This window comes from Brucella rhizosphaerae (assembly GCF_002252475.1).
Taxonomy (GTDB): domain Bacteria; phylum Pseudomonadota; class Alphaproteobacteria; order Rhizobiales; family Rhizobiaceae; genus Brucella; species Brucella rhizosphaerae.
Window position 1 is genome coordinate 519,043 of record NZ_NNRK01000034.1, and the last position, 115,343, is coordinate 634,385.

Consider the following 115,343-nt stretch of genomic DNA (forward strand, 5'->3'; position numbering starts at 1 on the left):
TTATTGTGAATAACGAATATTATGCGGAAGTGAACACTTCGATCAAAGGCGAGGAAAAGACGTTTTTGTCTGATTGCATGCAATCGGCCAATTGGCTGGTGCGTAGCCTGGATCAGCGGGCACGTACAATCCTGAAAGTGACACAGGAAATCGTGCGTCAGCAGGATGGATTTCTGCGTTACGGCGTAACGCATCTCAAGCCATTGAACCTGCGCACAGTTGCCGACGCTGTCGGTATGCATGAATCAACCATCAGTCGCGTGACAGCCAACAAGTTTATGGCAACGCCGCGTGGCGTATTTGAATTGCGCTATTTCTTCAACGCATCCATTGCCTCTTCCGAGGGTGGCGACGCCCATTCATCTGAAAGTGTACGCCATCGTATCCGTCAGATGATTGATGCGGAAAAGCCGGACGATGTCTTGTCCGATGATGCAATCGTGGATGCTCTGAAGAAGGACGGTGTGGATATCGCGCGCAGAACAGTCGCAAAATATCGGGAATCGATGAATATTGCTTCTTCAGTCCAGCGCAGACGCGAGAAAAAAGCCAGATTATCGGCAGGCTGAACGCGTATTTCTGCAACATGAAGTTGCGCGTTTGCTTATATATGCATGCGAAAACGACCGGATCGATACCGGTTTTTGAAACACTATTACGCTATATCCACGAAATTCGATCTTATAGAGGGAATTGGCTGCACTGCATTGTCTGTTGCTGGAAGAAGGTGCAATTGACAATTGACGTTTCAGTCAATAGAAGCCCCGCTCGCATCACGGTCTGCACCCGTAAAGACCGGAATTACGGTGTCTGAAGATTTATAGCATCCCGAAAAGTATGAAATGGCTTTCATACAAGAGATGCGGAGAAACGAACAATTGGAGCGCTGACTGGATTCAATCGGATCGAAAGCGCTTCAGAGCATTCCCAGCAAAAGTGCCAAGCGGTTTTGTGCGGGGTAATGCGCGAGAACAAACAGATAGCGCGGTTTCAGCGATTCAGTATCAACGGAAACCGCTCTGAACGAAAGGCAAGGTAATATTTCGGGAAACGCTTCTGCGTCTCCGGCGTTACATAAAAGAACGAAGTGCAGCGATCATCTCAGGCATGTGTCTTAAAGGCATGTGAAGGGGAAATTACTCGAATAGTCGCGATAAAGAGCGCATTCTGGACAGTGTTTAGTCATCTGATCTGAACGCGGGAAGCGGGGCTGGAAATTAGCACAGGACGAAAAGCAGAATTGATGCTGGTTCGCTTTGCGCTTCGCTCACCTTGTGATTAGACTACGTCCTGTTGTGTAACGCAAATGAGGTGTACCAAATGACTCTGCGTGTATCTGGAAAGCATATGGACGTCGGCGAAGCTTTCACGGCCCGGATTATTGATCGGGTTAATGAAGCGGTCGGCAAATATTTTGATCATGGCTTTTCCGGGCAGGTAACGGTCACCAAGTCCGGATCGCGATTTAGCGCGGATTGTACCTTACATCTTGATAGCGGTGCTACCTTGCAGAGCACCGGAGATGCACAGGACCCGCAACTGGCGTTCGATGCGGCTGCGGACAAGATTGAAACACGGCTGCGTCGTTACAAGCGCCGTCTGAAATCACGTCCAGCGACTGCACCAAATGCGATCTATGATGATGTGGCATATCGTGTTATGGCACCGCTGCCGGAAGAAGAGGAGGACCTTCCGGTTGATTACGCACCGACTATCGTTGCGGAATCGTCTGTCGCCCTTCGCACTCTTTCGGTCGCGTCGGCGGTTGTGGAACTTGACCTGATCGAAAATCCGGTTCTGGTCTTCCGCAATGCGGGCAATGATGAAGTAAATATCGTCTACCGTCGTGCGGACGGCAATATTGGCTGGGTGGACCCATCGACGGTTACCCGCCAGGCCACTCCCCGCGCTTGACGGCAAACCTGAAGCGCACGCAGTTTTCGCTGTCGTGCGCTTCCCTAAACCGGGCCTTCGATGGCCTGATTGAAGAAGGAACGGAGAGAATGGATCTTAGTGATCTGATTCAGCCAGGGGCGATTATCCCTGCGCTGAAAGCCAGCTCCAAAAAGCAGCTTTTGCAGATATTGTCTGAGAAGGCTGCGGAACTGACCGGTCTCCCTGAGCGTGAAGTTTTCGAAACAATTCTCCAGCGTGAACGCCTCGGTTCCACCGGGGTTGGCAATGGCGTAGCCATTCCGCACGGCAAGCTGGCAAGCATTGATAAGATTGCAGGAATTTTTGCGCGCCTTGAAACTCCAGTGGATTTTGAAGCACTGGACGATCAGCCCGTCGATCTCGTCTTCCTGCTTCTGGCGCCGGAAAATGCTGGCGCAGATCACTTGAAAGCCCTGTCACGCATCGCCCGCATGCTGCGCGATGCCGATACAGTAGCAAAGCTGCGCGGAACGCATGACGCGCAGGCACTTTATTCATTCCTGACATCACAGCCAGCGTCCAACGCTGCCTGAGTTCAAATGGTGTCTCGTAAACAAACCGCCGTTCTTCCTGAACGGCGGTTTTTGTTTGTCGTGATATCGTTGCGGGTCAGGATTTTGTCCCTCATTCTGTCGATTTCCAAGAAGATACGATGGCGATAAGCCTCTGACATTCAAGGTCGTGAATTCGATGAGAGGTATTTTGTGATTTTTCCCAGAACAATAGCAGTTGCAGCAATTTCACTGTTCCTGATTTCCGGTTCAGCCTTTGCTGGAGCGGCGCCAACAAATATGTCGCGCATAGTAAAGTCAGCGACTTCTGATCAGTGCAGACAAGTAGCCGAGATCCTTTGCCGGAATTACAAGAAAAAGAGCGAAAAATGGTATCAATGGTGCCTGCGCGAACAATACGGCAATTGCATGCACCAGAACCCGCCAAGATGATCGTTTGAAGCAGGATCGCAATACCGGCCCACATTGTGTTGTGGGCCGGTATCGTCTGAACGACTTAGTGCAGCATGACAGTGCGCAGTTCGTGTTCATGTGCGCCCTGCAATGCAGTGGCGCGGACGTCTGAAAGCACAATCGGCTCGCCGCTTGCGCCAAACAGCGCCCAGAGATCAAGGCCTGGCGCAATTGGGGGGAGGGCAGGGAAGGTGCGGGTAAGATCATCAGAACGAATCTTGCGCACGTAAGCCACTTCACCTTCACCCAGATGAGCGAATTCATGTTCGGTGAGAATGTGTCTGTTCATCATCGTAGCCTCCATTCTAGCGGCATATCATTTGCGATCATGGCGCTTAAGAGCTTAATAATTCACTATAGCGGCTTTAGCCTGAACCCAGCCTGAACCGGTTTCATTCTTTCACTGCTATATTTATACGTTTGATTAGGCGTTCTGGTTCAGGTCGATCGAGATCAATAGCAAGCAAGCCATTTTTCAGTTCGCAACCCACCACCCGCATGCCATCGGCCAGAACGAAGACGCGTTGAAACTGACGGGCCGCGATGCCACGGTGCAGAAACTCGCGTTCGGTATCGTCTGTCTGGCGTCCTCGGATGACAAGCTGATTGTCTTCCGTCATGACTTCAAGATCGTCGCTGGCAAATCCTGCAACAGCCAGCGTAATACGCAGGCGTTCAGAACCGGTCTCGCCGCGCAGACGCTCGATATTATAAGGCGGGTATCCATCGCCGGATTTGGCAATCCGTTCCAGCGTCTTTTCCATTGTATCGAATCCGAGCAATAGCGGGCTCGAAAACGGTGTCATTCTTGTCATTGCATCAGTCCTTATCGAAGCGACCGTCATGGAAAGCACCCTTTCGGCGTGTCTTTCACTTAACTGATATGGCTTGTGAAAAGCGCGACTTCAAGGGCCGAAATCGGATTCATGTCGTTGCATGCTAAAACTGATGTCCCGTGGACAAAAGCCGTAAACATATGTGGAAAATTTGGCGTGTCGTGAGCGTTGAAACGAAATGCGGTCACTCGTTTCATAAACTTGCCAGTGGTCCTTTTAATTCCGACATTTGTCCAACGCCTGTGGCCGAGGGATGCAAATATCGGAATCAAACCACTAGCGACGCGCTTCGCTCAGCGCATTGCCAAAGGCTGCAGCAAAATTTTCGCGATCATCGGGATTGAGAAAGCCACCAACCAGAACGCTGTTTTCACGGCTTTCCACGCGCATCGTTGTGATGCCGATATCCGGCTTTCTGGCAACATTGAACCTGGTCCAGAAAGGGTTGAACAGATGGGTTGTGATTTTACCGGAGGCTTCATATTTGCGAATTTGTAGTGCCGAGCGGGAAACGGATATCTCTTCGCGCGCCCGCGCCGCCCGGTAATTCCATCGGAAAGCCAGGTAGACAAGCAGCACATCGAGGCCAAAAAAGCCAAAAATGGGCCATGCGCCGATCGACAGGAACAGGATGCCGACAAAAAGCCAGCAGCTGATCAAGGCGCCCATGAGAATGTAAAAGCCGTTCCGTCCGAGCGAACGATAAGGCGTTAGCAAGGCTTCAAATATCGGGGTATCAAACCGGTCTGGGGTGGCGCCATCCGGATGGTGCATGCAAAATTCCCTCCGGGCTGCGTCAAGCTGTGAACTGTTTTCCGAAGATGAGGGCAATTATAGAGAGAAAATGGAAAACGACAAAATCAAATCGCCCGTGAACGTTCCTGTTGCGACACCTGCCCGTCGTCCGCGCCGGGTGCCTGGCACACTTTATACGGCTGATGAGATCCACGAGATTTTTCGCCGTTTTTCCGTTTTGCGCCCGGAGCCCAAAGGCGAGCTTGAGCATGTGAACGCATTTACACTGCTGGTGGCTGTCGTTTTGTCAGCACAGGCAACAGATGCGGGTGTGAACAAGGCAACGCGCGGGCTGTTTGCGATTGCCGATACGCCGCAAAAGATGCTGACACTGGGTGAGGAAACTGTCGGCAATTATATCCGCACCATTGGTCTTTGGCGCAATAAAGCCAAGAACGTCATTCTTCTGTCGGAAGCGCTTATTCGTGATCATAACGGCGAAGTTCCGAATGATCGCAACGAGCTGATAAAATTGCCGGGCGTCGGGCGCAAGACTGCCAATGTGGTGCTTAGCATGGCTTTCGGTCATTCGACGATGGCAGTGGATACCCACGTGCTGCGCATTGGCAATCGCATTGGTCTGGCGCAAGGCAAGACACCTGATGCGGTGGAAGATATTCTCATGCGGGTTATTCCGACTGAATATTTGTTCCATGCACATCACTGGCTGATCCTTCACGGGCGCTATACCTGCAAGGCCCGCAAGCCGGAATGCGAGAAATGCGTGATTGCGGATATCTGCAAATTCCCCGGCAAGACTTGCGATGTGCCTGCGGCGCTCATTCCGTTACCGCCGCAGTTTTAAGATCTCTCGCTGAGATATGGCCTTATGCAGATGGATCATCATTGCGGCCGCAAAGAGCGGTGTCAGCAGATTGACAATCGGAATTGCCATGAAGCCGGCAATCGGCAGTCCAGCAAGAAATACCGTCACACCATATTGCGAGCGAAGTGCCTTGGCCTCACGCTCTGATCTGTGGCGCATGGCGGCAAATTCAAAGAATTCCCGACCAAGCAGATAGGCGTTGATCACGAAAAAGGCGATCAGGTTGATGCCCGGAATGAACAGCAGAACCAGTGCCACGATATTGCCGAGAATGACCACGCTGAGGAACTTGAGCGAAACAATCACAGAGCGTCCAAGCGGCAGGGGGGTGCCAGCAGGCTCTCCCGGATAGTCTTCGCGTTCGACAACATCGGCGACGTCATCAAGGAAAATACCGGCGACGAGCGCTGTTACTGGTGCAATCATCAATGCGAGAACAAGTGCAAGCCCAAGGCCCGCCACAATGGCTGCAGCGATACCGAGCCAACCTGCCCATTCAGGCATTCCGGGCAGCAATTGTTCCATCCAGGGCCAGGCGAACATAAAAAATATTTGCCGTATCGCAGCCCACAGCCCGACGAGAAGCAAAAGCGTCAAGCCCAGCGTTTTCCATAAAACAGAACGAAATTCTGGCGTTGGAAGGCGCCTAAGTGCCTTTAACGCAGCATCAATGATCATTTTGGGTCCATTCTCCGCACTTTCATGCGATCAAAATAGGAAGGCGCCTGAACATGCACAAGACACTTAGCCCACAAGTGGCAGTACTGTCGGACTAGCCAAAAACTTTTCAAACGGCTAAACCGACCCCACATAAATGCCACTGGTGGACTGAAGTTGACATTTGAAACGCAACAGCATGAACGCTGTCTCAAACGTCAAATTGAAAAATCCGCCAGATCGATAAATTTATTGGTGGTCTGCTTCCGACATGTGCTCGGCTCCCGCATCTGAGGGATGCAAATGTCAAAAGCTGACCACCAGCTCGTTGCCACAATGCTTCACTCGAAGATGGGCAGCAGATAAAAAGGGGAGCTCCAGACCAGCTCATGGCTACATTCGACGTTCTTTGCATTGGCAACGCCATTGTCGATATTATCTCGCGCACTGAAGATGCATTTCTCGAAGCCAATGGCATCATAAAAGGTGCTATGAACCTGATCGATGGTGACCGGGCAGAACTGCTCTATAGCCGCATCAAGGGACAGGTCACCGAAATGTCCGGTGGCAGCGCAGGCAATACGGCTGCAGGCGTCGCAAGCCTCGGTGGGCGTTCCGCTTATTTCGGCAAGGTCGCAACCGACCATCTCGGCCGGGTATTTGCCCATGACATTCGTGCCCAGGGCGTGGCCTTTGATACACGTGCTTTGGAAAAAGGTTCGCCAACTGCGCGTTCGATGATTTTCGTCACAGCGGACGGCGAACGTTCGATGAACACCTATCTTGGTGCCTGTATTGAGCTCGGGCCGGAAGACGTTGAGACCTCCAAGGTTGCTGATGCCCGCGTCATCTATTTTGAAGGCTATCTGTGGGATCCGCCACGCGCCAAGGAAGCCATCGTTCTGGCTTCCAAAATTGCGCATGATCATGGCCGCCAGGTGGCTATGACCTTGTCCGACCCGTTCTGCGTAGATCGTTATCGCGACGAGTTTCTGGATCTGATGCGCAAGCGAACCGTCGATATCGTCTTTGCTAACGAAGACGAGGCAAAGTCGCTTTACCAGACCAAATCGCTTGATGAAGCCGTGGAAGCCATCCGCAAGGATTGCCCTCTCGCAATCATCACGCGTTCGGAAAAAGGCGCAATCGTTATCACAGCCGATCAGACGCTGCATGTACCAGCGATTGAGATTGAAGAACTGGTCGACACCACCGGGGCTGGCGATCTTTATGCTGCCGGTTTCCTCTATGGCTACACCAAAGATCGTTCGCTCGAGGATTGCGCACGTCTGGGATCGCTTGCCGCAGGCATGATTATCCAGCAGATGGGTCCGCGTCCGCTTGTTGATCTTCAGGCTGTCGCTAGCCAGGCCAAACTCATCTAGAGCGTTTCTGGATTAAGTTGAATCATTGGAAATGTTCCGAGGAAATGTTCTGACTATTTGTCTTCTCTGACAATCCGGTCGCGCTTGAGTTCTTCTTCTGTGCGGCCGGGACGGCTTTTATAAACCGGCAGATTCCAGCCAAAGTGGAGCGCACCGCCGCGCACGATGAATGCGGTCAGCGCCGCCGCAATGGCTGCGAATATCGGATCAAGGCCAAAGCGTTCCAGCACCACATAAAGACATGCGCCCGCGAGTGCTGCCGAAACATAGATTTCCCGGCGCATCAGAACGGATGGTTCTCCCGCCACCATATCGCGCAAAATGCCGCCAAGCGTGGCGGTGAAAATCCCGGTCACAATTGCAACTGAAGGCCCGAAGCCAAGCGCTAGCCCCTTGGCAGCGCCCACGACCGTATAGGCCGACATACCAATCGCATCACACCACAGCAAAAGCCGATAGCGCGATTCCACCAGATGGGCAGTGAAATAGACGATGACAGCGGCTGATGTGCCTGCCAGCAGGTAAAAAGGCTGAATGACCCAGAAGACGGGCGCGCCCAACACCAGGTCGCGCATCGTGCCGCCACCAATGCCTGTAATATTGGCGAGGAAAATGAAGCCGATAATGTCAAGCTGGCGACGTGATGCGGCAAGAGCACCGGTGGCAGCGAAGACGAAAACACCTGCAAAATTTGCAAAATCAAAGATCGTCACGCGCAGGCCTCCCAACTGATATTTTGTCGATATTCCAACGGATAAGGACAAAAAGAAAGAGCGGCGAGATATCTCGCCGCTCTTTGTTGAATACGTCCGCGATTATTGAGTGCGCGAATTAAGCATCACCCTCAGGTGCAGTTTCAGCAGCAACCTTCGGGCCGCCCTTGGAAACGCCAACCATGGCTGGACGCAATACGCGGTCACCGATGGCAAATCCTGCCTGCATAACCTGTACAACCGTATTGGCCGGTAGTTCTGGGTTTGGCACTTCAAAAATAGCCTGATGGAAGTTCGGATCGAATCTTTCACCTTCAGGATTAAGCTTGGTTACGCCATGACGTTCCAAAGCCTGCAGCATGGCACGTTCGGTCATTTCCACGCCCTCAGCCAGTGACTTGAGGTTGGCATCGGTTTCCAGCGCATCGGCAGGAATAGCGTCGTGCGCACGGCTCAGATTGTCGGAGACCGACAGCATATCGCGAGCGAAATTGGTCACAGCATAGGTGCGTGCGTCCTGTACATCGCGCTGGGTACGCTTACGCAGGTTTTCCATCTCGGCAACGAGACGCAGCATCTGGTCCTTGAGTTCAGCATTGTCGGCTTCAAGCGCTGCAATCGTATTTGCAGCCAAACTATCGGCATCAACGGCTTCCTCTTCGGCTTCAGCGCGTGCCTCAGCCTTGCGGCTTTTCAGAAAATCATCGGCAGCACGCTTCAGCGCATCACGATCACGAGGATTGTTGATATCGCGCTGCTCAAGATCGGGATTCTGGGTTGGGTTTTTTTCATCAGCCATAATGCTTCTTCCGTCTTGAATAGTGTTTGGGCCGGATATCGAGTTTCGCGGCATTAAAATCAAGGTCTAATTTCTTAGCCTTGGCAAGTCTGGCACTGCATATCAGCATTTCCAGCAAAAGTGCGAAGCGGTTTTGCGTTGGATAGTACGCTAAAACAAATAGATAAAGCGGCTCCAACGATTCAGTCTTAACAGGAACCGCTCTGGTGAATTGAATTTAACGTTTGAATCCCGACTGACATACATGCTGTTTCAAACATCAAACTCGAAAAAATCCGCTAGCGCAGCAATCGGGATACGATCTGAGCCGTGTAATCGACCATCGGTACGATGCGTGCATAATTGAGCCGCGTCGGGCCGATCACACCAAGAGCACCAATAACCCGCTGCTCGCTGTCACGATAGGGCGCTACAACAAGTGAAGATCCTGAGAGGGAGAACAGCTTGTTTTCGGAGCCAATGAAAATTCGCACCCCAGAGCCCGATTCAGCAAGATCCAGCAGCTGGATCATACCGTCCTTGGTTTCAAGATCATCGAAGAGATGACGCAGGCGTTCAATATCTTCCTGTGCATGAATATTTTCAAGCAGATTGGCGCGTCCGCGTACGATAAGCCGCGCTGGCTGGTCGGCCCCTGCGCCACTCCATACGGCAAGCCCCTGTGCCACCAGTTCCTGTGAGAGCTGATCAAGCTCTTGCCTGGTTTCTTCAGACAGCTTTTCGAGTTCCGATTTTGCTTCCGACAGCGTATGCCCATGGATATGGGCATTGAGAAAGTTCGATGTCTCCACGAGCTGCGAGGCGGAAATGCCGGCAGGCAGATTGATGACGCGGTTTTCAACATCGCCATTCTGCATCACAAGGACAGCAAGCGCTCGTGTCGGTTCAAGGCGCACAAATTCGATGTGTTTAAGCGCACCTTCCGCTTTGGTGGCGAGCACAAGACCTGCGCCGCGCGAAAGCCCCGACAAAACCTGACTGGCTTCGGTCAGAACGCTTTCGACAGAATTGCTGGTGCCTGCGGAGCGCACTTGCGCTTCAATGGATGAGCGTTCATCGGGTGGCAGGTCGCCCACTTCCATGAAAGCATCTACAAAAAAACGCAGACCAATCTGCGTTGGTAACCGCCCGGCAGAGATGTGTGGTGCATAGATGAGGCCCAACTGTTCCAGATCGCTCATCACATTGCGAATGGTGGCCGGAGAAAGACTGTGCGGCAGCAGACGCGACAGATTGCGTGAGCCGACCGGGTCGCCATCATTGAGGTAGCTATCGACGATCAGCCGAAAAATATCACGCGACCGCTGGTCGAGCGCACTAAGCAGCTGATGTTCCGGTGATTTGATCATTGTCTCAATGCGCGCCTGTTGAATTGCATGTGTTAGATATAAGACTGCTACCGAAGGCGTCAAAGGCTTTGCGCCTATAATGACAGGTGTCTTAACACCTCTCTTGGGTGATCTTGCGAAATTCCTTTCCATTCTTGTGCGACAGGCCTAAAAAGCCGCAACGAAAAACGAATTGAGGAATTACCATGCGTCCATCCAAGCGCGCCGTCGATGAAATGCGCGCCGTGTCTTTTGAGCGCGGCGTTTCCAAACATGCTGAGGGCTCTTGCCTCGTGAAGTTTGGCGACACCCATGTTCTGTGTACGGCAAGTCTTGAGGAAAAGGTCCCGGGCTGGATGCGTAACAGCGGCAAGGGCTGGGTTACGGCCGAATACGGTATGCTTCCACGCTCGACGGGCGACCGTATGCGCCGTGAAGCCGCGAGCGGCAAGCAGGGCGGTCGCACGCAGGAAATCCAGCGTCTGATCGGGCGTTCGTTGCGTGCTGTTGTTGATCTGCAGGCGCTTGGCGAATTCCAGATCACGGTTGACTGCGACGTCATTCAGGCCGATGGCGGCACGCGCACTGCAGCCATCACAGGTGGCTGGGTTGCACTGCATGATTGCCTTCGCTGGATGGAAGCGCGTCAGATGATCCGCATCGAGAAGGTTCTCAAAGATCATATTGCAGCTATTTCCTGCGGCATTTATGAAGGTGAGCCTGTGCTCGATCTCGATTATGCAGAGGATTCGGCGGCTCAAACCGACAGCAATTTCGTCATGACCGGACAGGGCGGCATCGTCGAAATTCAGGGCACGGCTGAAGGCGCACCGTTCTCGGAAGAAGAGTTCGCATCGCTTATGAAGCTTGCACGTGGTGGTGTTAACCAGCTCGTCGAGTTGCAGAAGGCAGCCATTGCTTAATTAAAGCATGGATTTCCGGGGGCTTCAGCGCGCCGTCGGAAATTCATCAGTTGAGACCGCAAAATGATCATGAAGCTGTTATAGGCCCATGATCATTTATCTCTGTTGAAGCGAAGGGCTATAAACATGCAGCCGAGACAGATACTTGAAACGGCGCTTTATGTGAGGGACGTTGAGGAGGCGGTACGGTTTTACCGCGATACTCTCGGAATGAAACTTGTTCATCCCAACAGCTCGCGCAGTGCGTTTTTTCATTGCGGCAACGGTGTTTTGATTTTGTTTAATGCGGAACTCACCCGGCTTTCCCACGAGGGTGATCCATTGCCCGTTCCGACCCATGGTGCAAGCGGTGAAGGTCACACGTGTTTCACAGCCACACACGACGAAATGGATGACTGGCGCAAGCATCTTGAAAAGCGTGGTGTTGCCATCGAGGCTGATTTCGAATGGCCAAACGGCGCACGTTCGATCTATTTTCGCGATCCTTCAGGGAATTCGCTGGAGTTTGCCGAACCGAAACTTTGGGGTAAAGCATAATCCCGAAAAGTGGGGACTGGTTCTTGGACTGGACCATTTGTTAGCAAAGTAGGACTGAAATGAGAGCACTCGAAAAAGGCAAACTGATCGTCGCATCGCACAATGCGGGCAAGCTCAGAGAATTTGATGGGCTGATCGCCCCGTTTGGCTTTGAGATCAGTTCTGTTGCAGCTCTCGGTCTGCCTGAGCCGGAAGAAACGGGCACGACTTTCGAGGAAAACGCTTACATCAAGGCGTTGGCTGCGGCAAAGGCCACCGGCCTGCCATCGCTTTCCGACGACTCTGGCATGGCTGTGGACGCGCTTGATGGCGCGCCCGGCGTTTACACGGCCGATTGGGCCGAGACAGAAGACGGTACCCGCGATTTTGATATGGCGATGCAAAAGGTCGAAGATCTTTTGCAGGAAAAGGGTGCAACCACACCCGATAAGCGCAAAGCACGCTTCGTATCTGTCATCTGCCTTGCATGGCCGGATGGTGAAGCACAATATTATCGTGGTGAAGTGGAAGGCACGCTGATCTGGCCGCCGCGCGGCAATATCGGCTTCGGTTATGATCCGGTTTTCAAGCCAGACGGCTATGAGAAAACCTTTGGTGAAATGACTGCCGATGAAAAACACGGCTGGAAGCCTGGTGATGCATCGGCGCTTTCGCACCGTGCGCGCGCTTTCAAGCTTTTCGCTGAAAAGGCACTCGATGTTGTTTCGGACCCTGCTGAATGAACCATCATTTTTCACCATCTGATGCTCAAGCGAATATTCTGCCGATTGCACGCGCGGATGGGGAAACTGCGTTTGGTGTTTATGTGCATTGGCCGTTTTGTCTGGCCAAATGCCCCTATTGCGACTTCAACAGTCATGTGCGCCATCAGCCGGTTGATCAGCTGCGCTTTGCGCAAGCCTTTAACCGTGAGATGGACACGTTGCGTGAGAGAACCGGTCCACGCACCATCACCAGTATCTTTTTGGGCGGAGGCACGCCGTCGCTGATGCAGCCTTCGACGGTCGGCAGTCTGCTCGACGGCATTGCATCGCGCTGGTCGGTCGCACCTGATATCGAAGTGACACTTGAAGCCAATCCGACAAGCGTGGAAGCAGAGCGTTTTCGCGGATATCGTGCAGCCGGCGTCAATCGCGTGTCGCTCGGTATTCAGGCCTTGAACGATCCCGATCTGCGCCGTCTTGGCCGCATGCATTCGGTTGAGGAGGCGAAGGCCGCAATCCGACTGGCTCGCGAGATTTTCCCGCGTCTCTCCTTCGATCTCATTTATGCGCGCCCAAACCAGACGATTGAAGCATGGCGTGAAGAACTGAAAGAAGCCATTGATCTGGCGGCCGATCATCTGTCGCTCTACCAGCTGACGATTGAGGAAGGAACGCAGTTCTATAATCTGTGGAAGGCCGGCAAACTGACCACTCCTGACCCGGATCACGCTGCGGCTCTCTATGAGGAAACGCAGAAGATCACGGCTGAGTGCGGTCTTCCGGCTTACGAAATTTCGAACCATGCCGTGCCCGGACGTGAATCGCAGCATAATCTGGTTTACTGGCGCTATGGGCAATATGTCGGGATTGGGCCCGGCGCGCATGGCCGTTTCGTGGAGAATGGCGCTCGCACTGTAACGATTACGGAAAAGCATCCGGAAACATGGCTCGAAAAGGTCGAGCAGCGTGGCCATGGCATCAATGAAGAAGAATATCTCAAAGGTGATCAGGAAGGCGATGAATTCCTGATGATGGGCCTGAGACTGCGTGAAGGCATTGATCTTGATCGCTATCGCCGTCTGACGGGACACGATATCGACAGACAGCGGCTTGCGAGACTGGTTGCATCCGGCATGATCGAGCCCCTGGGTGGCAATTTCATCCGCGCGACCCCAGATGGTGCTTTGGTGCTTGATGCGCTGTTGGCTGATCTTGCGGCGTAAATACAGGCCTGCATAAGGATACGGAATGACCGAATTATATGACGATGTGAAGCGCGAATTTGTTGTGGGGGGCACCGCTCAGCGTGCCCGACCGATTGAATCTGCGCTCTATATCGTCTCGACCCCCATCGGCAATCTTGGCGACATGACCTTGCGCGGACTGGAAACGCTTGCGAGCGCTGACATTGTGGCCTGTGAAGACACCCGCGTTACCCGTGTGTTGCTGGATCGCTATGGTATTGTGCGTCGTCCGATCAGCTATCATGAGCATAATGCCAATGAAGCGGGTCCGAAGCTGATTGCGGCCTTGCAGGCTGGCAAGAGTGTTGCGCTTGTATCAGATGCCGGAACGCCACTCGTCTCCGATCCGGGTTTTCGGCTGGTTGGTGAAGCGCGTGATGCGGGTATCCGGGTTGTGCCAATTCCTGGTGCATCGGCGCTTCTTGCTGCACTTGCGGCTTCAGGGCTACCAACCGATGCTTTCATGTTTTGCGGATTTCTACCGGTCAAGCATGGCCAGAAAACATCAAAGCTTGAGAGCCTGAAGAACATAGATGCAACGCTTGTATTCTATGAATCGCCCAATCGTGCGGCAGCAACGCTTGCCGATATGGCAGACGTTTTTGGCGATGCGCGTGAGGCTGCTCTCTGCCGCGAGTTGACCAAGGCTTATGAAACCATTGTCACTTCCACTCTGGGTGAGCTGAAACAGCAATTCGATGGCGAAGATCGCATTCGCGGCGAGGTCGTGCTGCTGGTTGGTCCGCCTTCAGGTGAAGGTGTGCCGCAAAGCGAAGAAGACATTGATAAGCTGCTTCTGTCACTTTCACAGGAACTGCCACCGTCCAAAGCCGCAGGCGAAGCAGCCCGCATGACCGGTGGTCAGAAGTCGGTGCTTTATCAGCGTTTGATGCAGTTGAAGGCACAAGGCTGATGAGTGAATTCCGCGAGAAAAAGCGCGTTGCTTTCTTTCGCGGACACAGCGCCGAGCGTCTGGCCGCTTTCGCGCTTATGCTTAAAGGCTTTCGCATCGTTGCGCGCCGGTATCGCACGCGGCTTGGCGAAATCGATCTTATTGCCCGACGCGGACATCTCGTTCTTATTGTTGAAGTCAAAGCGCGTATCAGCGTTGAAGCGGCGCAACTGGCTGTCACGCCGCAGGCCATGCGCCGCATCGAGGACGCCGCAGATATGTGGCTGCAACGCCAGCCGGATTACGCAAAACTGTCGCTGCGGTTTGACCTTGTGGCTGTCCTGCCACGTCGCTGGCCTAAACATGTACCCGCCTTTTTCACATCGGGCAATTATAGCTAGCTGATTGATAATCCTACAAAAATTATGGGATATAATTTGAGGCAAACAGGAATTAAAATCCTCAAAATGCCTTTCTTGAGAAAAAGTGATGCTCCGCGTGATTTGCCCGCGCAAGCCCGTTTCTTATAAAATTTCACCAGTCCGGGAATAATAGCGGCTATCTGAAAAAGGATGGTCTCGTGTCCCAATCGCAAACGCGTCTTCTTGCTGATTTTCCTGTCTTCTTCCGTGTTTCGGAAGAGGTGGTCGTGATTGTTGGCGGTGGCGAGGAAGCGCTCAACAAAGCGCGTCTCGTGGCGCAGACCTCTGCTCGCTTGCGCATTATTGCGGAGGATGCAGAAGCGGCTCTTGTTGCTTTCATTGAAAACCATGGTGCGGAGCACGTAGAAGAAGCTTTTGAGCCTCGGCATCTTGTGGGTGCAAAGCTGGTTTTTGTCGCAACCGGCAATGAGGAACAGGATCGCGCGATTGCAGCATCCGTCAAAACGCAGAGAATCCCGGTCAATGTCGTGGATCGTCCCGCACTTTGTGATTTCCTGACGCCAGCCATTGTTAATCGCGCACCGATTGCAATCGCAATTGGCACCGAAGGCTCGGCTCCTGTTCTGGCGCAGATGGTGCGTGCACGTATCGATGCTGCCTTCTCGCCCCGTCTTGGTGAATTGGCGCACTATGCCGAGAGCTGGCGCCCACTGGTCGAAAAGCTTTTGCCAAAGGGTCTGGCACGTCGCAGCTTCTGGCGTGGTTTCTTTTCCGGCTCTGTTGCTCGCGCTGTTGAAAATGGCGACCGCGAGGAGGCGTACAAAGCTGCAAATGAATTAATTGGACAAAGAGAACATGGCGCCGGTTATGTCTGGTTGGTTGGCGCTGGACCGGGTGCGGAAGACTTGCTGACATTGCGCGCGCATCGCGTTTTAATGGAAGCCGATGTCATTGTGCATGATGCATTGGTTCCGGAAGGCGTAATCGCCATGGGGCGTCGCGATGCTGAACGCCTTGCCGTGGGTAAACGCAAGGGTTGTCATTCCAAGAGCCAGAACGAGATCAATGATCTGCTCGTGAGCCTCGGACGTGAGGGCAAGCGTGTGGTGCGTCTTAAGGCTGGCGATCCACTGGTCTTTGGTCGTGCAGGTGAGGAAATGGCTGCATTGCGTGCCGCTGGTATCGGTTTTGAAATTGTGCCGGGCATTACGTCGGCTTTTGCTGCTGCAGCCGATATGGAGTTGCCGCTGACATTGCGCGGTGTCGCTTCCTCGCTGGTGTTCACCACCGGTCACGACATGGCTGGAGATGTGCTTCCCGGCTGGGCCAGGCTTGCAGTTTCCGGTGCAACAATCGCCGTCTACATGGGATCAAGCGTTGCAGCATCGGTCGCAAGCCGTCTCATCTCTGCGGGTCTGCATGAAGATACTGCGGTAGCTGTGATTGAGAATGCCAGCCGCAAAGATAAGCGGCTGTTCCATGGAACATTGAAAGACCTGCCTGTTCTTGAAGACAGAAAAGAGTTGTCCGGTCCGGTCATGGTTATCATCGGCGACGCCGTTGCAGGTGCCGCTATCGACAAGGCGCAAGCATTGGCGCGCAAGCCAATCCCCGTAGCCGCTTAAGTTCAAGGAGTTTGGAAATGGTTGTAAAAGTTCTCACCGCAAACCGGCTCATCGATGGACAGGCTGTGTGGCTCGGCGCAGACGGATCGTGGCAGGAAACCATTGATGGTGCGCTCGTTGCCCGTCATGCTGAGGCGGTCAGCGCTCTTGAAGAGGCGGGTAAGATCGCAGCCAAAGCCAATCTGGTTGTCGATGTGAATGTCATCGATGTCGAAGAGCGTGACGAAGGGCTTTATCCCATTCGCCTGCGCGAGCGCATTAGGCTTTCTGGCCCCACCATCATTACGCTTGGTCAACCAACGTTGAAGCAGGCCTCCTGATCTGAATATCGGAAGTAGATATGTATCGTTATGATGAATTTGACCGCGACTTCGTTGCGGCCCGTGTTGCACAGTTCAAGGATCAGGTTGAGCGTCGCCTTTCTGGCGAGTTGACGGAAGATCAGTTCAAGCCGTTGCGTCTGATGAACGGTCTTTATCTGCAATTACACGCCTATATGCTGCGTGTCGCGATCCCCTATGGCACGTTATCGAGCCGACAGCTGCGCAGGCTTGGGTCGATCGCGCGCGATTATGATCGTGGCTTCGCGCATTTTACCACGCGTCAGAATATCCAGTATAACTGGCCGGCATTGAAGGATGTGCCACAAATTCTGGAAGAGCTCGCGAGAGTCGAAATGCATGCGATCCAGACGTCTGGCAATTGCATTCGCAATGTGACGGCCGATCATTTTGCAGGGGCTGCGCACGACGAAGTGGCAGACCCGCGTCCCCTGGCGGAAATTCTGCGCCAGTGGTCGTCCCTGCATCCGGAGTTTTCATACCTGCCGCGTAAGTTCAAAATCGCGATTGTTGGTTCCGAGCATGATCGCGCGGCCATTCAGGTTCACGACATTGGCTTGCAGCTCAAAAAGAATGAAGCAGGTGAACTGGGTCTTGCCGTCTATATCGGTGGTGGACAGGGGCGCACGCCGATGGTTGCCAAGAAAATCCGCGACTTCCTGCCGCTTGAGGACATGCTGACCTATGTTACGGCAATTGTCCGCGTTTATAACCTCTACGGGCGCCGCGATAACAAATATAAGGCACGCATCAAAATCCTCGTGCATGAAACGGGCGTTGAACCGCTTGTGGAGGAAATCGACGCCGAGTGGGAACAGATCCGTTACGGCGATCTGAAGCTACCGCAGCGCGATATCGACGCGATTGAAAGCTATTTCCGGATGCCGGACCTGCCGCAGCGTCCCGAGGGTTGGGAAGTTCTTGCTGTCACGCAGAAATCCGATGCGGATTTTGCGGCCTGGACCAAGCGCAATGTCACACCGCACAAGAACCCTGATTATGCTGTCGTTACGATTTCCTTGAAGCCGATTGGCGGCATTCCGGGTGACGCGAGCGCTGAACAGATGGAACTGGTGGCGGATATCGCCGAAACCTATTCGTTCGATGAAATCCGCGTCAGTCACGAGCAGAACCTGGTTCTGCCACATGTGGCCAAGGCCGATCTCCCAGCAGTCTATGATCTGCTGCAATCAGACGGTCTGGTTACGGCGAATGCCGGTCTGATCACCGATATTATCGCATGCCCCGGCCTTGATTATTGTGCGCTTGCCAATGCACGCTCAATCCCTGTCGCGCAACGTATTTCAGAGCGCTTTGGCGATCAGCAGCGCCAGCTTGAAATCGGCGATCTTAAGATCAAGATTTCCGGCTGCATCAATGCCTGCGGTCATCACCATGTCGGCCATATTGGCATTCTCGGCGTCGAAAAGAAGGGCGAAGAACTCTACCAGATCACGCTTGGCGGTTCGGCTGACGAACACACTGCCATCGGTGACATTACGGGGCGTGGCTTTTCTTCGGAAGAAGTCGTCGATGCCATTGAAACTGTGGTCGATACTTATCTCGGTTTGCGGGAGAGCGGTGAGGAGACATTTCTCAATGCTTATCGTCGGGTGGGCATGGAGCCATTCAAACGCGCGCTTTATGGCGAGGTGAGCCGTGCTGCCTGACACTGAATCCGATTTGGATCCCAATTCAGATCCGGTTGCAGAACAGCGCGCGGCTGCCGAAGCTCGTCTTCTTGAAGGAAGTCATGGAGCTTCATCTCCGCAGGAGGTAATTGCGCTGAGCACGCGCGAACTCTTTGAAGGACGCATCGCGGTCGTTTCATCCTTCGGAGCGGAGTCTGCCATTCTGTTGCACATGATCGCGCAAATCGATCCGGCGATGCCTGTTCTGTTTCTTGATACCGGCAAGCACTTTCGCGCAACACTCGACTATCGGCATGATCTCGCCGACCGGCTCGGCCTGACCGATGTGCAGGATATTTTGCCGATCGAGGAAAGTGTGAAGGCTGATGATCCGTTTGGCGCTTTGTCGATGACCGACAAGGATCGCTGCTGTTTTATTCGCAAGGTGGAGCCGATGGCACGGGCCGTGGCTCCGTATCGCGCATGGATGACAGGCCGCAAGCAATTTCAGGCCTCGACCCGCAATGCTTTGCCGATATTTGAATCAGTTGGTCCGCGTATCCGCATCAATCCTCTAGCGCGTATGCGGTCGGAAGACTTGCTTGCCTACGCGCAAAAGCACGACCTGCCCGTCCACCCCCTGACGACACAGGGTTACCGGTCTATCGGCTGCATGCCTTGCACGCGGCCGGTGAGCGATGACGAAGATCAGCGCGCAGGACGCTGGGCAGGATCGGAAAAGACCGAATGCGGTATCCATCTGACTGGCCTTGCCGATAGCCTGAAGCGCATCCCGAAAAGTGTGTAGCGGTTTTCGGTTAAGATGTGCGTGAAAAAATAACCTTGGAGCTTTGGACCAGAAATGAGTGAAACAACAGCTGAAACAAAACTCTGGTCCGAGCAAGGCTTTCGCGAAGACGACTATATTTTTGCCGATGATCTGGAAGCGGCAGGCGATGCACCTGCGATCATCATTCCATTGGCGGTCTGGCTGGGGCTTGATGAAGAGCTGCGCCGTTCTTCCAACCGTCGTATCGGCGTATCGGTAACGCCCGGTGAAAAAATCGAACCTTTGCTGGATCATCTTGAAAGCCTGCCAGTCATTGCATTGCAGTTTCCGGCCTTCAATGATGGTCGCTCCTATTCAAAAGCCGAAGTTTTGCGCCGTGCAGGATTTGAAGGCGAATTGCGTGCGACAGGCGATGTGCTGATCGATCAGGCAGCCCTTATGCTGAGAACTGGATTTGACAGCCTGCTGGTGACCAACAAGGTCGCGCAAAGCCGTCTTGGCGAGCAGCGTCTGGTCGATACGCCCGGTTATTATCAGCCCGGACGCGGGTCGGTGCAGCAGGAGGGCGGGTTCGCCTGGCGGCGGGTAAAGGCATAATCCGGCCTGAACGCAGCGAGGTCACTAAGATCATACTTCAGGTAAACTGCCTTAAAGCCGCGATGCGCCCAAAAGAGACAGGTGCTTTAAGACTGGCTAAATCTCAGCAATCACCTTTTTGTGGTTTTGCTTGTCGGCTTGATGGGGTAGATACGCCCCATCAAGATTTGGAGACAAGAAGTGATCCGCCACATTGTTTTCTTCAGCGTCAAGCCTGATCAGGACGTTGAAATCGTCCGTAAAGGTTTGGAGCAGTTGGGCACCATTCCGCATTCCGACGTGTTTGAAGTTCTGCCGAACTCCAAGGTAGACCCGATGGGCAACGATATTGATCTCGTTGTCTATGCCGAGTTCAGGGACGAAGCAGCGCTTTTCGCTTTCAAGCAGCATCCAACTTACGACGCGACGACACAGCATGTTCGCCCTATGCGTGAGCTGCGGTTCTCCGCAGATGTCGTAACTGACAAAGGCTGACACACTCTGTCTGACCTGGTTCTTACAGAAGGTGGCTAGCATATGTTTATTGTATTTGCAGGCTTGCCGGGTGTTGGGAAAAGCACGATTGCGCATAAACTGGCGGGCCTTTTACCCGCCTTTTATTTGCGCATTGATACAATTGAAAATGCCATTGCGAGCTCCGATGCGCTTTCCAAGTCGGGAGTTCCGGGAGCCTCGGGCTATTTGACCGCTTACCGCCTGGCTGCGGAGAATTTGGCGCTTGGGCATATGGTGATTGCAGATTCCGTAAATTCTCTCAAAATTACGCGCGATGCCTACAGATCAGTGGCGATTGCCGCAAACGTTCCACTGACCGAAGTCGAAGTCATCTGCTCCGACGTCACTGAACACAAGAGGCGTGTTGAATCGCGCCGCGAAAAGTCTCAGGATAGAACTCAGCCGACATGGAATGATGTGCAATCCCGCCAGTATGATCCTTGGGAGAGGTCGCCTCTCGTGATCGATACGGCGCTGATCTCAGCCGATGAGGGCGTTGACATGATAATCGACGCATTGCGTAAGTTGGGCTAGCCGGGCGTAAGTTACGCTGGCCGAAGTCCGCCGCTAATTTTCTATTGAGGGTCGGGCCTGTAATGGCAGGCCACCGAAGAGGTCTGGCTCTACCGATGTTCTGGCGCGCTCAATATTGAGAAGCCGTAATTTTGTAACTGTGCCGCCCGCAGCCGAAAACCCACCGACTTTGCCATTGGAACCCAGAACCCTGTGGCACGGTACAATAATCGGAAACGGGTTTTTGCCGAGTGCATAACCGACTGCTTGCGAAAGACTGACATCGCCCAGCCTTCGCGCAATTGCACCATAGGTGATGGTTTCCCCAGCTTTTAGTTCCAGAAGGATTTCGTAGACCCGGCGGTTGAGATCGGGGACCGAATCAAGCGCGAGTGGCGTCACGGAAAAATCCGGGTCGCCTCCCTCAAGGAGTACGCAAACCTTGTCGATGGCTTCTATGACGAATGAGGGCGGAGTGGAGACTTCTGTATCGGAAAACCGGCTTTTCAGCCTGTAGCGGGTTTCGTTTTCATCTGCGTCACCGATTTCCACGCCGACGATTTTGTCTGCATGCCAAGCGATGCCGCAAGGGCCTATCGGTGTTTCAAATATGTTGAGACCAGACGATTCCATAACCGCAATCATAACATGAGTTGGTGGCTTCTGTGAAAACGCTTGCGCGAAAGTCGCAACAATTGCAGCGAATGGCGCAGCGAAATGGTTGAAGAACGGCGCAAATAGTGATTGTGTGAGAGTGACCCGCCAGTGACATGGTTATTTGCCATGTCTTTAAATGGCCAAATGATTGAGCGATATCTTCCGGCGCGCGCTTGGTGTGATCGGAACGAGGAATTTTAGATGGACGATTACGAACGCTATGCCACAGGGCTGATGATCGTTTTTGGTGCGCTGATCGTAGGCGCACTGATGGCAGCCAATCTTTATCATGGCGACAAGCCGGGTTTTCTCTTTGCGCTGGGCGCTGCAGTGGTGGCGTGGTTCTCCGCTTTTGCTGTGCTTTTTGATAAGCCCCGCGTCTACGGTGTTATGATCGCCATTGCGATCGGACTGGTCGCGGCTTCGATCGGCGCTTTCGTAACCTGATTTCCGAAGCGTAAAACATTATGAAAAAGCCCCGGATTGCCCGGGGCTTTTCTGTTTAGATATATGGCGAATAGCACTGGCGCCGTGGTCCATAATTGGGCTGGAATGTGTTGTCGTATGCGCGGTAGGAGCGGTAGCGATTGTAACACCAGCGCACATGCGCATTGCCACCACGATACATCGGGGCTGACCGATAACGCGGCGGATGGCGATAGACCGGTGGCGGTCCCCAATGCGGACGATAGTGTGGCCGGTAATGCCTGTAGCCATCGCGGTAACGCGGCGCAGGACGACGCCAATCGCGCCTATCTCCGCGATATTCGTAATATTGTACATTCTCGACCGGAGCCGTTACGCCGCTCGTTGTTGTGGGCGCTATCAAAGCGGATGGCTGAGCAGCATTGGCAGATGTTGCCGCTGGCATGCCAAACCCAAGCGCAAGACACGCTGCCAGTAAGGAAGATGCAAGCCTCTTCATCGGTTTCTCCCAAATATAGTGATTTCGCCTTTAACGTCACTAACAAGGATTTAGCTCCCGCAATGTGGCGGGTAGGTGGCTGCGGAAGCTCACTTTTTCTTCCCTCTGGCAATAGTCGAGTGAAGGCAATTCGAAAGGTTCAACGCAAGTGTTCCGAATTGACATAAAGATATGTTTATGTCATTAAGCGTGACTTGTGCGCTCGGGTTCATGCAGAATTCTTAAGCGTGCGTGATGTGAAGTGTTCTGCACACCGGAATAAACGAAAACCCTTTGTGGATTTCGGGCGGTGTTGTAGCGATGAAGCGTATCTGAATACAGGCGGTAATCCCCTATGACGTCTTCCCTCGATAATCTTTTTGGTGCAACGGCAGCAAAGCCAGACGGCTCGGAAGTGCTTGAAGCACTGACGCAGGCCGCAAGAGAGCGCATTCTGATTCTCGACGGTGCGATGGGTACGCAGATTCAGGGGCTTGGCTTCCACGAAGAACATTTTCGCGGCGAGCGGTTTGGTGCTTGCGACTGCCAGCTTCAGGGCAATAACGATCTGCTGACTCTCACGCAGCCAAAGGCGATTGAAGAAATTCATTATGCCTACGCCATGGCTGGCGCAGATATTCTTGAAACCAATACGTTCTCCTCAACAACCATCGCTCAGGCTGACTATGGCATGGAAGATGCCGTTTACGAGTTGAACCGGGATGGTGCGCGCCTTGCCCGTCGCGCAGCCTTGCGCGCGCAACAAAAAGACGGTCGTCGCCGTTTTGTTGCCGGCGCGCTCGGACCGACAAACCGCACGGCTTCGCTTTCGCCGGATGTGAACAATCCGGGTTATCGCGCTGTCACATTCGATGATCTGCGTATTGCCTATGCCGATCAGATACGCGGACTGATGGATGGTGGCTCCGATATCATTCTGATTGAAACCATCTTTGATACACTGAACGCAAAGGCTGCAGTTTTTGCTGCCGAAGAAGTGTTCATCGAGAAGGGCGTGCATCTGCCGGTCATGATTTCCGGCACGATTACCGATCTTTCAGGACGCACTCTCTCTGGTCAGACGCCGACGGCGTTCTGGTATTCACTGCGTCACGCCAGGCCTTTCACCATCGGGCTCAATTGCGCTCTTGGCGCCAATGCGATGCGCGAACATCTGGCTGAAATCGCTGGCATTGCTGACACGTTTGTTTGCGCCTATCCAAATGCCGGTTTGCCGAATGAATTCGGTCAGTATGACGAAAGCCCGGAAGCGATGGCCGCGCAGATCGAAGATTTTGCGCGCGAAGGCCTTGTGAATGTGGTTGGCGGCTGCTGTGGCTCGACGCCTGATCATATTCGCGCAATCGCTGCGGCTGTCGCAAAGCATCCGCCACGCAAGCCGGTCAAAGTGCCGCCGCTGATGCGGCTGTCGGGCCTTGAGCCTTTTACGCTGACCAAGGACATTCCTTTCGTCAATGTCGGCGAACGCACCAACGTCACGGGTTCGGCACGCTTCCGCAAGCTGATCAAAGCTGGCGATTATTCGGCAGCACTCGTTGTTGCCCGCGATCAGGTGGAAAACGGCGCGCAAATCATCGACATCAATATGGATGAAGGTCTGATCGACTCACAGAAGATCATGGCCGAATATCTCAACCTGATTGCCGCCGAGCCTGATATTGCTCGCGTGCCAGTGATGATCGACAGTTCCAAGTGGGACGTGATCGAGGCTGGTCTTAAATGCGTACAGGGAAAGCCGATCGTCAACTCGATCTCGCTGAAAGAAGGCGAAGAAGCCTTCCTGCATCATGCGCGTCTGGTGCGTGCTTATGGTGCGGCTGTGGTCATTATGGCGTTTGACGAAACCGGACAGGCGGACACGGAACAGCGCAAGGTCGAAATCTGCACCCGCGCATACAAGATCCTCACCGAACAGATAGGGTTCCCGCCGGAAGACATCATTTTCGATCCGAACGTCTTCGCTGTTGCGACCGGTATTGATGAACACAATAATTATGGCGTCGATTTCATCGAGGCGACACGTAAGATAACTCAAACGCTACCGCATGCCCATATTTCCGGTGGTGTATCCAACCTGTCGTTCTCGTTCCGCGGCAATGAGCCGGTGCGCGAGGCGATGCATGCGGTGTTCCTCTATCATGCCATTCAGGTTGGCATGGATATGGGTATCGTCAATGCGGGCCAGCTCGCGGTCTATGATACCATCGATCCGGAATTGCGCGAGGCTTGCGAGGATGTGGTCCTCAACCGACGTCCTGACGGAACTGAACGCCTGCTGGAAATTGCTGAGCGCTTCCGAGACAGCGGTACCAAAGAAGCCAAGGTACAGGATCTGAGCTGGCGCGAATGGTCAGTTGAAAAGCGACTTTCTCATGCGTTGGTCAACGGCATTACCGAGTATATCGAAGCCGATACTGAGGAAGCTCGTCTGGCTGCTGCCCGCCCGCTGCATGTGATCGAAGGTCCGCTGATGGCTGGCATGAATGTGGTCGGCGATCTGTTTGGGTCAGGCAAGATGTTCCTGCCACAGGTGGTCAAATCCGCACGTGTGATGAAGCAGGCTGTTGCGGTGCTTCTTCCTTACATGGAAGAGGAAAAGCGTCTGAGCGGCGGTGAAGGTCGTCAGACTGCCGGCAAGGTGTTGATGGCAACCGTCAAGGGTGACGTGCATGACATTGGCAAGAACATTGTCGGCGTTGTGCTGGCCTGCAACAATTACGAGATCATCGATCTTGGCGTTATGGTTCCTACGCAGAAGATTCTTGATACAGCGCGTGCTGAAAATGTCGATGTGATCGGACTTTCGGGCCTTATTACGCCGTCTCTTGATGAGATGGTGCATGTGGCTGCGGAAATGGAGCGCGAGGGCTTTAACGTGCCGCTGCTGATTGGTGGCGCGACAACCAGTCGTGTTCATACAGCCGTGAAAATTCACCCGCGTTACGAGCAGGGGCAGGCGGTTTATGTGATCGATGCCAGCCGTGCGGTTGGCGTCGTTTCCAATCTGCTGTCGCCTGAAAATAAAGAAGGCTATATCGAAGGCATTCGAGCGGAATATGCCAAGGTTGCAGCAGCGCACGCCCGCAGCGAAGCGGAAAAGAAGCGCCTGCCATTGGCTCGGGCACGCGAGAACGCGCATAAGCTCGATTGGGATGCTTATAATCCGCCGAAGCCCACATTCCTTGGCACCAAGACATTTGAGAACTACGATCTTGCGGCAATCGCTCGCTATATCGACTGGACGCCTTTCTTCCAGACCTGGGAGATGAAAGGGCGCTATCCGGCAATTCTCGAAGATGAAAAGCAAGGCGAAGCCGCCCGTGCTCTTTGGGTGGATGCGCAGGCAATGCTTGCCAAGATCATTGATGAGAAGTGGTTTGCACCACGTGCTGTGATCGGCTTCTGGCCCGCCAATACGGTGGGGGATGATATCCGTCTCTTTGCCGATGAGAGCCGTAAGGAGGAACTGGCGACCTTCTTCACGCTGCGCCAGCAACTTTCCAAGCGCGACGGTCGTCCAAATGTGGCTATGTCCGACTTTGTAGCCCCTGTCGATAGTGGCAAGCAGGATTATGTCGGCGGCTTTGTTGTGACCGCAGGCATTGAGGAAGTGGCGATTGCCGAGCGTTTTGAACGGGCCAATGACGACTATTCGTCGATTCTGGTTAAAGCGCTGGCTGACCGTTTTGCAGAAGCTTTTGCGGAACTGATGCACCAGCGGGTGCGCAATGAGTTCTGGGGCTATGCACCTGGCGAAGAGCTGTCGACTGATGATCTTATCCATGAGCGATATGCAGGTATCCGCCCGGCACCGGGCTATCCGGCACAGCCCGATCACACCGAAAAATCGACGCTGTTTGAGCTGCTGGATGCAACTGCTCAAACGGGTGTTGAGCTGACGGAAAGCTATTCCATGTGGCCGGGTTCGTCCGTTTCAGGGCTCTATATCGGTCATCCGGATAGCTACTATTTTGGCGTCGCCAAAGTGGAACGTGATCAGGTCGAAGACTATGCTGAGCGCAAGGGTATGAGCGTGGAAGAGGTTGAACGCTGGTTAGGGCCGATCCTCAATTATATACCGGGACAGAATCCTGAGCCGGTTGAAGCTGCTGCGTGAGTAACCTGTAAAGTAGCGTTTAAAGAAGCCCCGCAATGCGGGGCTTCTTTATTTAATTTACTAAAATTCTATTTATATAGAATAATATTTGTTTTCTGAAAACGCGATAAGATATTGAAATCATTATGTATAGCTGACCTGTAAATCATGTGTTATGTAATACAGGTGGCTTACGGTTTTGTAGTCGATGAATAGAATTCACGGATTCCGGCGCCATCGAATCCCTTCAATTTATATGTGTTTGTCTGGCTGAGTTTTTGCGCGCATCCCCAAAAGTGTGAAACATCTTGGGGCTCAAGATGCGTGTCAGGCTATTTGTCGGAACGCCCGATTTGATTCAATCGGATCGGATGCGTTCTGATGTCTGAGTGTGCCTGCTTGTAGAGTTTTTTAGAGTAAATATTGCTTCATAGGGACAATGTTGGGATTTACGCAATGAAATGGGAAGTTTTATACGAAAAGATACAATCATCCGATAATGCAGAACACCTATTTGAACATGTTAGGTCTCATGCTGAAGAGCTCGGCTTTCAATACGCGTCCTATGCAATGTGTGTGCCGTCTCTGAACAGTGTTGCTCGCTGGGTGCGTTATGAATCATTGCCTGCCGACTGGCAGAAGCATTACGCGGCGCATAAATATGCCGAAATTGATCCGGTCATCAGGCGTGGCAAAAATAGCATCGAACCTTTGATCTGGTCCAGCAGGCTGTTTGCAGAGGCGCCACAAATGTGGCTCGACGCTCAGAAGTTCGGGCTGAAAGCCGGCATCTCTCAGCCGTGCTGGGCGGCCCAGGGCGTCTTTGGAATTCTTACATTCCTGCGTGAGAAACCAGCCTTGTCAGACGGTGAAATCTCGAGGCTGCGTCGGCAGATGCAGATCGTAACCAATCTTCTGCATCTTGCTATGTATGAACATGTCGATGTTCCAAGCATTAATTGTGTGGCTGAGGTTAATCTGACAGCGCGCGAGCGTGAGATCCTGCGGTGGACGAGCGAAGGAAAGACTGCCGAGATTATCGGCAAAATCCTCAATATCTCGACCCGGACTGTCAATTTCCATATCAGCAACGTTCTCATCAAACTTGTTGCGGTCAACAAGGTGCAGGCCGTTGCCAAAGCGCGGACCTTCGGTCTGCTTTAATAAATTATATCCCTCGGCGGTTTGGTCCGAAGGATGCTTCAATCCTTGTTTGACAAAAATTTTACTCATCAAAAATTGCTTTAATACTACAAATTTAGTAGTATTTTCCGTGGTTTGACCCAAAATCCTGTTTCTTGATGCAGCGCAAGTTTGTTCCTGCTTCTGGCCTAAAACTGGCAAGTTTTCGCTTAAGCCTCTCGCAAAACGCGATAGCATACTTTTCCTTTTATCCGGTCTTTCACGACAATGCGCTCAGAGTGGTTTCCCCACGCTAGCGCCGGGTCAAGGTATCTGCCCACCCTCCCGTCAGTACAGAGCGCATCCCGAAAAGTGTGAAGCGGTTTTCGGACAAGATACGCGTCAGAGTTAAAGTTAGATTGATCCGGATTCCGGGAGAAACAGACGTGCATCACGCATCCCTGACCAAAAACCTGACGCATCTTGAGCGTCTGGAAGCAGAAGCAATCCATATTTTCCGCGAAGTAGCTGCCACCTTCTCCAACCCGGTCATGCTCTATTCGGTAGGCAAGGACTCGTCGGTGATGCTGCATCTGGCGATGAAGGCATTTTATCCCGCACCTCCGCCATTTCCATTCCTGCATGTCGACACGACATGGAAATTTCGCGAAATGATCGAGTTCCGCGATGCACAGGCGCGCGAAAAGGGCTTTGAACTGCTGGTGCATATCAATGAAGATGGGGTGCGTGATGGCGTTGGCCCTTTCACACATGGCTCCAATGTTCACACCCATGTCATGAAAACGGTAGGACTGCGGCAGGCGTTGGACAAATACAAGTTCGATGCAGCTTTCGGCGGCGCGCGCCGTGACGAGGAAAAATCCCGCGCCAAGGAGCGCATTTTTTCGTTCCGTAATGCACAGCATGGCTGGGACCCGAAGAACCAGCGTCCCGAAATGTGGAAGGTCTATAACACGCGGGTTTCAGCTGGTGAATCGATCCGCGTCTTTCCGCTTTCCAATTGGACTGAGCTGGATATCTGGCAGTATATCCTGCAGGAAAATATCCCGATCGTGCCGCTCTATTTTGCTGCAAACCGTCCGGTGGTCGAGCGCGATGGCATGCTGATCAAGGTCGATGATGACCGCATGACGCTTCGTCCCGGTGAAAAAGTCGAGGAACGACTGGTGCGCTTCCGCACACTCGGCTGCTACCCGCTGACGGGTGCGATTGAATCAAGCGCAACCAATCTTTCCGATGTTGTCGAAGAAATGCTGATTGCCCGCACCTCGGAGCGTCAGGGTCGTGCCATTGATCGCGATGAAGCAGGTTCAATGGAAAAGAAGAAGCGTGAGGGCTATTTCTGATGAATGCGACAATCAAGCCTTCAACAGTAAGCGCTGCTGTCAGCGATTTCCTTGCCGATCAGGAGCGAAAAACGCTACTGCGCTTTCTCACCTGCGGTTCTGTTGATGACGGTAAGTCCACGCTGATCGGCCGTCTTCTTTATGACACCAAGCTGATTTTTGAAGATCAGCTGGCCACACTGAAGAATGACAGCCGCAAATTTGGCACGACTGATGACGATTTCGACTTTGCACTTCTGGTTGATGGTCTGGAAGCTGAGCGCGAGCAAGGCATTACGATTGATGTCGCCTATCGCTTTTTCTCGACCCCACGCCGTAAATTTATCGTCGCTGATACGCCTGGCCACGCGCAATATACGCGCAATATGGCGACCGGTGCTTCGACTGCTGATCTGGCAGTTGTGCTGATTGATGCGCGTCAGGGTGTGCTGACGCAGACGCGTCGCCATTCCTTTATCGCGTCGCTCCTCGGCATCCGGCACATCGTGGTGGCGGTCAACAAGATCGATCTGGTTGATTTTTCGCAGGAAGCGTTTGATGGAATTGTCGCTGACTATATGAGCTTCGCCAAAGACTTAGGCTTTGCGAGCATTCAGGCAATACCGCTTTCAGCGCGCTACGGGGATAATGTCACCAGCCTGTCTCCACGCATCGGCTGGTATGAAGGTCCATATCTGCTTGAACATCTGGAAACTGTGCGTATCGATACGGAAGCCAACGCCAGGCCGTTCCGCTTTCCGGTGCAGTATGTGAACCGTCCCAATCTTAATTTTCGTGGTTTTTCCGGCACTGTTGCTTCTGGTGTGATCGCCCAAGGCGATACGGTTGTCATTGCAAAGTCGGGCAAGCAATCGCGGGTTAAACGCATTGCCACTTATGATGGCGATTTGCCGCGCGCTTCAGAAGGGCAGGCCGTAACGCTGGTTCTCGAAGACGAGATCGAGGTCTCCCGCGGCAATATGCTCGTTGGCACAGAAGCGCGCCCTGAAGTGGCAGATCGCTTTGCTGCCAGTATCGTTTGGTTTGGCGATGAGGCTTTACAGCCCGGACGCTCCTATCTCCTGCGCACTGAAACGGACCAGACGCCAGTCACGATCAATGCGATCAGGTACCGAACTGACGTCAATACATTTGCGCGCGAAGATGCGGCACAGCTTGATCTGAATGAAGTTGGTCTTTGCCATCTCCAGACGGCAGACCAGATCGTTTTTGATCCTTATGTCGACAATCGTGTCACTGGCGCTTTTGTACTGATTGATCGACTGACCAATGCGACAGTTGGTGCTGGCATGATCGATCACGCGCTGCGTCAGGCGACGAATGTGCATTTGCAGGCTTTCGATCTTGATAAGCAGGCGCGTGCTACACAGAAATTCCAGAAGCCTGCCGTGCTTTGGTTTACGGGGCTTTCGGCGTCGGGCAAGTCAACCATCGCCAACCGGCTGGAACAGCGACTTCACGCGCTTGGCAAGCATACTTATCTGCTCGACGGCGATAATGTGCGCCATGGTCTCAATAGCGATCTCGGCTTTTCCGACGAAGATCGTGCAGAAAACATCCGCCGTGTCGGTGAAGTGGCGGGGCTGATGGCCGATGCGGGATTGATTACGCTTGTGTCTTTTATCTCGCCGTTTCGTGCCGAACGTGATCGCGTGCGTTCACGGCTGCTGGACGGAGAGTTTATCGAAATCTTTGTCGATACATCGATTGAGGAATGCATGGCGCGTGATCCGAAAGGGCTTTATGCGCAAGCGTTGCGGGGTGAGATTAAAGCCTTCACCGGAATAGATTCTCCTTATGAAGCGCCTCTTTCACCCGAGCTGCATCTCAGCACCGCAGGGCGTGACATTGACGAACTGGTCGCAGAGGTGGAAAAGTATCTCGCCGAACGCGGTGTTATCGGCAGCTATGGCAGCGATTCTTGGTCGATTTGAGAACATGAAAACATTCGCCTCACCAACAGCCGATATGGATGGCCAGACACTTCTTGCCGTTTTGCAGGAAGCGACGCTTGAAGCCGGGCGTGTGATCATGAAGCACTATACCAATGGCTGTGCTGTCAGCGCCAAGAAGGATCAGTCGCCGGTCACTGAGGCGGACCATGCGGCAGAAGCCATTATCCTGTCGGCGCTCGCCTCTGTTGCTTCCGATATTCCGGTGGTGGCAGAAGAGGAAGCAGCGGCAGGGCGTCTGCCTGCGCATTTGGGTCGAAGATTCCTACTGATCGATCCACTGGATGGGACGCGGGAATTCCTGCTGCGCAATGGCGATTTCACAGTGAATATCGCGCTTATAGAGGATGGTGCGCCTGTGGCTGGACTGGTCTATGCGCCCGTACGCAATCTCCTTTATGTCGGAAGCCTTGACGGCGCGGTTGAAATCGTGACGAGTGCTGATCATATCGTCAAAAGCCAAAGACCGATTAAGGCGCGTATTGCACCCTCCAAGCGCGTTGTCGTGTGCAGCCGGTCGCATATTACAACGGAGACAGAACAGTTTCTGAAAGCCAACCAGATCGGCGATAGCGTTTCCGTTGGATCATCGCTCAAGTTCTGCATGATTGCGCGCGGGGAAGCCGATTTATATCCCCGCTTTGGCCCGACAATGGAGTGGGATACGGCGGCGGGTGATGCGGTGCTTCGTGCCGCTGGCGGGATGACGACGACCTTTGATGCGCGTCCGCTGACTTATGGCCAGCGTTCCGATGGCACAGTGCAAGGCTTTGCAAATCCCGATTTTGTCGCTTACGGCGCGGGGGCAGCGCCTGTTTTTGCTTAAATTAAGCGGCCTCAAAGCCTCTCTTTGGAACTGATAAGCCAGCTAATCGGACCGCTGCATAATTTCACCTCAGATTTTTATCAGGCTAAGGTGAAATTATGCAGCAAATTTAAGCTGTTATGGTGACGTTTATGCGCACAATAGGGCGCAGGGTGCTCTATGCTTTCAAAAGAGTGGAAAAAAAGCGAATACGCCCCTTGCGACTTGAAAACAGCGGCGCTATAAGCCGCGTCACGGTCGGGCTTAAGGGTCACGATTATATGGACACGGAGCGTAGCGCAGCCTGGTAGCGCATCTGGTTTGGGACCAGAGGGTCGGAGGTTCGAATCCTCTCGCTCCGACCATTTTCTTCCCGGGAAATATCTCAAAATCTAATCTCTTGGTGATCCGACGAAGCTAATTTGTTTTGTCGAAGACTGACATTCGCATGAATTCGCCGTCATATTCGGCAATGTCGACCAGTCTGTGCCGGTCGAGTATTTCGACCTTATAGGATCGGAACATCACCAGACCTTCCTCGCGCAGCTCACGCATCATGCGATTGAGGTGAATGGGCGTCAGGCCGAGCGCATCTGCCAGCTGATATTGGGTCAGTGGGCAATAAAAAGAGTCCGGTTCACCCATTCCGCAGGATTTAACCCGATCGGATAGTTCGAGCAGAAGGTGCGCTGTGCGGACGAAAGCGCTTCGGCAGCCAACATTCGTCAAATGTTCAATGAGCATAGAGCGCTGTCTTGAAAGCAACTCGATGAAGATCATGCTCAGCTTTGGAATCTGCCAGATGGTCTTCTCCAGCGAGGCCAGCGGTATCTCATAGACTGACATGGGAGTGATCGTCTTGATGGTATTGTAGCTGTAGCCGTTTGCGGTGCGTAGCCCAACGAAGTCACACCGCATGGGGAAATCAATGATCTGGCGCTCACCACTGGACAGATCGCGATAAACACATCCCCATCCCGAGCGCACCAGATGGATGCTTCTGATCGAGGCCCCCTGTTCGATGATGACGGTATCAGCAGGATAGCTGCTCTCGGAAATGACGAGAGACTGCAAGGATTCTTTTTCCTGCGTGTTCAGTTTGGCTAGAATTGGAGGAGATTCCAATAGGCTAACCAAGCCGTCGATCAGTAGGGCGGTGGCGTTCAGATTACCACTATGCATTCGCTGACTATGCCCAACGAAAGTTATAGGATCTATAACTTTATGTTCCTGAAGTCGTTCTTATGGCGATTAATTTTTTTTATGAAGTGCTAACATAAGTTAATGACACGTTTATTTGGTGATAGCAATATTTAGACCAGTCTTCATCGGGATTGGCAATGAAAATCCTAATAAAATGGCGCGGTTTCTATGATGACTAGTGTTTTGTGTTGAGAGAAAACCTGAGTAACAGGGGAAACTAAGCAATGTTGGAAGTGAGAGAACGATACTTATGGACAGCAGCTGACAGTAGTGGTGATGGAGCTTCCATCGCGGCTGGTGAAAGAAAGAAAAATGAAGACTATGCAGCCGGTTTGCCTGTGCAGAATGAGCCACACCTGATGCTCGTCTGTAAAAGCAATCTGGAGCGGGAGTGCCTCTTCAACGGATTGATGATGAATGGGCTTAAACTTCCTGTCGTCAGCTGCGCTGCTATCGACAAAAACATGGCGTTGAATGGGGCAATTGTTGTCCTGATGCATATTGGCTCAAAACGCCTCGCCGACCCGTTTTTTTCCGATGAGGTGGAGGCCGCGGTTAAGGCATGGCATCCGATACCGCTTGTGCTTCTTGCCGAACGCGAAGAGTGGTCGCAGGTTCTGCGTGCGATGGAAATCGGAGCGCGTGGCTATATTCCGACATCGGTCGATATCAGGATTTGCGTGGAGGCAATTCATCTCGCCCTGGCGGGCGGCATGTATGTGCCAGCTTCGATGCTTATGAAGCCGCCGTCGCAGGACTTGAGCGATGACGTGCTGGGTGAGTTGTTGACTGTACGCGAGATTGAGGTTGTTCATGCAATCCGGGTGGGAAAATCCAATAAGATCATCGCGTTTGAACTTGGCATGAGTGAAGGGACGGTAAAGGCACATGTCCACAACATCATGAGAAAGATCGGTGCCGCCAACCGCACCGAAGTCGCTTGCAAGCTGCACAAGATGTACGGCAATAAATTCAGCGGAGAATAAAGTTACTCGCATGCAGACATACCCATTCTGGAAACTATGAAGCGCCGGACTGACAGGATCAGCCGGCGCTTCATAGCTTTCGGGCCATGGAACAGAGCAAAGCTTGCTGCTCGTAAAAATAAAGGGGTAGGGGCAGATTTTCACCTGCCCCTACAGAATGAGAGTGGGTATCCTTTGAGGGGTCTCTCATTCTTTTCCACGCGGAATGACGCGTAACTGTCTTCCGCTGCAGTCACTTGAGTGAGGCGAATAATCCGTCGAGCCGTTGGAACGATGGTTTTCGCTTAACAAATATCCGCTCCAATTCCATTCAGGGGCGAAGGCTGATACTGCCGGATGATCCGCCAGATGTGGTGCCGAAGGCGGTGCCCGCTGAGCTGCCACCGAGAAACCCGGTTCCTGACTGCGCCATGGCTGCAGTCTGACCACCGGAGCCGGAAGTGAAATAGCCTGAACCTATACCGGCGCTTGCCCCGTAATGGCCGATTTTACCGCCGAGCCCGACGACGGTGCCTTTGCCTTCTGCCCAGCCAGTGGTTGCTGCCTGGCCAGCCGCCGTCGAACCTGCGCCGAATGCGAAGCCACCTGTTACGGCGGAACCAGCACCACTGGCGCCGCCAAAGCTGCCATTCCAGTTGACGGTTTGCGCCGCAGCGGGCAGGGCGCCGGCCGCGAGAAGTGCGATAGATGCGATGATGATTTTCTTCACGATGTACTCCTCCTGTTTTCGACAAAGCCGGGTTAAATCCCACTATTGCCTGGCATATCTTGACGATATACCCCGCTACCCATTCGATGCTGGGCCAGTACGTATGAGTAAAAGGCTGTATCGGTGATATGGATTTGGGCTCAACGGCCCATTGCATCGGCAGTGGGCATCGGTTCAAAAGAGTTTGAAACCGATGCCCTTAGCCGCCCCCCGGCTTTACATGACCGGTCCTGGACAATGCCAGGCGCGGCTGTTCTCGGTTGTTGTACGCAGAACGCACCCTTTGGCACGCAACTGATCGGAACTAAGACCAAGTGCCTTGGCAGAATAAGTACGCTTGCGGCTGGCTGCTTGCGGTGAAGGCGTCGTTCCATTTGTACTGGCAGGAATTGACGCAGGTTCTTCATTGGAAACAGACGCCAAAAGCGGTGCCTGCCTTGCCCGACGCGGTGCCGATGCCGAGCGCGCCGCAGCACCTTGCGATGGGCAGTAAACGCCGGTCGCATTCAGAGACGCTCTGACTTCCTTGTTAAGACAGATCAGATCAAGTGCCGCCCCATTTTGCCCCATGCCCAAGAGTGCTGCTGCATAGGCGCGCCGATTGCATTCACGCATTTCATATGTGCTGCCGAAGCCTAAGCCCCAGCCCGTTGCCCCGACACCGACACTTGTCGAACCTGCGCAGGAATGTACGCCTGCTGCGACGAGTCCCGGTGCAAAAGCAGGTACAGTCGTCTTGATTTTATCTGGCGAGTTGGACCCACCACCAATAGCGATGGCCGTAGCGCCAGCCTGGGATGATGAGTTTGTATTGTTGTCCACATTAACAGCTTGAGCGAATGCATTTCCTCCGAAGAGAAGAAGTGTGCCAGATAAGCAAAGGATACCCAGTTTAGACATAGCTAACCCCTTCCACTTTTACTTTGTATTTCTGAAGTTGTATTATGATAAAGGCGCCATTATCATCTATTTTTTATTTTCCAGTTTGCACGCATAAAAGATTGTTTCGATAGTATTTAAAAAGCAGATTATGAGAATATAAATGTTGTGCTATTTTTTACCTACAATGTGTAAGCAGTTTATTATTCTTAATCTATATTGTTATCGTTCGGATATTTTTGGATTGGAAACTCTGACCTTAGTTTTGCTTCTAAACGGAAGTTTATAGCTGTTTGGTTGAGGCGAAGGCCCCGTATTGAGTGATGAAGGCCAAGAAAGCGTGCAAACCTCGGAGGGTGATGAAAATTGCTGCATCGGGGCGGCACTTTCCGGCTGTTTTGTCATCAAGCGGTTGCTTTCTCTTGCAAAACAGCGAAATTACCAACTTGTAGTTAGAACAATTCCATTGCCGGGCACAAAATGCAGCTTACCCCTCGCCACAATGCAATTCTCGACATCGCTCGCCGACAGGGGCAGGTATTGGTCGATGACCTAGCAGCCGCGTTCGATGTGACACCACAAACCGTACGCAAGGATCTCAATGATCTTTGCAAGGCGCGTTTTCTGCGCCGCATTCATGGTGGCGCGCTCTATCCGTCCGGCGTTGAAAACATGGAATATGAGGCTCGCCGCCGGATCGCTGCGCATGAGAAGGAACTGATCGGGCGCGCTGCTGCTGAAATGATCCCCGATGGGGCATCGCTGTTTATCAATATTGGCACTACGACCGAAGCCGTCAGCCACGCGCTTATTGACCACAATCATCTCATGGTCATCACCAACAACATCAATGTTGCCAATACGCTGCGTGTCTATCCCGAAATAGAGGTCGTTATTGCTGGTGGTGTCGTGCGAGCATCAGATGGCGGTATTGTTGGTGAGGCTGCGGTTGATTTCATCCGTCAGTTCAAGGTCGATTATGCAATCATTGGCGCGTCAGCGATGGATGAAGATGGTGCGCTGCTTGATTTCGACTTCCGCGAAGTGAAGGTCGCTCAGGCTATCATCGCCAATGCGCGCCATGTGATTCTGGTAACCGACTCAACCAAGCTGGAGCGAACCGCGCCGGTGCGACTTGGTCATATATCGCAGGTCCACACTTTTATCACCGATCGCTGTCCATCACAGCAATTGCGTGATTTGTGCCGGGAGAATGAGGTTGAACTCATTGAAACGTCGGTTGAGTTGCCTGTCGAACAGAAAGAATCGTAGTTTCATTTCATTTTCGTTTTGCTTTCGTATGAAATGAATTATATTCGCTTTGGTGGTTGGAGAAGGTCTTCAGGGTTCGCCATGGCGCAGAATAAAATATTCGATAAAACATTCGACATTTTCGTAATCGGTGGCGGCATCAACGGATGCGGCATTGCAAGAGACGCGGTGGGGCGTGGCTTCTCCGTGGGTCTTGCCGAGATGAACGATCTGGCAAGTGGCACCTCGTCACGTGCTACCAAGCTCATTCATGGCGGTTTGCGCTATTTGGAGCATTACGAATTCCGTCTGGTGCGCGAAGCGCTGATGGAGCGGGAAGTGCTTTGGGCCAACGCGCCGCATATCATTCATCCGATGCGCTTTGTGCTGCCTTTTCATAAGGGTGGTGTGCGTCCGGCATGGCTTTTGCGCCTTGGCCTGTTTCTGTACGATCATCTCGGTGGCCGCAAGAAACTGCCTGCGACGCGCACGCTCGACATGCGAACGGACCCCTCAGCTGCGCCGCTGAAGCCACTTTTCACCAAGGCTTTTGAATATTCCGATTGCTGGGTGGATGACGCTCGCTTCACGGCCTTAACCGCACGTGATGCCGCAGATCGTGGTGCAATGATCCGCACGCGCACCAAGGTTGTATCGGCTCGTCGCGACCACGAAGCATGGACAGTGACGCTGGAAAACATCGACACAGGTGCGCGCGAAGAGGTTCGTGCGCGTCTGCTGGTCAATGCAGCCGGCCCATGGGCCGATAAAGTATTGCAGGGCGTTGAGGGTGATCGGCAACTGCATAATGTGCGCCTGGTTCAGGGCAGCCATATCGTCGTGCGCAAAAAGTTCTCCGATCCACGTTCCTATTTCTTCCAGAACAATGACGGACGTATCATCTTCGCCATCCCTTACGAAGACGATTTTACACTGATTGGTACCACCGATCAGGACTATCATGGCGATCCGGCCAAGGTCGCGATCAGCGATAAAGAAACCGATTATCTCTGCGCGTGTGCCAGTGAGTATTTCAAGGAGCCGGTGCGCCTTGAGGATATCGTCTGGACCTATTCCGGCGTGCGTCCGCTCTATGATGATGGTGCGAGCAAGGCGCAGGAAGCAACCCGCGATTACGTCTTGAAGGAAGATGCACCGCAGGGCGCAGCACCGCTGATCAACGTCTTTGGCGGTAAGCTCACCACTGCGCGCAGGCTTGCGGAGCATATGCTTGAGAAGATCGAGCATCATCTGGGCAAAAAAGCAGCACCCTGGACCCATGCCGCAGCACTGCCGGGCGGTGATTTTGAGGCAACGGCCTTTGATCGTGAACTGGAAAAACTGAAAGCTGCCTATCCGTTCCTTTCGTCCATCCACGCTCGGCGTCTGTTTCGGCTCTATGGAACACGTGCACGGGTTCTGCTCAGCAAAGCCACGTCACTGGCTGATCTTGGGCGGCATTTTGGCGGAGATCTTTATGAGGCAGAAGTGCGCTATCTCATTGAAAATGAGTGGGCGCACACGGCAGAAGATATTCTGTGGCGGCGCACAAAGCTTGGTCTTCGTTTGAACGCTTTGGAAGTTTCTGCGCTGGAGTCTTTCCTGAAGCCGGTTAAGGCCGCTTAGAGCGGTTTCAGTTCAGACCAAAACGTTGGAACCGCTCTATCTGTTTGTTTTTGCGCATTATCCGACGCAGAACGGCTTCGCACCTTGCTGGAAATGCTTTAATCGCTCACTTGCAACCCTCGATATAAAAAGTCATTATCTTTCCAGCAGGCGGTTTCCAGCCTTTCTGGGAGGAAAACATGGGTGCACCGCAAGACAGAATTCATGCTGACCGCATCCACTCGGCTATCGACACGGGTGGTGCGGCCCGCTCAGCGCTTGTCGCGTCCTGGCGGCGTTCCGCGCAATTGCATGGATTGGATCCGGCAGAGCTGGGGTCCGTTCAAACCCTCTCTGATGGTGAATTTCGCAATGTGCGTCAGCGTATGGAGCGTGTTGTCCATATAGCGCAAGCGAGTATGGATCGCCTTTATATGGCGGTCGGCGGCGTTGGCTGCTGTGTGCTTCTGGCTGACAGCGATGGTGTTCCGGTGGAGCGACGGGGTGCTGCAGGCGATGACGATACATTCTACGACTGGGGTCTGTGGACCGGTGCCGTGTGGAGCGAAGCCGTTGAGGGTACCAACGGGATCGGTACATGCATTGCCGAACAGCGTGCGCTGACCATCCATCGCGATCAGCATTTTCACACCCGGAATATTGGCTTGTCCTGTACGGTTGCGCCAATTCATGACCATCAGGGTCGGTTGATGGCAGCTCTTGATGTCTCGTCGTGTCGCAGTGATCTGACGGAAGCTTTCGTGCAGCTCATCTCCGTGGCCGTTATTGATGCCGCGCGCCGGATAGAAGCCGAAAATTTCCGACAGGCTTTTCCCCAAGCGCGCATCATGCTGGCACCAAGCGCGGATCGTACCGGCGGCGCGCTGATTGCCGTCGATAAGGACGATCTGGTGATTGGTGCGACGAGGGCTGCGCGGCTTTCACTCGGTCTTACCGATGAAGCTCTTTCTACAGCACTTCCGGCTGCCGATCTTTTGGGTTGGCATGCCGATCCGCGGGAGGATATGGCGGAATCCGAGCGCAGCGTTATCCTGCGGGCTATCGCTCGTTCAGACGGCAATGTTTCCTCTGCTGCCAAGCTTCTTGGCATCAGTCGTGCAACGCTTCACCGCAAGCTCAATCGGCTGAAAATCATTCGTCCGAACTAAAATCTTCATTCGGTTTTCCAAACTGTCTCATTATTGAGACACATTGATACAGCATAGTCATAAGTGTGGATGACTCCTCCCAAGAGCCGCGCCATCTTGAAACAATAAACGTCGTAGGAGCGGCGTTGTCTTTGGGAGGAATGTCATGAACAAGGTAGAATTTCATCGCTCCGTAAAGCCGGAGTTTGCCAAACGCTATGGCAATTTCATTGGCGGTAAATGGGTAGAACCCAAGTCTGGCCGCTATTTCGACAATACATCCCCAATCAATGGTCAGGTTTTGTGCGAAGTCGCACGTTCAGATGCAGCCGATGTTGATGCGGCGCTTGATGCAGCCCATGCAGCCAAGGATGCCTGGGGCAGAACAAGTCCGGCAGAACGCGCTGTGATCCTCAACAAGATCGCAGACCGTATGGAGGAGAACCTGCCGAAGCTTGCAGCCGCCGAAACATGGGACAATGGCAAGCCGATCCGCGAAACCACCAATGCCGATCTCCCGCTCGCAATTGACCACTTCCGTTATTTCGCTGGTGCTATCCGTGCGCAGGAAGGTGGAATTTCGGAAATCGACCATGATACGGTCGCCTATCATTTCCATGAGCCGCTGGGTGTTGTTGGTCAGATTATTCCGTGGAATTTCCCAATTCTTATGGCCGTGTGGAAACTGGCGCCAGCTCTTGCCGCGGGTAACTGCGTGGTGCTGAAGCCAGCCGAACAGACGCCTGCATCCATCCTGGTGCTGATGGAGGTCATTGGTGATCTTCTGCCTGCCGGCGTGCTTAACGTGGTCAATGGTTTTGGTCTGGAAGCAGGCAAACCACTGGCATCAAGTCCGCGCATTGCTAAGATCGCCTTCACCGGTGAAACGACAACCGGCCGCCTCATCATGCAATATGCCAGCCAGAATCTTATTCCGGTTACGCTGGAACTGGGTGGTAAATCGCCGAACATCTTCTTCTCCGATGTGACTGCCGAAGACGATGATTATTTCGACAAGGCCATTGAAGGCTTCGTCATGTTCGCCCTCAATCAGGGCGAAGTCTGCACCTGTCCCAGCCGCGCGCTGATCCATGAAAAGATCTATGACAAGTTCATGGAACGCGCATTGAAGCGCGTTGAAGCCATTGTTCAGGGCGATCCGCTTGATCCCGCAACCATGATCGGTGCACAGGCTTCAAGCGAGCAGCTCGAAAAGATCCTGAGTTATATCGATATCGGCAAGCAGGAAGGCGCAGAAGTACTGACTGGCGGTGGGCGCAATGAACTGGCTGGTGATCTGGCGGGAGGCTATTACGTCAAGCCAACCGTCTTCAAGGGCACCAATAAGATGCGGATTTTCCAGGAGGAAATCTTCGGCCCTGTTGTTTCGGTCACGACCTTTAAGGATGATGCCGAAGCGCTCGCGATTGCAAATGACACGCTTTATGGTCTTGGCGCAGGTGTATGGACGCGTGACGGCACGCGCGCCTATCGCTTTGGTCGTGCCATTCAGGCGGGCCGCGTCTGGACGAATTGCTACCACGCCTATCCGGCCCATGCGGCGTTCGGTGGCTATAAGCAGTCGGGTATCGGTCGTGAAAATCACCTCAAGATGCTCGACCATTACCAGCAGACCAAGAACATGCTGGTGAGCTACAGCCCGAAGAAGCTCGGCTTCTTCTAAAAAGCGAAGGTGGTTCGTGGCTTCTGAGCCTCGGGCCGCCATTTTCCTTGCAGTTTCATCGGTACAGTACGGCCTCACTTGCACTATCAATCTGAGGCTGTTCCCCCCTGTTTCCTCCCAGGAAAGTGGCGGGTCGGTGTGGTTTATACCCTTGCCGGCCCGCCCAAAAACAGAAGGAATTTCCAATGGCAAAGACAATGAAAGCGGCTGTGGTCCGCGAATTCGGCAAACCACTGACAATTGACGAAGTCCCGATTCCCCAGCCGGGAGACGGCCAGATTCAGGTGGCCATTCAGGCATCCGGCGTCTGTCATACCGATCTTCATGCCGCTGAAGGCGATTGGCCGGTGAAGCCCAACCCTCCGTTTATCCCGGGGCATGAAGGTGTTGGTTTTGTTTCGGCTGTCGGTAAAGGTGTTAAGCACGTCAAGGAAGGCGACCGCGTCGGTATTCCGTGGCTCTATACGGCCTGTGGTCATTGCGTGCATTGCCTTGGCGGCTGGGAAACGCTTTGTGAAGAGCAGCTGAACACTGGCTATTCAGTCAATGGTGGCTTCGCCGATTATGTGGTGGCCGATCCCAATTTCGTTGGCCATCTGCCAAAGAACATTGAGTTCAATGAGATCGCACCTATCCTCTGCGCAGGGGTGACCGTTTATAAAGGTCTCAAAGTCACAGACACCAAGCCCGGCGATTGGGTGGTGATTTCCGGCATTGGCGGTCTTGGCCATATGGCGGTGCAATATGCCAAAGCGATGGGGCTCAATGTCGCCGCCGTTGATATCGATGACAAGAAGCTTGATCTCGCGCGCAGGCTCGGCGCGACCGTTACGGTCAATGCCAAGACGCATAATGATCCGGCTGCCTACATCAAGAAAGAAACTGATGGTGGTGCTCAGGGTGTATTGGTGACAGCAGTGTCGCCCAAAGCATTTGAGCAGGCAATCGGTATGGCGGCGCGCGGCGGCACGATTGCACTCAATGGTTTGCCAGCTGGTGATTTTCCACTGTCGATTTTCAACATGGTGCTGAACGGCGTCACTGTGCGGGGCTCGATCGTGGGTACGCGTCTTGATCTGCAGGAATCGATCGATTTTGCCGCCGATGGCAAGGTAAAGGCGACCATCCGCACGGATAAGATCGACAATATCAATGCAATATTTGATGAAATGCGCGCCGGTCAGATTGAAGGCCGTGTCGTGATGGACCTGACGCAATAGTCGGTTCATAATAACGCATGTCTCCCAAAAGCGGGAACCGTTTTTCGGTTAAAGACATGCGTAAAAGCAAAGAAATAAAGCCGCCGTAGTGATGCGGCGGCTTTTTCATGGGAGGAGAAAACCATGGCACAGCTTGCACAAGAACAACAGGTTACTGCGACTGACGCAGCACTTGAACTCATAAAAGAACTGCAGGCCGAATATGGGCCGATCATGTTTCATCAGTCTGGCGGTTGCTGCGATGGTTCCTCGCCCATGTGTTATCCGCAAGGCGACTTGCTGTTGTCTGATGCCGATGTGAAGCTTGGCGAGATTGGTGGCGCCCCATTTTATATCAGTGGCTCGCAATACGAGGCCTGGAAGCATACCGAGCTGATCATAGATGTTGTGCCGGGGCGCGGCGGTATGTTCTCGCTCGATAATGGCCGTGAAAAACGCTTTCTTACCCGCTCCAGAATATGCACGATTTAAAGCATGTCTTCCAAAGAGGGGCACCGGTTTTGGGGATAAAGACATGCGTAAAAACAATAGTTAAAGCGCATCGCGCTTTAGCGCTTTGCGTTGATAGGCAAAGCAGCTAGGTAAAATATCGGGAATACCGGGGAGAGAGTACATAACGGCCATGGCCGCATCCAATAATAAAAGAGCGACAATCCATGATGTGGCACGTCTCGCTGGCGTGTCGATCAAGACAGTTTCAAGGGTCTATAATGATGAGCCCAATGTACGCGATGCGATCCGCGAGCGTGTAAGGGAAGCGGGAGCAGAGCTGCGCTATCGCCCCAATGCGGCAGCGCGCAATCTGGTTGAAAGACGCTCGCACCTCATTGGGCTTTTCTTTGAAAATCCAAGTCATAGCTATGTTACGGAATTGCAGAACGGTGCGCTGGATCGTCTGCGCGGCACCCGTTACCGACTGCTGATATTTCCGGTCGAAAACCGGGCCGATATTCGTGGTTCGCTGATTGAAACTGCACATGCTTCCGGGCTTGATGGAATTATCGTCACGCCCCCCATGTCAGATGATCCCGAGATTTTGCAGGAACTGACTGCTTCAGCCATGCCTTTTTCGCGTGTGGCCGGTGATTTTAACGTGCACCCGACCGACAGTGTGGCGATTGACGACGAAGCCGCCACCGTCGATTTGATGGACTACCTTCTCAAGCAAGGCCATACGAGGATTGCCATTGTTATTGGCGACCTGACGCATCGTTCGGCGCAATTACGACTTGAGGGCTATCGGCGGATGCTCGATGAGGCAGGCATTGAGCACAATCCCGATTATGAGGTTGGGGGCGGCTTTAGTTTCGCCAGCGGATTGACCGCAGGCAGAAAACTGATGGCGCTGCAAAAAAGGCCAACGGCCATTTTCGCTTCCAATGATGATATGGCGGCAGCCGTTCTGCAGATTGCTTATGACTATAAGCTGGACGTGCCCGGTGACCTGACCATTGTGGGCTTTGATGACAGTGCTATCGCCAGCATGGTTTCGCCGCAAATCACCACCGTTCGTCAGCCTATACGCGAGATGACCCGTGATGCCGTGGATATGCTTTTGCAGCAGATCGAGAGCGGCGAGGCGTCGCCTTCACGCCACGTCGAATACAAGCTGATTATCCGTCAGTCTTCCGGCAAAGCGGCAGAATAAAAAAGGGGCCGGTAATTCCGGCCCCTTTCGTTTTTAAGACGGAAGAACATCTTCCAGTCCCTTAGTCAGTTCCAGCGCTTGCCGTTCGAACATGCGGCGATAAATACCGCCCGGCTTACGGATAAGCGCATCGTGATCGCCTTCTTCAAGGATTTCGCCCTTGTCGAAGACCAGAAGCCGGTCAAGCGCACGAACCGTCGAAAGCCTGTGTGCAATGACAAGCGTTGTACGGCCAATCATCAGCCGTTCCATTGCCTGCTGGATCAGCAATTCCGATTCTGAATCAAGGCTCGAAGTTGCCTCATCCAGAATAAGGATCGGTGCGTCTGCCAGAAACGCACGGGCAATCGCCACACGCTGACGTTCACCACCAGAAAGCTTCACACCACGTTCGCCAACAAGCGTTGCATAGCCCTTTGGCAGACGCATGATGAAGTCATGCGCACTGGCAAGCATTGCCGCATGCTCAATCTCGGCCTGTGTTGCGCCGGGACGGGCATAAGCAATGTTTTCAGCCAGCGTCCGGTGAAACAGGATTGGCTCCTGCTGCACGATGGCAATCTGTGAACGCAGCGAAGCCTGTGTGACTTCTGCAATGTTCTGGTCGTCGATCTTAATGGCACCGCCACTGACATCGTAAAGACGCTGGATAAGCTTGACGAATGTCGTCTTGCCCGAACCTGAATGACCGACCAGACCAACCCGTTCGCCGGCTTCGATCTTGACCGAGAAGTCGCGATAAAGCGCTGCTGCGTGGTTGCCGTAATGGAAGGTGACGTTATCGAATGTGATTTCGCCATTTCCAATCTTGATTGCAGATGCACCGGGCCTGTCGGCAATGCCATAAGGCTCGGCTTCGATCTGAACCAGTTCTTCCATATCGTTGACCGAACGTTGCAGGTTGCGGATATGCATACCCACATCGCGCAGATAGCCTTGCAACATGAAGAACGCGGTCAGAACGAAGGTGATATCACCCGCCGTTGCTTTACCCTGGCTCCACAGATAGAGCGCAAAAGCAATGACCACGCCGCGCATGACCAGCAGATTTGCACCCTGAATGAAGCCGTTCAGTGTACCAATCAGCCATGTACGGCGTGTACGGCCGCGCCACTTGGTGACGACCTTTGCCAGACGCGCATCTTCACGACCTTCAGCACCGAAAGCCTTAACAACGGCATTACACGAAATGGCATCGGCCAAAGCGCCGCCCATGCGTGTATCCCAGCTGTTGGCAAGCGTTGCTGCAGGTGCAACAAAGCCCAGCGAAATCACGATCGTGCAGACGATGAAAAGCACCGAGCCGATTGCAACCAGAAAGCCCATCATAGGCCAATACCACGATAGCAGAGCAACCGAGCCTAGCAACATCAGTATAGACGGCAGCAGTGCGACGATCAGCGTGTCATTGAGCAAGTCGAGCGCCCACATGGCGCGCGAAACCTTACGCACTGTCGATCCCGCAAAGGCATTGGCATGCCAATCGGTTGAAAACCGTTGCAGCCTGCGGAACGAGCTTGCTGCCATGTCACTCATGATCTTCAGTGTGAAGTCTGTGATAACATAGAAGGTCAGCTGACGTGTTATGAGCGCGACTGCGCCTAACACAAGCAGAACGATCAGGGCCTCGATTGCGGCGTTCCATGCGTTGTCGCCGCTAAGCGAAAGCGCATCGACCAGCCGCCCGGAATAGAGCGGGGTCAAAACATCTGCGGCTGTTGCAAGCAGCATGCCGATAATCATCAGCGACAGCCGCACGGGCTGACTTCGCCAGTGGCTGAAAGTGTAGCCAAGGACATTGCGGAACGCAGGTCCCCGGAAATCTATACGAAACCGAGTCATATGAATAATACCAGCCCGCACAAAGACGGATTCCGGTTCCTTTAAAAGCATTTCCAGCAAAAGTGCGAAGCGGTTTTGCGTCGGACAATGCGTGAAACGAAGATAAAACAAGCAGCCGGTGAGGGCTGCAGCAAATTTGGAAGTTTTTAGGAATACGCCCTTTTAGGGAGGGCGGTCAGGCCTTAGCCTGAATTGCGGGCCAAAGACTTAAAGCTTGGAAGCGCCCGCGCAAACACCGGGCACCGACGGAAATGGATAGACACGCATCTCATACCTCTTGCCAGTGTTGCAGATGCGTGCACAATAAATGAGCAAATGTTTTTGCCAAGTGGCAAAATGTAAATTTTTGTTTTCACCACCTTGAGTGTGGCAAAAATACCAGCTTATATTTTTCTGGGCCAAGCCGCGAGCTTACGCGAAAAATGCGAAATGGTTGCGTGCAGCAACATCGTGAAGGCAGCTAACACAAACAGGCTGGCGAACATAAGATCGACCTTGGCGCGACCGTTGGCTAGAAGCATCAGATAGCCAAGTCCCCTTGATGCGCCCACCCATTCGCCCACAACGGCACCGATCGGCGCATAGACTGCAGCAAGGCTGAGGCCCGAGGCAAGTGATGGGAAGGCCGCAGGAATGCGCACGCGAAACAGAATATGCGTCCGTTTAGCGCCCAGATTTTCGGCTGCGTTGATAAGGGTTTGATCCGTGCGCTGCATACCGTCCAAAAAGGTGGAAACGACCGGGAAAAAGATCATCAGAATGGCGACAGCGATTTTTGATGCCGGGCCGTAGCCGAGCCATAGCGTGAGGATTGGAGCGAGTGCGAAAATCGGGATGGCCTGGCTGAATACCATGATGGGCATGACCAGTCTTTGCGCAAGCGGCGACATCATCAGGCCAATGGCGGTCAGTACGCCAATGGCGCTGCCAAGAAAAAGCCCGCCCAGCACTTCGCCAAAGGTCACAATCGCATTGTCTGCAATCAGTTGAGCATTGCTGAAAAGTGCTTTTACAACATCAAGCGGACCGGGCAGGATGAAGCGCGGCATCTGCCAGATACTCACCACAGCCTGCCAAAGTGCCAGCACCACAAACGCCGACAGAAATCCGTCGGCGATGCGTTTTTTACGGGAGCGAGAAACTACGCTCGTCACTTTGCTTTTAGCCCCATGCTCCAGAAGTCTGCTTCAAGCCTGCTTGCGGTTGCAAAAATCTGGCAGAGCTTTGGCCAGCGTGGGCTGCTCTCAAAATCTGTACCAATGCGATCTTTGGCGGCCTGATCAAAAAGCTTGCCCACCGTGTGGCACATCTCCTGATAATCGGCGCCTGCATAGGTGTCTATCCATTCCTGATAAGGCGTGTCAGCCTTTGCCATAGCGGCAAGATTGATCCCGATTTCACCATAACCATGTGCGCAAGGCACAAGGGCGGTCAGCAAATCAAGGAAGTCGCCCGCCTGTCCGCAATCCAGCACATAACGCGTATAGGCCAGGTTTTCCGGCTCTTCCCGCGTGGTGTAGAGGTCATCTTCGCTGATGCCTTCGCGTGCGCAGATGCCGACATGGAGTGGCAATTCGGTGACCGCCAGCCCATGCATGATTTCAGCGCAAAGCCGCGTTTCCTGCAAGCTGCCTGCCTTCACCACGCCAAGCGCAAAGGCGCGGGCATAGTGATGCAGATAAACATAATCCTGTCTGAGATAGTGCAGGAAAGCCGATTTTGGCAGCGTGCCATCGCCAAGCCCGCGCACGAATTCATGATCGATATAGGGCTTCCAGTCATCAAGTGTTGCGGCACGCAGACGGGTGAAAAGTTCAGACGAATAATGCGGTTGTGGGATCGTCATGACTTGTTCCCCTCAGCGTTCACGTCGATGGCAAATTTTTCGACAGGCAGGATCGAAGGTACGAGGCCGTTTTCCTTGAGATAGGCTTCGTAGCGGCTCCAGCGACCATAATCGAGGCTTGCGGGTGAGCGCGAGAACCGCGCGACCGTGTCTTTCCAGGCGCGCTGGTTCAACTCGTCTTTGAGCTCTGAACTGTAAGATGCAAACACGTCATAGCTCTGCTCTGGATGATTGACGATATATTGCGCAGCCTTTTCAGTGGCAGCGAGAAAGCGCGAAATCTTGTCTTTTTCAGCCGCGTCGAGCTTGTTGGAATTGGCGACATAAACCAGCTCGTCATAGACTGGTACGCCTTCTTCCTCTACGAAAAAGCACTTGCCCGCAACACCTTCAACGGCCATCTGGTTGAGTTCTACATTGCGATAAGCGCCCATCACCGCATCAACCTGTTTCGACATCAGCGATGGCGCGAGCGAGAAATTCACATTGATGAGTTCGACGTCTGAAAGCTGAATGTTATGGCGCGCGAGAATGGTGCCGAGCACAGTCTCTTCAACGCCCGCAACCGAGAAACCGATCTTCTTGCCCTTGAGATCAGCGATGGCATTCACCGAACCATCATCGCGTACCATCAGGCAATTCAGTGGGGAATCCACCAATGTGCCGACGCGGATAAGCGGAATATCGGCATGCACATCGAGATGCACCTGCTGCTGATAGGAAACTGCAAGGTCAGCCTGCCCAGCAGCAACCATTTTAGGCGGCACCGAAGCATCGGCGGGTGCCACGATGTCGACATCAAGCCCTGCATCCTTGAAGTAACCGAGCTTGTCGGCAACGATGATGGGGCCATGATCAGGGTTCACGTACCAGTCAAGAATGAGCTTGAATTTATCATTGGCTTCGGCGGCCGTGACTGACATCAGGGCGAACGAAGCCGTGGCGCTGAAAAGCGCAGCAAGAGCTAGTTTTTTCAATTTTATCCTCCAGAGACTACATTATGTGGGGGCGAGTAACGGTGATCCATTGCTTCACCCGGGCTTCAGGATCGGGGTTGAGAGTGATGTCGGTGACGACTGAGACAATGTCGGCACCAGCCTCAAACACGCCTTGTGCGCGATCGACATTCATGCCGCCGATGCCCACCAGCGGAATATCGCCGATGGCGGCTTTCCATTCACGCACGCGATCCAGACCCTGCTCATGCCATTTCATCTTTTTGAGAATGGTCGGATATACAGGGCCGAGTGCGATATAGGCGGGGTTGAGTGCGAGTGCGCGGTCCAGCTCTGTTGCATCATGACTGGAGATACCAAGTTTTATTCCGCTTGAACGGATTGCATCGAGATCGGCATCATCAAGGTCTTCCTGACCGAGATGAATGAAATCGCAACCCTCTTCAATCGCTAGTTTCCAATAGTCATTGACGACGAGCTGGCAGTCATGCGCTTCACACATGTTTCGTGCGGCACGGATTTCAGCGCGGAGTTCGGTGTCGTCCTTATCCTTGATACGCAACTGCACAAGTTTGATGCCAAGTGGCACCATACGTTTGAGCCAGTCTGCGCTGTCAAAGATCGGGTAGAACGGATCAAGGGCCATTACAAAAATGCCTTTCCGATAAGGGGAGTGGAGGGGGCGGCCATGTCGCGCGCGTCGATAGGGTCAGCTTCATAGGCGAGGCGACCGGCTTCAACAGCGAGCGCGAAAGCACGGGCCATTGCGGCGGGATCGCCAGCTTTGGCAACCGCTGTGTTGATCAGCACGGCGTCATAGCCAAGTTCCATTGCGTACGCTGCATGCGAGGGCACGCCGATGCCCGCATCCACCACCAGTGGAATGTCGGGAAAATGCGCGCGCATGGTTCTGAGCGCATAGGGATTGTTCAACCCGCGGCCCGAGCCGATGGGCGCACCCCATGGCATGAGCACTTTGCAACCAGCTTCCAGCAGCTTTTCAGCCACCACCAGATCGTCATTCATGTAAGGAAATACTTCAAAGCCTTCGTCGCAAAGGATGCGTGCCGCTTCCACCAGCCCGAAAGGGTCAGGCTGTAGCGTATCATGATCGCCGATGACTTCGAGTTTGATCCAGTTGGTACCAAAGACTTCGCGGGCCATTTGGGCTGTGGTGACTGCCTCGCGTGGTGTGTGGCAGCCAGCCGTATTGGGCAGGACCTGAACACTCAGTTGTTTGATGAGCGTCCAGAAATCCTGGCCCGCGCGCATGTCACCACTCTCGCGTCTCAGTGAAACCGTCACGATTTGCGTTTTTGACGCGCTGACACTATCCGCCAGAATGGCCGGTGAGGGATAAAGTGCTGTCCCAAGCAGCAAGCGGCTTTCAAACGTTTTTCCGTAAAACTCCAGCAACTTAACCTCCCTGCATCGGGGCGAGAACTTCGATGCGGTCGCCAGCCGAAATTTCGGTTGTTTCGCGCTCGTCGCCCGCGATGAATTCACCATTGAGTGCCGTTGCCACCACAGCCTCATCGAGCTCGATTTCTGTAAGCAACGCTGCAAGGTTGGCTGCTGTCGTCTCGACGACCTCGCCGTTGAGAACGATGGTCATGCTAGTTCCTCCAAAAACTCCGGTCTTTCTTCCGGTTGCGTTGCCGCTGCAACGGCCATACGTGCAACCGCTGGAGACAGCAGAAAACCGTGTCGGTACAACCCGTTGACATAAATGGTTTTGCCGCGCCTGCTCACACGCGGCAGATTATCGGGGAAGGCCGGGCGGGCATCGACGCCGGTTTCCAGAATTTCTGCTTCCCCAAAAGCGGGGTGCAAAGCATAGGCAGCACTCAGCATTTCCAGCGTTGAGCGAACGCTGATACCGCTCCGACTATCGCTTTCGATCATGGTCGCACCGATCATGTGAACGCCGTCACCGCGTGGCACGATGTAAAGCGGGATGCGTGGATGCAGCAGACGCACAGGACGACTGAGGTTGATGTCGCGCGAGCGCACCACCAGCATCTCACCTTTCACACCGCGAAGTTCGGTCAGCACATTGCGGGCGGCAAGGCCACGCGCGTCGACTATGATATCCGCGTCGAGCGGTGCTTCTTTTGCATCGGTACCAAGATGAAAGACCACGCCTTTTTTCTGCGACCGGTTTGCGAGTTCAATCAGCGTCTTGCGCGGGTCGAGGTGTCCTTCCTGTTCGAAGAACAATCCTTGTCGGAAGCGGCCAGCAAGATCGGGTTCCAGAGCATCGATACGCGTTTCATCGATGGTATCGAAAGCATCGGTTCGACGGGCAAAGCGGCGCAATTCGGTGGCGTCCCGCATATGCGACAGCACCAGTGTTCCTTCGCGTTTGACGCCAGATACATGGCGTTCCCACCAGCCAATGGCCTCCTGTCCGAGACGAACGACCGGCTCTTCAGCACTTTCGCCTTCGCACCAAGGTGCAAGCATGCCGCCAGCAAGCCAAGAGCAACAATCGCTGCCAATTTGCGGGCTGCGCGCAATGATGGTGACTGCATGGCCTTGATCGGTAAATTCAGCAGCAGTGACAAGGCCCGCGACGCCTGCGCCGATGATCGTAACCCGCATCACACCTGCTCCCTGATCTCTGTATTCCAGAGGGCATGAAAGTGATGCACAGGACCATGTCCGTGACCCACCTTAAGTTTGTCTGCGTTCTGGATAGCGCCTTGCAGATAGGTGTGTGCCTCTCGAAGAGCCTGCTCAAGCGAAAGGCTTTTGCCAAGGCCGGCCGCAAGTGCGGAGGAGAGTGTGCAACCCGTTCCATGCGTGTTTGCGGTGTAAATGCGCGGTGCTTCAAGCCGGAGTGTCGGCTGGCCACGGCGGATCAAAAGGTCAGTACAAATTGCCCCTTCCGCATGTCCGCCTTTCATCAAAACGGCATTGGCGCCAAGCTCAAGCAAAGCGTGACCCTGTTTCTCAGCATCGTCTTCATTGGCCGCTAACGATGCATCAAGAAGGCAGGCGGCTTCCGGCCTGTTGGGGGTTAAAACAGTTGCGAGCGGGATCAGCTTTTCGCGCAGAATTGAAATGGCGTCTTCACTTAACAAGCGGTCGCCTGATTTGGCGATCATCACCGGATCAAGAATGATGGGGCCGGAAAAATGGCTGAGCCCATGTGCGATTGCCTGAATAGTCTCAGGAACAGAAACCATGCCGATCTTGACCGCAGCGACATTGAGATCACTGAACACCGCATCAATCTGTCCGGCGACAATTTCCGGCGGCACATCATGCACCGCTGTCACGGCACGCGTGTTTTGCACCGTGATGGCAGCAATGACGCTGGCACCATAAACACCCAGTGCCGAAAAGGTTTTCAAGTCTGCCTGAATGCCCGCGCCGCCACTGCTGTCAGATCCAGCAATAGTCACGCATATGGGCACAGATGCCGCACTGCCGTTTGATGTGGTTCGGGAGAAACTGTTTTGTTGGTCCATCATATCGTCTCTCATTCCGAACGGAAAAATGAGACGTCATGAACCTGTTTGGAGCCTGAACTCCGATGAGGGAACTCCCTCGTCCGCGACGCGTCAAACTCCGTTCCCTACGCAGGTATTACCCGGATCAGGTTCAATGGGTTAACGCGATCAGCGTCTCTCAGCCTTTTGTGTCGCAATATCGGGTGGAAAACCGCTAAGCACTTTTCCTGATATTGCTTCGAAGGCACCCCAACGAATTTTGCGCTTTAAGGCATAGGCCGGAACGGCAGGCCGGTCAAGAGACAGAGCAGAGCTCTCTAAATCTAAAAATCAAAGGTGCTAATTTAGCGATTCCGATAATTTGTATATAATTTGTTAAAATTATACGCAGTAAGCTATCCACGGGATTGTTTCGTCCTGCTACAGACAGTTTGGTCTGATTCTCCAGACACGAAAACAGAGAACATCCGGTCAGGATATGTCTGATGAGGGGACAATGATGAGGAAGCGGGAAGCCGATCAGGCTCGCTCGGACAGTGCCATGGTTCGCACTTCCGAAGAAGATTTCCGCATTCTTTTTACGACCCATCCGACGCCAATGTGGGTCTATGATCCCGAAACATTACACTTCATCGTCATGAATAAAGCGGCCCATGGGCTCTATGGTTATTCCGTTGATGAAATACCCGGCATGACGGTGCTGGACATCCGTCCGCAGACCGAACGCGACAGAATGTTTGCTGCGGTGCGCGACAGGAGCGATCTGGAACGCCCGGAACGCTGGCAGCATCTGAAAGCCAACGGCAGGATCATCGATGTCCTGACATATGGGCGTCAGGTCATCTTTGATGGCAAACAGGCTATCCTTGCGATTGTGCAGGACATTACCGAGCTTGAAGAGGCCAATCGTCAGGCCAATCATGTGCAGTCATTGTTGGACAGTCTGGTCAATAATCTGCCGCTTGGTGTGTTCGTCAAGGATATGAAGGATCAGGGGCGTTATCTCCTCTACAATCAGGCGGCGTCCAGCATCAGTGGGCACGATATTGATCGGGTTATTGGTTCGATTGATGCAGAAATCTTTCCTGTTGAGGAAGCAAAGCTTCTGACCCAGCAGGACCGTTTGGCCATGCGCCGCGGCAGTGTTCTGACGGTCGAACGCGATATCCGTTGCGCTGATGGTAAGCCGCGTCGTATGCGCATTATCAAGCGCTCGATCCCTCCGATTGAGGGCGATCAGCCGCGGTATCTCATTGGTATGATAGAAGATACGACGGAGCGGCGACAGATTGAGGAACGGATGGCGCATGTCGCCATGCATGACAGTCTGACGGATTTACCCAATCGGGCCTATTTCTCGCAGCATATTGCCGGGGTGTTGAAAAAGAGAGAGTGCGCGCCCGCATTCGCGCTGTTTTATCTCGACATTGATCATTTCAAGAACATCAATGACAGCAGAGGTCATCAGATTGGTGATCTGCTTCTCCAGCAAGTGGCGGTTCGTCTCAAGAACATCATCAGCGATCAGTTTATCGCGCGGCTTGGTGGCGATGAATTCGCCATCATCTATCCCTGCGATAAGGTTGAGCAGATCGCCATGTTTGCCGATCGTCTTCTTTCGGCGTTCCAGGATCCGTTTGATCTTGGCGACATTTCTGAATTTGTGACATGCAGCATTGGTATTGCGCAGGCACCGATACACGGTGACGATCCCGATGTGCTGATGCGCAATGTCGATCTTGCACTTTATGCGGCCAAGGCAGATGGCAGACGGACCTTCTGCTTTTACCAGCATTCCCTGCGTCTTGCCGTTGAGAAACGCCATGCCATGACGACCGATTTAAGGCTGGCTTTGGCGGCGCAACAGTTTGAGTTGCATTATCAGCCAATCTTCAACCTTGAATCCGGGCGTATATCCGGTTTTGAAGCCTTGCTACGTTGGTATCATCCCGTATTGGGCCTGGTGTCACCGGCAGAGTTTATTCCAATTGCCGAAGAGGCAGGATTGATCAGTCCGATTGGTGACTGGGTGCTTGGTGAGGCATGTCGTGAGGCGGCTTCATGGCCCGACGACATCAAGGTTTCGGTCAATCTTTCGCCTGTCCAGTTCAATCAGTGCGCGTTGCTTGAATCCGTGAAGGATGCATTGCGTTCCGCGCGGCTTTCGCCGGATAGACTGGAGTTGGAAATTACGGAATCGGTCTTTCTGCAAAACAGCAAACACAATATCGAATTGTTGTTCGAGCTACGCCGGTTGGGCGTACGCATTGCGATGGATGATTTTGGCACTGGGTATTCATCGCTGAGCTATCTGCGATCGTTCCCTTTCGACAAGATCAAGGTGGACCGCAGCTTTGTTTCCGGCATTGAGGTCGACACCCGCGATCTGGCAATCATTCAGGCTGTTGCAACACTTGGTGCTGGCTTCAAGATTGTCACGACCGCCGAAGGTGTGGAGACGACACAACAGCTTGAATGTCTGCGCCGCCAGAATTTCGGTGAAGTGCAGGGTTTCCTCATGGGACGTCCGATGCCTGCGGCGGATGTGCCGGAGTTCATTCAGACCCGGTGCGGATCCATTCTGGCCGTCATGCAGCCGCAAAACGAAATGGCAGTCTGAAAATCATTCCACATTAAGGCTTGACCTTCCAACGGTGGGAAGGGTTACTTATGATGCAACTCATAGTGTTGCCTCTTAAAATTGGGGCCGAAAGGGATTGCCGTGAACAAGCCAGTCAAGCCAGTCAGGCCGGAAGCCACAAGTTTTGCCATTCCCGTTGAGGGTATGAGCTGCGCGTCCTGTGTTTCTTCCATTGAAAAAGCAGTGGCAAAAGTGCCAGGCGTCGACAAAGTTCTGGTCAATCTTGCAACCGAACGCGCTGATGTAACCTTTAAAGCCGCACCCGATATGCCTGCGGTCATCGATGCAATCCGCAAAGCTGGTTACGACGTGCCATCCGGAAGTGCCGATCTCGCCATTGAGGGTATGACCTGCGCATCCTGCGTCAGCAAGGTTGAGAAGGCGCTGAATGCCGTTCCGGGCGTAACGCGCGCCAGCGTCAATCTTGCGACCGAGCGCGCGCATGTAGAGCTCGCCGGACAGGTGTCGTTGAGTGACCTTATCAAGGCTGTCGGGACCGCTGGTTATGAGGCCCGTTCGCTTGATGAAGCGCGCAATGACACGAAGCAGGAAACGCAGTCCGACAAGCGCGATGCGGAAGCAGCGGAACTGAAAAAGAGCGTTATCCTTGCCGCTGTTCTGACGCTGCCGGTTTTCATTCTCGAGATGGGATCGCATATCATTCCGGCTGTACACATGTTCGTCATGGACACGATCGGAATGCAGAACAGCTGGTACTTCCAGTTTGTTCTCACCACCCTGGTGCTGTTCGGTCCCGGCATGCGCTTCTTCAAAAAGGGCATACCGGCGTTGATGCGTGGCACACCGGATATGAATTCGCTGGTGGTGGTCGGAACGACAGCTGCATGGGGCTTCTCTGTCGTTGCAACCTTCTGGCCTGATATTCTGCCCCAGGGCACAATCAATATTTACTTCGAGGCAGCAGCAGTCATTGTCACGTTGATCCTGATCGGCCGTTATCTTGAGGCGCGCGCGAAGGGCCGTACTTCGGCTGCAATCAGTCGGCTGGTGGGTTTGCAGGCAAAATCTGCACGTGTGGTGCGCGATGGCGAAGCGATTGACGTGTCGCTCGAAGATGTTCGCGTAGGCGATATCGTGCAGGTGCGGCCGGGCGAAAAGGTGCCAGTCGACGGTGAAGTGATCGAGGGCTCGTCCTACGTGGATGAATCGATGATCACCGGCGAGCCGGTTCCTGTTGCCAAGGAGGAAGGTGCCGAAGTTGTAGGTGGTACGATCAACAAAACAGGCGCATTCACCTTCCGCGCGACCAAGGTTGGTCGCGATATGGTGATCTCGCAGATTGTTCGCATGGTCGAGGATGCCCAAGCAGACAAGCTGCCTATTCAGGCCAGGGTCGATAAAGTCACTGGCTGGTTTGTGCCTGCAGTTTTGGTGGCAGCGGCGCTGACCTTCGTGATCTGGCTGGTGATCGGTGGCACGGGCATGATGGGCTATGCGTTGGTCAATGCGATCGCGGTGGTCATCATTGCATGTCCATGTGCCATGGGTCTTGCAACGCCGACTTCGATCATGGTCGGAACGGGCCGTGCAGCCGAATTTGGTGTGCTGTTCCGTCGAGGTGATGCGCTGCAAACTCTGCGTGATGCCTCGGTGATCGCTGTCGATAAGACTGGCACACTCACGCAAGGCAAGCCAGCACTGGCACATTTCGCTGTTGTCGATGGCTTTGACAAGAATGAAGCACTGGCGCTGATTGCTGCTGTGGAAGCTCGTTCCGAGCATCCGATTGCCGATGCCATTGTTACTGCGGCAAAGGAAAAAAGTCTTAAGCTTGCGGATGTTTCAGCCTTTGAATCTGTTCCGGGCTTTGGCTTGAAAGCCAGCGTTTCAGGTCGTGAGGTCGCTATTGGTGCTGATCGCTATATGGCAAAAATCGGCCATGACGTGGCTGTTTTTGCAAATGACGCCAGTCGCCTTGGTGATGAAGGCCAGACACCGCTTTATGCAGCAATTGATGGCAGGCTCGCAGCGATCATCACGGTTGCCGATCCTATGAAGGAAACCACGCCAGCTGCGATTGCTGCAATGCATGAACAGGGTTTGAAAGTGGCTATGATTACGGGCGATAATCGTCGCACGGCACAGGCCATTGCCAAGCGTCTGGGTATTGATGAAGTGGTGGCTGAAGTGTTGCCTGACGGTAAGGTTGAAGCACTGAAGCGTCTCTCTGCAGGTGGCAAGCGCATCGCCTTTGTCGGCGACGGTATTAATGATGCGCCTGCCTTGGCTGCCGCAGATGTGGGTATCGCCATTGGTACGGGTACGGATATCGCGATTGAAAGCGCTGACGTGGTGCTGATGTCGGGGGATCTGCGTGGTGTCGTCAATGCAATCGCTATTTCGAAGGCAACGATCCGCAATATCAGTGAAAACCTGTTCTGGGCCTTTGCCTATAATGTGGCGCTGATCCCGGTTGCAGCCGGCATCCTCTATCCGTTTACAGGAACATTGTTGTCCCCGGTTCTGGCTGCTGGCGCCATGGCGCTTTCAAGCATCTTCGTCCTGAGCAATGCTCTGCGACTGAAGGGCTTTAAGAGTCCGATGGCGAGCTGATAAAAGAAATATTGGAATATTTACATCGGCAGTCGTAAAGGCTGCCGATTCATTAATTTGAATTTTTAGATATACGCCTCTGGATTTTTCATTTTACAGCCTATGTGGATGAACAGGCAGCATAGTGTTGCGCGGCAAAGGATTTGCTGCGACACTCCCACCCAAATCAGGAATACCTCGAATTCGGTTTAATCCGTGCAGCTTTCAATAGATTAACAGTCATGCACGGCGGGACTGCAGTCACTACTTGAAGGGGGTAATGTCTTGCTTGTTTCTCTTACGTCTATTGTATTGTTACTGATTGGTCTTGCGCTCGGCGTAGCCGGGATTTATCTCGCCACACTGGGTGGCAGCTGGGCCTTTATCATCATCGCTGTCGGTTTTCTGCTGACAGGTTTCTTCCTGCTCAAACGAAACGCTCTGGCGCTCTGGATTTATGCGCTGGTTATTCTCGGATCGCTCGGCTGGGCAGTTTATGAAGTCGGCTTTGATTGGTGGCGTCTCGGTTCCACTGGTGGCATCATTGTGCTGCTTGGCCTCTGGATGCTCACACCATGGATCAGAAAGCCGCTCAACGGCGGCGGGCTTCCGCTGACGATAGCAACGCTGGCAGCGCTGGTTGTCGCAGGCTACTCAATGACGCAGGATCCGACCAATATCAAGGGTGATCTGCCAACGGAAAAGGTCGCTGCAACACCTGATCTTGGCGGCAACGTGCCGGATGGTGAGTGGCATCAATATGGGCGCACGCCCTACGGGCAGCGTTATTCGCCGCTTGCGCAGATAACGCCGGAAAATGTCTCCAAACTACAAGTCGCCTGGCAATATCAGACCGGTGATGTGAAGCAGCCACAGGATGTGGGCGAAACCACCTATCAGGTGACGCCGCTTAAGATCGGCGACTCGCTTTTCCTCTGCACACCGCACAATTGGGCGATTGCGCTTGATGCTGCTACAGGCAAGGAAAAGTGGAAATTCGACCCGAAAGTTGGTTTCAACACCGACCGCCAGCACCAGACCTGCCGTGGCGTAAGCTACTGGAAGGATTCAACTGCAACGGCAAGCGCCAAGTGTTCTGAGCGCGTTTATCTGCCGACATCGGATGCGCGTCTGATTGCGCTTGATACCGCTACCGGCGAAATCTGTACCGACTTTGCCAATGGCGGCACGCTCGATCTCAGCCATGGGATGAAATATAACCCGGCTGGCTATTATTACTCGACCTCGCCACCGGCGGTGGTTGGCGATAAGATTATCGTTGGCGGTGCGGTCAATGACAACTATTCGACTGAAGAACAGTCGGGCGTTATTCGTGCTTTCGATATCCGCACGGGTGAGCTGCTCTGGAACTGGGATTCGGGCAACCCGGATGTTACGACGCCGCTGCCGGAAGGTGAGCATTACACGACTAACTCGCCTAACAGCTGGTCGGTATTCAGCGTCGATGACAAGCTTGGCCTTGTTTATATCCCGCTCGGTAACCAGGTGCCGGACCAGCTCGGCATGGGCCGCAGCGAGAATGTCGAGAAGTATTCGTCTTCAATCGTGGCACTTGATGTGAATACGGGTCAGGTAAAATGGGTGCGCCAGACGGTACATCACGACCTTTGGGATATGGACGTTCCAGCTCAGCCTGTTCTTCTTGATATCAATGGCGTGCCTGCGCTGGTCGGTCCGACCAAGCAGGGCGATATCTATGTGCTCGACCGCCGGACGGGCGAGCCGATCATTCCGGTCAGCGAGATTGCGGCACCAACAGGTGCAATTCCAGAAGATCATACATCGCCCACGCAGCCGATCTCTGATCTCACATTCAACCCACCACCGCTTAAAGAGAGCGACATGTGGGGCGTGACATTGTTTGATCAGCTTGCCTGCCGTATCTCGTTCCACCAGCATTTCTATGAAGGGCGTTATACGCCGCCTTCGCTTAAAGGCACGATTGTCTATCCCGGCAATTTCGGTGTCTTCAACTGGGGCAGTGTGGCGGTCGATCCGGTGCGTCAGGTGATGTTCGGTATGCCGACTTATCTCGCCTTCACGTCCCGTCTTGTTCCGCGTGCAGACATTCCACCACGTGGTCAGGACGAGAAAGGTAGCGAACAAGGGCTCAACCGCAATGATGGCGCACCTTATGGCGTCTTCATGGGGCCGTTCTTAAGCCCGCTTGGCATTCCGTGCCAGTCGCCACCATGGGGCTATGTTGCAGGTGTCGATTTGCGAACCGGCAAGACGGTCTACAAGCATCGCAACGGCACAATCCGCGACATGGCACCGGTTCCGCTGCCATTCAAGGTGGGTGTGCCGGGTATCGGTGGACCGATGATCACAGCTGGCGGCGTTGCCTTCCTTGGCGCTGCGGTGGATGATTATCTCCGTGCTTACAATCTCACCAATGGTGAGGTTCTGTGGGAAGCACGTCTGCCTGCAGGCGGTCAGTCCACACCTATGAGCTATACGGTCGGTGATCAGCAATTCGTGCTGATGGTTGCCGGCGGCCATGGTTCTGTCGGCACTAAGCCGGGCGACTACGTGATTGCTTATACGCTGCCGAAATAGCAGCGCCCGCTAAAAAGGAAACGCCGGGAAATTCCCGGCGTTTTGTCTTGTTTATATGGCCCTTTTCCGAAGAAACCTTCACAGCTTCCCGTGCAGCAACTCGCCCTTTCGGGGTGCGGGGCGCACAGGCTTTTGTACGCTATGGGTGGCAAGCTCTTGAATGATCGGACAATTGGGACGGTTATCGCCATGGCAATTATGGGCAAGGTGGCGCAGCGTATCAGCCATGTTTTGCAGCTGCTTCATCTTGGTTTCAAGATCTTCAACGTGCTGAAGCGCAACCTTCTTCACATCAGCAGATGCGCGGTTGCGGTCGCGCCAGAGCGCGAGCAATTCCTTGATCTGATCGACCTGAAAGCCGAGATCGCGACTTGAACGGATGAAACGCAGCGTTTCGACATCATTCTGCGTATAGACGCGATAGCCCGAACTGGTCCTATCGGCAGCCTCGATAAGCCCGATGGTTTCATAATGGCGGATCATTTTCGCCGATATGCCCGATGCTTTGGCGGCTTGCCCGATATTCATCCCGTTCCTCGCTGTATCGTGATTTTACAGGATATAGGGATGGCAAGGCCTCATTCAAAGAGCCTTGCGAGCAGGTATTCAACGATTGTTATGCTAAAAGACCAGACTATAGCCGTCTGGCAAAAGATGCTTACGGATGAAACTCCCTCCTGCCAGATGTCTGACAGGAGGGAGAGTTTTAAGATGCTCGATCAGGCAGAGAAGTAGTTCTGCGTACCGTGCGCTTCGATGGCCTGAGCAAGGCGTTCCAGCGCATGAACATAAGCTGCCGAGCGGACAGTGACCTTATGTTGCTTGGCATGGTTCCAGATGGCGCGGCCTTCACGTTCCATGATGGTTTTCAGGCGCTCATGGATTTCTTCAAGCGTCCAGTAATAGCCCTGACGGTTCTGTACCCATTCAAAATAGGAAACAGTGACGCCACCGGCGTTGGCCAGGATGTCTGGCAGAATGATGACACCCTTTTCCTCCAAAATCTTGTCGGCTTCAGGCGTAACAGGACCGTTTGCAAGCTCAACAATCAACTTGGTTTTGATGGATGCAGCATTGTCGACATGGATCATGTTTTCCATGGCGCTTGGTGCCAGTACATCGCAATCAACGGCAACGAGTTCATTAGCACTGATTGCTTCATGACCGTTGGAGCCAGCGGTGGAAACAACTGACTTGCCCTGTTCCTTTGCTGCCAGCAGCAGATCAAGATCGAGACCCTTGGCACAATAGACAGCACCAGACGAATCCGAAACGGCTACGATCCTGTGACCATCACTGGCCATAAGTTTTGCGAAAAACTGTCCCGCATTACCGAAGCCCTGAACGGCAACGCTAAGCTGCGCAGCAAGGCCGAGGTCGTGCGCCAGATGGCGAACCAGATAGAAGCCGCCGCGTGCAGTCGCATCGTTACGACCAAGCGAGCCGCCAAGCGCCAATGGCTTTCCGGTAATAACAGCCGGTGAAGATTGGCCGACGATCTGGGAGTATTCGTCTGCCATCCAGCCCATAATCATGGAGTTGGTATAGACGTCCGGTGCAGGAATATCGCGGTCTGGGCCGATAATGCCTGAGAAAGCCTGAATGTAAGCGCGCGAAAGACGCTCAAGCTCAGCCTTGGACAGCTTGCGTGGATCGACCTGGATAGCACCCTTGCCGCCGCCATAAGGCAGGTTCATCACGGCGCACTTGAAGGTCATCCAGAAAGCGAGTGTTTCCACTTCTTCTGCAGTTGATTCGGGGTGATAGCGAATGCCGCCCTTGGTTGGTCCGCGGGTGTCGTCATAGCGGCAGCGCCACGCAAGAAAGGATTTACGCGAGCCGTCGTCCATGCGGATCATCAACCGCACTTTCATGGTTTCGCGGGCGTATTTCAGCTTTTCGATAACATCCGGATCGATATTGATATGGCTTGCGGCTTCATCAAGACGAACGAGCGCGCTTTCGAGTAGATTTTCCCTAGTCACGAAATCACCTTTCTTGCGTTTAAGTTTTTTTAAATGCGATTTTGCGCAAGTCTGCGTATCGTTTCGCGCAATAAAAGGAAAGAGAAAAGGACAATATTATTGTCCTATTTTGATGAAAACTATTTGGAGGCTTTCTAATATTAATAGTAGCTAATATTATGAATCCAAGCAGCCAGAGCTTGCGGTCTCTGAGATTACTTCAGCTTCACGAAGCGATCAGGCCTGCTTCAGATATCCGCGTTCCACGCCTTCCGTGATAATCCGTTGAACGGCTTCCCAGAGAACATCAGACGCATGGGAAATCGGTAACTTTCGATCCAGCACGTCGGACGCAGTCACACCCGGCGTGTGCCATGTTCCGCCGCTGGTGAAAAAGTTATGGAGTAGCGGCTGTAGCCTATCCATGGCACGCGCAAATTGGGCTTCCGGTGTCGTGCGCGCCTCAAATTCGTCCCATAGGGCACGGAACTCCAGCGATTGATCTTTGGGCAAAATGCCAAATATCCGGTCGGCAGCCTGTATTTCGCGCTCTTCCTGATCAATGGCTCCCACCTCATCATAAATGAACGTATCGCCCGCATCGATTTCCACGATATCGTGGATGATCAGCATTTTCAGTGCGCGCAGTAGATCGACTTTCTCATTTGCGTGTTCATGCAGAACCATCGCCATCAGCGTCAGCTCCCAGGTGTGCTCCGCATCATTTTCGCGTCGTGAACCATCCAGAAGTGGTGTCCGTCGTATTATCTGTTTCAGCTTTTCAACTTCGAGAATGAACTGGAATTGCTGCCGCAATCTGGAGTGCGGCACAAGGTTCGCGAATTCGCTTTCAGACAATTCAAGCGGCTTCAGCGGAGTAGCATCGGTCATTGGGAATTCCAGTCGAAGTTGATGGAGGGCATTCAAATCCACACCACTACTGTCCGGGTATGAGATGAATTGCAATATCTGGCCGGTCCGATCCTCGCCATGTCGCGAAATGGTGTCGATGTCGTATTTGTGACGTCTTTTGACGCAAGCCTGCTGTCGATCTTGCGCATGAGACAATACAAATATCAGTAGAGATTTTTCATGGGCCACATGGGTGCATGAACCGTAAGACTGGTGGTTTGTTGATGTCCCGCTTTTCGTTAGCTTCTATCGTTGGTAATGCGCTTTCCGGCAACAAGAACTGGAAGCCGCAATGGCCGGATGCCGAACCCAAGGCCGAATATGATGTGATCATCGTCGGTGCTGGCGGCCATGGTCTTGGTGCGGCTTACTATCTGGCGAAAGAACACGGCATCACGAATGTCGCAGTCATCGAAAAAGGCTGGCTCGGTGGCGGCAATACCGGGCGCAACACCACCATTATCCGCTCCAACTATCTCTATGATGAGAGCGCGCATCTCTATGAACACGCCATGAAATTGTGGGAGGGTCTCAGTCAGGACCTCAACTACAATGTCATGTTCTCGCAGCGCGGCGTCATGATGCTGGCGCATACGGTGCATGACGTACAAAGCTTCAAGCGCCATATCCATGCCAATCGTCTCAACGGCATCGACAATGAATGGATGACCAGGGAACAGGCCAAGGAATATTGTCCGCCGCTCGATATTTCACCCAATGCGCGTTATCCGGTTGTCGGTGCCACCTTGCAGCGGCGCGGTGGTGTGGCCCGTCATGATGCGGTGGCCTGGGGCTATGCACGCGGCGCAACTGAGCGCGGTGTCGATATCATCCAGAATTGTCCGGTTACGGCCATCCGTCGTGATGCGTCGGGCCGCGTGACCGGCGTTGATACGCCACGCGGTTTCATCAAGGCGAAGAAGGTGGCGGTTTCAGCTGCTGGAAGCACATCTGTCGTCATGGACACGGCAGGCGTGCGTATGCCGCTTGAAAGCTTCCCGCTACAGGCGCTGGTGTCGGAGCCGGTTAAGCCGATCTTCCCATGCGTGGTCATGTCTAATTCGGTGCATGCCTATATCAGCCAGTCCGACAAGGGCGAGCTGGTGATTGGTTCGGGCACTGATCAATATGTGTCTTACAGCCAGCGCGGTGGTCTGCCGCTGATCGAGCATACGCTTGCGGCGATCTGCGAAGTGTTTCCGATTTTCACCCGCATGCGCATGTTGCGCAAATGGGGCGGTATCGTTGACGTTACGCCTGATCGTTCGCCAATCATCGGCAAGACGCCAGTGCCGGGTCTTTTTGTCAATTGCGGCTGGGGTACGGGTGGCTTCAAAGCAACGCCAGGATCGGCGCATGTCTTCGCGCACACCATCGCGCGTGATGAACCACACTGGATCAACGCACCATTCACGCTTGAACGTTTCACAACTGGTCGCCTGATCGACGAAGCGGCTGCTGCTGCTGTTGCGCACTAAAGAATAGGGGAAACACACAATGCTTCTTATCCGTTGCCCTTATTGCGAGATGGTGCGCCCCGAATTGGAATTCGCCTATGCGGGCGAAGCGCATATTGCGCGCCCTGCCGATCCATCCACGCTGACCGATCAGGAATGGCGTGATTTCCTGTTCACGCGTTCTAATCCGCGCGGCACCCATTATGAGCGCTGGCGGCATATAAATGGTTGCGGTCGCTTCTTCAACGCGGTGCGCGACACGGTGAGTGACAAGTTTGTCACCACCTACAAAGCAGGCGAAGCACGTCCTGCTTTGGAAGAAACTCCGGCTGCGGAGACGAAATAATGACCGATATGCGCATTCATAACAAAGGCCGCGTCAACAAGGCCAAGGCCGTGCGGTTCACCTTCAACGGTAAGTCTTACTCTGGCTTTGAAGGCGATACGCTTGCCTCAGCCATGCTGGCAAATGGCGAGCATCTGGCCGGGCGTTCGTTCAAGTATCACCGCCCGCGCGGTATTCTTTCCGCCGGTTCTGAAGAGCCGAATGCGCTGATGGGCGTGTCACGCGGACCGGGTCGCTATGAACCAAACACCCGCGCAACGGTTCTCGAACTCTATGACGGCCTGAAGGCCGAAAGTCAGAACCATTGGCCATCGCTCAAGCACGATGTCGGCGCGATTAATGATGCGTTCTACATGTTTTTCTCGGCGGGCTTTTACTACAAGACCTTTATGTGGCCGAAGAGCTTCTGGAACAAGGTTTATGAGCCGTTCATCCGTGGCGCCGCCGGTCTTGGCAAGTCGCCGTCTGAACCAGATCCGGACACCTATGCCAGCCGCTACGCTTTCTGCGACGTGCTGGTGGCGGGTGGTGGACCTGCCGGTCTTGCGGCTGCCCTTGAAGCTGCAAAGGGCGGTGCGAAGGTCATCCTCGTTGATGAGCAGGCGGAATTTGGCGGATCGCTATTGTCGGAACCGGAGCCGGTCATCAATGGCCGCGTAAGCTGGGACTGGCTCAATGAAACCATAGCAGCGCTTAAGGCCAATCCCAATGTCACGCTTTTGCCGCGTACCACGGCCATTGGCTATTACCACCAGAACATGGTTGGTCTGTGCGAACGCCTGACCGATCATCAGGCCAAGCCTGCGTCCAACGCACCGCGTGAACGCATGTGGCGTGTGCGTGCAAAGCAGGTCGTGCTGGCGCAGGGCGCGATAGAAAAACCGCTGGTGTTTGCAGGCAATGACCGTCCGGGCGTGATGCTTGCATCTGCTGCACGCACCTATCTCAACCGTTATGGCGTCAAGGTTGGCAACAAGGCTGTGGTCGTCACCTCGCATGACAGCGCGTGGCTTGCGGCCTTTGATCTGGCGGTTGCAGGCGTCAAGGTTCCCGCCATCATTGATATGCGTTCGACAGTTGCCGACAGCCTCATCAATCGTGCAAAGATGCTTGGCATTGAAACACTGACCGGCTGGACCGTTACTGACACAGGTGGTCGCCACCGCGTCTCATCCGTACGCGCCAATCCAGTCAGTGGAACCTCTGTCGGTGCCGCATGCACAATTGCCTGCGATGTTGTGTTGATGTCTGGCGGCTGGAACCCGAGCGTACATCTCTTTTCGCACACTAAGGGTTCACTCATCTGGGACGAAGAGCGTCAGATTTATCTGCCCGGCGCTCGCACCGAGGAAAGCCGGTGCGCAGGCGCAGGCAATGGCAATTTCGATTTGCAGGCCGCATTACGCGAAGGCGCTGAGGCTGGAGCGGCTGCCGCAACGGATGCCGGGCATAAGGCCAGGTTGTCTGAATATGCTGTCGCCGGTGATTTCGTCTGTGCTGGTGTCAGCTGTCGCGAACTGCCGACGGATCGTGATCCTGGAAAGGCCAAGGCCTTCATCGATTTCCAGAACGATGTGACCGCCAAGGATATTCGTCTGGCTGTGCGCGAAGGTTTCCGGTCGATTGAGCACGTCAAGCGCTATACCACCAATGGTATGGCGACCGATCAGGGCAAGACGTCCAATATCAATGGGCTGGCGGTTGCATCGGATGCGTTGAAGCGTCCGACACCGCAAGTTGGCCTTACTACCTTCCGCCCGCCATATACGCCGACAACCTTCGGGGCCTTCTGCGGCTATAATCGCGGCAAGCTGTTTGATGTAACGCGCAAGACGCCAATTGATAGCTGGGCTGAACAGCATGGCGCTGCTTTCGAGCCGGTCTCGCTGTGGCGTCGTGCATGGTATTTCCCGAAAACCGGTGAAGACATGCACAAGGCGGTGGCGCGAGAATGCAAGGCAACGCGTGAATCGCTTGGCATGTTCGATGCCTCCACGCTTGGCAAGATCGAAGTGGTCGGCCCGGATGCTGCTGAGTTCATGAACCGCATGTATACCAATCCGTGGGCGAAGCTTGGTGTCGGACGCTGCCGCTATGGCCTGCTGCTTGGCGAAGATGGCTTCATCCGCGATGATGGTGTTGTCGGTCGTCTGACACAGGATCGTTTCCATGTGACGACCACGACCGGCGGTGCCGCGCGTGTTCTCAATATGATGGAAGACTATCTTCAGACTGAGTGGCCCGAGCTGAAAGTCTCGCTGACCTCAACCACCGAGCAATGGGCGGTTGTTGCGATTAACGGTCCGAATGCGCGCAAGCTCATTGAGCCTATGGTGGAAGGGCTGGACATTTCGAATGAGGCTTTCCCACATATGTCGGTGGCCGAGTGCACATTCCTGGGTGTTCCAGCGCGCCTGTTCCGAATGAGTTTCACTGGCGAACTAGGCTTTGAAATCAACGTGCCCGCCCGCTATGGCCTGTCGTTGTGGAAGGCACTTTATGAGGCCGGACAGCAATACGACATCACGCCTTACGGTACGGAAACCATGCACGTGCTGCGCGCCGAAAAGGGCTATATCATCGTCGGTCAGGATACTGACGGCACGATAACACCGGACGACGCCAGCCTTGGCTGGGCTGTTGGCAAGCAGAAGCCGGACTTTGTCGGCAAGCGGTCGCTGACGCGTCCCGATATGCTGAAATCTGACCGCAAGCATCTGGTCGGTCTTTTGACCAAAGACCCGAAGCTGGTGCTGGAAGAGGGCGCCCAGATTGTCGCCGATCCCAACCAGCCATTGCCGATGACCATGCTTGGCCATGTCACCTCATCCTATTGGAGTGAGGCACTTGGCCGGTCCATTGCAATGGCGGTGGTCGCGGGTGGCAAGGATCGTATGGGCGAAACTATGTATATGCCGATGCCGGATGGCAGCGTACATGAAGCGGTGATTTCGGGCATGGTCTTCTATGATCCCGAAGGCAAGAAACTGAACGGATAAGGATTGAACCATGCTTGTTGAGACAAAACCTTATTCGAACCGCAAGGTGGTTATTTCCGGTCGTCTGGAAATCCACGCAGCAGACGATGCCGCTCGATTTATCCTGCGCATTGCTCCGGCAAAGCTGAAACTTGCTGAAAAAGCATTGGGTGCGAAACTCCCGGCAAAGATTGGTGATCTTATTCGCACAGATGATATTGCTGTCGCCTGCCTTGGGCCGGATGAATGGTATATCTGGGCCGATGAAAGCAAGGGCGCTGCCATCACCGAGGCTTTCGCAAAGCTTTATGAAACCGAACCGCATAGCTTGACGGAAGTGAGCCATCGCGAAACTGGCATCGAAATTTCTGGCCCCCGGGCCGAGTGGCTGTTGAACGCCGCATCACCGCTGGAACTCTCGCAGATGCTGGCACCAGGTGCCGCCCGAACGATCTTCGATCATGCCCAGATCATTTTGTTGAAATGGGATACCGATCATTACCGCATCGAAGTGTGGAACTCGTTTTCCGATCATGTCTGGACCTTGCTGGAGCTCGCCAGCAACGAGGTTTAACACGTGATCTGACGGGTCAGATATGAACTGAAAAACGCCGCCCAACCGGGTGGCGTTTTTGCTTTTTACGGCAAATTCGATCTTGCCTTCCATAAATCCATATGTGAAGACTATATTCACATAAGAAATTCATGAGGAGGGAATTTCCCGATGTCGGAAAGCGAACTGCCGCTGAACGGGCTTGTCGTTGTCGATATGAGCCAGTTTTTGTCGGGGCCGTATTGCTCTTTACGTCTGATGGATCTGGGCGCACGCGTTATCAAGATCGAAAGACCAGATGGCGGTGATCTCTCGCGGAGGCTGTATCTCAGCGATACGGAAATCGGTGGAGATTCCACGATTTTTCATGCCATTAATCGCGGCAAGGATAGTCTCGCCATCGACCTTAAAAATCCCGACGATCTGGCGGCATTGAAGAAACTTCTGACAAAGGCTGATGTCGTCATTCAGAATTTCCGCCCCGGCGTCATAAAGCGTCTTGGCCTTGACTACGAAGCCGTGAAAGAAATTAATCCGCGCCTCGTTTATGCATCGATCAGTGGCTATGGTGAAGAGGGGCCATGGGTTGGACGTCCGGGGCAGGATTTGCTGGCGCAGGCGCGTTCAGGTCTGATGTGGCTGAATGGCGATGAAGGGCAGGGACCTGTGCCTTTTGGTCTTGCCGTGGCCGACATGCTGGCGGGAGCGGCAGCAGCGCAGGGCATTCTTGCGGCGCTTGTTCGTCGTGGCATCACCAATAAGGGCTCTCATGTAGAAACCAGTCTTCTCGAAGCGCTGGTCGATTTCCAGTTTGAAGTGCTGACCACGCATCTCAATGACGGTCGTCGCCTGCCGAAGCGTTCCGATTTCCGCAGCGCCCATGCCTATCTCGCGGCACCTTATGGCGTCTATCCAGCAGCGGATGGTTATCTCGCCATCGCCATGATGCCGATTCCGAAACTGGCCGCGCTTCTTGGATCTGACACTCTTGCACCTTTCGCGGACGATCCGAAAATTGCTTTCGCTAAACGCGATGAAATCAAGCGTCTGATCGCCGTCCGAATTGCTGAAAAGACCGTGGATGAATGGCTCGCCATTCTGGAACCCGCCGATATCTGGTGCGCTCGCGTTCTTAATTGGGAAGAGCTTCTGTCGAGCGAAGGTTTCTCAGTCCTCGATATGCTGCAGACCGTCACGCGCGAGGATGATGTTTCCATCACCACCACCCGTTCGCCGCTGCGCATTAATGGCTTGCGTGCGAAGGTTACCCGCGCCGCTCCTCGTATTGGCGAGAACAGCAAGGAAATTCGCGAGGAGTTCGGTCTATGAGCACGATCAGGCTGAAAGGCATGACCTGGAGTCATCCGCGCGGTTATGATCCAATGGTCGCTTGCGCGGAACAATGGCTTGAGGACAAGGGTGTCGAGATCGAGTGGGAAAAGCGTTCGCTGCAGGATTTTGAGACTTTTCCGGTCGAGGAACTGGCGCGTAATTTCGATATGATCGTGATCGACCATCCGCATGTGGGGCAGATTACCAAGGAAGGCTGTCTGCTGCCGCTTGACGTGGCTGGCCGTGAAACGGAGCTCGCCGCACTTGCCGAGGGTTCGATTGGAGAGTCTTTTCCGAGCTATAACTGGCAGGGGCGGCAATGGGCGTTTCCACTGGATGCTGCAACGCAGGTTCAGGCATGGCGTCCCGATCTGATGGACAAGCCGGCCACCTCGTGGGGCGAAGTGCTGCGTCTTGCACGGTCCGGTAAAGTGCTTGTGCCGTTGCGTTCGCCGCATTCACTGATGAGTTTTTATACACTTGTCGCCAATGCCGGAACGCCATGCAGGGTCGAGGGTGAACTGATCACACTGGAAGACGGCGTCAACGCTTTCGAGCAGTTGCGCGAGCTTGCTTCACTGGTTTCGCCCGAATGCTTTGGCATGGACCCCATTACAGTCTTTGAGGAAATGGCAAAACCCGATTCCGAAATCGCCTGCTCACCGCTGATCTATGGCTATGTGAATTATGCCATGCCGGGCTTCCGCGAACGCTTGATCCGTTTTGCCGATATTCCAGCCGGCGCGGCGGGTGTTGCAGGTTCGGCGCTGGGTGGCACAGGTATCGCTGTTTCTGCATTCAGCAAACATCCGGATGCGGCAATTGATTTCGCTTACTGGGTTGCGAGTGGTGACGTGCAGAAGGGGCTTTATGCGGCCTCCAACGGTCAGCCGGGTATTGCTGCGGCATGGGAAGACGATGTTGTGAATGGCGCCACATCGGATTTCTATCGCGATACGCGAGCAACACTCGAAGGCGCATGGGTGCGTCCACGCCATGACGGTTATATGCCATTTCAGGAAGCGGCTTCAGAGCGTATCAATAAGGGCTTGCAGGAAAACGAAGCGGCGGAACAGGTTATCGCTGACCTTAACCGTCTTTTCCGCGAAAGCTTTTGATCAATATAGTCAGGCTGGCGGTAAATCCGCCAGCCTGACTATAAATTACAGTTTCCAGAGGCGTCTTGCATTTTCAGAAAGCAGCAGCGCTTTTTCGTCTTCACTGCATCCTTCAAGCAGCGCATGGGTTGTGGCAACCCATGTCGAAAGCCCGGCGTCGACATTGCTCGCTAATGTGCAAACAGGCCAGTCGCTGCCCCATACAATGCGCTCCCAGCCAAACGACTGGATGACATGCTCCACATAGGGCCGCAGCGTGTCGACCGTCCAGCTTTCAGCTTCCGCATAGGCAACAACACCAGAAATCTTGGCAACGACATTATCGCGTTGCGCAATCTCGGTGATACCCTTTTGCCAGCCTTCCGATGCTCCTGATTTGATATCCGGCACACCACAATGATCAAGCACGAATTGCGCATCAGGTGCCAGGTCGGCCAGCGCGAGCACTTTGTCTGTCTGGTGTGGCAGGGTGCAAAGGTCGAATGTCAGGCCAGTGCCTTCCAATCGCGCGATGTTCTCACGAAACAAAACTCCTTCGGAAAGCTCATCGGGAACCACATGCAGGACGCGGCGAAACCCCTTCACAAAAGGATTGCGCTGCTGCTGTTCCAGATATTCCGCAAAGCCCGTTTCTTCCGGGCGGCAGGATACGATCGCACCTTTGATAAAGCCATCTGATCTGTTGGAAATTTGCTGAATGTGATCGGTTTCGGCCTGAATGGCGTCCGTAAAAACATCCACTTCCATGTGCAGCGCTGCTGTAATGCCGCAACGCGCGGCCTGCTTCTGATAAGTCTCAAACAGAAAGTCGCGGTTCAGTTCCGGAACACCGCCGAGCCATGGATAATTGAGCGCGCTTTTGTCGATCAGATGCAGATGGGTATCGATAATCATGAAAACTCTCCTCCTGTGTCATACTTTCAAAAAAGAAGAGAGTTTTCAAATAAGAATTATCGCTGCTAACTAATCTGTTGTGCCGATATCAGAACCAACCAGTTTGGATAGGTCCTTCACCGTATTCTGCAGCAGTGTAATCGTCTGTGTGATGTCTGGCGCGGGGGCTGAGTTGACAAGTGTCACATAAGGGCAGGTGAGCGCTGCGATACAAGCGCCGTCAGGACCGAGGATAGGTGCGGACAGATTGTAAACGCCTGCGACCTGCGCGCTGGGCATCATCTCGTAGCCGCGCTCTCTGATCTGGTCTAAGCGCTCATAGAAGCTTTCATCAAGCTTAACGCTGTCGCTATCCTTGACATACTCGGCAATCATCATCTTGCGCTCTTCCGGCGAGCGGAAGGCAAGCAGCACATGCCCGGAGCCCGTATCAAACAAGCTGATATGTGAGCCGACGCGGATGGAAATTCCCCAGTAATCCGGGGCTTCCTGCTGGGCGATGACAACGACTGATCCCCGGTCGAAAACCGCAAGCTGGTTGGCCTGTTTTGAGCGGTCGGCGAGGTCTCGCATATAGGGTGTCGCGAAGGATGCGAGCCTGCGCACAGGGGCATGCAGATGCGCTAAGCCGAACAGCTTAAGGGTCAGAGAATAGCGGTCACCTTCGAGTTTGGTCACGTAACCGCGTTTCACCAACCGGTCGAGCATCCGATAAAACTCATTCGGGCTGCGGTCGAGATGTTTTGCAATCTCGGCCTGACTGAGACCTCCATCAACGCTTGCCAGCAATTCCAGAATGTCCAGCCCCTTGTCCAGCGCTGGCGCGCGATAACGGTCATCTGTTTCCAAACTCGTCCCCTTCATGAATAGCCCTCTTCATATACGAACATTGCAAGTGACGAAAGTCGTGAACGCAGCGAAAGCGCCTTGACCGGGTGTGAATATTATGTTTGCATATAAATACACAATTCACAATTGGGGGTGGGCATGGGAGTTGCCCGTCAAGAGGAGGAGAAGCATGAGAAATTTCACGACATCTGTGCTGGCAGGTTCTGTGCTGCTGGCTGCAGGAATGGTTTCCGCGGGGGCTGCGGAACTTCCGGGCAAATTTGAAGGCGTCACAATCGACGCCAAGCTGATCGGCGGTCAGCAATATGAAGCGCTCTATTCGCGCATTGCCGATTGGGAAAAGGCAACCGGTGCCAAGGTCAACATCCTGTCCAAAAAGAACCACTTCGAACTGGACAAGGAAATCAAGTCAGACATCGCATCGGGTTCGATCAACTGGTGCGTTGGCTCCAACCATTCGTCCTTTGCGCCACAATATCCTACCCTTTATGCCGATCTGAACGGATTGCTTCCAAAGGAAGAAATCGAAGGCTTCGTGCCGTCGGTCATTAAGGCTTCCACGCTCAACGACAAGCTGATCATGCTGCCGCGTGCACAGTTTGACGTCTCAGCGCTTTATTACCAGAAGGGCCTCTACGAAGATGACGCCAAGAAGGCGGCATTCAAGGAGAAATACGGCTACGATCTGGCACCGCCAAAGACCTGGAAAGAAGTTTCCGATCAGGCTGTGTTCTTTGCTGATCCGCCAAATTTCTACGGCACCCAGTTTGCGGGCAAGGAAGAAGCCATCAACGGCCGCTTCTATGAAATGCTCGTCGCTGAAGGCGGCGAATATCTCGACAAGGACGGCAAGCCTGCTTTCAATTCGGAAGCCGGTGTTCGCGCGCTCGATTGGTTTGTCAATGTCTACAAGGCCAAGGCAGTTCCTGCCGGCACGACCAACTATCTCTGGGATGAACTTGGCGCAGGCTTTGCATCGGGCACCATCGCACTCAATCTGGATTGGCCGGGCTGGGCGACCTATTTCAACGATCCAAAGTCGTCGAAAGTCGCAGGCAATGTTGGTATCGTTCCTCCACCGACAGGTTCGTCGGGTAAGCGCACTGGCTGGTCGGGCCATCACGGCTTCTCGGTCACTGAAACCTGCAGCAACAAGGAAGCTGCTGCATCGCTCGTCTGGTTCCTGACCAACGAAGATTCGCAGAAGCAGGAATCGGCTGCAGGCACTTTGCCAACCCGTACAGCCGTCTGGGATTACGTCATCGAACAGGCTGCGTCTGATCCATACAAGAAGGAAGTGCTCTCAGTATTCCAGGAAACGGCAAAGACCGCTTTCCCGGTTCCGCAGACACCATCCTGGATCGAGATTTCAAACGCTGTCTATCCTGAGCTTCAGGCCGCGATTCTTGGTGACAAGACTTCGCAACAGGCGCTCGACGATGCAGCCAAGAAAGCAACGCAGATCCTCGAGGATGCAGGCGAACTCTGATTTCGCTTGGTGACTTCATGGCCCGCCTTTGGGAAACCGACTGGCGGGCCGTTTTGACAGGTTTTCCGCTTAGAGCGCCACGCGTCCAACCGGACGCATCAAGGACGCTCTGAACTATTGTATCGACGCATCGTGCCTGCCAAAAATCGATACCGATTTTTAGGCCGATGCTGTGGTCCGCCGCTTCGGAAGAACAATGTTTAAACGAATTTCCCCGCCGGTTCTGCTTCTGCTTCCGGCCTTCATCATTCTCGCGGCGGTGGTTCTGTTTCCCCTCGCGCTTTCGCTTTATTCAAGCTTCACGCCGTTCCGGCTGACGCGTCCAGAAAGCCTGTTCACCTTCATCGGCCTGCGAAACTATCAGCGCATCATGACCGATTGGGTGTTTTGGGCTGCATTCATTCGTACGGTGATTTTCCTCACCATTGCACTCAATCTGGAAATGCTGCTTGGCCTCGGGCTGGCGCTGCTCATCAACAAGGCCACCCATGGCCAGCGCCTTCTGCGCACCCTGATGATGTTCCCGATGATGTTCTCGCCTGTTCTTGTCGGCTTCCAGTTCAAGTTCATGTTCAATGACAATATAGGTCTGGTGAACAATGCGCTGCAGTCGCTCGGCCTCACCAACACAGCCATTCCATGGCTGATCGACGGCAATCTGGCGCTGTTCGCCATCCTGATGGCTGAAGTCTGGATGTCGACCTCGGTGTTTGCGATCCTCATTCTGGGCGGTCTTCTGTCGATGCCGCAGGACCCGGTCGAAGCAGCCCGTGTCGATGGCTGCACACCCTGGCAGACCTTCCGCTATGTCATCTGGCCTTATCTGATGCCGTTTGCCTTCATCGCAATGACCATCCGGTCGCTCGATGTGGCGCGCGCCTATGATATTGTGAAGATCATGACCGATGGTGGTCCGGCACGCCGTACCGAGCTGATCTGGACGCTTGTAGGACGCACCGCCTATTCGGATGCGCAGATGGGACTGGCAAATGCTATGGCCTATGTCGCGATCCTGCTCTCGATCCTCTTCACTGTAATGTTCTTCCGCAAGCTTGCAGCCGCACGCGCGCAAATTGGAGCGGAGTGGTAATCATGGCTCACAAAGCACTCTCCAATGATCAGCACCGTCTGCTGCGCCGCGTCAAGAAGGTCGCTTATCTCATCGGCCTGTTCCTCGCGATGACCGTTATCTGTCTGCCGGGTCTTTGGATCGTTCTGTCTTCGCTGCGCCCGCCGGTCGAAATCATGGCAAAGCCGCCAGTGTGGATTCCGCAGGAAATCACACTTGATGCGTATTACGCAATGTTCTCTGGCGCAGGTGGTGGTGGCATTCCGGTATGGGATTATTTCCGCAACTCGCTGATTATCTCGGTTACGTCTACAGTGATTGCGCTGATCGTCGGTGTATCAGGCGGCTATGCCTTCGCGCGCTTTCGCTTCTGGGGCAAGTCGACGACCTTTCTTGGCCTCATGCTGACGCGCTCGGTGCCGGGCATTGCTCTGTCGTTGCCGCTTTTCATGCTCTATTCGCGCATTGGCATCATCGACACGCATTTCGGTCTGATCGTAACTTATGTGGCGCTAAACGTGCCTTTCACCATCTGGCTGATCGATGGCTTCTTCCGTCAGGTGCCAAAGGATCTGGCGGAAGCCGCACAGATTGACGGCTGCACACGCTGGCAGGCATTCTGGCAGGTGGAGTTTCCGCTGGCCGGTCCCGGCATCGCAACAGCAGGTATCTTCGCCTTCCTCACCTCATGGAACGAATATGCGCTGGCATCCCAGCTCACCCGTTCGGTTAATTCCAAGACCCTTCCTGTCGGTCTTCTCGATTACACCGCTGAATTCACCATCGACTGGCGTGGCATGTGCGCGCTTGCAGTCGTGATGATTATCCCGGCGCTGACCCTCACATTCATCGTTCAGAAGCATCTTGTTGCTGGTCTGACGTTCGGCGCGGTTAAAGGTTGATATAGTAATGGCTCAGCTTTCCATTAAAAATCTCGTCAAGCGCTACGGCACAATCGAAGTGGTGCATGGCATTAATCTCGAAATCGCTGACAAGGAATTTGTTGCACTTGTTGGGCCTTCGGGCTGCGGCAAGTCTACAACGCTGCGCATGATTGCAGGCCTTGAAAGCATTTCCGACGGTGCGCTCGAAATCGGCGGTAAAGTCGTCAATGATCTGCCGCCGCGTGATCGCAACATCTCCATGGTGTTTCAGTCCTATGCGCTCTATCCGCATATGTCGGTGCGCGAGAATATGGGTTTTTCGCTCAAAATCGCCAAGCAGCCGCAGGCGGAAATCGACCGCCGCGTCAATGAAGCCTCCGCCATTCTTGGTCTTGAAACACTGATGGAACGTCGTCCGGCGCAGCTTTCCGGCGGTCAGCGCCAGCGCGTCGCCATGGGTCGCGCCATCGTGCGCAATCCGGAAGTGTTTCTGTTCGACGAACCGCTTTCCAACCTCGATGCGAAACTGCGCACGCAAATGCGCACCGAGATCAAGAAGCTACATGCCAAGGTACAGTCGACAGTCGTTTATGTGACCCACGATCAGGTCGAGGCGATGACGCTGGCTGATCGTATTGTGATCATGCGCGATGGCCATATCGAGCAGGTCGGCACACCCGATGAAGTGTTCAAGCGTCCGGCAACCCAGTTCGTGGCAGGATTTATCGGCTCGCCGCCAATGAATATGGCTGAAGCAACGGTTGAGGCGTCCGAGCTGGTTTTTGCCAATGGCGATCGCTTGCCGGTGCCCGCCCAATTCAAGGCGCAAGTTAAAGATGGTGCGAAGGTGACTTTCGGTCTGCGTCCGGATGATCTTTTCCCGAAAGGCCACGGCCTTTCGTCGGGTGAGGCTATTCACGAGGGTGGCTTGCGCGTTTCCATCACTGAGCCGCTTGGCAATGAAACGCTGGTCTTTGCGGAGTTTGCAGGCAAGGAATGGGTGGCGCGTATGTTGAACCCGCGTCATCTGCAACCGGGTGAAACCATTCCGATGCAATTTGATTTGTCGCAAGCGCACCTCTTCGATGCAGCAAGCGGCAAGAGCCTGGCCCAGAATCTGGCCCAGAATCTGGCGGTGTAATCATGGCACGTATTGAAAAAGTTGAACTGCGGATGGTCGACCTTCAGCCGAAGGTCAAACGCACCGATGCGATCCAGAGCTTTGTCAGTCAGGAAACGCCTATCGTCACAATTACCGACAGTGATGGCGCAGTCGGCACCGGCTATAGCTACACAATCGGAACTGGCGGATCGTCAGTGATGCGGCTGCTCAACGATCATCTGGTGCCATTGATCATCGGGGATGATGCGGATTGCATCGAGGCGATCTGGCGTAAGCTCGAATTTGCAACCCATGCCACAACCATTGGCGCAATTACGGCTTTGGCGCTTGCTGCCATCGACACGGCCCTTTGGGACTTGCGTGCGAAAAAGCAGAAGCTACCGCTTTGGAAGCTTGCAGGCGGAGCCAAGGATCGTTGCCCGCTTTATACGACCGAGGGCGGTTGGCTGCACATCGAAAAAGAAGCGCTCGTCGAGGACGCACTGCAAGCCAAAGCCAAGGGCTTTTCCGGCTCCAAGGTAAAAATCGGCAAGCCGCATGGCTCGGAAGATTATGCGCGTCTGGCAGCGGTTCGTGCGGCTGTCGGTGACGGCTTTGAAATCATGACCGATTGCAATCAGGGCTTTACAGTTGATGAGGCGATCCGCCGTGCAGAACGTCTGAAAGAACTTGATCTGGCATGGATCGAAGAACCGCTTCCGGCGGATGATCTTGACGGCCATATTCGCCTGACGCGCTCGACCCCGACGCCAATTGCGGTGGGTGAATCGATCTATTCAATCCGCCATTTCCGCGAATATATGCAGAAGGGGGCCTGCTCCATCGTGCAGGTCGACGTGGCTCGCATCGGCGGTATCACGCCATGGCTGAAAGTTGCACATGCGGCGGAAGCCTTCGACATTCCAGTTTGCCCTCACTTCCTGATGGAGCTGCATGTGAGCCTTACCTGCGCAGTGCAGAATGGCCGTTATGTCGAATATATTCCGCAACTCGATGAACTGACCACCAAGGGCATGGAAATTCGTGATGGTCATGCCATTGCGCCATCCGAGCCGGGTATTGGTATCGAATGGGATTGGGATGCTGTGCGCAGTCGTTCAGTTGCTGAGTTCACCCGTGAGATCGTGAGCGCGGCATGAGTACACGCATGGGCATGGTGATCGGGCTCAAGCCTGAAAAGATCGCAGAGTATAAGAAGCTGCATGCGAGCGTGTGGCCGGAAATTCTGGCGCTCATCTCAGAGTGCAATATCACCAACTATACGATCTTTCTGAAAGAGCCTGAGAACCTGCTGTTCGGCACATGGGAATATGTGGGCGCCGACTTTGAAGCTGACATGAAGAAGATGGCGGACAATCCTAAAAATCAGGAATGGTGGGCTGTTTGCATGCCATGCCAGAAGCCGCTCGAAACCCGTAAGCAAGGCGAGTGGTGGGCAATGATGGAGGAAGTTTTCCATCATGACTAAGGCGTTCGATCCCAAAACCCTGCGCCAGTGGTGGGCCAAACCCTCTCAGCCAAAGCCCATCGTGATTTTTGGTGCAGGCAGTATTGTCGGTGACGCGCATCTGCCCGCTTATCAAAAAGGTGGCTTCCCGGTGGCGGGTATTTTCGACCCCAATTTCAAGAAGGCGAAAGAGCTTGCCGATCAGTGGGACGTCAAGGCTTTTGCGAGTATTGAAGAAGCGATCGCAAATGAGCACGCAATCTTCGATCTGGCAACGCCGCCTTCAGCGCATGCTTCGATCCTTTCGCAATTGCCGGAAGGCGCTGCCGTTCTGATCCAAAAGCCGATGGGCAGTGATTTGGGTAGCGCTACGGAAATCCTGAAAGTCTGCCGCGCGCGCAAACTCAAAGCGGCCGTGAATTTTCAGCTGCGTTTTGCGCCGATGATGCTGGCACTCTACGATGCCGTCGATAAGGGCTTGCTTGGCGAAGTCGTGGATTTCGATGCATGGCTGGCGCTTGCGACCCCATGGGGTCTGTGGCCATTCTTGAAAGGTCTGCCGCGCATAGAGATCGCCATGCACTCAATCCATTATCTGGATTTTGTGCGCGGGCTTCTGGGCAATCCGCAAGGCGTTCACGCCAAGACCATCGGCCATCCAAACCACGAAGTCGCCCAAACCCGTACGGCTGCGATCCTCGATTATGGTAACCGCGTACGTTGCGCCTTGTCGATCAATCACGACCATGATTTCGGACGCAAATTTCAGGCCTGCGAGTTCCGCATCTGCGGGACAGAAGGTGCGGCCTATGTGAAGCTTGGCGTTAATCTCGACTATCCGCGCGGCGAGCCAGACGAGCTCTGGATCAAGCCAAAGGGTGGCGATGACTGGGTTTCCGTGCCGCTTGAAGGCGGGTGGTTCCCGGATGCATTTCTCAACCGTATGGCGCAGTTGCAGCGCTTTGCGTGCGGTGAAGAGGCAGAACTGATCGGCTCGGTCGAGGATGCCTGGCACACCATGGCATTGGTCGAAGCGGCCTATCAGTCAAGCGCTGCGCCCGCTACCCAGCTTGCTGCAAAGCCGGAGTTTTAATCATGTCCGAACAGACGATCTATTTTGAAGATTATGAACTTGGCCATGAGCGGGGCACTTATGGCCGGACCATCACCGAAACGGATTTCGTGGTGCATGCCGGACATACAGGCGATTTTTTTCCGCACCATATGGATGCGGAGTTCGCAAAAACTTTGCCGGGCGGTCAGCGGATTGCCCATGGCACAATGGTCTTCGCAATCGGCGTCGGCTTAACTGCGACGCTTATTAACCCTGTTGCGTTTTCCTATGGTTATGACCGTCTTCGTTTCGTGCGTCCGGTGCATATAGGCGATACGATCCGCACACGCGTGACGATCAGTGCCAAGGAAGATGATCCGAAGCGGAAAAATTTTGGCCGCGTTACCGAGCGGTGTGAAGTGCTTAATCAGCGGGACGAAGTGGTGCTAGCTTGCGACCACATCCTGCTTGTCGAACGGAAGGCTTGATAATGACGATAAGATTTGATGGAAAGACGGCTGTTGTTACAGCCGCAGCTCAGGGCATTGGTCGCGCAAGTGCACTGGCTTTTGCGCAAGCTGGTGCCAAGGTCTATGCGACCGATATCAATGAAGCTGCGCTGAAAGAGATCGACGGCGTTTCGGGGATTATCACGCGTAAACTCAACGTTCTCGACGAGGCGGAAGTCAACGCAACGATCGCTGAAATCGGTCAGGTCGATATTCTGTTCAACTGCGCAGGCGTCGTCCATGGCGGCTCTATTCTGGAAATGAAGGATGAAGACCTCGATTTCGCGGTCAATCTCAACATCAAGGCAATGATCCGCACCATCCGTGCCGTGCTGCCGGGTATGCTGGAACGCAAAGACGGCGCAATCGTCAACATGGCCTCGGTTGCATCGAGTGTGAAGGGTGTGCCGAACCGCTTTGCTTATGGCGTCACCAAGGCTGCCGTCATCGGTCTTACCAAGGCCGTTGCTGCCGATTACGTTGCCAAGGGCATCCGCTGCAACGCAATCTGTCCCGGTACGGTTGAAAGCCCGTCGCTGCAGGATCGTCTGCGCGCGCAAGGTGATTATGAAGAGCAGCGTGCCGCCTTCATCGCCCGTCAGCCGATTGGCCGTATTGGCCAGCCCGAAGAAATTGCCGACCTCGCAGTCTATCTCGCCGGCGCGACTTACACGACCGGCCAAGCTTACAATATCGACGGTGGCTGGACGATCTAGAGCTATCGCTATTCAGGCTCTGGCGGCCTGCAAACGGTATTCTTCTGCGCTTCCGGTGCTCATGTACCTTTAAGTACACTCCGCTCCGGTTCTCGAAAAACACCGTTTTCGGCACGCCATAGCCAGAATTTCGGCAGCTTTCAAAACTGGAATTAATTCTATCCCCCCAAAGGAGTAAACTCATGAAATTTCTTCGCTTTGGCGAAACCGGTCACGAAAAGCCGGGCCTTCTCGACGCTGATGGCAATGTCCGTGATTTGTCTGCCCATGTAAGCGATCTGTCGGGTACGGCTTTGAGCCCTGAAGCGCTTGCCAAGCTTGGTTCGCTCGATGTGAACTCGCTGCCGAAGGTTGAAGGCAATCCGCGTCTTGGTTCTTGTGTTGCAGGAACCGGCAAGTTCATCTGCATCGGCCTCAACTATTCCGACCATGCGGCTGAAACGGGTGCAACCGTGCCACCTGAGCCGATTATCTTCATGAAGGCAACCTCTGCAATCGTTGGCCCGAACGACGACCTTCTCATCCCGCGCGGCTCTGAGAAAACCGACTGGGAAGTCGAGCTTGGTATCGTGATCGGCAAGACCGCGAAATATGTCAGCGAAGACGATGCGCTTGATTATGTCGCCGGTTACTGCACCATCCACGATGTTTCCGAACGCGCCTTCCAGATCGAGCGTCAGGGTCAGTGGACCAAGGGCAAATCCTGCGACACGTTTGGTCCAACCGGCCCATGGCTGGTGACGAAGGACGAAATCGCTGATCCGGAAAACCTTGCCATGTGGCTCAAGGTCAACGGCGAAACCATGCAGGACGGCTCGTCCAAGACCATGGTTTATGGCGTGCGTTACCTCGTTTCCTATCTCTCGCAGTTCATGTCTCTGCAGCCTGGCGATATCATCTCCACCGGCACGCCTCCCGGCGTCGGCATGGGCATGAAGCCACCACGCTATCTCAAGGCCGGCGACACTGTCGAACTCGGTATTGAAGGCCTCGGCTCGCAGAAGCAGAACGTCCGCGCTGACATCTAGGCTTTTGTTTAAGCATGATCCCAAAACAGGTTCACACTTTTTGGGATCATGCATTGATCACGGATAAATCATGACGAAAATTACTGATCTGCGCGTCTTCGATCTTCGCTTTCCGACTTCGCAAAGTCTGGACGGTTCCGACGCGATGAACCCGGACCCGGATTACTCTGCAGCCTATGTCATCCTCGATACGGATGACGAGGCGCTGAAGGGCCACGGTCTGACATTCACCATCGGTCGCGGCAACGACATCTGCTGTCAGGCCATCCTCGCCATGCGCCATCTGGTGGTCGGCGTCGATCTCGACGTTGTGCGCTCCGCACCTGGCAAGTTCTGGCGGCATCTGACAAGCGACAGCCAGCTGCGCTGGATCGGCCCTGAAAAGGGTGCGATGCATCTGGCAACCGGTGCTGTCGTCAACGCTTTCTGGGATCTTCTGGCAAAGCAGTCCGGCAAGCCGGTCTGGCGTCTTGTGTCGGAACTTTCAGCTGAGGAAATCGCTGATATCGTCGATTACCGCTATATCACGGACGTGCTGACACGCGACGAAGCCGTTGAAATTCTGCGCAAGGCGGAAAGCGGCAAGGCGGAGCGTATCGCGCAACTCGAAGCCAAGGGTTATCCTTGCTACACGACTTCGGCAGGCTGGCTCGGCTATGACGACGAAAAGCTGCGTCGTCTTTGTCAGGAAGCGATTGATGAAGGCTTCAACCACGTCAAGATGAAGGTCGGTCGTGATCTGGAAGACGATATTCGTCGTCTCACCATCGCGCGTGAAGTCATTGGTCCCGACCGTTATCTGATGATCGACGCCAATCAGGTGTGGGAAGTCGACCAGGCGATTAAGTGGGTCAACAAGCTTGCTTTCTCAAAGCCGTTCTTCATCGAAGAGCCGACCAGCCCGGATGATGTTGCAGGCCATCGCAAGATCCGTGAAGCCATTGGCGACGTGAAGGTTGCGACTGGCGAAATGTGCCAGAACCGCATCATGTTCAAGCAGTTCATCGCAGAAGGCGCCATCGACATCGTTCAGATTGACAGCTGCCGTATGGGTGGCCTGAATGAAGTGCTGGCCGTGCTGCTGATTGCTGCGAAGTACAACAAACCTGTCTGGCCGCATGCAGGTGGTGTTGGCCTGTGCGAATATGTGCAGCATCTTTCGATGATCGACTATGTCGCCGTTTCCGGCACCATGGACGGCCGTGTGATCGAATATGTTGATCATCTGCACGAGCATTTCATTGAGCCATGTGTGATCAAGGATGCGGCTTACATGCCGCCATCGCTGCCGGGCTTCTCCATCGAAATGAAGCCGCAGTCGATTACGGAATACACCTTCAAGGGTTGATAAAAAAAGCCGCGCTGAAAAAATCCAGCGCGGCTTTTGTTTTTAGAGAAAGCGGATCATCAAAGCGCCGGTCAGCAATAGTACGGCTCCCGCCGCGCGCCCCGCAGTGATTTCGCGCACTGCTACCCCCATGAACCCGATACGATCCGCGGCAAGTCCCGCCACCAATTGCCCGGCGACGGCAAGCCCCATCACAGCCGCAGCACCAATGCGCGGTGTCAGCAAGACTGATGTTGTCACATAAATACAGCCAAGCGCGCCACCAGCCACGAACAGCCAGCCTGCAGGCACGTTGAACGCCGGCATCACACCTGTCGCACGCGCGGTTATGGCTGCGATCATGCCAAGAATGACTGCGCCTGACAGAAAGGAAATCGCCGCAGCGGTGACCGGAGACCCAAGTCCACGCGCAAGCGCTGCATTGATGGGAGCCTGAATGGCGATACAGGCACCCGAAAGAATGCCGAACAAGGTCCAGATCATGGAAAATCCTCGCTTAAATGTGGGTCGAAACTGCGTGATGATAAACGGATTGCGATGAGGCTCGCCAGATAAGATTCCCGATTATCTGTAGAAAGCAGTGGTCGCAGAAGAAGTACTTGAGATCAATCATTGCGAAGCGGCACGTTTGCGCCTCACTCAAAAGTGAAACCCTATTTCTGTTCACTTGTAGAAATCAGGTTCTTATCGTGCCGCTTGGCATCATAAAGAAGTGCATCAGCTGGATAGAGCGCAGGCGCATCATCTGTAGGAGCCACAGTGAAACTCACAAGGCCCATTGAGAAGCAGACAGGGAAAACCTGCTCGGGAAATGGCATCATCGGGCAGAGCCGTGATTTGCTGAGCTACAGCGAGATCGCTTGCTTTGGTGTCGCCTAAACGCAAAACGATAAACTCATCACCGCCGGTATGCGCACTAACTTCATCAGGACGATTGCGCGCGACTACCGGTTCGCCGATCAGCCACAATAATTCGTCTCCAGCGGTTTGGCCACGCTCGTGTTTGAACCGGTTGAGATCGAAATAGAGCAGCGAGCCGGTGTTGATCGTATAGAAGTATGCGACTCATTGAGGAAATTGGCTGTTACGATCAACTATCAAACGCGTGGGCCAATGAGCATCAAACGGTCGCATATCACTGTGAAATATCAGGAAAAGATGGTGCCCGGAGACGGATTTGAACCGCCGACACGCGGATTTTCAATCCGCTGCTCTACCAACTGAGCTATCCGGGCATCCTTGTAGTGATTTCTCACCGTGTGGCGGTGTTGGTGTCCGCCGGAAGTGGGTGGGTTATAGCATTAAATTTCGCGCTGTCCAGCACCCCATCGCAATTTTTATAAGATTTCTTATAAACACGCTAAAGTGCCGATTTCACTGTGGAAATCGACATAAGACAACCTCAGTTGTCGTTTTCTTCTTCTTCCTCAATCGTTTTTCCGGGAATGACATAGCTTCCCGAAAGCCAGCGATTGAGATCGATGCTTTTGCAGCGCGGCGAGCAGAACGGATAGGTATCGCGCGCTGATGGCTTTCCGCATTCAGGGCAGGGGCGAGTCGGGCGCAATGGTGTTACGCGCGAACCGGCAGCTGCGGATATGTCTTTCTTGTCGCTCATGAAAGTTCTCAGACCTTGCCGTTTATCCAATTGGCGTAAACCGGATAGTCGCCTTCGGCTAGCAGGCTTATAGTTTCCTGCAAGGGGAGGCCGACTACATTGGTATATGAGCCGACCAGCTTGATAACAAAGCTCCCAGCAAGGCCTTGAACGGCATAACCGCCAGCCTTGCCACGCCACTCACCTGAAGCCAGATAGGCGTCAATCTGTTTGCGCGTCAGGCGCTCGAAACGCAAACGCGTTTCAACGAGCGTCTGACGCAAATTGCCGTTCGGCAGAATGAGGCAAACGCCAGTGAAAACCTTATGGGTGCGCCCCGACAGAAGACGCAGACATTCCCGCGCTTCATCGTTAATCTCCGCCTTGGGCAGGACACGACGTCCCACAGCAACAACCGTATCGGCCGCCAGAACATAAGCATTGGCGAAGTTTTCATCGCCTTTCAATTGTTCCTGTGCCGCGTTTGCCTTTTCACGCGCAAGACGTCGCGCCAATGAACGCGGATGTTCTGCGCGCTCAGGCGTTTCGTCAATATCAGCTGGCTGAATATGATCCGGCTCAATGCCGACCTGCCCCAGAAGCTCGATCCTGCGGGGAGAGCCGGAGGCAAGAACCAGCTTATGTTGCGCGCTCATAGACAAGGTTTTTCCTGGAACAAAGTTTTCCTGAAAGGCAGGATACTGCTTACTTGAAGCGGTAGGTGATACGGCCCTTGGTCAGGTCGTAAGGGGTCATTTCGACGAGAACCTTGTCGCCAGCGAGAACGCGGATGCGGTTTTTGCGCATGCGACCTGCGGTATGGGCAATAATTTCATGTTCGTTTTCGAGCTTCACGCGGAACATTGCATTCGGCAGCAGTTCCGTAACAACACCCGGAAACTCGAGGACTTCTTCTTTCGCCATGCGATACCTGTTACTTTCTTTGATAGATTGGCCCAAAACCGGGCCGCAGCTTTAAATTTGGCCGGAACCTATATGATTAGACGGCATTTGTGAACAACCGAATTGGGCGATGTTATTTTGGTGCAAATCTCTTAGTAATTTGCCGCTTTAAGCGGTCTCGCACATCACGATATGCATTCATGATCTGCTCCCGACTTCCCGTCATAAGCGTTGGATCAGGCGTTGGCCAATATTCCACATCGACGGAAAAGCCACGCATCCGTTCAAGCACTGTATGATGCGCGAGCGGTGTGAGTGTGATGATAAGATCGAAATAGCCGTCAGCCAGTTCTTCCAGTTCGCGCGGTTGCCGGGCATCGAGCGACAGGCCTTCTTCAATAAGCACTGCATCGACAAACGGATCGCGCTCGCCGCGCTGAACACCGGCTGAAGCTATATACATATTGGGTGGAAGCAGCTTTCTTGCAAGAAGTTCGGCAATTGGCGAACGAATAGAATTCTTGCCACAGACGAAAAGCACAGAAGTCGGACGTTTGACGGCTTCTGTTTCTTCAGCTTGTGCAGTCGCTTCCTGAGTGGTCATCAAGGATCAGCCCCGCCAGTGCAGCACGCAGACGAGCGTGAAAAGGCGCCGTGCGGTCGCAAAATCGACTTCGATCTTGCCATTCAGCCGCGTTTGCAGGGTTTGCGATCCTTCGTTGTGCAAGCCGCGCCGACCCATGTCGATTGCCTCGATCTTGCTGGGGCTCGCGGAGCGAATAGCCTCATAATAGCTTTCGCAAACGAGAAAATAGTCGCGCACAACGCGCCGCAGCGGGGTTAGCGAGAGAATGTGAGTCGCAACACCATCGCCGCTTTCACGCATGATGGAAAAAATCAGACGTGATTCCATCAGTGAGAGTTTCAGCTTATAGGGGCCGCCAGTATCGTCGCCCACCGGGTGAAAAGCATTCTCTTCAATCAGATCGAAGATCGCGACCGCGCGCTCATGCTCGACGTCAGGCGTCGAGCGGCCGATGGATTCATCGAGCTCGACGTCAACAAGACGGGCATTAGGAACGCCGGCGGTCATGATACCTCATAGATTGAGCCGGATGGCGACTGATTGTGCGTGAGCGTCGAGGCCTTCGGCACGAGCGATTTCTATGGCTGCGGGGCCGAGGGCGCGCAACTGATCCGGCCCGAGTTTGAGAATTGAAGTGCGCTTCATGTAATCGAGTACTGAAAGGCCAGACGAGAAACGCGCCGAACGTGCAGTCGGCAGGACGTGATTGCAGCCCCCGACATAATCGCCGATCACTTCCGGCGTATAGGCACCGATGAAGACAGAGCCGGCATTGCGAATCTTGGGCAGCAGCGCTTCCGGATCGGCCGTTGCAATCTCCAGATGCTCTGCGGCAATACGGTTTGCCAGCGGAATGGCAGCGTCGAAGTCTTCGACCAGAATGACGGCACCAAAATCGCGCCAGCTGGCTGCTGCGGTTTCAGCTCGCGGCAAGGTTTTAAGCTGACGCTCTACAGCTTCTTCAACGGCCTTAGCAAAAGGCTCGTCATTGGTCATGAGAATCGATTGGGCTGCAGTATCATGTTCCGCCTGCGCCAGAATATCGGCAGCAAGCCAATCTGGATTGTTGTCCTTGTCGGCCATCACCAGCACTTCGGAAGGTCCGGCAATCATGTCGATGCCGACAGTGCCGAAAACAATGCGCTTGGCGGCTGCAACGAAAGCATTCCCCGGGCCGACGATTTTTGCGACCGGCTCAATGGTTTCAGTGCCGTAAGCAAGGGCCGCTACAGCCTGTGCACCACCGACGCGGTAGATTTCCGAAACACCTGCAAGGCGCGCTGCAACCAGAACCAGCGGGTTGAGCTTGCCGTCGGGCGAGGGGACAACCATAACGATCCTGTCAACGCCCGCGACCTTCGCAGGCACTGCATTCATCAGCACAGAGCTTGGATAGCTCGCCGTGCCGCCGGGCACATACAGGCCGACTGCTTCAATCGCCGTCCATCGCGAACCCAGTTCCACACCGAGCGCATCCGTATAGCGATCATCTTTAGGCAGTTGCCGCGAATGATGCTTTTCGATACGCTCATGGGCAAGTTTAAGGGCTTCAATGGTGGACGCAGGCGCGTGATCAAAAGCTGCATCGACTTCTGCTTCCGTCACGCGGATGCCGGTCTTTGTAAGATCGATGCGGTCAAAACGAAGTGAATATTCAATCAGTGCTGAATCGCCTTCGCGGCGCACACGATCAACGATTTCGCGGGCAGCACGATCCACATCTTCCGAGACCTCGCGCTTGCCGGTGAGGAAAGCTGCAAACTTCTGTTCAAAATCGGGATCGGTTTGTCTGAGCGTCGTGACCACGCTGGTATTCCTTTAATTGTCAGTCTGGGCAAAGCCCGTCAGGTATGCGAAGCAGTTGTCAGCGGCAATCAGGTGTCGTGCCGCGGCAGGGTATTTGTTTCCCAGGCCGGACCGAGATCCGTCAACTGCGCCTCAATACATTCCACATCCAGTCGGATAGCTGCATTTGCCGAAAAAGTCAGTTCGATTGTTCCAGCAGGTGCTTCGCTGACGATAAAGCGAATGGCAAGCAGGGAGAGAACCTCGTCGGGCTTCTGTCGATCAATGCCGGTGGCTTTTGCAATCGTTACACGATTAAAATGCAGTGTGGCGCGGCGGCGCTGATACTGAGGTTTGCGAAACAGCTTGGGCTTTGCTTCTTCCCAGGCAAAACGATTGGCAGTCAGGACGAACCGCTTATCCTTCGCAAGGTATTGAAGATCGGAGACTTTGAGGACTGCATCCTGAAGATGTGCGGACAGGACCTGCAAATCCTCTTCATCCAGTGCCACAAGCTTCAACATTTCCATATCTGGCATCGTTCCCTGCTGTTCTTCAGATTTAGGCCCTGCTGCTATCCAAGCTTAGGCAATGCCAACTTTACATGTCAGCACAAAAAAATCGACAGGCTTTTCAGCCTGTTGATGATTGCGTAACGGGTAACAAGAAAAAAGCCGGGAAAAAAGCATGTCGCAGAAAAGTGGGTGCCGGTTTTCCGTTTACGACATGCGAGAAACAAAGACTTAAAGCGCGTCGCAGGAATGCGATAAAATGCGACGCGCTTTAAATTCCGGCTTTTTAAGAGTTAACCGCTGATGCGTTCGACATTCGCGCCGCAACGCGAGAGCTTTTCTTCCAGTCGTTCAAAGCCGCGATCAAGGTGATAGACGCGGTTGACGATGGTTTCACCTTCGGCAGCAAGGCCTGCGATGACGAGAGAAACCGAAGCACGCAGATCGGTTGCCATAACCTGAGCACCCTTGAGACGATCAACGCCTTCAACAGTTGCAGTCTGACCCGAAAGCGAAATCTTTGCGCCAAGACGCGCCAGTTCCTGCACATGCATGAAGCGATTCTCGAAAATCGTTTCGGTAATGCGCGACGTGCCCTTGGCCATGGTCATCAGGCCCATGAACTGCGCCTGAAGATCGGTAGGGAAGCCAGGGAACGGATCGGTTGTCACATCAACCGGATGAATGCCATGACCATTGCGCACAACACGCAGACCGCTGTTGGTTTCGGTGATTTCCGCACCTGCCTTACGCAATGTGTCGAGCGCTGCCGAAAGCTGATTTTCCTGAGCGCCTTCGAGCAGGACATCACCACCGGTCATGGCAACAACCATGGCATAGGTGCCGGTTTCGATACGGTCAGGGATAACGCGAACGCGTGCACCTGAGAGGCTGGTGACGCCCTCAACATGGATCGTGCCGGTTCCTGCACCGCTGATTTTTGCACCCATTGCATTGAGGCAATCAGCAAGATTGACGACTTCTGGTTCGCGGGCTGCGTTTTCGATAACCGTCTCGCCTCGGGCGAGAGCTGCTGCCATCAGCATGACATGCGTGGCGCCGACAGAAACCTTTGGAAACTTGTATCGCGAGCCGATAAGGCCACCCTTGGGCGCGCGCGCCTTGGCATAGCCGTTTTCAATGTCGATCTGGGCGCCGAGTGCCTGTAGGCATTCGAGCAGCAGGTCCACTGGACGCGTGCCAATGGCGCAACCACCGGGCAGGGAAACATTGGCTTCGCCCATACGTGCCAGAAGCGGTCCGATAACCCAGAAACTCGCGCGCATCTTGGAAACCAGCTCATATGGAGCTGTGGTATCGACGATGTTGCGGGCTGTGAAATGAATGGTGCGCGAATAAGCACCATTCTGGTGTTCGCGGCGGCCATTGACCGAATAATCTACGCCATGATTGCTCAGGATGCGGATCAGCTGCTCGACGTCGGCCAAATGCGGCACATTTTCCAGCGTCAGTGTATCGTCGGTCAGAAGGGAGGCGATCATCAAAGGCAGCGCGGCATTTTTCGCGCCAGAAATGGGAATGACGCCGTTGAGCTTGTTGCCGCCGACGATTTTAATGCGATCCATGCTGTTTCACCTTCTGGGCCGAAGCCGTTGCCCGGTAATCGATTTTTGCATATTCCGCAGCGTTCATGCTTGCGGCGTTGCATTATGAAATGACGAGTCTTGCGGCGGAATTACGTCGATCACGAATCATAGCCGAACCGCGACGCCATCAAGAATTGAATTGTGCTTTTATCGCAGCCACTCCCTATCTTCAAGAAAGGCTTTGCTGCGTTTGTTTCAGCTTAAAGCGCATTCCTTAAAGCTTGAATAGTTTTTTGGCCTGTAATGCGTTTTTGGAGGAGTGCCGATGAAAACCGGATGGTTGAAACTGCGTGTTGCTGCTTGTTTGATGCAGTTTTGAACAGGGCGTCGGCTCCCATTGGCCTGAAACCGCGCTAATCTTTATCTTCTTTACCGGCTGTGATGCCATCATTGCGCTCATCGGCGTCGCCTGCGCGTCGCGAACGCGACTGCACTTTGCGGCGCATCAGATTCGCGCGCAGCTGCTCAGCGAGCCGCTTTTTGCGTGGATCGTCTTGGGTCTGTTTGTCGCTTTGGGTCTTTTTTTCGCTCATGCACTTTATGTACTACGGTAAAAAGCCCACGAAAAGTGGCTTTCAAAGCGAGTATCCAAGGATTTCCACATTAAGTGAAAAGAAATTCGATTGGTTGCTTGCGGTTTGCGTAATGATGTGGCAGAAGTCCGCCGCGTTCAAGAGAATGCTGCGGTAGCTCAGTGGTAGAGCACTCCATTGGTAATGGAGAGGTCGAGAGTTCAATCCTCTCTCGCAGCACCAGTTTCCTCAAGTTGGAAACAAGACGCATTTCCCCTGAAATTAAAACTCAACCTTCACAATGACAGATATCACTGCTGTCTGCTTTGATTTGTGATCCGATTTTGCAAATTGAAAAGCGAATTCATTGCACTTGTCTTCAGCTTCTTCACGGATTGAATGCCTGCAGAAGCTTGTCGCATAAGTGGTTGAATAATTTCAACAAACCAGCTCATTAGCCGGTTTTACAAACATCTGTTTATGTAAAGAAGAGAATGGCGCACCCGAAAGGATTCGAACCTCTGACCCCCAGATTCGTAGTCTGGTGCTCTATCCAGCTGAGCTACGGGTGCGTGCCTGTGTGCCGCTTGCTGCGGCGATGGGCGGTTGATAATCGGACGGATTACTAAATGCAAGCACCTTCTTGGAAAAAAATGCGCTTATGTGAAGTTTTCTTATCAATGCCCGGTTTTACGGGCTTTATGAGCCTGTCGCGAGATGGGGAAAACGCGCAAAATGCATGCGTCAGCACAAAGTCAGGCGCGTAAAGTAGTCGCAAAATGGGAATCACGCAGTGAAAAAGACCAGTGTTCTGATTCCGACATTGGCATTCCTTCGTTACAAGCGACGAAAAAATGTCGGAATCGCAGAAACCACCAGAAGATTTATGAATCGAGTGGGCTTTTCGAGTTTGATGTTTGCAACGCTTTATATGTTGGGGCGCGGCTCACACGGCAGATTCAATCTACTACGCGTTGTCGCTTGCGTGTTGATTGCTGCGGCTTTCGGTCCAGTTCGGCAGGTCAGGAAGGCGAATCTCGAAATGCGCGCCGATGGGGCGATCCTCCCGCAGCTCAATCGTGCCTCCATGCGCTCGCACCAGTTCCTGAGCAATAGCAAGACCAAGGCCCGTGCCGTCGCTGCGTGTGGACCCCTTAAATGCTGTAAAGAGGTTGTCGCGTGCTTTCTGCGGCAAGCCAGGGCCTGTGTCTTCCACGCCAATGATTGTCGTCGTCCCGATTCTTCCTGCAGAAAGCGTAAGGCGCTTGACGGTGGACACATCACTGCGGTGATCGCGCTCCATGGCCTGTACCGAGTTGCGGCAAAGATTGTGCAGCACGCGGAACAGCTGCTCGGAATCAACATTTAGTTCGAAATCAATCGGAATAAGATTTTCGAATTCGATACCGCTTTCCGTTCTCAGATTGAGTGTTTCCTGCACATCAAGAATAACGGTGCTTAACTGCACGCGGCGTGGAGCAGGCGGTGCTTCCTGGGATCGGCCATAGGCCATCACGCTTTCCGAGTAATTGATGGCCCGGCTCAGCGTATGAATGAGCTTTGGCGCAAAGCGCTGCACCATCGGGTCTCTGGTGTCGGCAAGTCTGTCCGACATCAGTTGCGCCGATGCCAGAATGTTGCGCATATCGTGATTGATCTTGGAAACCGCCAGGCCCAGATCGGCCAGATGTTTCTGCTCTTTCAGCGTGCGCTGCAAATCACTTTGGATATGTGCAATCTGTCGCTGCGCGATGCCAAATTCATCCTTGCGGTTTTCCGGCACGAGAATCCGGGTTGGATTGTCGGGTGCCGAGGCAAAATCAATCATGTTTCGATGCATGAGCCGCACGGGGCGCAACAACATCTCATGAATGAGGAGATAGATGAGGCTCGCGGCAATGACCGAGATCAGCAGAGAAATGATTGCCACATTGGTTGCATAACTCAGCATTGCATGACGCAGTGGTGCGTCCGAGGTGACGATTTCAATAATGCGTCCGGGTGTGGCTGATGGCGGGTTTGAGCCATAGATACGTAACGTGCGATTGCCGCCATTAAACAGCGTCCCAAACGCATCCCAGATGGCGGCCGCCTCACTGATATTATTGAGATCCACAACCTGATCGATATTGCCCGGCATTTCGCTCATTGCCAGAAGATGAGATGCGCCTGCTTCGCGCAAAGCAATCGCTTTGGTGCCCGTTGCGAGCAGCACCTTGTCCTGCACTTCGCGTGGGATATTGATATTGCCACTCGCGATAAGTACCTCGCTGACAGCATCGACTGTGTCGAGGCGCGAACTCATCCAGCGCACACGCATATTGGCAATGGATGGGACGAAAATCAGAACTTCAGCGATAAGAACGGCGAGAGCTGTCAGAATGAGCAGTTTGCTCGATAGTCGGTTGCGCCAGCGAAGGCGGGCGAACTGGGTCGGTGAAGTCCTGTCATCTTTTGAAGATGCCATAGCGGAGGAATGCGCGGCTGCATCGGCAACGACCCCACCTGTTTCCATGGTTTTTTCAACAGCCGCCATACGTTCAATCCAAACCGACAGGCTGTGTGGCTGCAATGCGGCCGTGCCTTATCCAGAAAGCTCATCACAATGCGATTACATATAAATGTCGCCTTCTATATATGGTGGCGCAAGATAATTCCAACGGGCTTTGTCTTTTTTGATTGAAACAACGTGGCGAAGCTTCATCGCCTGCATTACCGAAATTTAACTCGACGTGCTGAATCGGGACGTGCACACTCGTAAAAAGGGAAAACTGTGATGCCTCAAATGTTGCCCGTTAAGCGCAACTTATTGGGGCGATCATTATTTTGATACTGTTTGATGCATATCCTGTGTCTACAGCATCGTGCTTGTGCAGCGCCCAAGAGGGGCCACAGCGCTCTAACGTGAATATGAATGATTGAATCAGAGGCTTGTCGAGGCATTCGGCAAGACCCTGCCGGAGAGTTGAATGAAGTCTTGGAAGCAGATTGTTCTGTGCCTGCTTGTTATTATTGCCGCCGGTGGCGGTTGGTACATCTATAAAAACAAAGACTCTTCGGCGCAGACGGCATCAGGCGAGGCTCCCGGACAGCAGGCGCCGGGGGCATCCTCAGGGCGCGGCGCTCCGCTGGTTGTTGTTGAACCGGCAGGCAAAGAGACGATCAATAATCGCCTGACAGCCATTGGCTCTGCGCGGGCACTCAGCACTGTTTCAGTCACGCCTTATTCGAGCGGCTATATGAATGAGCTGCTTGTAAAAGCGGGCGATTCCATCAAGGCCGGCGACACGATTGCGGTACTGGATAATGAGACGGAGACAATTGCGGTCAGTAAGGCCCAAATTGCGGTGAAAGACGCTGAAACGACGCGCCAGCGCATCGCGCGGTTGCGTGCTACGAATACGGCAACTGTGGTGCAGGAAGTTGAAGCTGATCTGGCTTTATCCAATGCCAGGCTTGTGCTGGAGGATGCGCAGCTGGCACTAAGCCGCCGCACGGTTCGTGCGCCTATCTCCGGTATCGTTGGTATTCTGCCGGTGAATGCCGGTAACTATGTCACCGCGCAAACCTCCATTGCTCGTATTGATGATCGCTCCAAGGTGCTGATCGATATCTGGGTTCCGGAACGCTTTGCACCGCAGATCAAGGTTGGTCAGCCGCTGACAGCAGAATCCACTGCATTTCCTGGCGTGACGCATAAGGGTGAAATCAACGCTGTTGATAATATGCTCGATGAAGCGAGCCGTACATTGCATGTACGTGCTGAGATCAACAACGATCAGGACCGCCTTCGTGCTGGCATGTCGTTCTCGGTGACAGTTTTGTTCCCCGGAGATAGCTATCCTTCGGTTGATCCTTTGGCTATCCAGTGGGGTGCCGACGGCTCTTATGTCTGGCGAATTGAAGAGGGTGTCGCAAAGAAAGTGGCAGCACGCATCGTGCAGCGCAATTCGACCAATATCCTGATTGATGGCCCTTTGAAGGAGGGCGACATGATCGTCACGCAAGGTGTGCAAACTGTGCGTGATGATGCACCTGTGCGCTTGCAGGATGAACAGGGGACGGCTCGTATTGATCCATCCGCCAAAAGCCGCGTTGCAGGGTGAGGATAAAGCGTGAGCAATCCTAATTCGCATTCGGGAAACACCGGTGGATCAACAGCGCTGTTCATTCGGCGTCCGGTCTTTGCCTTCGTCATCAATGTTCTCATCATCGTTGCGGGCCTTGCAGCCTTTACCGGCGTCGACATTCGCGAATTGCCGGATGTGGACCGGCCGGTTGTTACTATCAGCACCGATTTCAGCGGCGCTTCGGCTGAAACCATTGACCGCCAGCTGACACAGGTTCTGGAAAATGCCGTCGCCCGCGTATCGGGCGTGAAATCGATCTCTTCGTCATCTTCTTTTGAGCGAAGCCGTGTCACGGTCGAGTTCAACGACGGTGTTGATCTCAATGTCGCCGCGGCCGATATGCGTGACGCCATTTCACGTGTGGCAAACGATGTGCCTGAGGAAGCGGATCCTTCGCGCATCATCAAGGCCGACTCCAATGCCGATCCGGTCATGCGCCTTGCGGTCACGTCCGACACGATGGCAGTCGACGATATGACCGTGCTGGTTGAAGATCAGATTCAGGATGTTCTATCGGCTGTTCCCGGTGTCGCCGATGTGCAGATCAATGGTGATCGTGACAAGATTTTCCGCATCGATATCAATCAGGCGCGCTTAGCAAGCTATGGGTTTACCATCGCGGATATTTCCAGCGCGCTTTCGTCCATGGGCCTTGACGCGCCTGCCGGGTCGTTGCGCAGTTCTGATCAGTCTATTGTCGTTCGCGCCACGGCCAATCTTGAACGGCCTGAAGATTTTGAAAACGTCTACATTAAGGGCCGCACGCAAATCCGCGATGTGGCGACGGTCACGCTGGGGCCGGATATTGAAAGCTCGGCTGTCCGTTCAAATGGCAAGACCGCGATTGGTCTTGGCATCGTGCGTCAGGCACAATCGAACACGCTGGATATCTCCGAAGGTGTCCGTGCAGCCGTCGCTAACCTGAAAAACACATTGCCGCCCGGCGTTGATGTGACTGTGACCAGTGACGATGCGAGCTTCATTAATGGTGCCATTCACGAAGTTGAAATTGCGCTGATTGCTTCGGTCATCATCGTTGTCGTCATCATCTTCATGTTTCTGTGGGATATCCGGGCAACGCTTATTCCTGCCCTGGCCATGCCTGTGGCATTGATCGGCACGATTGCCGCGATCTATCTGAGCGGATTCTCGGTCAATATTCTCACATTGCTGGCGCTGGTGCTTGCCACCGGCCTTGTGGTGGATGATGCGATTGTTGTGCTCGAAAACATTGTGCGACGACGCAATCAGGGTATGGGACCACGTGCTGCTGCAGTTCTGGGCACGCAGGAAGTGTTCTTCGCGGTTATTGCAACGACGCTGACGCTTGTGGCCGTGTTTGTGCCAATTTCCTTCCTGCCCGGGCAGGCTGGCGGCCTGTTTCGTGAATTCGGCTTCGTGCTTGCTATCGCTATCTTGCTGTCCTCAATCGTGGCACTGACACTGTGTCCAATGCTGGCTTCACGCTTTCTCAAGGAAGGCAGTGAAGCTCTGGAAGAGGGCGCTCATGGCCCGAAATTCCTCCGGCGTATCGGCAGTGGTTTAGCGAATTTTTATCGCAAGAGCCTGCATGCATGTCTTTCGGCTCCGCTCATTGTAGTTCTGGTCGCCGTACTCTTTGCCGGAGCTTCCTATGTCGGTTTTGGCATGTTGAGACAGGAGCTGACGCCGACGGAAGATCGCGCGGTCGCCATTTTGCGTATCAATGGTCCGCAGGGCATCAGCGTCGAATTCCTTCAATCGCAGCTTGAAAAGATTGAGACGGCCATTCAGCCCCTGCGCGACAGCGGCGAAATCCTGACCACTTATGGTATTGCCGGGTCCGGTGGTTCGTCGAACAATGGCTTTATGGTTCTGACGCTGGCACCGTGGAAAGAACGCAGCCGCTCGCAGCAGGAAATTATGGCCGATATTACTGCGCGTACACGCGGTATTACGGCGGTTCGTATCTTTACGGCACAGCCTAACAGTCTTGGCATCCGCGGTGCGGGTAATGGCTTGCAGTTTGCAGTGCTCGGTCAGGAGTATGCGAAACTGCGCCCTGCAACTGACGCCATCGTTTCGGCGCTCGAAAAAGACCCTCGTTTTGTGCAGCCGCGCCTGTCGGTTGAACCGACGCAGCCGCAGCTTTCCGTCGAGATCAACCGCGAGCGCGCATCCGATCTTGGCATCGATATTACCGGCCTTGCCAATGCGGTTCAGGCAGTCCTTGATGGCCGCAAGATCGGCTCGGTCTATGTTGGGGACAGAAGTTTCGATGTGAAGCTTGTGTCAACCACCAACCCAATCAACGATCCGACCGATCTAGAAAATGTTTTCCTGAAAACGACAGATGGTCGTTATGTGCCGATGTCCTCCATCGCAACGGTGGTCGAAAAAGCGGTCCCACCACAGCTCAACCGTGAATCACGGCAGCGGTCCATTGCGATCACGAGTGATCTGCGCAGTGATTTTGCTTTGGGCGATGCCTATGCCGCAGCTTTGGAAATCGCGACGCCTCTGCTGCCACCGGGAAGCCATATCATCCCGCTCGCTGAAGCTTCGACACTCAGCGAAACCTCGACCGGTATTGCATTGGTATTCGGCTTTGCCATCATCATTATCCTGCTGGTTCTGGCGGCACAGTTTGAAAGTTTTGTGAGCGCACTGATTGTTATGGCAACAGTGCCATTGGGCCTTGGCTGTGCAGTCTTCGCGATGATCCTGACCGGTACCAGTCTTAACGTTTACAGCCAGATCGGGCTTGTGCTGCTTGTCGGCATCATGGCTAAGAACGGCATTCTGATCGTCGAATTTGCCGATCAGTTGCGTGACAAGGGCATGAATGTTCGACAGGCCATTGAAGAGGCGGCCAATATCCGCCTTCGCCCGGTCTGTATGACGATGATATGTTCGGTTCTTGGTGGCGTACCGCTCATCCTGGCAAGTGGTGCGGGTGCTGAAGCCCGTGTTGCGCTCGGCTGGGTAATTGTTGGCGGCCTGGGCCTTGCAACGATCGCAACATTGTTTGTTACGCCGGTCGCCTATCTTCTTCTCGGACGCTTTACCAAGCCAAGAGCTGAGGAAGAGGCGCGGCTTGAGCGAGAGCTGGTCAGGGCTGTCGCTCTCGAAGAAACGCTCAAGTAAGTGTTTTAGAAAAGAAAAAACCCCGGAAGAACAACCTTCCGGGGTTTTTTGTTATGCGGTTTATTACTTTTTCATCGCATCCGTGATTTTGGACGTCCATGCGCCTTCCGGCTTCTTGGTAATCACGGGGTCAGAACCACCGCCAAGCAATGTGTCGACTGTGCGATCAGCCGCTGCCACGTCCAGCGTACCATCGGAACCGTCAATCAGCTTGCCGATTTCCTTGATCATGCGCTCCTGAACTGCCTGTGTCTGGGCACCCGAAGCATCATTCTCAAGAATGATTTCAGCAGCTTCTGCCGGGTTCTCTGACGCGTATTGCCAGCCCTTCATGGATGCGCGGACAAAACGGGCGAGCTTGTCTACCATCGCTGGATCGTCAAGGCTCTTGTCGAGAACGTATAGCCCGTCTTCAAGCGTAGCGACGCCCTGTTCTTCATACGGGAACACGACGAGCTGGTCAGCAGGAATACCGGCATCAATTACCTGCCAATATTCATTATAGGTCATGGTGGAAATGCAGTCGGCCTGCTTCTGGATCAGCGGATCGACGTTGAAACCTTGTTTGAGCACCGTCACGCCATCCTTGCCGCCTTCAGTCGGGATTTTCAGATGGCTCATCCACGACAGGAACGGATATTCATTGCCGCCAAACCAGACGCCAAGCGTGCGCCCCTTGAAGTCTTCCGGCTTGGTGATGTTGGTGTCCTTGCGGCAGGTCAGCATCATGCCGGATTTCTTGAAAGGCTGTGCTATATTGACGAGCGCCACACCTTTTTCGCGAGTTGCGAGGGCGGAAGGCATCCAGTCTACCACCACATCAGCGCCACCACCGGCAATCACCTGCGGCGGAGCAACGTCCGGACCGCCCGGCTTGATGTCCACATCGAGATTCTCGGCTTCATAAAAGCCTTTGTCCTTGGCGACGTAGTAGCCTGCAAATTGCCCCTGTGTTACCCATTTGAGCTGCAAGGTCAGCTTGTCTGCTGCCATTGCCGAGCTGCTCATGAGTGCAAGCGCAAGTCCGGCTGTTCCAAGGCATAAAGAGATCGCCTTTTTCATTTCAGTTCTCCTCTGGTTCTTTTTTATTGCGCGCATTTTGCCCGAAAACCGATTCCCACTTTTCGGAATGCGCTTTGGTCTGCCTTATGGTGACAGATGCCAAATCGACGGCTCATGCCCTCCGGTATGAAGGGTGCCAGAATGTCGTTCTGCGCTCAATCAGCGCGATCAACCCATAAGAGAGCGATCCCGCAAGCGCAGCTACAAAGATTTCTGCCCAGACCATGTCCACATTCATGCGTCCTATTTCCGCTGATATGCGGAAGCCCATGCCGACAATCGGTGTTCCGAAGAACTCGGCAACAATCGCGCCAATGAGTGCCAGCGTGGAATTAATCTTGAGTGCATTGAAGATGAAAGGCATGGCGGCTGGCAGGCGCAGCTTGATGAGCGTCTGCCAGTAGTTTGAACCATAGGTCTCCATCAGGTCGCGTTCCATCGCCCCACTTGCAGCAAGCCCTGCCACCGTATTCACCAGCATCGGGAAGAAGGTCATGATAATGACGACAGCTGCCTTCGATTGCCAGTCAAAGCCGAACCACATGACCATGATGGGCGCGACGCCGACAATGGGGAGGGCGGCAGCGAGATTTCCAAGTGGTAGCAGTCCTTTGCGCAGGAATGGCACACGGTCAGCGATAATGGCGGTGATGAAGCCCAGACCGCACCCCGCGACATAGCCGATGATAACGGCTTTCAGGAACGTCTGCTGGAAATCTGCCCAAAGTATGGGTATCGAACTCGTTATCCGCGCCCATATGACCGATGGAGCAGGCAAAAGCACCTGCGGCACTGCAAACAACCGCACGGTGACTTCCCAAAGAAGGAGCATCGCGATACCGAAGAGGGCAGGGACCGCAATATCGAGCAATTTCTGGCTGTGGGGATTGCGCGTCTTGAGGCTTGCGACCCAGCCGACAATTGCCCATGAGACGGCAATCAGCGCGATAATGATTATGACATTCGTCATGTTGCCGCCCTTTCTGGCTTTGCACCCATGCGTCGATTGACGACGCTTGCGACAAACCCGACGAGAGCCACCAGCACACCGGCCATGATTGCAGCTGCAATGAGTGCTGCCCATATCTGAACGGTCTGCCCGTAATAGGAACCGGCAAGTAAACGTGCGCCAAGACCTGCAACCGCGCCTGTTGGCAACTCGCCTACGATTGCACCCACAAGGCTGATGGCGACAGCAATTTGCATCGACGTGAACAGGAAGGGCATGGCAGCGGGCCAGCGCAGTTTCCAGAAAACCTGATTGCGGGATGCATTGTAGGTCCGCATCAGATCAAGATGCATGACATCGGGGGATCGCAGTCCTTTGACCATGCCCACGGCCACGGGGAAGAATGAAAGGTAAGTCGATATGATCGCCTTTGGCAAAAGCCCGGATATGCCAATCGCATTCAGTACTACGATAATCATCGGCGCGATGGCGAGAATGGGGATCGTCTGTGACGTGATGATCCACGGCATCAGGCTTTTGTCGAGCGTGCGCGAATGCACAATGCCGACAGCCAGCAGCACGCCAAGCGCCGATCCCAGCACAAAACCGAGCAATGTCGACGAAAGCGTCACCCAGCCGTGATAGATGAGACTGCGCTTGGAACTTGGTTTCACATCAAAGACGGTTTTCCAGATTTCCTCTGCAACCTGATGCGGCGCAGGCAGGACCGGGCGATCCTGATGCATCGTATTGGCAACGATTGTTGAGAACGAAATCTCGGTTCCAGCGCGCTCTGCCTGATCACGTTCAAAAGGAGCGTTCAGGAATATCGCGGCCACGTACCAAAGCCCGATGATGACGGCGAGAATTGTCGTAACCGGTACAAACTTGTCGCGAAAAAAGGCTTTCATGCTCGCCGCCCCCCTTCACCTGATTTGTGCCCCCGCGATTTATTCATGGATATGCCCCAGCCGCAGGCCTTCACGTACGCGATGGGCTATCTTCAGGAATGCCTCAGATTCGCGAATATCCAGTGTTCGGTCAGCACCCAGATCGCAGTCGATGACTTCATGAATGCGGCCCGGACGCGGGCTCATAACGACAATCTTGGTGGAAAGGAACACAGCTTCAGGAATGGAGTGCGTTACGAAGATCACGGTTTTCTGCGTCGCTGCCCAAAGCTTCAAAAGCTGTTCGTTGAGATGGTCGCGCACGATTTCATCAAGCGCACCGAAAGGCTCATCCATCAACAGCATGTCTGGATCAAAAGACAATGCCCGTGCGATGGACGCGCGCTGCTGCATTCCGCCTGAAAGCTGCCATGGAAATTTTTTTTCAAACCCGGTGAGATTGACCAGTGCGAGGTTCTTTTCGATAAGCACTTTGCGCTCGGCGGCGCTATATCCCATCACCTCAAGTGGCAGGCTGATATTGTTCTCAATCGTACGCCACGGAAATAATGCCGCCGCCTGAAAAACATAGCCGTAAGAACGATCAAGCCGAGCCTTTTCCGGCGTCTTGCCGTTGACAGTCACAGAGCCGGAGGTTGGCTTTTCGAGGTCTGCCACTACGCGCATTAGCGTGGTCTTGCCACAACCTGAGGGCCCGATGAAGGAAACAAATTCGCCACGCTTAATGGAGAGATTGATATTGGAGAGTGCATGAACCGGACCGTCATTGGTTTCAAAAACCAGCGACAGATCCTTAATGTCGATTACGGTTTGTGCATCATCCAAGCCCCTCTTCGGGGCCACGCTATCATTCGAATTCATGCGCATTTCCCGAAGCTGAGCTAGAGCCATGTTTCAGACCCCAATCGGCATATGTTCGGCGCTGCGTTCCACCTTGCGTGGCGCAACGATTTCCTTCCACTGCGACAATGCTTTGTTCACAGCACCATTTGGTTCGCGTTCAACAAAACGACCGTCGCCCGGCTGCGCTGTTACGTGCCCCTTGTCGAAGGCAAGGCGACCGCGAGAGAACGTCTTGATCGGCAGACCTTTCAGCTCAAACCCTTCAAAGACATTGTAATCAATGGAGGAGTGCTGTGTCTTGGCCGAAACCTTCTTCGTCGCTTCCGGGTCCCAGATGATGAGATCGGCATCAGCTCCCGGCAGGATGGCACCTTTCTGTGGGTAGATGTTGAGAATCTTCGCAATATTGGTGGAGGTGACGGCCACAAATTCATTGGGCGTCAGACGACCGGTGCGAACGCCACGTGTCCACAGCACTGGAAGCCGTTCTTCGAGCCCGCCTGTACCATTTGGGATCTTGGTGAAGTTGCCGATGCCATGGCGCTTCTGTTCAGAAGTGAAGGCACAATGGTCAGTCGCCACGCATTGCAGACTGCCAGCAGCTAACCCAGCCCACAGGCTGTCCTGATTGAGCTTGTCGCGGAAGGGCGGCGACATCACACGGCGGGCGGCATAGTCCCAGTCGCGATTGTGATATTCGCTTTCATCGAGCGTCAGATGCTGGATTAGCGGTTCACCAAAGACACGCATTCCCTTCTGACGCGCACGGCGGATGGCTTCATGGCTCTGCTCGCAGGATACATGCACCACATAAAGCGGCACGCCAGCCTGATCTGCAATCATGATCGCGCGATTGGTGGCTTCGCCTTCCACTTCCGGTGGGCGCGAATAGGCATGTGCTTCCGGTCCGTCATTGCCAGCGGCGAGAAGCTTTGCCTGCAACTGTGCAACGATATCGCCATTCTCAGCGTGGACGAGCGGCATGGCGCCAAGCTCAGCGCAGCGCTGGAACGATGCGAACATCTCGTCATCATTGACCATCAAGGCGCCCTTATAGGCCATGAAGTGCTTGAAGGTGTTGATGCCGCGCTTCACAACTTCCGGCATTTCATTGAAGGCGCGTTCGCTCCAGCCGGTGATTGCCATGTGGAATGAATAGTCAGTGCGTGCTTTGCCAGCTTTCTGGAACCACTCCTGCAAAGCGTCGAGCAGATTGCCTTCTGGTCCGGGCAGCACAAAATCGACGACCATCGTCGTGCCGCCAGCAAGGGCCGCTGCGGTGCCGGTGTCGAAATCGTCGGATGAATAGGTCCCCATGAAGGGCATCTGCAAATGCGTATGTGGGTCGATGCCGCCGGGCATGATGTAACAGCCCGAAGCGTCAATAATTTCATCGCCGGTCAGATTATCGCCAACGGCTGCAATCTTCTCGCCTTCGATGAGAACGTCGGCTTTAAAGGTGCGGTCGGCAGTAATGACTGTGCCGCCCTTGATCACTTTACTGGCCCCAGAACTTACCATGTTCGTCGTTCCCCTTTTTGGTTTTGTTGCGAACATTAAGCAGTATTGGATGGAACGAATGCTAACTCACAATTTCAGCAGTCTCCAATACGGCATGAAGAAGCACATCAGCACCGGCCGATGCCCATTCCTTGGAAATATCTTCGTCTTCGTTATGGCTGAGACCATCCACACATGGGCACATGACCATGGCAGTTGGCGCTACACGATTGATCCAGCAGGCGTCGTGTCCGGCACCTGAAACAATGTCGCGATGGGTGTAACCAAGCCGCTCGGCTGCATTGCGAATGGCGGTGACACAGCCTTCGTCGAAGGTGACGGGATCAAAATGTCCGGCCACTTCAATCTTAAGACCGATGCCCAGTTCCTCAGCGATTTTGGGCGCTTCGGCCTCAAAACGCGTTTTCATGGCGTCGAGTGTTTTCTGATCCGGCGAACGGAAATCGACGGTGAAGACAATCTGACCCGGCAGCACATTGCGTGAGTTCGGCGAAACTTCGATATGACCTACGCCGCCAACAGCATCCGGCTGATGCGCCATGGCAATCTCGTTGACGAGTTGCAGCATTTTGCCCAAGCCCACGCTTGCATTCTTGCGCATTTTCATCGGCGTGGAGCCGGTATGCGCTTCCTTGCCGGTCAATGTTACCTGCAGCCACCACAGCCCCTGGCCATGGGTGACAACACCAATATCCTTGTTTTCAATCTCGAGGATCGGGCCTTGTTCGATATGGAGCTCGAACATGGAATGGATCTTGCGCTTGCCAACCGGCTCATCGCCTTTCCAGCCAATGCGTTCCAGCTCATCAATGAATTTTTTGCCTTTGGCGTCCGTGCGCTCATAGGCCCAATCCTGCTCAAGCACTCCAGCGAAAACACCAGATGCCAGCATCGCGGGTGCAAAGCGCGTGCCTTCCTCATTAGTCCAGTTGACCACGACGATGGGGCGCTTTGTCTTGATATTGGTGTCGTTGAGCGTGCGCATGACTTCAAGTCCACCCAGCACGCCGAGCACACCGTCATATTTGCCGCCTGTCGGCTGTGTGTCGAGATGGCTGCCCATATAGACGGGATCAGCATCCGCATCTTCGCCGGGGCGAAGGAAGAACATATTGCCCATCGTGTCGACGGTCATAGATAGTCCGGCTTTTTCACACCACGACTGGAAGAGTTCGCGGCCTTCGCTGTCTTCATCGGTCAGTGTCTGGCGGTTATTACCACCACGAATACCAGGGCCAATTTTGGCCATATCCATCAAGCTGTCCCACAGGCGATCACCATCGACCTTGAGATTGCTGAAACTGGGATTGTTGCTGAGCATCGTACGCTCTGCCTCCACATTTCTAGCATGCATCAACGGCGGCATTGCTGCCAGCGCTTCGCATGATATGTTGTTCCCGCGACCCGGCTCTTTGGCCTCAATCTTCTTGCAATGATTGCAAAAACTTGACTAGTTGGTCAAAATGCAGGCTAGAAGAGCGTTCGACACTGGTCAAGCGGTTTTAAGAAATTTTGCTCTGTCAGAAGGTGTTAAATGGTCACAGATGCGACAGCTCCAATCGATGCCCCCACCGATGCCCCCACCGATGCCGGTGTGAACGAGAAGGCGGAGGGTGCGACACGCATTCAAGGGATAAACCGCAGGCTTATTCTGGATGCCGCTCTGGACGTTTTTTCGGCCTATGGCTTTCGCGGTTCAACTGTCGATCAGATTGCCGAAAAGGCGGGCATGTCGAAGCCGAACCTGCTTTACTATTTTCCGCGCAAGCAGAATATCTACGTGACGGTTCTGGAAGAGACGCTGACCGAATGGCTGGGGCCGTTCGAGAGCATCAATCCCGAAGGCGATCCGCTTGATGAACTCAAGCACTATATCGCGCAGAAACTTCAACTCTCTGCGAACAGACCGGAAGCATCGCGCCTTTTTGCGAATGAAATTCTGCATGGCGCTCCTGCCATCACCGAATTTCTCAAAGGCCATCTGAAAGATCTTGTGGACGAGAAGGCGAGAGTGATTCATCGCTGGATTGAAGAAAAGCGCATTGCGCCAATCGACCCATACCACCTCATTTTCACGATTTGGGCGGTGACACAGCATTATTCCGACTTTTCGGTTCAGGTTGCCGCCATTCTTGGCAAGCGCACAGAAGCACCGGATTTTTATGAGCAGACGGCTCGCTCGATTGCCACAATCATTCTTGACGGCGTTCGCGTTCGGGATGATCTTTCAGCATCATGAAAACGATTCTTATTGCAGCAGCTATTGTCCGTGATGAAGCGGGCCGTTTCCTTCTCGTGCGCAAACGCGGAAGCGAGATTTTCTTTCAACCCGGCGGCAAGATCGATGCTGGCGAAGCGCCAGAGATCGCCCTCATCCGTGAGATCGAGGAAGAGCTCGGCATTCTTATCGATGCAAGCCAGTTGAGCTATGCTGCAAAAATGTCGGCCCCGGCGGCCAACGAAGAAGGCTCAACTGTTGAAGCCGAATTGTTTCACCTTGCATTGAACGATGGACAGGTGCCCAAGGCCTCCAGTGAGATTGAAGAGCTGATCTGGGTCAATGCTGGCGACCAGACCCGGCCTGTAGCCCAGCTTTCACAAAGCATTCAGACACGGTTTGCTGATCCAGCTTAAGCACTTTCCACACGATTACCGTCGCTATCAAACAGATGAAGGTGCTCGACAGGGAAGCTCACCTGAATAGTGCCTTCCGAACGGAGCGCATCGCGATCCAGTGTGAAAATCTTAAACGGCAGTCCGTGCACGCTCAGATGCAGGATGATGCCAAAGCCTGTTGGCTCGACAAGATCGACACTGGCAGCAATGCCCGCCGCTTTTTCGATTTGCACATGTTCAGGCCGAATACCAAGCGTGGCGCGTGCACCGTCCTTTAGCTGCATTGGTTGCAGCAGTTTAATCACCATGCCATCGGTCAGTTTCAGGCGCGGCCCGCCGTCCTGCTCCAGATAGGTGACATCGAGAAAGTTCATTCCGGGAGAGCCGATGAAGCCAGCCACAAACAGGTTTGCCGGAGTGTCATAGAGTTCGAGCGGTGAGCCCACCTGCTGCACCACACCGCCATGCATGGCGACAATACGATCGGCTAACGTCATGGCTTCGATCTGATCATGCGTGACGTAGATCGAAGTAGCTTTCAGTTCAGCATGGAGCTTCTTGATCTCGGCGCGCATCTGCTCACGCAGGCGGGCATCGAGGTTGGAAAGCGGCTCATCGAACAGAAACGCCTTGGGCTGACGCACAATAGCGCGGCCCATGGCAACGCGCTGACGCTGACCGCCTGAAAGTGCTTTCGGGCGTCGTTCCAGCAATGGTTCAAGACCAAGCTTTGTGGCGGTCGACTTAATGGCGCTTGCAATCTTCTCTTTCGGCGTTTTGCGCAGCCGCATGCTGTAGCTCATATTGTCGGCGACACTCATATGCGGATAGAGCGCGTAGGACTGAAACACCATCGCAATGTCGCGGTCTTTGGGTGCCAGTTCATTGACGCGTTTGCCGCTGATTTGCACCTGTCCCGAAGTGATATCCTCAAGGCCCGCAATCATGCGCAGAAGCGTGGATTTACCGCAGCCCGAAGGGCCAACCAGCACGATAAATTCCCCGTCTTTGATCTCAAGATCAACGCCGTGCAAAACAGCATGTTCGCCATAGCTTTTGCGCACTGACTGAATATCGATGGAAGCCATAGGGAAAAATCCTTTCAGCCTTTGACCGCGCCAGCCGTGAGGCCCTGCACGAGGTATCGTTGAATGAGGAAGAAGAAGAAACAGGCCGGGATCAGAGCGAGGACGCCCGCCGCCATCATCTGTCCGAAATCGACCGAGAATTTTGAGACGAAGCTCAAGAGGCCAACCGGGAAAGTTGCCGCATCATTGCCGGAAATCAGCATCAGCGCGAACAGAAGCTCGCTCCACGCAGCGGTGAAGACGAAGCCGAGTGTTGCGGCAATGCCGGGCAAGGTCAGCGGCAGGATGATCTGGCGGAATGCCATGAATTGTGTCGCACCGTCGATCTTCGCAGCTTCTTCGAGGTCCTTCGGAATGCCGTCGAAGAACGACTGCATCAGGAAGGTGGCGAATGGCACATTGAACGCTGAATAAACGACGATCAGACCGATCAGGCTGTTGGTAAGGCCGAGCGGTGCCATAATTTTGTAGATAGGCGCAATCAGCATCACGAGCGGGAACATCTGCGTCAAAAGCATCAGCGCCACGATCCAGTATTTGGCCCGGAAGTTGAAACGTGACAGCGCATAGCCGGAGAGTGAAGCCAGCAGTGTGACGATGATTGCGGTTGAGCCGGACACGATGAGGCTGTTGCGGAAGAACAGCGGGAACGAGCTGTTATTCAACACATGGCTGAAGTGATCAAACGTCGTGCGCGATGGCCAGAGCCGCACGCCTTCGCTGTAAAGGAGATCATTCGGTGTGACTGAAACCTTGACCAGCCAGAAGATTGGAAACAGTGCAAACAGGACGAACAGCAAAATGGCTATGCGATGTGCGCCGACAAGGAGGAGTTTACGATTGTTCATGGCCTCAATCCTTGTTCAGCAGCGTCTGGCGCAACAGCACGATGAGCATTGAATAGACCATCAACAACACGAGCAGCACCATGGCGATGGCTGAGGCATAGCCAAAATCGAGCCGTTTGAAGGCCTGTGTGAAGATGTAGCTTGCCACGATCTGCGTGCGGTCGGCAGGGCCACCGCCGGTCATAACGACGATCAGATCGGCACTGTTTGCGATCCAGACGGTGCGTAGCAAAATGGTGATGGCCATGGTTGGCGCGAGATAAGGCAGCGTAATCGAAAGGAAGCGCTGCACGGGCCCTGCACCATCAATGGCGGCAGCCTCGTAAAGATCGCGCGGAATGGCCTGCAAAGCTGCCAGCATGGTGATCGCAAAGAAAGGAATCCCCCACCAGACTCCAGCGGTGATAATGCCCCACATGGCCAGATTGGGATCGGACAGGATGTTGTCTGGTGCACTCAACAGGCCAATGGCATGCAGCCAGTGTGGCAGCGGGCCGATAACCGGGTTAAACATCCACGCCCAATTAAGGCCGGTCAGGAATGTCGGCACTGCCCATGGCAGGAATATCAGCGCCTGTGCCAGGCCGCGACCGGCAAAAGGTTTGTCGAGTAGCAGCGCCAGAATAAGCCCGAACACGAATTGCAGCAGAACCGAACAGCCGGTCCACCAGAGCGTATTCTTCAATGAGCGATAGAAAGCCTGATCGGTGGCGAGTTCGCGGAAGTGATCAAGTCCGACAAAGCCGCCGGAAAACGGATTGAGCAACTGGATATCGCGAAAGGCATAGGACACGCCAAGGATCAGCGGAACCAGCATGATCGCACCGATCAGGATCAGCGCGGGAGCGCTGTAAAGATAAGGTTCGGAGGCATGCGCAAAGCGCTGCAAAAAGCTGCGCTGGTCCTGCCTTGCATCTGGCACTTTGCTTGGCACCGGGGCCTTTATGGAAGCGGTGTCGCTCATCGTGTTTCCCTTCGCGGGGATTGCATGAAGATGATGAGCAGGCGCGAAAACTCCGCGCCTGCAAACTGTCAGCAGCTTATTGCTTTGAGAGGTGCTTCTGCTGCGCCTTGGTCAGATATTCTGCCCACTGGTCGGCCAGCTGATCCGGCGTGATGTCGCCGAGAAGCGCTTCCTGCGAGGTCTTGATGACGAGCGAATCCTTGAAGAAGGCAAACTCTTCAAGATAGGTCGGCATCACGGTCGGAACGACGTTCTTGTCAGCCAGTTCATCGAACCAGCCCTTGAACTGTTCGCCGCTATAGAACGGATCGTTCTGTGCGGATTTGAGAACCGGCAATGCGCCAGTGCGCTTGTTCCATTCGATGTTGCCTTCAGGGCCTTCAAGGGTGGAAATCAGCTTCCAGGAAAGATCCTTGTTCTTGCTTCCACTCATCATCGACCAACCGGCAAAGCCAATGGTCGGGAAGGTCTTGCCATCGGGGCCCTTTGGCATGATGGCGACACCAAAATCTTCAGGCTTCATGCGTTCAGCAATGGCGATGAGTGCATCCGGGTCCTGATTGAGGAAGGCGCAGGTGCCGCTATAGAAACCAGCGACCGTTTCGTTAAAGCCCCAGTTCACGCTGTCCTTCGGTGCAAGGCCGTTTTTGTAGAGATCGACCATCCAGGTGATGCCCTTTTTCCAGCCTTCGCTGTTCATGGTCGACGTGCCGTCTTCATTGAAAAACTTGTTGTTGCCTGCCATGGATGCCGCAAAGATCACCCAGCCATTCAAACCACCGGGGCCACCACGCATACAGAAGCCGGACTTGCCGGGAAGGGCTGCGATCTTCTTGGAAGCTTCGACAAATTCGTCCATCGTCTTTGGCGGCTCGGATACGCCAGCCTCAGACAGCAGCTTCTTATTGTAGAACATGGCGTTCAAATAGAAGCCGTAAGGCAGCGTATAAGCCGTGTTCTTGACACTGCGGCCAAGCTCAAGCGCGCGCTCGGTCAGGTCTGGCGTTGTTTCCCACTTTTCCAGATATGGCTCGAGGCTTTCCAGCATGCCATTATTTGCATAGAGCGACACCCAGGTATCCGGCATTTCCATGACGTCTGGGATTTCACCAGCCGATACCATGGTCGCGAATTTCTGGAAGGATTCTCCCCATGGCAGCGAGATGATTTCCACCTTGGTGCCCGGATTGGCAGCTTCAAACTTTGCAACAATTGATTCAAGCGTCTTAGTGCGCTCCGGGCTGGTGATAACTTCCACCAGCTTCAATGTTGTATCGGCAAGCGCTGTGCCACTCATCAGCATGGTGGCGAGTGCGGCGACTATTAGTTTCTTCATTTCCGTTCCCCTTTTTTTATCCTCACGACGGTCTGTTTCATGCGATTGATTGAGCGAGCGCTCCTTCAATGTCTCTCCACAGCGCTTCGGTTCCTTCCAGTCCGACATGCAGGCGCACCGAGCACGCATCGATGCCGAATGTGTGCGCTGAATTTGGCTGTGCCTTCTGCTGCAACACCACTTCGCCCGGCACGATCAGGCTTTCATGTCCGCCCCAGCTCACGCCAAGCTTGAACAGGTTGAGATGGTTGCAGAATTCGCGAATATTCACGCCCTCACGGAAGATAACCGAGAACAGGCCGGAAGTGCCGGTCAGGCCTGCTGGCAGGCGATTGGCGAGTGCTGGATGGCAGACAGTTTCCACCGCATCGAGCGCCTGAAGACGCTTCGCGATTTCAAGGGCCGATGCTTCATGCGCCTTCATGCGTGTTGGCAGAGTGCGCATACCGCGAATGAGCAACCATGCATCAAAAGGCGAAAGCTTGCCGCCGAGATATGGATAGGTTTCCGCACGGATTGCATTGATCAGCGCTTTCGAGCCGGTCACAACACCGGCCACGACATCACTATGACCGCCGAGATATTTCGACGCCGAATGCACAACGAGATCAACGCCGAGTGACAGCGGACGCTGGAAAATCGGGCTGGCCCAGCTGTTGTCGATGATGCTCAGAACGCCGTGCTGTTTGGCAAGTTTGGCCAGAGCACCGACATCGTGGGCTTCCATGACCCAGCTTGTCGGGCTTTCCATGTAGAAGATTTTCGCGCCGGGCAGGGCCTTTGCAACTGCTTCCTCGTCACGTCCGTCGACATAATCGACCTGCACCTGCATACGCTTCAAAATGGTGCCGAAAAGACGGAACGCATCCGGATAGACATGGCGTACCGCAACAATGCGATCACCCGGATTGACGAAAGCCAATACGCTCGATGAGATAGCGGCCATGCCGCTGGCAAAGCCCAGCGCATCTTCGCCGCCCTCAAGCTTCGCCAGCATGTCTTCAAATGCGCGCACGGTCGGGTTAAGGCCGCGCGTATAGATCGGACGAACCTTTTCGCCGCGATAGGAGGCGACCATATCGTCATAGCTTGGGAAGGTGAAAAGTGAGGTCTGCACGATGGGGGGAACCACGGCGTCGTATGCATTGCCTTCATCATGGGCAACCGTAAGTGCTGCAAAATCCAGCGGATCCATCCCGTCGGTCATTTGGACATTTCCTTGATGTCTTCCTCAACAATGTCGAGGATCTTGAGTGTTTCCAGCCGCGCGGTTTCAGGGTCCTGAGCCACGATGGCGTTAAAGAGCGTGCGGTGGAACGGAAAGGTCCGCCGCGCGAAATCGACCCGCTCAAACGGATGGTCCCAGAAGCGCAGAAAGGCTTCACGCATCTGTTCGAGCAATTGTCGGAAAAGCGGATTATGGGTCGCGTCATAAATGGCGAGGTGAAACGCCAGATCTTCGGGGCCTGACGTGCCTTCTGCGATGTGAACGCGCTCCATCTCGTTGAGATTGCGTTCGATAATCACGAGGTCATCTGCTGTGCGTTTGCGGGCGGCAACCATGCTGGCTTCTGCTTCAATGCCGCGGCGTACTTCAAGCGATTGCAGCAATGCATCGCGCAACTGTGCGGGATCGAATGAGAGCGGCATATGGATTGTCGCAGCCGAAATTGGCTTCAGCAGATAAGTGCCGCTGCCCTTGCGGGCTTCAATCACACCCAATGCCTGAAAATGACGGATTGCTTCGCGAATAGTGGAGCGACCAACAGCGAGTGCTGTCATCAATTCACGTTCTGCGGGGAGGCGGTCACCGGCCTGGAGCTGCGCTGTCGCGATGTAATTGGCGAGCGCGTCCGTTACCTGCCGGGCGCGATCCATCGGCGGTAATGGCGCTATCTGCAGCAGCCTGCGGTCTTTCATTCGGCCTCCATTTCACAGATTGGCCCAGAGACAAGCCCAGAGTCTGGCTCATGGTCTGGCCCATAATCGGAAAGCGCAATCAGGTCAGAACCGGTTCCCTTATTGGCTTTTAAATTGGTCTGACATCATAGTAATATCGACAGGAAATCGGCGTTGTCAAGCGGGTGCTGGAGAAGGCTCTCGCGGCGGGACGGCTGGAGATTTTCTTTTATACTATTGATATCAAACAGATATTTGTTCTGATATTCCGCGATGGCGCTCTGGTGAATGATCTATTTGTGCATGAATAAGCTCTTTGCATGGGCATGTTTTTCCGATTGCACTTGCGCAAACTTGCTCCTATCAATCTGCGGAAGAGGCGGCGCGTCCCGAAAAGTGTGAAGCAGTTTTTGGATAAGAGGCGCTGGATAAGGAGTGCGGCGCGTCGAGCGCCGTTGTTGGGGAGATATCCATGCAATTGAAGGCATCCGAAAAGCGGACGCTTGGTCGGACCGGTCTGACTGTAACTGCGCTTGGTCTGGGAACAGCACCATTGGGCGGGCTTTATGCGCCGGTAGCGCGCGCTGACGCCGATGCTTTGCTGGAAGCCGGCTGGGAAAGTGGCATCCGCTATTTCGATAGCGCACCCATGTATGGCTATGGCCGCAGTGAACACCTTCTGGGTGATATGCTGCGTGAAAAGAACGAGCGTGCGGTCGTTTCCACCAAGGTCGGGCGTCTGATGACCAATGAGCGCGCTGGGCGCAAGCTGCCGCCAGCACCACCTAAAAATCCGCTTGATTCCGGATGGCACAATGGGCTGAATTTCCGTGAGGTATTCGATTACAGCTATGACGGCGTCATGCGCAGCTTCGATGATAGTCAGCAGCGTCTTGGCTTCCCCGGAATCGATCTGCTTTATGTCCATGACATTGGCCGTGTGACCCATGCCGACAGGCACGAGCTTCATTGGAATGCGCTGACCAAGGGTGGCGGTTTCCGCGCGCTGACCGAATTGCGTGATGCAGGTAATATCAAGGGCTTCGGTCTTGGCGTGAACGAATGGCAGATCATTCGGGATGCCCTTGAAGAAGCTGATCTCGACTGCTCGCTTCTCGCGGGCCGCTATTCGCTGCTCGATCAGGTTTCTGAAAAGGAGTTCCTGCCATTAGCGCAAAAGCGTGGCATGGCGCTGGTGATTGCCGGGGTGTTTAATTCCGGTATTCTTGCTGCACCGCGCGGCGGCGAACAGAAGTTCGATTATGCCGATGCGCCTGCCGAAATCATCGCGCGCACCAATCGTCTGCATGATGTTTGCGATCAGTTCGCTGTGCCACTTGCCGCCGCTGCCATGCAGTTCCCGATGATGCATGAGGCTGTCAGTTCTATTCTGATCGGTGTGCGTTCACCTGAACAGATCAGGCAGAATGTCGTCTGGTTCGAGCAGTCGATCCCGGATGAATTCTGGCAGACACTACGTTCTGAAGGTCTTATTTCGTAATCATGACGACCAAAATTCTCTGCGTCGGTGCCCTCACCATGGACACCATTTTCCGCCTCGACACGCTTCCCGAACAGGCAGGTAAATATCTGCCGCGTGAGGCGGTCGAGATTGCTGCTGGCATGGCTTCAAGTGCAGCAAGTGCCATTGCTCGCCTCGGCGGGGACGTGGCGCTCTGGGCTTCCGCGGGGATTGATCCGGTGGGGGATCGCGCCATAGCAGAGCTTGAAGCCGAAGGCATTGATTGTTCCTATATCCGACGGCTCGATGGCGCACGTACCGCATTTTCTTCGATCCTCGTTGATGCGAGCGGTGAACGCATCATCGTGCCTTTTTATGATCGCAGGCTTGCAAGTCCGTCTGATCCGGTGCCGCCGATTGCGGCGAAAACCTATGCGGCTGTCATGACCGATGTGCGCTGGCCGTGGGCTGCCGAAACGGCACTTCGTGCGGCACGCGATGCGGGTATTCCGGCTATACTTGATGCTGATACGGCACCGGTCGAATTGCTCGAAACGCTTCTGCCTCTTGCAACGCATATCGTCGCGTCAGAACCTGCTGCGATCAGCGTGGCAGGGACGACGGATTTGGTCGAATGTGTCCGCATTTTAGCTGACTGCTATGATGTTTTCACGGCTGTCACCGCTGGAGCGGATGGCTGCTATTGGGCCGACGGCGCTGGTCAATCCGTTTCGCATGTGGCGGGTTTCAAGGTAGATGCCGTGGATACGCTTGCGGCAGGTGATGTGTTCCATGGCGCTTTTGCACATGGTCTGGTGGAGGGTAAGCCGATGACGGAGATCATCCGCTTTGCCAATGCCGCTGCCGCCATTAAATGCGCGCGCTTCGGCGGTCGAGCCGGTTCACCACTTAAAGCGGAAGTTCTTTCGTTCATCGAAAGCGGCGTTGTTCCAACTCGATAAGTTGAGTGTCGTACATATTCCTCCCTCGCCCATCGAGACGCTGTTTTCAACAGCTCCTCAGGATGAGGGAGAAAGATGTCAGCGCTCTGAGCCGACCCAGGTTAGAGCATAATTCGACCGGAGTGGAACGAGGATCGACAAGATTATGCTTCAAATAAAAATGGTTAGAGCGCCGATCTGATTCATTCAGATCGAGATGCGCTCCACCGAATTCAGCTTTATCCCACATGCTCCCAAAATCATGAGAACACACACTGAACCCGAATTGACTCTTTACTAACATGTTAGTATGTGCAAGCCTAAAGTTCAAATTTGGGAGGAGCCAGTTTTGGCACAAGATAATTCTGGTCAGGAGCGCTTTGGGCTCTCTGCAGCACTTACGACGCCATTCGACGCAGATGGCAAAATCGATGTCAGTCGTGCCCTGAAGCACGCCCGTGCACGCCTTGATAATGGCTGCTCAAGCGTCACTTTGTTTGGCACCACCGGCGAAGGTTCGTCGATTGCTGATGCCGAACGCGCAGCACTTCTCGATGCGTTCATTGCTGGTGGTTTCCCGGCATCCAATATCGTCGTCGGTGTTATGGAAAACTCGGTTGCAGATGCTGTCCTTCAGTCGGCCGACGCGCTGCGTCGCGGCTGCAAGGCCATTCTTCTGGCCCCACCTTCCTATTTCAAAAACCTCTCCGATGACGGCCTGTTCAATTGGTTCTCTGCTGTCTTCAAAGGTTTTGGGGATGATGCGCGCAGCATCATTCTTTACAATATTCCGTCGGTTACTGCTGTCGAGCTCTCAGTCGATCTCATCAGCCGTCTGCGCGCGGCTTTTGGTGGCATCATCACCGGTGTGAAGGACTCGTCGGGTACCTGGGCCTATACGGAAAAGCTGCTTGCAGCGCACAAGGACATTGCGATCCTGATCGGCGATGAACGCGATCTTGCTGCGGGTGTTCGTCTCGGCGGGCAGGGCGCTATTTCCGGCATGGCCAATCTGTTCCCGGATCGTC

Annotated in this window: 110 protein-coding genes, 4 tRNA genes and 1 riboswitch (2 of these 115 only partly in view); of the genes, 61 read left to right on the forward strand and 53 right to left on the reverse strand. The window is 53.9% G+C overall.

The features are described from left to right. The 3 genes from rpoN to ptsN all read left to right on the forward strand — a co-directional run. Positions 1-569, forward strand: partial view of an RNA polymerase factor sigma-54 gene (gene rpoN / locus CEV32_RS19520; protein WP_094578761.1) — the 3' portion only. It extends 961 nt beyond the left edge of the window; 569 of the gene's 1,530 nt are visible here — the last part of the coding sequence; its start codon lies beyond the left edge, outside the window; the stop codon is at positions 567-569. A 751-nt stretch (positions 570-1,320) separates the two neighbouring features. Next, positions 1,321-1,914, forward strand: a complete 594-nt coding sequence (gene hpf, locus CEV32_RS19525; RefSeq protein ID WP_094578762.1) for a ribosome hibernation-promoting factor, HPF/YfiA family — start codon at positions 1,321-1,323, stop codon at positions 1,912-1,914. Positions 1,915-2,003: 89 nt separating this feature from the next. Continuing rightward, positions 2,004-2,468 (forward strand): PTS IIA-like nitrogen regulatory protein PtsN, encoded by a 465-nt coding sequence (ptsN, locus tag CEV32_RS19530; RefSeq protein ID WP_024898162.1) that lies wholly within the window; start codon positions 2,004-2,006, stop codon positions 2,466-2,468. Positions 2,469-2,943: 475 nt separating this feature from the next. Here the strand turns inward: ptsN and CEV32_RS19535 are convergent, their stop codons facing one another. The 3 genes from CEV32_RS19535 to CEV32_RS19545 all read right to left on the reverse strand — a co-directional run bounded on the left by CEV32_RS19535 (position 2,944) and on the right by CEV32_RS19545 (position 4,510). Next, a complete protein-coding gene (locus CEV32_RS19535) occupies positions 2,944-3,204 on the reverse strand; it encodes a BQ00720 family protein (RefSeq protein WP_374883134.1) in 261 nt (86 codons plus the stop codon). Positions 3,205-3,292: 88 nt separating this feature from the next. Further along, on the reverse strand, positions 3,293-3,715 hold the full coding sequence (locus CEV32_RS19540) for an Hsp20 family protein (RefSeq protein WP_094579179.1): 423 nt from the start codon (positions 3,713-3,715) through the stop codon (positions 3,293-3,295). A 297-nt stretch (positions 3,716-4,012) separates the two neighbouring features. Next, positions 4,013-4,510: a DUF2244 domain-containing protein gene (locus CEV32_RS19545; protein ID WP_094578763.1), complete on the reverse strand. Its 498-nt coding sequence runs from the start codon at positions 4,508-4,510 to the stop codon at positions 4,013-4,015. 70 nt (positions 4,511-4,580) lie between these two features. Between CEV32_RS19545 and nth the strand changes: the two genes are divergently transcribed. Continuing rightward, positions 4,581-5,336: an endonuclease III gene (nth, locus tag CEV32_RS19550; protein ID WP_094579180.1), complete on the forward strand. Its 756-nt coding sequence runs from the start codon at positions 4,581-4,583 to the stop codon at positions 5,334-5,336. On the opposite strand, the gene CEV32_RS19555 is transcribed toward nth, so the two are convergent. Continuing rightward, on the reverse strand, positions 5,319-6,035 hold the full coding sequence (locus tag CEV32_RS19555) for a sulfate transporter family protein (RefSeq protein ID WP_094578764.1): 717 nt from the start codon (positions 6,033-6,035) through the stop codon (positions 5,319-5,321). The genes nth and CEV32_RS19555 overlap by 18 nt on opposite strands. 368 nt (positions 6,036-6,403) lie before the next feature. Between CEV32_RS19555 and CEV32_RS19560 the strand changes: the two genes are divergently transcribed. Then, entirely contained in the window at positions 6,404-7,399 is a 996-nt protein-coding gene (locus CEV32_RS19560; RefSeq protein ID WP_094578765.1) for an adenosine kinase, read from the forward strand. Between the two features lie 53 nt (positions 7,400-7,452). On the opposite strand, the gene CEV32_RS19565 is transcribed toward CEV32_RS19560, so the two are convergent. The 3 genes from CEV32_RS19565 to hrcA all read right to left on the reverse strand — a co-directional run bounded on the left by CEV32_RS19565 (position 7,453) and on the right by hrcA (position 10,260). After that, positions 7,453-8,112 carry a trimeric intracellular cation channel family protein gene (locus tag CEV32_RS19565; protein WP_094579181.1) on the reverse strand — a complete coding sequence of 220 codons (660 nt, stop codon included), beginning with the start codon at positions 8,110-8,112 and terminating at the stop codon, positions 7,453-7,455. 118 nt (positions 8,113-8,230) lie between these two features. Beyond that, a complete protein-coding gene (gene grpE, locus CEV32_RS19570) occupies positions 8,231-8,911 on the reverse strand; it encodes a nucleotide exchange factor GrpE (RefSeq protein WP_094578766.1) in 681 nt (226 codons plus the stop codon). A 278-nt stretch (positions 8,912-9,189) separates the two neighbouring features. Next, positions 9,190-10,260 (reverse strand): heat-inducible transcriptional repressor HrcA, encoded by a 1,071-nt coding sequence (hrcA, locus tag CEV32_RS19580; RefSeq protein WP_094578768.1) that lies wholly within the window; start codon positions 10,258-10,260, stop codon positions 9,190-9,192. A gap of 185 nt (positions 10,261-10,445) precedes the next feature. Here hrcA and rph point away from each other — a divergent pair, with 185 nt between their 5' ends. The 13 genes from rph (at position 10,446) to CEV32_RS19645 (ending at position 20,935) form a co-directional block, all read left to right on the forward strand. Then, entirely contained in the window at positions 10,446-11,162 is a 717-nt protein-coding gene (rph, locus tag CEV32_RS19585) for a ribonuclease PH (RefSeq protein WP_094578769.1), read from the forward strand. A gap of 126 nt (positions 11,163-11,288) precedes the next feature. After that, complete coding sequence (locus tag CEV32_RS19590; RefSeq protein WP_094578770.1) at positions 11,289-11,699, forward strand: VOC family protein; 411 nt, start codon at positions 11,289-11,291, stop codon at positions 11,697-11,699. Positions 11,700-11,758: 59 nt separating this feature from the next. After that, the gene (gene rdgB, locus CEV32_RS19595) at positions 11,759-12,421 is read left to right on the forward strand and encodes an RdgB/HAM1 family non-canonical purine NTP pyrophosphatase (protein WP_094578771.1); all 663 of its coding nucleotides are present in this window, start codon (positions 11,759-11,761) and stop codon (positions 12,419-12,421) included. After that, a complete protein-coding gene (gene hemW, locus CEV32_RS19600) occupies positions 12,418-13,626 on the forward strand; it encodes a radical SAM family heme chaperone HemW (protein ID WP_094578772.1) in 1,209 nt (402 codons plus the stop codon). The genes rdgB and hemW overlap by 4 nt, the downstream gene beginning before the upstream one ends. A gap of 25 nt (positions 13,627-13,651) precedes the next feature. Next, positions 13,652-14,560: a 16S rRNA (cytidine(1402)-2'-O)-methyltransferase gene (gene rsmI / locus CEV32_RS19605; protein WP_094578773.1), complete on the forward strand. Its 909-nt coding sequence runs from the start codon at positions 13,652-13,654 to the stop codon at positions 14,558-14,560. Further along, entirely contained in the window at positions 14,560-14,940 is a 381-nt protein-coding gene (locus tag CEV32_RS19610; RefSeq protein ID WP_094578774.1) for a YraN family protein, read from the forward strand. The genes rsmI and CEV32_RS19610 overlap by 1 nt, the downstream gene beginning before the upstream one ends. Positions 14,941-15,119: 179 nt before the next feature. Then, positions 15,120-16,547 carry a siroheme synthase CysG gene (cysG, locus tag CEV32_RS19615; RefSeq protein ID WP_094578775.1) on the forward strand — a complete coding sequence of 476 codons (1,428 nt, stop codon included), beginning with the start codon at positions 15,120-15,122 and terminating at the stop codon, positions 16,545-16,547. A 17-nt stretch (positions 16,548-16,564) separates the two neighbouring features. After that, positions 16,565-16,867 (forward strand): DUF2849 domain-containing protein, encoded by a 303-nt coding sequence (locus CEV32_RS19620; RefSeq protein ID WP_094578776.1) that lies wholly within the window; start codon positions 16,565-16,567, stop codon positions 16,865-16,867. Positions 16,868-16,887: 20 nt separating this feature from the next. Next, positions 16,888-18,558: a nitrite/sulfite reductase gene (locus CEV32_RS19625; RefSeq protein WP_094578777.1), complete on the forward strand. Its 1,671-nt coding sequence runs from the start codon at positions 16,888-16,890 to the stop codon at positions 18,556-18,558. Positions 18,559-18,571: 13 nt separating this feature from the next. Next, on the forward strand, positions 18,572-19,327 hold the full coding sequence (locus CEV32_RS19630; RefSeq protein ID WP_094579182.1) for a phosphoadenylyl-sulfate reductase: 756 nt from the start codon (positions 18,572-18,574) through the stop codon (positions 19,325-19,327). A gap of 54 nt (positions 19,328-19,381) precedes the next feature. Then, positions 19,382-19,906, forward strand: a complete 525-nt coding sequence (locus tag CEV32_RS19635) for a DUF934 domain-containing protein (RefSeq protein WP_094578778.1) — start codon at positions 19,382-19,384, stop codon at positions 19,904-19,906. A gap of 180 nt (positions 19,907-20,086) precedes the next feature. Next, a complete protein-coding gene (locus CEV32_RS19640) occupies positions 20,087-20,380 on the forward strand; it encodes a Dabb family protein (RefSeq protein WP_094578779.1) in 294 nt (97 codons plus the stop codon). A gap of 42 nt (positions 20,381-20,422) precedes the next feature. After that, the gene (locus CEV32_RS19645) at positions 20,423-20,935 is read left to right on the forward strand and encodes an AAA family ATPase (RefSeq protein ID WP_094578780.1); all 513 of its coding nucleotides are present in this window, start codon (positions 20,423-20,425) and stop codon (positions 20,933-20,935) included. A 33-nt stretch (positions 20,936-20,968) separates the two neighbouring features. On the opposite strand, the gene CEV32_RS19650 is transcribed toward CEV32_RS19645, so the two are convergent. Beyond that, a complete protein-coding gene (locus CEV32_RS19650; protein ID WP_094579183.1) occupies positions 20,969-21,547 on the reverse strand; it encodes a methylated-DNA--[protein]-cysteine S-methyltransferase in 579 nt (192 codons plus the stop codon). Between the two features lie 225 nt (positions 21,548-21,772). On the opposite strand from CEV32_RS19650, the gene CEV32_RS19655 reads away from it, so the two are divergent. Further along, positions 21,773-22,018: a hypothetical protein gene (locus CEV32_RS19655; protein ID WP_094578781.1), complete on the forward strand. Its 246-nt coding sequence runs from the start codon at positions 21,773-21,775 to the stop codon at positions 22,016-22,018. Between the two features lie 55 nt (positions 22,019-22,073). Here CEV32_RS19655 and CEV32_RS19660 read toward each other — a convergent pair whose 3' ends face one another. Further along, on the reverse strand, positions 22,074-22,496 hold the full coding sequence (locus CEV32_RS19660) for a BA14K family protein (RefSeq protein WP_094578782.1): 423 nt from the start codon (positions 22,494-22,496) through the stop codon (positions 22,074-22,076). Between the two features lie 334 nt (positions 22,497-22,830). On the opposite strand from CEV32_RS19660, the gene metH reads away from it, so the two are divergent. From metH to CEV32_RS19690, 6 genes are all read left to right on the forward strand, one after another. Next, positions 22,831-26,613: a methionine synthase gene (gene metH / locus CEV32_RS19665; RefSeq protein ID WP_094578783.1), complete on the forward strand. Its 3,783-nt coding sequence runs from the start codon at positions 22,831-22,833 to the stop codon at positions 26,611-26,613. A 435-nt stretch (positions 26,614-27,048) separates the two neighbouring features. Further along, complete coding sequence (locus tag CEV32_RS19670; RefSeq protein ID WP_094578784.1) at positions 27,049-27,756, forward strand: LuxR family transcriptional regulator; 708 nt, start codon at positions 27,049-27,051, stop codon at positions 27,754-27,756. A 404-nt stretch (positions 27,757-28,160) separates the two neighbouring features. After that, the gene (gene cysD / locus CEV32_RS19675; protein WP_094578785.1) at positions 28,161-29,081 is read left to right on the forward strand and encodes a sulfate adenylyltransferase subunit CysD; all 921 of its coding nucleotides are present in this window, start codon (positions 28,161-28,163) and stop codon (positions 29,079-29,081) included. After that, the gene (cysN, locus tag CEV32_RS19680) at positions 29,081-31,015 is read left to right on the forward strand and encodes a sulfate adenylyltransferase subunit CysN (RefSeq protein WP_094578786.1); all 1,935 of its coding nucleotides are present in this window, start codon (positions 29,081-29,083) and stop codon (positions 31,013-31,015) included. Before cysD ends, cysN begins: the two co-directional genes overlap by 1 nt. Before the next feature lie 4 nt (positions 31,016-31,019). After that, positions 31,020-31,859, forward strand: coding sequence for a 3'(2'),5'-bisphosphate nucleotidase CysQ (gene cysQ / locus CEV32_RS19685; RefSeq protein WP_094579184.1), 840 nt, complete (start codon positions 31,020-31,022; stop codon positions 31,857-31,859). Positions 31,860-32,126: 267 nt separating this feature from the next. Beyond that, positions 32,127-32,203, forward strand: a tRNA-Pro gene (locus CEV32_RS19690). 52 nt (positions 32,204-32,255) lie between these two features. On the opposite strand, the gene CEV32_RS19695 is transcribed toward CEV32_RS19690, so the two are convergent. Beyond that, positions 32,256-33,020, reverse strand: coding sequence for a Crp/Fnr family transcriptional regulator (locus tag CEV32_RS19695; RefSeq protein WP_094578787.1), 765 nt, complete (start codon positions 33,018-33,020; stop codon positions 32,256-32,258). 245 nt (positions 33,021-33,265) lie between these two features. On the opposite strand from CEV32_RS19695, the gene CEV32_RS19700 reads away from it, so the two are divergent. Continuing rightward, on the forward strand, positions 33,266-34,027 hold the full coding sequence (locus CEV32_RS19700) for a helix-turn-helix transcriptional regulator (protein ID WP_094578788.1): 762 nt from the start codon (positions 33,266-33,268) through the stop codon (positions 34,025-34,027). Positions 34,028-34,337: 310 nt separating this feature from the next. Here the strand turns inward: CEV32_RS19700 and CEV32_RS19705 are convergent, their stop codons facing one another. Then, positions 34,338-34,736, reverse strand: coding sequence for a hypothetical protein (locus CEV32_RS19705; RefSeq protein WP_094578789.1), 399 nt, complete (start codon positions 34,734-34,736; stop codon positions 34,338-34,340). A gap of 216 nt (positions 34,737-34,952) precedes the next feature. Continuing rightward, positions 34,953-35,636 carry a hypothetical protein gene (locus tag CEV32_RS19710; RefSeq protein WP_094578790.1) on the reverse strand — a complete coding sequence of 228 codons (684 nt, stop codon included), beginning with the start codon at positions 35,634-35,636 and terminating at the stop codon, positions 34,953-34,955. Positions 35,637-36,095: 459 nt separating this feature from the next. Between CEV32_RS19710 and CEV32_RS19715 the strand changes: the two genes are divergently transcribed. The 7 genes from CEV32_RS19715 (at position 36,096) to CEV32_RS19745 (ending at position 44,171) form a co-directional block, all read left to right on the forward strand. Continuing rightward, positions 36,096-36,887, forward strand: a complete 792-nt coding sequence (locus tag CEV32_RS19715; protein WP_094578791.1) for a DeoR/GlpR family DNA-binding transcription regulator — start codon at positions 36,096-36,098, stop codon at positions 36,885-36,887. An 81-nt stretch (positions 36,888-36,968) separates the two neighbouring features. Beyond that, a complete protein-coding gene (gene glpD, locus CEV32_RS19720) occupies positions 36,969-38,492 on the forward strand; it encodes a glycerol-3-phosphate dehydrogenase (RefSeq protein ID WP_094578792.1) in 1,524 nt (507 codons plus the stop codon). A 179-nt stretch (positions 38,493-38,671) separates the two neighbouring features. Then, entirely contained in the window at positions 38,672-39,640 is a 969-nt protein-coding gene (locus CEV32_RS19725; protein ID WP_094578793.1) for a GAF domain-containing protein, read from the forward strand. A 145-nt stretch (positions 39,641-39,785) separates the two neighbouring features. Beyond that, positions 39,786-41,303 (forward strand): aldehyde dehydrogenase, encoded by a 1,518-nt coding sequence (gene adh / locus CEV32_RS19730; protein ID WP_094578794.1) that lies wholly within the window; start codon positions 39,786-39,788, stop codon positions 41,301-41,303. Positions 41,304-41,488: 185 nt separating this feature from the next. Further along, complete coding sequence (gene adhP, locus CEV32_RS19735; RefSeq protein ID WP_094578795.1) at positions 41,489-42,523, forward strand: alcohol dehydrogenase AdhP; 1,035 nt, start codon at positions 41,489-41,491, stop codon at positions 42,521-42,523. A 123-nt stretch (positions 42,524-42,646) separates the two neighbouring features. Further along, positions 42,647-42,994 carry a DUF779 domain-containing protein gene (locus CEV32_RS19740; RefSeq protein WP_094578796.1) on the forward strand — a complete coding sequence of 116 codons (348 nt, stop codon included), beginning with the start codon at positions 42,647-42,649 and terminating at the stop codon, positions 42,992-42,994. Between the two features lie 151 nt (positions 42,995-43,145). Next, the gene (locus CEV32_RS19745; protein WP_094578797.1) at positions 43,146-44,171 is read left to right on the forward strand and encodes a LacI family DNA-binding transcriptional regulator; all 1,026 of its coding nucleotides are present in this window, start codon (positions 43,146-43,148) and stop codon (positions 44,169-44,171) included. 33 nt (positions 44,172-44,204) lie between these two features. Here the strand turns inward: CEV32_RS19745 and CEV32_RS19750 are convergent, their stop codons facing one another. The 9 genes from CEV32_RS19750 to thiD form a co-directional block, all read right to left on the reverse strand. Then, complete coding sequence (locus CEV32_RS19750) at positions 44,205-46,013, reverse strand: ABC transporter ATP-binding protein (protein WP_094579185.1); 1,809 nt, start codon at positions 46,011-46,013, stop codon at positions 44,205-44,207. A 383-nt stretch (positions 46,014-46,396) separates the two neighbouring features. Next, complete coding sequence (locus CEV32_RS19755) at positions 46,397-47,167, reverse strand: ABC transporter permease (RefSeq protein ID WP_094578798.1); 771 nt, start codon at positions 47,165-47,167, stop codon at positions 46,397-46,399. Continuing rightward, complete coding sequence (tenA, locus tag CEV32_RS19760; protein WP_094578799.1) at positions 47,164-47,859, reverse strand: thiaminase II; 696 nt, start codon at positions 47,857-47,859, stop codon at positions 47,164-47,166. The genes CEV32_RS19755 and tenA overlap by 4 nt, the downstream gene beginning before the upstream one ends. Continuing rightward, a complete protein-coding gene (locus CEV32_RS19765; protein WP_094578800.1) occupies positions 47,856-48,836 on the reverse strand; it encodes an ABC transporter substrate-binding protein in 981 nt (326 codons plus the stop codon). Before CEV32_RS19765 ends, tenA begins: the two co-directional genes overlap by 4 nt. Before the next feature lie 16 nt (positions 48,837-48,852). Beyond that, entirely contained in the window at positions 48,853-49,461 is a 609-nt protein-coding gene (locus CEV32_RS19770; RefSeq protein WP_094578801.1) for a thiamine phosphate synthase, read from the reverse strand. After that, entirely contained in the window at positions 49,461-50,231 is a 771-nt protein-coding gene (locus tag CEV32_RS19775) for a thiazole synthase (RefSeq protein ID WP_094578802.1), read from the reverse strand. Before CEV32_RS19775 ends, CEV32_RS19770 begins: the two co-directional genes overlap by 1 nt. 1 nt (position 50,232) lies before the next feature. After that, positions 50,233-50,430 carry a sulfur carrier protein ThiS gene (gene thiS, locus CEV32_RS19780; RefSeq protein WP_094578803.1) on the reverse strand — a complete coding sequence of 66 codons (198 nt, stop codon included), beginning with the start codon at positions 50,428-50,430 and terminating at the stop codon, positions 50,233-50,235. Further along, on the reverse strand, positions 50,427-51,419 hold the full coding sequence (locus tag CEV32_RS19785; RefSeq protein ID WP_094578804.1) for an FAD-dependent oxidoreductase: 993 nt from the start codon (positions 51,417-51,419) through the stop codon (positions 50,427-50,429). Before CEV32_RS19785 ends, thiS begins: the two co-directional genes overlap by 4 nt. After that, the gene (gene thiD / locus CEV32_RS19790) at positions 51,419-52,291 is read right to left on the reverse strand and encodes a bifunctional hydroxymethylpyrimidine kinase/phosphomethylpyrimidine kinase (RefSeq protein ID WP_094579186.1); all 873 of its coding nucleotides are present in this window, start codon (positions 52,289-52,291) and stop codon (positions 51,419-51,421) included. Before thiD ends, CEV32_RS19785 begins: the two co-directional genes overlap by 1 nt. 87 nt (positions 52,292-52,378) lie before the next feature. After that, positions 52,379-52,535: riboswitch (TPP riboswitch) on the reverse strand. 237 nt (positions 52,536-52,772) lie between these two features. Here thiD and CEV32_RS19795 point away from each other — a divergent pair. The 3 genes from CEV32_RS19795 to CEV32_RS19805 all read left to right on the forward strand — a co-directional run bounded on the left by CEV32_RS19795 (position 52,773) and on the right by CEV32_RS19805 (position 60,047). After that, the gene (locus CEV32_RS19795; protein WP_094579187.1) at positions 52,773-54,893 is read left to right on the forward strand and encodes a putative bifunctional diguanylate cyclase/phosphodiesterase; all 2,121 of its coding nucleotides are present in this window, start codon (positions 52,773-52,775) and stop codon (positions 54,891-54,893) included. 165 nt (positions 54,894-55,058) lie between these two features. Continuing rightward, positions 55,059-57,488 (forward strand): heavy metal translocating P-type ATPase, encoded by a 2,430-nt coding sequence (locus CEV32_RS19800; protein ID WP_374883154.1) that lies wholly within the window; start codon positions 55,059-55,061, stop codon positions 57,486-57,488. Between the two features lie 264 nt (positions 57,489-57,752). Then, positions 57,753-60,047 (forward strand): glucose/quinate/shikimate family membrane-bound PQQ-dependent dehydrogenase, encoded by a 2,295-nt coding sequence (locus CEV32_RS19805; protein WP_094578805.1) that lies wholly within the window; start codon positions 57,753-57,755, stop codon positions 60,045-60,047. Positions 60,048-60,125: 78 nt separating this feature from the next. Here the strand turns inward: CEV32_RS19805 and cueR are convergent, their stop codons facing one another. The 3 genes from cueR to CEV32_RS19820 form a co-directional block, all read right to left on the reverse strand. Further along, positions 60,126-60,575 (reverse strand): Cu(I)-responsive transcriptional regulator, encoded by a 450-nt coding sequence (cueR, locus tag CEV32_RS19810; protein ID WP_094578806.1) that lies wholly within the window; start codon positions 60,573-60,575, stop codon positions 60,126-60,128. A gap of 191 nt (positions 60,576-60,766) precedes the next feature. After that, on the reverse strand, positions 60,767-62,032 hold the full coding sequence (locus CEV32_RS19815; protein WP_094578807.1) for a Glu/Leu/Phe/Val family dehydrogenase: 1,266 nt from the start codon (positions 62,030-62,032) through the stop codon (positions 60,767-60,769). Positions 62,033-62,248: 216 nt separating this feature from the next. Continuing rightward, positions 62,249-62,902 carry an HD domain-containing protein gene (locus CEV32_RS19820; RefSeq protein ID WP_094578808.1) on the reverse strand — a complete coding sequence of 218 codons (654 nt, stop codon included), beginning with the start codon at positions 62,900-62,902 and terminating at the stop codon, positions 62,249-62,251. Positions 62,903-63,147: 245 nt separating this feature from the next. Here CEV32_RS19820 and CEV32_RS19825 point away from each other — a divergent pair, with 245 nt between their 5' ends. The 6 genes from CEV32_RS19825 to CEV32_RS19850 all read left to right on the forward strand — a co-directional run bounded on the left by CEV32_RS19825 (position 63,148) and on the right by CEV32_RS19850 (position 70,707). Next, entirely contained in the window at positions 63,148-64,401 is a 1,254-nt protein-coding gene (locus CEV32_RS19825) for a sarcosine oxidase subunit beta family protein (RefSeq protein WP_094579189.1), read from the forward strand. Positions 64,402-64,420: 19 nt separating this feature from the next. Beyond that, on the forward strand, positions 64,421-64,726 hold the full coding sequence (locus tag CEV32_RS19830; RefSeq protein ID WP_094578809.1) for a sarcosine oxidase subunit delta: 306 nt from the start codon (positions 64,421-64,423) through the stop codon (positions 64,724-64,726). Continuing rightward, a complete protein-coding gene (locus CEV32_RS19835; RefSeq protein ID WP_094578810.1) occupies positions 64,726-67,725 on the forward strand; it encodes a sarcosine oxidase subunit alpha in 3,000 nt (999 codons plus the stop codon). Before CEV32_RS19830 ends, CEV32_RS19835 begins: the two co-directional genes overlap by 1 nt. 10 nt (positions 67,726-67,735) lie before the next feature. Beyond that, positions 67,736-68,278 carry a sarcosine oxidase subunit gamma gene (locus CEV32_RS19840; RefSeq protein WP_094578811.1) on the forward strand — a complete coding sequence of 181 codons (543 nt, stop codon included), beginning with the start codon at positions 67,736-67,738 and terminating at the stop codon, positions 68,276-68,278. 150 nt (positions 68,279-68,428) lie between these two features. Then, positions 68,429-69,586, forward strand: coding sequence for a CaiB/BaiF CoA transferase family protein (locus tag CEV32_RS19845; RefSeq protein ID WP_094578812.1), 1,158 nt, complete (start codon positions 68,429-68,431; stop codon positions 69,584-69,586). After that, the gene (locus CEV32_RS19850) at positions 69,583-70,707 is read left to right on the forward strand and encodes an extracellular solute-binding protein (RefSeq protein ID WP_094578813.1); all 1,125 of its coding nucleotides are present in this window, start codon (positions 69,583-69,585) and stop codon (positions 70,705-70,707) included. Before CEV32_RS19845 ends, CEV32_RS19850 begins: the two co-directional genes overlap by 4 nt. Positions 70,708-70,752: 45 nt before the next feature. On the opposite strand, the gene CEV32_RS19855 is transcribed toward CEV32_RS19850, so the two are convergent. Both CEV32_RS19855 and CEV32_RS19860 read right to left on the reverse strand, forming a co-directional pair. After that, complete coding sequence (locus CEV32_RS19855) at positions 70,753-71,601, reverse strand: amidohydrolase family protein (protein ID WP_094578814.1); 849 nt, start codon at positions 71,599-71,601, stop codon at positions 70,753-70,755. Positions 71,602-71,670: 69 nt separating this feature from the next. Beyond that, the gene (locus tag CEV32_RS19860) at positions 71,671-72,465 is read right to left on the reverse strand and encodes an IclR family transcriptional regulator (protein ID WP_094578815.1); all 795 of its coding nucleotides are present in this window, start codon (positions 72,463-72,465) and stop codon (positions 71,671-71,673) included. Between the two features lie 154 nt (positions 72,466-72,619). On the opposite strand from CEV32_RS19860, the gene CEV32_RS19865 reads away from it, so the two are divergent. The 11 genes from CEV32_RS19865 (at position 72,620) to CEV32_RS19915 (ending at position 83,117) form a co-directional block, all read left to right on the forward strand. Next, positions 72,620-73,939, forward strand: coding sequence for a type 2 periplasmic-binding domain-containing protein (locus CEV32_RS19865; protein ID WP_094578816.1), 1,320 nt, complete (start codon positions 72,620-72,622; stop codon positions 73,937-73,939). 196 nt (positions 73,940-74,135) lie between these two features. Further along, on the forward strand, positions 74,136-75,029 hold the full coding sequence (locus CEV32_RS19870) for a carbohydrate ABC transporter permease (RefSeq protein WP_094578817.1): 894 nt from the start codon (positions 74,136-74,138) through the stop codon (positions 75,027-75,029). A gap of 2 nt (positions 75,030-75,031) precedes the next feature. Further along, positions 75,032-75,910 carry a carbohydrate ABC transporter permease gene (locus CEV32_RS19875; protein WP_094578818.1) on the forward strand — a complete coding sequence of 293 codons (879 nt, stop codon included), beginning with the start codon at positions 75,032-75,034 and terminating at the stop codon, positions 75,908-75,910. 7 nt (positions 75,911-75,917) lie between these two features. Next, positions 75,918-77,033: an ABC transporter ATP-binding protein gene (locus CEV32_RS19880; RefSeq protein WP_094578819.1), complete on the forward strand. Its 1,116-nt coding sequence runs from the start codon at positions 75,918-75,920 to the stop codon at positions 77,031-77,033. A 2-nt stretch (positions 77,034-77,035) separates the two neighbouring features. Then, positions 77,036-78,154 carry a mandelate racemase/muconate lactonizing enzyme family protein gene (locus tag CEV32_RS19885; protein WP_094578820.1) on the forward strand — a complete coding sequence of 373 codons (1,119 nt, stop codon included), beginning with the start codon at positions 77,036-77,038 and terminating at the stop codon, positions 78,152-78,154. After that, positions 78,151-78,483, forward strand: a complete 333-nt coding sequence (locus CEV32_RS19890) for an L-rhamnose mutarotase (RefSeq protein WP_094578821.1) — start codon at positions 78,151-78,153, stop codon at positions 78,481-78,483. Before CEV32_RS19885 ends, CEV32_RS19890 begins: the two co-directional genes overlap by 4 nt. Further along, positions 78,476-79,555, forward strand: coding sequence for a Gfo/Idh/MocA family protein (locus tag CEV32_RS19895; protein ID WP_094578822.1), 1,080 nt, complete (start codon positions 78,476-78,478; stop codon positions 79,553-79,555). Before CEV32_RS19890 ends, CEV32_RS19895 begins: the two co-directional genes overlap by 8 nt. A gap of 2 nt (positions 79,556-79,557) precedes the next feature. Next, the gene (locus tag CEV32_RS19900; RefSeq protein ID WP_094578823.1) at positions 79,558-80,004 is read left to right on the forward strand and encodes a MaoC/PaaZ C-terminal domain-containing protein; all 447 of its coding nucleotides are present in this window, start codon (positions 79,558-79,560) and stop codon (positions 80,002-80,004) included. A gap of 2 nt (positions 80,005-80,006) precedes the next feature. After that, positions 80,007-80,741 carry an SDR family oxidoreductase gene (locus CEV32_RS19905; protein WP_094578824.1) on the forward strand — a complete coding sequence of 245 codons (735 nt, stop codon included), beginning with the start codon at positions 80,007-80,009 and terminating at the stop codon, positions 80,739-80,741. Positions 80,742-80,923: 182 nt separating this feature from the next. Then, complete coding sequence (locus tag CEV32_RS19910) at positions 80,924-81,769, forward strand: fumarylacetoacetate hydrolase family protein (RefSeq protein ID WP_094578825.1); 846 nt, start codon at positions 80,924-80,926, stop codon at positions 81,767-81,769. Positions 81,770-81,839: 70 nt separating this feature from the next. After that, positions 81,840-83,117 (forward strand): L-fuconate dehydratase, encoded by a 1,278-nt coding sequence (locus CEV32_RS19915; protein WP_094578826.1) that lies wholly within the window; start codon positions 81,840-81,842, stop codon positions 83,115-83,117. Between the two features lie 42 nt (positions 83,118-83,159). On the opposite strand, the gene CEV32_RS19920 is transcribed toward CEV32_RS19915, so the two are convergent. From CEV32_RS19920 to CEV32_RS19975, 13 genes are all read right to left on the reverse strand, one after another. Next, complete coding sequence (locus tag CEV32_RS19920) at positions 83,160-83,600, reverse strand: DMT family transporter (protein WP_094578827.1); 441 nt, start codon at positions 83,598-83,600, stop codon at positions 83,160-83,162. 170 nt (positions 83,601-83,770) lie between these two features. Further along, the gene (locus CEV32_RS23765) at positions 83,771-83,938 is read right to left on the reverse strand and encodes a hypothetical protein (protein ID WP_167382830.1); all 168 of its coding nucleotides are present in this window, start codon (positions 83,936-83,938) and stop codon (positions 83,771-83,773) included. Beyond that, positions 83,859-84,164 carry a diguanylate cyclase domain-containing protein gene (locus CEV32_RS24100; RefSeq protein ID WP_094578828.1) on the reverse strand — a complete coding sequence of 102 codons (306 nt, stop codon included), beginning with the start codon at positions 84,162-84,164 and terminating at the stop codon, positions 83,859-83,861. The genes CEV32_RS23765 and CEV32_RS24100 overlap by 80 nt, the downstream gene beginning before the upstream one ends. 112 nt (positions 84,165-84,276) lie before the next feature. Then, positions 84,277-84,352, reverse strand: a tRNA-Phe gene (locus tag CEV32_RS19930). Positions 84,353-84,519: 167 nt separating this feature from the next. Continuing rightward, complete coding sequence (gene yacG, locus CEV32_RS19935) at positions 84,520-84,735, reverse strand: DNA gyrase inhibitor YacG (protein WP_094578829.1); 216 nt, start codon at positions 84,733-84,735, stop codon at positions 84,520-84,522. An 8-nt stretch (positions 84,736-84,743) separates the two neighbouring features. Beyond that, positions 84,744-85,370, reverse strand: a complete 627-nt coding sequence (locus CEV32_RS19940) for a Maf-like protein (protein WP_094578830.1) — start codon at positions 85,368-85,370, stop codon at positions 84,744-84,746. 49 nt (positions 85,371-85,419) lie between these two features. After that, complete coding sequence (gene infA / locus CEV32_RS19945; RefSeq protein WP_002965531.1) at positions 85,420-85,638, reverse strand: translation initiation factor IF-1; 219 nt, start codon at positions 85,636-85,638, stop codon at positions 85,420-85,422. A 112-nt stretch (positions 85,639-85,750) separates the two neighbouring features. Further along, a complete protein-coding gene (locus CEV32_RS19950) occupies positions 85,751-86,221 on the reverse strand; it encodes an arsenate-mycothiol transferase ArsC (RefSeq protein WP_094578831.1) in 471 nt (156 codons plus the stop codon). A gap of 6 nt (positions 86,222-86,227) precedes the next feature. Continuing rightward, positions 86,228-86,710 (reverse strand): UPF0262 family protein, encoded by a 483-nt coding sequence (locus CEV32_RS19955; RefSeq protein WP_094578832.1) that lies wholly within the window; start codon positions 86,708-86,710, stop codon positions 86,228-86,230. A 6-nt stretch (positions 86,711-86,716) separates the two neighbouring features. After that, positions 86,717-88,009: a histidinol dehydrogenase gene (gene hisD, locus CEV32_RS19960; RefSeq protein WP_094578833.1), complete on the reverse strand. Its 1,293-nt coding sequence runs from the start codon at positions 88,007-88,009 to the stop codon at positions 86,717-86,719. Between the two features lie 68 nt (positions 88,010-88,077). Continuing rightward, positions 88,078-88,518: a DUF2948 family protein gene (locus CEV32_RS19965; protein ID WP_094579190.1), complete on the reverse strand. Its 441-nt coding sequence runs from the start codon at positions 88,516-88,518 to the stop codon at positions 88,078-88,080. Positions 88,519-88,793: 275 nt separating this feature from the next. Beyond that, positions 88,794-90,086, reverse strand: coding sequence for a UDP-N-acetylglucosamine 1-carboxyvinyltransferase (murA, locus tag CEV32_RS19970; protein WP_094578834.1), 1,293 nt, complete (start codon positions 90,084-90,086; stop codon positions 88,794-88,796). 374 nt (positions 90,087-90,460) lie between these two features. Continuing rightward, entirely contained in the window at positions 90,461-90,640 is a 180-nt protein-coding gene (locus CEV32_RS19975) for a hypothetical protein (protein ID WP_094578835.1), read from the reverse strand. Positions 90,641-90,787: 147 nt separating this feature from the next. Between CEV32_RS19975 and CEV32_RS19980 the strand changes: the two genes are divergently transcribed. Next, positions 90,788-90,862 (forward strand) — tRNA-Thr (locus tag CEV32_RS19980). Between the two features lie 252 nt (positions 90,863-91,114). Here the strand turns inward: CEV32_RS19980 and CEV32_RS19985 are convergent. Together CEV32_RS19985 and CEV32_RS19990 are read right to left on the reverse strand one after the other, a co-directional pair. After that, positions 91,115-91,191: transfer RNA gene (locus CEV32_RS19985), tRNA-Arg, on the reverse strand. A 395-nt stretch (positions 91,192-91,586) separates the two neighbouring features. After that, positions 91,587-93,155 (reverse strand): sensor histidine kinase, encoded by a 1,569-nt coding sequence (locus CEV32_RS19990; protein WP_094579191.1) that lies wholly within the window; start codon positions 93,153-93,155, stop codon positions 91,587-91,589. Between the two features lie 433 nt (positions 93,156-93,588). Here CEV32_RS19990 and CEV32_RS19995 point away from each other — a divergent pair, with 433 nt between their 5' ends. Next, the gene (locus tag CEV32_RS19995; RefSeq protein ID WP_094578836.1) at positions 93,589-94,725 is read left to right on the forward strand and encodes an efflux RND transporter periplasmic adaptor subunit; all 1,137 of its coding nucleotides are present in this window, start codon (positions 93,589-93,591) and stop codon (positions 94,723-94,725) included. A gap of 9 nt (positions 94,726-94,734) precedes the next feature. Next, positions 94,735-97,875, forward strand: coding sequence for an efflux RND transporter permease subunit (locus CEV32_RS20000; RefSeq protein WP_094578837.1), 3,141 nt, complete (start codon positions 94,735-94,737; stop codon positions 97,873-97,875). Positions 97,876-97,938: 63 nt separating this feature from the next. On the opposite strand, the gene CEV32_RS20005 is transcribed toward CEV32_RS20000, so the two are convergent. The 6 genes from CEV32_RS20005 to CEV32_RS20030 all read right to left on the reverse strand — a co-directional run bounded on the left by CEV32_RS20005 (position 97,939) and on the right by CEV32_RS20030 (position 104,482). Further along, the gene (locus CEV32_RS20005; protein WP_094578838.1) at positions 97,939-98,937 is read right to left on the reverse strand and encodes an ABC transporter substrate-binding protein; all 999 of its coding nucleotides are present in this window, start codon (positions 98,935-98,937) and stop codon (positions 97,939-97,941) included. Positions 98,938-99,049: 112 nt separating this feature from the next. After that, positions 99,050-99,907: an ABC transporter permease gene (locus tag CEV32_RS20010; RefSeq protein ID WP_094578839.1), complete on the reverse strand. Its 858-nt coding sequence runs from the start codon at positions 99,905-99,907 to the stop codon at positions 99,050-99,052. Continuing rightward, positions 99,904-100,797: an ABC transporter permease gene (locus CEV32_RS20015; protein WP_094578840.1), complete on the reverse strand. Its 894-nt coding sequence runs from the start codon at positions 100,795-100,797 to the stop codon at positions 99,904-99,906. Before CEV32_RS20015 ends, CEV32_RS20010 begins: the two co-directional genes overlap by 4 nt. Before the next feature lie 39 nt (positions 100,798-100,836). Further along, entirely contained in the window at positions 100,837-101,658 is an 822-nt protein-coding gene (locus CEV32_RS20020) for an ABC transporter ATP-binding protein (protein WP_094578841.1), read from the reverse strand. 33 nt (positions 101,659-101,691) lie between these two features. Beyond that, a complete protein-coding gene (gene hydA / locus CEV32_RS20025) occupies positions 101,692-103,161 on the reverse strand; it encodes a dihydropyrimidinase (protein WP_094578842.1) in 1,470 nt (489 codons plus the stop codon). 61 nt (positions 103,162-103,222) lie between these two features. Continuing rightward, a complete protein-coding gene (locus CEV32_RS20030; RefSeq protein WP_094578843.1) occupies positions 103,223-104,482 on the reverse strand; it encodes a Zn-dependent hydrolase in 1,260 nt (419 codons plus the stop codon). A 213-nt stretch (positions 104,483-104,695) separates the two neighbouring features. On the opposite strand from CEV32_RS20030, the gene CEV32_RS20035 reads away from it, so the two are divergent. After that, positions 104,696-105,400: a TetR family transcriptional regulator C-terminal domain-containing protein gene (locus tag CEV32_RS20035; protein ID WP_235818848.1), complete on the forward strand. Its 705-nt coding sequence runs from the start codon at positions 104,696-104,698 to the stop codon at positions 105,398-105,400. Beyond that, positions 105,397-105,795, forward strand: a complete 399-nt coding sequence (locus CEV32_RS20040) for an NUDIX hydrolase (RefSeq protein ID WP_094578844.1) — start codon at positions 105,397-105,399, stop codon at positions 105,793-105,795. The genes CEV32_RS20035 and CEV32_RS20040 overlap by 4 nt, the downstream gene beginning before the upstream one ends. Here the strand turns inward: CEV32_RS20040 and CEV32_RS20045 are convergent. The 6 genes from CEV32_RS20045 to CEV32_RS20070 form a co-directional block, all read right to left on the reverse strand. After that, on the reverse strand, positions 105,792-106,865 hold the full coding sequence (locus CEV32_RS20045; protein WP_094578845.1) for an ABC transporter ATP-binding protein: 1,074 nt from the start codon (positions 106,863-106,865) through the stop codon (positions 105,792-105,794). The genes CEV32_RS20040 and CEV32_RS20045 overlap by 4 nt on opposite strands. A 14-nt stretch (positions 106,866-106,879) precedes the next feature. Further along, a complete protein-coding gene (locus CEV32_RS20050; RefSeq protein ID WP_094578846.1) occupies positions 106,880-107,713 on the reverse strand; it encodes a carbohydrate ABC transporter permease in 834 nt (277 codons plus the stop codon). A gap of 4 nt (positions 107,714-107,717) precedes the next feature. Beyond that, positions 107,718-108,677 (reverse strand): carbohydrate ABC transporter permease, encoded by a 960-nt coding sequence (locus tag CEV32_RS20055; protein ID WP_094578847.1) that lies wholly within the window; start codon positions 108,675-108,677, stop codon positions 107,718-107,720. A 76-nt stretch (positions 108,678-108,753) separates the two neighbouring features. Beyond that, positions 108,754-110,013 carry an ABC transporter substrate-binding protein gene (locus CEV32_RS20060; protein WP_094579193.1) on the reverse strand — a complete coding sequence of 420 codons (1,260 nt, stop codon included), beginning with the start codon at positions 110,011-110,013 and terminating at the stop codon, positions 108,754-108,756. Between the two features lie 37 nt (positions 110,014-110,050). Continuing rightward, a complete protein-coding gene (locus tag CEV32_RS20065) occupies positions 110,051-111,220 on the reverse strand; it encodes a PLP-dependent transferase (RefSeq protein ID WP_094578848.1) in 1,170 nt (389 codons plus the stop codon). Next, positions 111,217-111,933 (reverse strand): FadR/GntR family transcriptional regulator, encoded by a 717-nt coding sequence (locus CEV32_RS20070; protein WP_094578849.1) that lies wholly within the window; start codon positions 111,931-111,933, stop codon positions 111,217-111,219. The genes CEV32_RS20065 and CEV32_RS20070 overlap by 4 nt, the downstream gene beginning before the upstream one ends. Before the next feature lie 451 nt (positions 111,934-112,384). Here CEV32_RS20070 and CEV32_RS20075 point away from each other — a divergent pair, with 451 nt between their 5' ends. From CEV32_RS20075 to CEV32_RS20085, 3 genes are all read left to right on the forward strand, one after another. Beyond that, positions 112,385-113,413 carry an aldo/keto reductase gene (locus CEV32_RS20075; protein WP_094578850.1) on the forward strand — a complete coding sequence of 343 codons (1,029 nt, stop codon included), beginning with the start codon at positions 112,385-112,387 and terminating at the stop codon, positions 113,411-113,413. Between the two features lie 2 nt (positions 113,414-113,415). Further along, positions 113,416-114,336: a PfkB family carbohydrate kinase gene (locus CEV32_RS20080; protein ID WP_094578851.1), complete on the forward strand. Its 921-nt coding sequence runs from the start codon at positions 113,416-113,418 to the stop codon at positions 114,334-114,336. Positions 114,337-114,664: 328 nt separating this feature from the next. After that, positions 114,665-115,343, forward strand: the 5' portion of a protein-coding gene (locus tag CEV32_RS20085) for a dihydrodipicolinate synthase family protein (protein ID WP_094578852.1). The gene runs 224 nt beyond the window's last position; the window shows 679 of its 903 coding nt (coding positions 1-679); it begins with the start codon at positions 114,665-114,667; its stop codon lies beyond the right edge, outside the window.

Coding starts and splice junctions, on each gene's coding strand:
- CEV32_RS19540 (WP_094579179.1), bottom strand. CDS start 3,715: ATGACAAGAATGACACCGTTTTCGAGCCCGCTATTGCTCGGATTCGAT.
- infA (WP_002965531.1), bottom strand. CDS start 85,638: ATGGCGAAAGAAGAAGTCCTCGAGTTTCCGGGTGTTGTTACGGAACTG.
- CEV32_RS19910 (WP_094578825.1), top strand. CDS start 80,924: ATGAAATTTCTTCGCTTTGGCGAAACCGGTCACGAAAAGCCGGGCCTT.
- CEV32_RS19555 (WP_094578764.1), bottom strand. CDS start 6,035: ATGATCATTGATGCTGCGTTAAAGGCACTTAGGCGCCTTCCAACGCCA.
- CEV32_RS20030 (WP_094578843.1), bottom strand. CDS start 104,482: ATGCTCAGCAACAATCCCAGTTTCAGCAATCTCAAGGTCGATGGTGAT.
- CEV32_RS20070 (WP_094578849.1), bottom strand. CDS start 111,933: ATGAAAGACCGCAGGCTGCTGCAGATAGCGCCATTACCGCCGATGGAT.
- CEV32_RS19845 (WP_094578812.1), top strand. CDS start 68,429: ATGTCGGAAAGCGAACTGCCGCTGAACGGGCTTGTCGTTGTCGATATG.
- CEV32_RS19795 (WP_094579187.1), top strand. CDS start 52,773: ATGAGGAAGCGGGAAGCCGATCAGGCTCGCTCGGACAGTGCCATGGTT.
- glpD (WP_094578792.1), top strand. CDS start 36,969: ATGGCGCAGAATAAAATATTCGATAAAACATTCGACATTTTCGTAATC.
- rph (WP_094578769.1), top strand. CDS start 10,446: ATGCGTCCATCCAAGCGCGCCGTCGATGAAATGCGCGCCGTGTCTTTT.
- CEV32_RS20045 (WP_094578845.1), bottom strand. CDS start 106,865: ATGGCTTCCATCGATATTCAGTCAGTGCGCAAAAGCTATGGCGAACAT.
- CEV32_RS20005 (WP_094578838.1), bottom strand. CDS start 98,937: ATGAAAAAGGCGATCTCTTTATGCCTTGGAACAGCCGGACTTGCGCTT.
- grpE (WP_094578766.1), bottom strand. CDS start 8,911: ATGGCTGATGAAAAAAACCCAACCCAGAATCCCGATCTTGAGCAGCGC.
- cysN (WP_094578786.1), top strand. CDS start 29,081: ATGAATGCGACAATCAAGCCTTCAACAGTAAGCGCTGCTGTCAGCGAT.
- CEV32_RS20035 (WP_235818848.1), top strand. CDS start 104,696: ATGGTCACAGATGCGACAGCTCCAATCGATGCCCCCACCGATGCCCCC.
- CEV32_RS19895 (WP_094578822.1), top strand. CDS start 78,476: ATGACTAAGGCGTTCGATCCCAAAACCCTGCGCCAGTGGTGGGCCAAA.
- CEV32_RS19650 (WP_094579183.1), bottom strand. CDS start 21,547: ATGGAATCGTCTGGTCTCAACATATTTGAAACACCGATAGGCCCTTGC.
- metH (WP_094578783.1), top strand. CDS start 22,831: ATGACGTCTTCCCTCGATAATCTTTTTGGTGCAACGGCAGCAAAGCCA.
- CEV32_RS19715 (WP_094578791.1), top strand. CDS start 36,096: ATGCAGCTTACCCCTCGCCACAATGCAATTCTCGACATCGCTCGCCGA.
- murA (WP_094578834.1), bottom strand. CDS start 90,086: ATGGATCGCATTAAAATCGTCGGCGGCAACAAGCTCAACGGCGTCATT.
- CEV32_RS19710 (WP_094578790.1), bottom strand. CDS start 35,636: ATGTCTAAACTGGGTATCCTTTGCTTATCTGGCACACTTCTTCTCTTC.
- CEV32_RS19610 (WP_094578774.1), top strand. CDS start 14,560: ATGAGTGAATTCCGCGAGAAAAAGCGCGTTGCTTTCTTTCGCGGACAC.
- CEV32_RS19955 (WP_094578832.1), bottom strand. CDS start 86,710: ATGACCGCCGGCGTTCCTAATGCCCGTCTTGTTGACGTCGAGCTCGAT.
- CEV32_RS20040 (WP_094578844.1), top strand. CDS start 105,397: ATGAAAACGATTCTTATTGCAGCAGCTATTGTCCGTGATGAAGCGGGC.
- tenA (WP_094578799.1), bottom strand. CDS start 47,859: ATGACGATCCCACAACCGCATTATTCGTCTGAACTTTTCACCCGTCTG.
- CEV32_RS19840 (WP_094578811.1), top strand. CDS start 67,736: ATGCTTGTTGAGACAAAACCTTATTCGAACCGCAAGGTGGTTATTTCC.
- CEV32_RS19975 (WP_094578835.1), bottom strand. CDS start 90,640: ATGAGCGAAAAAAAGACCCAAAGCGACAAACAGACCCAAGACGATCCA.
- CEV32_RS19545 (WP_094578763.1), bottom strand. CDS start 4,510: ATGCACCATCCGGATGGCGCCACCCCAGACCGGTTTGATACCCCGATA.
- CEV32_RS20010 (WP_094578839.1), bottom strand. CDS start 99,907: ATGACGAATGTCATAATCATTATCGCGCTGATTGCCGTCTCATGGGCA.
- CEV32_RS19990 (WP_094579191.1), bottom strand. CDS start 93,155: ATGGCGGCTGTTGAAAAAACCATGGAAACAGGTGGGGTCGTTGCCGAT.
- CEV32_RS19865 (WP_094578816.1), top strand. CDS start 72,620: ATGAGAAATTTCACGACATCTGTGCTGGCAGGTTCTGTGCTGCTGGCT.
- CEV32_RS19740 (WP_094578796.1), top strand. CDS start 42,647: ATGGCACAGCTTGCACAAGAACAACAGGTTACTGCGACTGACGCAGCA.
- CEV32_RS19850 (WP_094578813.1), top strand. CDS start 69,583: ATGAGCACGATCAGGCTGAAAGGCATGACCTGGAGTCATCCGCGCGGT.
- CEV32_RS19835 (WP_094578810.1), top strand. CDS start 64,726: ATGACCGATATGCGCATTCATAACAAAGGCCGCGTCAACAAGGCCAAG.
- CEV32_RS19745 (WP_094578797.1), top strand. CDS start 43,146: ATGGCCGCATCCAATAATAAAAGAGCGACAATCCATGATGTGGCACGT.
- CEV32_RS20060 (WP_094579193.1), bottom strand. CDS start 110,013: ATGAAGAAACTAATAGTCGCCGCACTCGCCACCATGCTGATGAGTGGC.
- CEV32_RS19695 (WP_094578787.1), bottom strand. CDS start 33,020: ATGCATAGTGGTAATCTGAACGCCACCGCCCTACTGATCGACGGCTTG.
- CEV32_RS20055 (WP_094578847.1), bottom strand. CDS start 108,677: ATGAGCGACACCGCTTCCATAAAGGCCCCGGTGCCAAGCAAAGTGCCA.
- CEV32_RS19830 (WP_094578809.1), top strand. CDS start 64,421: ATGCTTCTTATCCGTTGCCCTTATTGCGAGATGGTGCGCCCCGAATTG.
- CEV32_RS19535 (WP_374883134.1), bottom strand. CDS start 3,204: ATGGAGGCTACGATGATGAACAGACACATTCTCACCGAACATGAATTC.
- hydA (WP_094578842.1), bottom strand. CDS start 103,161: ATGGTAAGTTCTGGGGCCAGTAAAGTGATCAAGGGCGGCACAGTCATT.
- CEV32_RS19820 (WP_094578808.1), bottom strand. CDS start 62,902: ATGACCGATGCTACTCCGCTGAAGCCGCTTGAATTGTCTGAAAGCGAA.
- CEV32_RS19655 (WP_094578781.1), top strand. CDS start 21,773: ATGGACGATTACGAACGCTATGCCACAGGGCTGATGATCGTTTTTGGT.
- CEV32_RS19950 (WP_094578831.1), bottom strand. CDS start 86,221: ATGACCACTCAGGAAGCGACTGCACAAGCTGAAGAAACAGAAGCCGTC.
- CEV32_RS19920 (WP_094578827.1), bottom strand. CDS start 83,600: ATGATCTGGACCTTGTTCGGCATTCTTTCGGGTGCCTGTATCGCCATT.
- CEV32_RS19725 (WP_094578793.1), top strand. CDS start 38,672: ATGGGTGCACCGCAAGACAGAATTCATGCTGACCGCATCCACTCGGCT.
- adh (WP_094578794.1), top strand. CDS start 39,786: ATGAACAAGGTAGAATTTCATCGCTCCGTAAAGCCGGAGTTTGCCAAA.
- CEV32_RS20080 (WP_094578851.1), top strand. CDS start 113,416: ATGACGACCAAAATTCTCTGCGTCGGTGCCCTCACCATGGACACCATT.
- CEV32_RS19905 (WP_094578824.1), top strand. CDS start 80,007: ATGACGATAAGATTTGATGGAAAGACGGCTGTTGTTACAGCCGCAGCT.
- hrcA (WP_094578768.1), bottom strand. CDS start 10,260: ATGATCAAATCACCGGAACATCAGCTGCTTAGTGCGCTCGACCAGCGG.
- CEV32_RS20075 (WP_094578850.1), top strand. CDS start 112,385: ATGCAATTGAAGGCATCCGAAAAGCGGACGCTTGGTCGGACCGGTCTG.
- CEV32_RS19560 (WP_094578765.1), top strand. CDS start 6,404: ATGGCTACATTCGACGTTCTTTGCATTGGCAACGCCATTGTCGATATT.
- CEV32_RS19880 (WP_094578819.1), top strand. CDS start 75,918: ATGGCTCAGCTTTCCATTAAAAATCTCGTCAAGCGCTACGGCACAATC.
- CEV32_RS19940 (WP_094578830.1), bottom strand. CDS start 85,370: ATGAGCGCGCAACATAAGCTGGTTCTTGCCTCCGGCTCTCCCCGCAGG.
- CEV32_RS20020 (WP_094578841.1), bottom strand. CDS start 101,658: ATGAATTCGAATGATAGCGTGGCCCCGAAGAGGGGCTTGGATGATGCA.
- adhP (WP_094578795.1), top strand. CDS start 41,489: ATGGCAAAGACAATGAAAGCGGCTGTGGTCCGCGAATTCGGCAAACCA.
- CEV32_RS20050 (WP_094578846.1), bottom strand. CDS start 107,713: ATGAACAATCGTAAACTCCTCCTTGTCGGCGCACATCGCATAGCCATT.
- thiS (WP_094578803.1), bottom strand. CDS start 50,430: ATGACCATCGTTCTCAACGGCGAGGTCGTCGAGACGACAGCAGCCAAC.
- CEV32_RS19900 (WP_094578823.1), top strand. CDS start 79,558: ATGTCCGAACAGACGATCTATTTTGAAGATTATGAACTTGGCCATGAG.
- CEV32_RS19800 (WP_374883154.1), top strand. CDS start 55,059: ATGAGCTGCGCGTCCTGTGTTTCTTCCATTGAAAAAGCAGTGGCAAAA.
- CEV32_RS19915 (WP_094578826.1), top strand. CDS start 81,840: ATGACGAAAATTACTGATCTGCGCGTCTTCGATCTTCGCTTTCCGACT.
- CEV32_RS19965 (WP_094579190.1), bottom strand. CDS start 88,518: ATGGAAATGTTGAAGCTTGTGGCACTGGATGAAGAGGATTTGCAGGTC.
- CEV32_RS19875 (WP_094578818.1), top strand. CDS start 75,032: ATGGCTCACAAAGCACTCTCCAATGATCAGCACCGTCTGCTGCGCCGC.
- CEV32_RS19995 (WP_094578836.1), top strand. CDS start 93,589: ATGAAGTCTTGGAAGCAGATTGTTCTGTGCCTGCTTGTTATTATTGCC.
- yacG (WP_094578829.1), bottom strand. CDS start 84,735: ATGAGCGACAAGAAAGACATATCCGCAGCTGCCGGTTCGCGCGTAACA.
- rsmI (WP_094578773.1), top strand. CDS start 13,652: ATGACCGAATTATATGACGATGTGAAGCGCGAATTTGTTGTGGGGGGC.
- CEV32_RS19855 (WP_094578814.1), bottom strand. CDS start 71,601: ATGATTATCGATACCCATCTGCATCTGATCGACAAAAGCGCGCTCAAT.
- CEV32_RS19870 (WP_094578817.1), top strand. CDS start 74,136: ATGTTTAAACGAATTTCCCCGCCGGTTCTGCTTCTGCTTCCGGCCTTC.
- CEV32_RS19770 (WP_094578801.1), bottom strand. CDS start 49,461: ATGGCCCTTGATCCGTTCTACCCGATCTTTGACAGCGCAGACTGGCTC.
- cysQ (WP_094579184.1), top strand. CDS start 31,020: ATGAAAACATTCGCCTCACCAACAGCCGATATGGATGGCCAGACACTT.
- CEV32_RS19700 (WP_094578788.1), top strand. CDS start 33,266: ATGTTGGAAGTGAGAGAACGATACTTATGGACAGCAGCTGACAGTAGT.
- CEV32_RS19635 (WP_094578778.1), top strand. CDS start 19,382: ATGAGTGAAACAACAGCTGAAACAAAACTCTGGTCCGAGCAAGGCTTT.
- hpf (WP_094578762.1), top strand. CDS start 1,321: ATGACTCTGCGTGTATCTGGAAAGCATATGGACGTCGGCGAAGCTTTC.
- CEV32_RS23765 (WP_167382830.1), bottom strand. CDS start 83,938: ATGATGCCATTTCCCGAGCAGGTTTTCCCTGTCTGCTTCTCAATGGGC.
- rdgB (WP_094578771.1), top strand. CDS start 11,759: ATGAGAGCACTCGAAAAAGGCAAACTGATCGTCGCATCGCACAATGCG.
- CEV32_RS19645 (WP_094578780.1), top strand. CDS start 20,423: ATGTTTATTGTATTTGCAGGCTTGCCGGGTGTTGGGAAAAGCACGATT.
- hemW (WP_094578772.1), top strand. CDS start 12,418: ATGAACCATCATTTTTCACCATCTGATGCTCAAGCGAATATTCTGCCG.
- CEV32_RS19670 (WP_094578784.1), top strand. CDS start 27,049: ATGAAATGGGAAGTTTTATACGAAAAGATACAATCATCCGATAATGCA.
- CEV32_RS20015 (WP_094578840.1), bottom strand. CDS start 100,797: ATGAAAGCCTTTTTTCGCGACAAGTTTGTACCGGTTACGACAATTCTC.
- CEV32_RS19885 (WP_094578820.1), top strand. CDS start 77,036: ATGGCACGTATTGAAAAAGTTGAACTGCGGATGGTCGACCTTCAGCCG.
- ptsN (WP_024898162.1), top strand. CDS start 2,004: ATGGATCTTAGTGATCTGATTCAGCCAGGGGCGATTATCCCTGCGCTG.
- CEV32_RS19620 (WP_094578776.1), top strand. CDS start 16,565: ATGGTTGTAAAAGTTCTCACCGCAAACCGGCTCATCGATGGACAGGCT.
- cueR (WP_094578806.1), bottom strand. CDS start 60,575: ATGAATATCGGGCAAGCCGCCAAAGCATCGGGCATATCGGCGAAAATG.
- CEV32_RS19660 (WP_094578782.1), bottom strand. CDS start 22,496: ATGAAGAGGCTTGCATCTTCCTTACTGGCAGCGTGTCTTGCGCTTGGG.
- CEV32_RS19890 (WP_094578821.1), top strand. CDS start 78,151: ATGAGTACACGCATGGGCATGGTGATCGGGCTCAAGCCTGAAAAGATC.
- CEV32_RS19785 (WP_094578804.1), bottom strand. CDS start 51,419: ATGCGGGTTACGATCATCGGCGCAGGCGTCGCGGGCCTTGTCACTGCT.
- CEV32_RS19825 (WP_094579189.1), top strand. CDS start 63,148: ATGTCCCGCTTTTCGTTAGCTTCTATCGTTGGTAATGCGCTTTCCGGC.
- CEV32_RS19750 (WP_094579185.1), bottom strand. CDS start 46,013: ATGACTCGGTTTCGTATAGATTTCCGGGGACCTGCGTTCCGCAATGTC.
- CEV32_RS19625 (WP_094578777.1), top strand. CDS start 16,888: ATGTATCGTTATGATGAATTTGACCGCGACTTCGTTGCGGCCCGTGTT.
- CEV32_RS19860 (WP_094578815.1), bottom strand. CDS start 72,465: ATGAAGGGGACGAGTTTGGAAACAGATGACCGTTATCGCGCGCCAGCG.
- CEV32_RS20065 (WP_094578848.1), bottom strand. CDS start 111,220: ATGACCGACGGGATGGATCCGCTGGATTTTGCAGCACTTACGGTTGCC.
- nth (WP_094579180.1), top strand. CDS start 4,581: ATGGAAAACGACAAAATCAAATCGCCCGTGAACGTTCCTGTTGCGACA.
- thiD (WP_094579186.1), bottom strand. CDS start 52,291: ATGGACCAACAAAACAGTTTCTCCCGAACCACATCAAACGGCAGTGCG.
- CEV32_RS19590 (WP_094578770.1), top strand. CDS start 11,289: ATGCAGCCGAGACAGATACTTGAAACGGCGCTTTATGTGAGGGACGTT.